This is a genomic window from Nocardia sp. NPDC006044 (assembly GCF_042871115.1).
GTDB lineage: Bacteria > Actinomycetota > Actinomycetes > Mycobacteriales > Mycobacteriaceae > Nocardia.
This window is the reverse complement of sequence record NZ_JBIAID010000001.1, coordinates 397,979-513,321: the sequence shown is the minus strand read 5'-3', so window position 1 is coordinate 513,321 and position 115,343 is coordinate 397,979. Positions and strand designations below refer to the sequence as shown.

At 62.8% G+C, this 115,343-nt stretch carries 94 protein-coding genes and 1 pseudogene (2 of these 95 running past the window's edge); 35 read left to right on the top strand and 60 right to left on the bottom strand.

Annotation, left to right across the window (positions count from 1 at the left end; all coding sequences use genetic code 11):
• The 14 genes from ACFYO1_RS02375 to ACFYO1_RS02310 form a co-directional block, all read right to left on the bottom strand.
• Window positions 1–1,402: the 5' portion of a hypothetical protein gene (locus ACFYO1_RS02375; protein WP_387226348.1), read on the bottom strand. The gene continues 749 nt to the left of window position 1, outside the view; the window shows 1,402 of its 2,151 coding nt (coding positions 1–1,402); it begins with the start codon at window positions 1,400–1,402; the stop codon falls past the left edge of the window.
• A gap of 88 nt (window positions 1,403–1,490) precedes the next feature.
• Window positions 1,491–3,383, bottom strand: a complete 1,893-nt coding sequence (locus ACFYO1_RS02370) for a type VII secretion target (RefSeq protein ID WP_387226346.1) — start codon at window positions 3,381–3,383, stop codon at window positions 1,491–1,493.
• Window positions 3,384–3,445: 62 nt separating this feature from the next.
• Window positions 3,446–5,812, bottom strand: a complete 2,367-nt coding sequence (locus ACFYO1_RS02365; RefSeq protein WP_387226344.1) for a hypothetical protein — start codon at window positions 5,810–5,812, stop codon at window positions 3,446–3,448.
• Window positions 5,813–5,817: 5 nt separating this feature from the next.
• Complete coding sequence (locus ACFYO1_RS02360) at window positions 5,818–6,126, bottom strand: hypothetical protein (protein ID WP_387226342.1); 309 nt, start codon at window positions 6,124–6,126, stop codon at window positions 5,818–5,820.
• A 29-nt stretch (window positions 6,127–6,155) separates the two neighbouring features.
• The gene (locus ACFYO1_RS02355; RefSeq protein WP_387226341.1) at window positions 6,156–6,530 is read right to left on the bottom strand and encodes a hypothetical protein; all 375 of its coding nucleotides are present in this window, start codon (window positions 6,528–6,530) and stop codon (window positions 6,156–6,158) included.
• Window positions 6,502–7,251, bottom strand: coding sequence for a hypothetical protein (locus tag ACFYO1_RS02350; protein WP_387226339.1), 750 nt, complete (start codon window positions 7,249–7,251; stop codon window positions 6,502–6,504). Before ACFYO1_RS02350 ends, ACFYO1_RS02355 begins: the two co-directional genes overlap by 29 nt.
• Window positions 7,248–7,571: a hypothetical protein gene (locus ACFYO1_RS02345; RefSeq protein ID WP_387226337.1), complete on the bottom strand. Its 324-nt coding sequence runs from the start codon at window positions 7,569–7,571 to the stop codon at window positions 7,248–7,250. The genes ACFYO1_RS02350 and ACFYO1_RS02345 overlap by 4 nt, the downstream gene beginning before the upstream one ends.
• Window positions 7,568–9,073, bottom strand: coding sequence for a PPE domain-containing protein (locus ACFYO1_RS02340; protein ID WP_387226335.1), 1,506 nt, complete (start codon window positions 9,071–9,073; stop codon window positions 7,568–7,570). The genes ACFYO1_RS02345 and ACFYO1_RS02340 overlap by 4 nt, the downstream gene beginning before the upstream one ends.
• Window positions 9,074–9,095: 22 nt before the next feature.
• Window positions 9,096–10,751 carry a hypothetical protein gene (locus tag ACFYO1_RS02335; protein WP_387226333.1) on the bottom strand — a complete coding sequence of 552 codons (1,656 nt, stop codon included), beginning with the start codon at window positions 10,749–10,751 and terminating at the stop codon, window positions 9,096–9,098.
• Window positions 10,744–11,529: a hypothetical protein gene (locus ACFYO1_RS02330; RefSeq protein ID WP_387226331.1), complete on the bottom strand. Its 786-nt coding sequence runs from the start codon at window positions 11,527–11,529 to the stop codon at window positions 10,744–10,746. The genes ACFYO1_RS02335 and ACFYO1_RS02330 overlap by 8 nt, the downstream gene beginning before the upstream one ends.
• Window positions 11,530–11,538: 9 nt before the next feature.
• A complete protein-coding gene (locus tag ACFYO1_RS02325) occupies window positions 11,539–13,671 on the bottom strand; it encodes a hypothetical protein (protein ID WP_387226329.1) in 2,133 nt (710 codons plus the stop codon).
• Window positions 13,672–13,799: 128 nt separating this feature from the next.
• Entirely contained in the window at window positions 13,800–14,153 is a 354-nt protein-coding gene (locus ACFYO1_RS02320) for a hypothetical protein (RefSeq protein WP_387226327.1), read from the bottom strand.
• Between the two features lie 240 nt (window positions 14,154–14,393).
• Window positions 14,394–15,137, bottom strand: a complete 744-nt coding sequence (locus ACFYO1_RS02315) for a hypothetical protein (RefSeq protein WP_387226325.1) — start codon at window positions 15,135–15,137, stop codon at window positions 14,394–14,396.
• A gap of 425 nt (window positions 15,138–15,562) precedes the next feature.
• A complete protein-coding gene (locus ACFYO1_RS02310; RefSeq protein WP_387226324.1) occupies window positions 15,563–17,011 on the bottom strand; it encodes a DUF4226 domain-containing protein in 1,449 nt (482 codons plus the stop codon).
• Window positions 17,012–17,098: 87 nt separating this feature from the next.
• Here ACFYO1_RS02310 and ACFYO1_RS02305 point away from each other — a divergent pair, with 87 nt between their 5' ends.
• Window positions 17,099–17,290, top strand: coding sequence for a hypothetical protein (locus ACFYO1_RS02305; protein ID WP_387226322.1), 192 nt, complete (start codon window positions 17,099–17,101; stop codon window positions 17,288–17,290).
• Between the two features lie 628 nt (window positions 17,291–17,918).
• Here the strand turns inward: ACFYO1_RS02305 and ACFYO1_RS02300 are convergent.
• The 8 genes from ACFYO1_RS02300 to ACFYO1_RS02265 all read right to left on the bottom strand — a co-directional run bounded on the left by ACFYO1_RS02300 (window position 17,919) and on the right by ACFYO1_RS02265 (window position 27,543).
• On the bottom strand, window positions 17,919–20,459 hold the full coding sequence (locus tag ACFYO1_RS02300; RefSeq protein WP_387226320.1) for a hypothetical protein: 2,541 nt from the start codon (window positions 20,457–20,459) through the stop codon (window positions 17,919–17,921).
• Window positions 20,456–22,981, bottom strand: a complete 2,526-nt coding sequence (locus ACFYO1_RS02295; RefSeq protein WP_387226318.1) for an ATP-binding protein — start codon at window positions 22,979–22,981, stop codon at window positions 20,456–20,458. The genes ACFYO1_RS02300 and ACFYO1_RS02295 overlap by 4 nt, the downstream gene beginning before the upstream one ends.
• Before the next feature lie 6 nt (window positions 22,982–22,987).
• Window positions 22,988–23,509 (bottom strand): hypothetical protein, encoded by a 522-nt coding sequence (locus ACFYO1_RS02290; protein WP_387226316.1) that lies wholly within the window; start codon window positions 23,507–23,509, stop codon window positions 22,988–22,990.
• Complete coding sequence (locus ACFYO1_RS02285) at window positions 23,506–23,766, bottom strand: hypothetical protein (protein ID WP_387226314.1); 261 nt, start codon at window positions 23,764–23,766, stop codon at window positions 23,506–23,508. Before ACFYO1_RS02285 ends, ACFYO1_RS02290 begins: the two co-directional genes overlap by 4 nt.
• 19 nt (window positions 23,767–23,785) lie before the next feature.
• On the bottom strand, window positions 23,786–24,844 hold the full coding sequence (locus ACFYO1_RS02280; protein WP_387226312.1) for a conjugal transfer protein: 1,059 nt from the start codon (window positions 24,842–24,844) through the stop codon (window positions 23,786–23,788).
• 13 nt (window positions 24,845–24,857) lie between these two features.
• On the bottom strand, window positions 24,858–25,976 hold the full coding sequence (locus tag ACFYO1_RS02275; protein WP_387226310.1) for a GAF domain-containing protein: 1,119 nt from the start codon (window positions 25,974–25,976) through the stop codon (window positions 24,858–24,860).
• Between the two features lie 186 nt (window positions 25,977–26,162).
• A complete protein-coding gene (locus ACFYO1_RS02270) occupies window positions 26,163–27,053 on the bottom strand; it encodes an ROK family protein (RefSeq protein ID WP_387226309.1) in 891 nt (296 codons plus the stop codon).
• Between the two features lie 37 nt (window positions 27,054–27,090).
• The gene (locus tag ACFYO1_RS02265) at window positions 27,091–27,543 is read right to left on the bottom strand and encodes a hypothetical protein (RefSeq protein WP_387226307.1); all 453 of its coding nucleotides are present in this window, start codon (window positions 27,541–27,543) and stop codon (window positions 27,091–27,093) included.
• A gap of 265 nt (window positions 27,544–27,808) precedes the next feature.
• Here ACFYO1_RS02265 and ACFYO1_RS02260 point away from each other — a divergent pair, with 265 nt between their 5' ends.
• A complete protein-coding gene (locus ACFYO1_RS02260) occupies window positions 27,809–28,513 on the top strand; it encodes a MerR family transcriptional regulator (RefSeq protein ID WP_387226305.1) in 705 nt (234 codons plus the stop codon).
• Window positions 28,514–28,642: 129 nt separating this feature from the next.
• A complete protein-coding gene (locus tag ACFYO1_RS02255) occupies window positions 28,643–29,812 on the top strand; it encodes an alkane 1-monooxygenase (RefSeq protein ID WP_387226302.1) in 1,170 nt (389 codons plus the stop codon).
• On the opposite strand, the gene ACFYO1_RS02250 is transcribed toward ACFYO1_RS02255, so the two are convergent.
• A complete protein-coding gene (locus ACFYO1_RS02250; protein ID WP_387226300.1) occupies window positions 29,796–30,347 on the bottom strand; it encodes a sigma factor-like helix-turn-helix DNA-binding protein in 552 nt (183 codons plus the stop codon). The genes ACFYO1_RS02255 and ACFYO1_RS02250 overlap by 17 nt on opposite strands.
• A 511-nt stretch (window positions 30,348–30,858) precedes the next feature.
• Between ACFYO1_RS02250 and ACFYO1_RS02245 the strand changes: the two genes are divergently transcribed.
• A complete protein-coding gene (locus ACFYO1_RS02245) occupies window positions 30,859–31,836 on the top strand; it encodes a hypothetical protein (RefSeq protein WP_387226297.1) in 978 nt (325 codons plus the stop codon).
• Between the two features lie 30 nt (window positions 31,837–31,866).
• On the opposite strand, the gene ACFYO1_RS02240 is transcribed toward ACFYO1_RS02245, so the two are convergent.
• Together ACFYO1_RS02240 and ACFYO1_RS02235 are read right to left on the bottom strand one after the other, a co-directional pair.
• Window positions 31,867–35,277, bottom strand: coding sequence for a hypothetical protein (locus ACFYO1_RS02240; RefSeq protein ID WP_387226295.1), 3,411 nt, complete (start codon window positions 35,275–35,277; stop codon window positions 31,867–31,869).
• Window positions 35,278–35,433: 156 nt separating this feature from the next.
• On the bottom strand, window positions 35,434–36,690 hold the full coding sequence (locus ACFYO1_RS02235; protein WP_387226293.1) for a phosphotransferase: 1,257 nt from the start codon (window positions 36,688–36,690) through the stop codon (window positions 35,434–35,436).
• Window positions 36,691–37,268: 578 nt separating this feature from the next.
• Here ACFYO1_RS02235 and ACFYO1_RS02230 point away from each other — a divergent pair.
• From ACFYO1_RS02230 to ACFYO1_RS02220, 3 genes are read left to right on the top strand one after another with little or no spacing between them, the layout of a single operon-like run.
• Window positions 37,269–38,312, top strand: coding sequence for a Rieske 2Fe-2S domain-containing protein (locus ACFYO1_RS02230; RefSeq protein ID WP_387226292.1), 1,044 nt, complete (start codon window positions 37,269–37,271; stop codon window positions 38,310–38,312).
• Window positions 38,309–39,706, top strand: a complete 1,398-nt coding sequence (locus ACFYO1_RS02225; RefSeq protein ID WP_387226291.1) for a cytochrome P450 — start codon at window positions 38,309–38,311, stop codon at window positions 39,704–39,706. The genes ACFYO1_RS02230 and ACFYO1_RS02225 overlap by 4 nt, the downstream gene beginning before the upstream one ends.
• A gap of 2 nt (window positions 39,707–39,708) precedes the next feature.
• Window positions 39,709–40,167, top strand: coding sequence for an SRPBCC family protein (locus tag ACFYO1_RS02220; RefSeq protein ID WP_387231654.1), 459 nt, complete (start codon window positions 39,709–39,711; stop codon window positions 40,165–40,167).
• Between the two features lie 12 nt (window positions 40,168–40,179).
• Here the strand turns inward: ACFYO1_RS02220 and ACFYO1_RS02215 are convergent, their stop codons facing one another.
• The gene (locus ACFYO1_RS02215; protein ID WP_387226289.1) at window positions 40,180–41,370 is read right to left on the bottom strand and encodes a cytochrome P450; all 1,191 of its coding nucleotides are present in this window, start codon (window positions 41,368–41,370) and stop codon (window positions 40,180–40,182) included.
• Between the two features lie 199 nt (window positions 41,371–41,569).
• Here ACFYO1_RS02215 and ACFYO1_RS02210 point away from each other — a divergent pair, with 199 nt between their 5' ends.
• From ACFYO1_RS02210 to ACFYO1_RS02195, 4 genes are all read left to right on the top strand, one after another.
• Window positions 41,570–44,185 (top strand): ATP-binding protein, encoded by a 2,616-nt coding sequence (locus ACFYO1_RS02210; RefSeq protein ID WP_387226288.1) that lies wholly within the window; start codon window positions 41,570–41,572, stop codon window positions 44,183–44,185.
• A 429-nt stretch (window positions 44,186–44,614) separates the two neighbouring features.
• Entirely contained in the window at window positions 44,615–45,439 is an 825-nt protein-coding gene (locus ACFYO1_RS02205; RefSeq protein ID WP_387226286.1) for a hypothetical protein, read from the top strand.
• Between the two features lie 178 nt (window positions 45,440–45,617).
• A complete protein-coding gene (locus ACFYO1_RS02200) occupies window positions 45,618–46,394 on the top strand; it encodes a hypothetical protein (protein ID WP_387226284.1) in 777 nt (258 codons plus the stop codon).
• A gap of 850 nt (window positions 46,395–47,244) precedes the next feature.
• Window positions 47,245–47,781 carry a hypothetical protein gene (locus tag ACFYO1_RS02195; protein WP_387226283.1) on the top strand — a complete coding sequence of 179 codons (537 nt, stop codon included), beginning with the start codon at window positions 47,245–47,247 and terminating at the stop codon, window positions 47,779–47,781.
• 398 nt (window positions 47,782–48,179) lie between these two features.
• On the opposite strand, the gene ACFYO1_RS02190 is transcribed toward ACFYO1_RS02195, so the two are convergent.
• The gene (locus ACFYO1_RS02190; protein ID WP_387226282.1) at window positions 48,180–48,506 is read right to left on the bottom strand and encodes a fatty acid desaturase; all 327 of its coding nucleotides are present in this window, start codon (window positions 48,504–48,506) and stop codon (window positions 48,180–48,182) included.
• Window positions 48,507–48,599: 93 nt separating this feature from the next.
• On the opposite strand from ACFYO1_RS02190, the pseudogene ACFYO1_RS02185 reads away from it, so the two are divergent.
• The 3 genes and pseudogenes from ACFYO1_RS02185 to ACFYO1_RS02175 all read left to right on the top strand — a co-directional run.
• Window positions 48,600–48,794 (top strand): annotated as a pseudogene (locus ACFYO1_RS02185) (SAM-dependent methyltransferase); the annotation flags it as partial.
• A 58-nt stretch (window positions 48,795–48,852) separates the two neighbouring features.
• Window positions 48,853–50,109: a methyltransferase gene (locus ACFYO1_RS02180; RefSeq protein ID WP_387226280.1), complete on the top strand. Its 1,257-nt coding sequence runs from the start codon at window positions 48,853–48,855 to the stop codon at window positions 50,107–50,109.
• On the top strand, window positions 50,102–50,761 hold the full coding sequence (locus ACFYO1_RS02175; protein ID WP_387226279.1) for a hypothetical protein: 660 nt from the start codon (window positions 50,102–50,104) through the stop codon (window positions 50,759–50,761). Before ACFYO1_RS02180 ends, ACFYO1_RS02175 begins: the two co-directional genes overlap by 8 nt.
• A 19-nt stretch (window positions 50,762–50,780) precedes the next feature.
• Here the strand turns inward: ACFYO1_RS02175 and ACFYO1_RS02170 are convergent, their stop codons facing one another.
• Complete coding sequence (locus ACFYO1_RS02170) at window positions 50,781–51,329, bottom strand: DUF4254 domain-containing protein (protein ID WP_387226277.1); 549 nt, start codon at window positions 51,327–51,329, stop codon at window positions 50,781–50,783.
• Between the two features lie 1,407 nt (window positions 51,330–52,736).
• Between ACFYO1_RS02170 and ACFYO1_RS02165 the strand changes: the two genes are divergently transcribed.
• Both ACFYO1_RS02165 and ACFYO1_RS02160 read left to right on the top strand, forming a co-directional pair.
• Window positions 52,737–53,372 (top strand): hypothetical protein, encoded by a 636-nt coding sequence (locus tag ACFYO1_RS02165; RefSeq protein WP_387226274.1) that lies wholly within the window; start codon window positions 52,737–52,739, stop codon window positions 53,370–53,372.
• Window positions 53,373–53,547: 175 nt separating this feature from the next.
• On the top strand, window positions 53,548–53,994 hold the full coding sequence (locus tag ACFYO1_RS02160) for a hypothetical protein (protein ID WP_387226273.1): 447 nt from the start codon (window positions 53,548–53,550) through the stop codon (window positions 53,992–53,994).
• Window positions 53,995–54,000: 6 nt separating this feature from the next.
• Here the strand turns inward: ACFYO1_RS02160 and ACFYO1_RS02155 are convergent, their stop codons facing one another.
• A complete protein-coding gene (locus ACFYO1_RS02155) occupies window positions 54,001–54,942 on the bottom strand; it encodes an EamA family transporter (RefSeq protein WP_387226271.1) in 942 nt (313 codons plus the stop codon).
• Window positions 54,935–55,762: a prephenate dehydrogenase gene (locus ACFYO1_RS02150; RefSeq protein ID WP_387231652.1), complete on the bottom strand. Its 828-nt coding sequence runs from the start codon at window positions 55,760–55,762 to the stop codon at window positions 54,935–54,937. Before ACFYO1_RS02150 ends, ACFYO1_RS02155 begins: the two co-directional genes overlap by 8 nt.
• A gap of 628 nt (window positions 55,763–56,390) precedes the next feature.
• Between ACFYO1_RS02150 and ACFYO1_RS02145 the strand changes: the two genes are divergently transcribed.
• Window positions 56,391–57,386, top strand: coding sequence for a zinc-binding alcohol dehydrogenase family protein (locus ACFYO1_RS02145; protein WP_387231650.1), 996 nt, complete (start codon window positions 56,391–56,393; stop codon window positions 57,384–57,386).
• 48 nt (window positions 57,387–57,434) lie between these two features.
• Here ACFYO1_RS02145 and ACFYO1_RS02140 read toward each other — a convergent pair whose 3' ends face one another.
• Together ACFYO1_RS02140 and idsB are read right to left on the bottom strand one after the other, a co-directional pair.
• Window positions 57,435–64,769, bottom strand: a complete 7,335-nt coding sequence (locus ACFYO1_RS02140) for a hypothetical protein (RefSeq protein WP_387231925.1) — start codon at window positions 64,767–64,769, stop codon at window positions 57,435–57,437.
• 271 nt (window positions 64,770–65,040) lie between these two features.
• Complete coding sequence (idsB, locus tag ACFYO1_RS02135) at window positions 65,041–66,072, bottom strand: geranylgeranyl diphosphate synthase IdsB (protein WP_387226269.1); 1,032 nt, start codon at window positions 66,070–66,072, stop codon at window positions 65,041–65,043.
• Window positions 66,073–66,313: 241 nt separating this feature from the next.
• Here idsB and ACFYO1_RS02130 point away from each other — a divergent pair, with 241 nt between their 5' ends.
• Window positions 66,314–66,943, top strand: a complete 630-nt coding sequence (locus ACFYO1_RS02130; protein WP_387226267.1) for a dihydrofolate reductase family protein — start codon at window positions 66,314–66,316, stop codon at window positions 66,941–66,943.
• Window positions 66,944–67,143: 200 nt separating this feature from the next.
• Here the strand turns inward: ACFYO1_RS02130 and ACFYO1_RS02125 are convergent, their stop codons facing one another.
• The 3 genes from ACFYO1_RS02125 to ACFYO1_RS02115 all read right to left on the bottom strand — a co-directional run bounded on the left by ACFYO1_RS02125 (window position 67,144) and on the right by ACFYO1_RS02115 (window position 69,840).
• Window positions 67,144–67,641: a hypothetical protein gene (locus ACFYO1_RS02125; RefSeq protein WP_387226266.1), complete on the bottom strand. Its 498-nt coding sequence runs from the start codon at window positions 67,639–67,641 to the stop codon at window positions 67,144–67,146.
• A gap of 169 nt (window positions 67,642–67,810) precedes the next feature.
• Entirely contained in the window at window positions 67,811–69,304 is a 1,494-nt protein-coding gene (locus ACFYO1_RS02120) for an MFS transporter (protein WP_387226264.1), read from the bottom strand.
• Between the two features lie 299 nt (window positions 69,305–69,603).
• Window positions 69,604–69,840 (bottom strand): hypothetical protein, encoded by a 237-nt coding sequence (locus ACFYO1_RS02115; protein ID WP_387226263.1) that lies wholly within the window; start codon window positions 69,838–69,840, stop codon window positions 69,604–69,606.
• 338 nt (window positions 69,841–70,178) lie between these two features.
• On the opposite strand from ACFYO1_RS02115, the gene ACFYO1_RS02110 reads away from it, so the two are divergent.
• Window positions 70,179–70,505, top strand: coding sequence for an Lsr2 family protein (locus tag ACFYO1_RS02110; protein WP_387226261.1), 327 nt, complete (start codon window positions 70,179–70,181; stop codon window positions 70,503–70,505).
• Between the two features lie 25 nt (window positions 70,506–70,530).
• Here the strand turns inward: ACFYO1_RS02110 and ACFYO1_RS02105 are convergent, their stop codons facing one another.
• The 5 genes from ACFYO1_RS02105 to ACFYO1_RS02085 all read right to left on the bottom strand — a co-directional run bounded on the left by ACFYO1_RS02105 (window position 70,531) and on the right by ACFYO1_RS02085 (window position 76,487).
• Window positions 70,531–72,207, bottom strand: a complete 1,677-nt coding sequence (locus tag ACFYO1_RS02105; RefSeq protein WP_387231648.1) for a discoidin domain-containing protein — start codon at window positions 72,205–72,207, stop codon at window positions 70,531–70,533.
• A gap of 224 nt (window positions 72,208–72,431) precedes the next feature.
• Window positions 72,432–73,211, bottom strand: coding sequence for a hypothetical protein (locus ACFYO1_RS02100; protein WP_387226259.1), 780 nt, complete (start codon window positions 73,209–73,211; stop codon window positions 72,432–72,434).
• Window positions 73,212–74,203: 992 nt separating this feature from the next.
• Window positions 74,204–75,088, bottom strand: a complete 885-nt coding sequence (locus tag ACFYO1_RS02095; RefSeq protein ID WP_387226257.1) for a helix-turn-helix domain-containing protein — start codon at window positions 75,086–75,088, stop codon at window positions 74,204–74,206.
• A 44-nt stretch (window positions 75,089–75,132) separates the two neighbouring features.
• Window positions 75,133–75,960 carry an SAM-dependent methyltransferase gene (locus ACFYO1_RS02090; RefSeq protein ID WP_387226256.1) on the bottom strand — a complete coding sequence of 276 codons (828 nt, stop codon included), beginning with the start codon at window positions 75,958–75,960 and terminating at the stop codon, window positions 75,133–75,135.
• A 164-nt stretch (window positions 75,961–76,124) separates the two neighbouring features.
• Window positions 76,125–76,487: a hypothetical protein gene (locus ACFYO1_RS02085; RefSeq protein WP_387226254.1), complete on the bottom strand. Its 363-nt coding sequence runs from the start codon at window positions 76,485–76,487 to the stop codon at window positions 76,125–76,127.
• Window positions 76,488–77,114: 627 nt separating this feature from the next.
• On the opposite strand from ACFYO1_RS02085, the gene ACFYO1_RS02080 reads away from it, so the two are divergent.
• Window positions 77,115–78,518, top strand: a complete 1,404-nt coding sequence (locus ACFYO1_RS02080) for an FAD-binding oxidoreductase (protein ID WP_387226252.1) — start codon at window positions 77,115–77,117, stop codon at window positions 78,516–78,518.
• A gap of 411 nt (window positions 78,519–78,929) precedes the next feature.
• Here the strand turns inward: ACFYO1_RS02080 and ACFYO1_RS02075 are convergent, their stop codons facing one another.
• The 9 genes from ACFYO1_RS02075 to ACFYO1_RS02035 all read right to left on the bottom strand — a co-directional run bounded on the left by ACFYO1_RS02075 (window position 78,930) and on the right by ACFYO1_RS02035 (window position 89,027).
• Window positions 78,930–79,352, bottom strand: a complete 423-nt coding sequence (locus tag ACFYO1_RS02075; RefSeq protein WP_387226250.1) for a hypothetical protein — start codon at window positions 79,350–79,352, stop codon at window positions 78,930–78,932.
• Window positions 79,353–79,969: 617 nt separating this feature from the next.
• A complete protein-coding gene (locus ACFYO1_RS02070) occupies window positions 79,970–80,848 on the bottom strand; it encodes a bacteriocin fulvocin C-related protein (RefSeq protein ID WP_387226248.1) in 879 nt (292 codons plus the stop codon).
• Window positions 80,849–81,214: 366 nt separating this feature from the next.
• Window positions 81,215–81,616: a hypothetical protein gene (locus tag ACFYO1_RS02065; RefSeq protein WP_387226246.1), complete on the bottom strand. Its 402-nt coding sequence runs from the start codon at window positions 81,614–81,616 to the stop codon at window positions 81,215–81,217.
• Between the two features lie 35 nt (window positions 81,617–81,651).
• On the bottom strand, window positions 81,652–82,485 hold the full coding sequence (locus tag ACFYO1_RS02060) for a hypothetical protein (protein ID WP_387226243.1): 834 nt from the start codon (window positions 82,483–82,485) through the stop codon (window positions 81,652–81,654).
• A 129-nt stretch (window positions 82,486–82,614) separates the two neighbouring features.
• Window positions 82,615–83,568: a hypothetical protein gene (locus ACFYO1_RS02055; protein ID WP_387226241.1), complete on the bottom strand. Its 954-nt coding sequence runs from the start codon at window positions 83,566–83,568 to the stop codon at window positions 82,615–82,617.
• A gap of 168 nt (window positions 83,569–83,736) precedes the next feature.
• Window positions 83,737–84,954: a cytochrome P450 gene (locus ACFYO1_RS02050; RefSeq protein WP_387231646.1), complete on the bottom strand. Its 1,218-nt coding sequence runs from the start codon at window positions 84,952–84,954 to the stop codon at window positions 83,737–83,739.
• Between the two features lie 134 nt (window positions 84,955–85,088).
• Complete coding sequence (locus tag ACFYO1_RS02045) at window positions 85,089–86,261, bottom strand: aminoglycoside phosphotransferase family protein (RefSeq protein WP_387226239.1); 1,173 nt, start codon at window positions 86,259–86,261, stop codon at window positions 85,089–85,091.
• A gap of 313 nt (window positions 86,262–86,574) precedes the next feature.
• Window positions 86,575–87,234 (bottom strand): NADPH-dependent F420 reductase, encoded by a 660-nt coding sequence (locus tag ACFYO1_RS02040; RefSeq protein WP_387226237.1) that lies wholly within the window; start codon window positions 87,232–87,234, stop codon window positions 86,575–86,577.
• Entirely contained in the window at window positions 87,231–89,027 is a 1,797-nt protein-coding gene (locus tag ACFYO1_RS02035) for an MFS transporter (protein WP_387226235.1), read from the bottom strand. The genes ACFYO1_RS02040 and ACFYO1_RS02035 overlap by 4 nt, the downstream gene beginning before the upstream one ends.
• Here ACFYO1_RS02035 and ACFYO1_RS02030 point away from each other — a divergent pair.
• The 3 genes from ACFYO1_RS02030 (at window position 89,026) to ACFYO1_RS02020 (ending at window position 91,962) form a co-directional block, all read left to right on the top strand.
• On the top strand, window positions 89,026–89,430 hold the full coding sequence (locus ACFYO1_RS02030; RefSeq protein WP_387226234.1) for a RidA family protein: 405 nt from the start codon (window positions 89,026–89,028) through the stop codon (window positions 89,428–89,430). The two genes, ACFYO1_RS02035 and ACFYO1_RS02030, sit on opposite strands and share 2 nt — an antisense overlap.
• 31 nt (window positions 89,431–89,461) lie before the next feature.
• The gene (locus ACFYO1_RS02025) at window positions 89,462–90,583 is read left to right on the top strand and encodes a terpene synthase family protein (protein ID WP_387226232.1); all 1,122 of its coding nucleotides are present in this window, start codon (window positions 89,462–89,464) and stop codon (window positions 90,581–90,583) included.
• A gap of 89 nt (window positions 90,584–90,672) precedes the next feature.
• Window positions 90,673–91,962 (top strand): diguanylate cyclase domain-containing protein, encoded by a 1,290-nt coding sequence (locus tag ACFYO1_RS02020; protein ID WP_387226231.1) that lies wholly within the window; start codon window positions 90,673–90,675, stop codon window positions 91,960–91,962.
• 10 nt (window positions 91,963–91,972) lie between these two features.
• Here the strand turns inward: ACFYO1_RS02020 and ACFYO1_RS02015 are convergent, their stop codons facing one another.
• The 3 genes from ACFYO1_RS02015 to ACFYO1_RS02005 form a co-directional block, all read right to left on the bottom strand.
• Window positions 91,973–93,766 (bottom strand): CDGSH iron-sulfur domain-containing protein, encoded by a 1,794-nt coding sequence (locus ACFYO1_RS02015; RefSeq protein WP_387226229.1) that lies wholly within the window; start codon window positions 93,764–93,766, stop codon window positions 91,973–91,975.
• A gap of 101 nt (window positions 93,767–93,867) precedes the next feature.
• Window positions 93,868–94,452 (bottom strand): cysteine hydrolase, encoded by a 585-nt coding sequence (locus tag ACFYO1_RS02010; protein ID WP_387231644.1) that lies wholly within the window; start codon window positions 94,450–94,452, stop codon window positions 93,868–93,870.
• Window positions 94,453–94,524: 72 nt separating this feature from the next.
• On the bottom strand, window positions 94,525–94,809 hold the full coding sequence (locus tag ACFYO1_RS02005) for a hypothetical protein (protein ID WP_387226227.1): 285 nt from the start codon (window positions 94,807–94,809) through the stop codon (window positions 94,525–94,527).
• A 440-nt stretch (window positions 94,810–95,249) separates the two neighbouring features.
• On the opposite strand from ACFYO1_RS02005, the gene ACFYO1_RS02000 reads away from it, so the two are divergent.
• Together ACFYO1_RS02000 and ACFYO1_RS01995 are read left to right on the top strand one after the other, a co-directional pair.
• Window positions 95,250–96,311 (top strand): patatin-like phospholipase family protein, encoded by a 1,062-nt coding sequence (locus ACFYO1_RS02000; RefSeq protein ID WP_387226225.1) that lies wholly within the window; start codon window positions 95,250–95,252, stop codon window positions 96,309–96,311.
• Window positions 96,308–97,768, top strand: coding sequence for an HAD-IB family hydrolase (locus ACFYO1_RS01995; protein ID WP_387226223.1), 1,461 nt, complete (start codon window positions 96,308–96,310; stop codon window positions 97,766–97,768). Before ACFYO1_RS02000 ends, ACFYO1_RS01995 begins: the two co-directional genes overlap by 4 nt.
• Before the next feature lie 42 nt (window positions 97,769–97,810).
• On the opposite strand, the gene ACFYO1_RS01990 is transcribed toward ACFYO1_RS01995, so the two are convergent.
• Window positions 97,811–98,557 carry a type 1 glutamine amidotransferase domain-containing protein gene (locus ACFYO1_RS01990; RefSeq protein WP_387226220.1) on the bottom strand — a complete coding sequence of 249 codons (747 nt, stop codon included), beginning with the start codon at window positions 98,555–98,557 and terminating at the stop codon, window positions 97,811–97,813.
• Window positions 98,558–98,877: 320 nt separating this feature from the next.
• Window positions 98,878–99,780, bottom strand: coding sequence for a TIGR03621 family F420-dependent LLM class oxidoreductase (locus ACFYO1_RS01985; protein ID WP_387226218.1), 903 nt, complete (start codon window positions 99,778–99,780; stop codon window positions 98,878–98,880).
• Between the two features lie 263 nt (window positions 99,781–100,043).
• On the opposite strand from ACFYO1_RS01985, the gene ACFYO1_RS01980 reads away from it, so the two are divergent.
• The gene (locus ACFYO1_RS01980) at window positions 100,044–100,841 is read left to right on the top strand and encodes an enoyl-CoA hydratase/isomerase family protein (RefSeq protein ID WP_387226216.1); all 798 of its coding nucleotides are present in this window, start codon (window positions 100,044–100,046) and stop codon (window positions 100,839–100,841) included.
• 122 nt (window positions 100,842–100,963) lie between these two features.
• Complete coding sequence (locus ACFYO1_RS01975) at window positions 100,964–102,469, top strand: FAD-dependent monooxygenase (RefSeq protein WP_387226214.1); 1,506 nt, start codon at window positions 100,964–100,966, stop codon at window positions 102,467–102,469.
• Window positions 102,470–102,488: 19 nt separating this feature from the next.
• Here the strand turns inward: ACFYO1_RS01975 and ACFYO1_RS01970 are convergent, their stop codons facing one another.
• Both ACFYO1_RS01970 and ACFYO1_RS01965 read right to left on the bottom strand, forming a co-directional pair.
• Window positions 102,489–105,071 (bottom strand): LuxR C-terminal-related transcriptional regulator, encoded by a 2,583-nt coding sequence (locus ACFYO1_RS01970; RefSeq protein WP_387226213.1) that lies wholly within the window; start codon window positions 105,069–105,071, stop codon window positions 102,489–102,491.
• A gap of 71 nt (window positions 105,072–105,142) precedes the next feature.
• Window positions 105,143–105,379, bottom strand: coding sequence for a hypothetical protein (locus ACFYO1_RS01965; RefSeq protein WP_387226211.1), 237 nt, complete (start codon window positions 105,377–105,379; stop codon window positions 105,143–105,145).
• Between the two features lie 194 nt (window positions 105,380–105,573).
• On the opposite strand from ACFYO1_RS01965, the gene ACFYO1_RS01960 reads away from it, so the two are divergent.
• Both ACFYO1_RS01960 and ACFYO1_RS01955 read left to right on the top strand, forming a co-directional pair.
• Window positions 105,574–106,083: a hypothetical protein gene (locus tag ACFYO1_RS01960; protein ID WP_387226210.1), complete on the top strand. Its 510-nt coding sequence runs from the start codon at window positions 105,574–105,576 to the stop codon at window positions 106,081–106,083.
• Window positions 106,084–106,255: 172 nt separating this feature from the next.
• The gene (locus ACFYO1_RS01955; RefSeq protein WP_387226208.1) at window positions 106,256–107,026 is read left to right on the top strand and encodes a hypothetical protein; all 771 of its coding nucleotides are present in this window, start codon (window positions 106,256–106,258) and stop codon (window positions 107,024–107,026) included.
• A gap of 176 nt (window positions 107,027–107,202) precedes the next feature.
• Here ACFYO1_RS01955 and ACFYO1_RS01950 read toward each other — a convergent pair whose 3' ends face one another.
• Complete coding sequence (locus ACFYO1_RS01950) at window positions 107,203–107,766, bottom strand: hypothetical protein (protein ID WP_387226206.1); 564 nt, start codon at window positions 107,764–107,766, stop codon at window positions 107,203–107,205.
• A gap of 964 nt (window positions 107,767–108,730) precedes the next feature.
• Between ACFYO1_RS01950 and ACFYO1_RS01945 the strand changes: the two genes are divergently transcribed.
• Together ACFYO1_RS01945 and ACFYO1_RS01940 are read left to right on the top strand one after the other, a co-directional pair.
• Window positions 108,731–110,482 carry a hypothetical protein gene (locus ACFYO1_RS01945; protein WP_387226204.1) on the top strand — a complete coding sequence of 584 codons (1,752 nt, stop codon included), beginning with the start codon at window positions 108,731–108,733 and terminating at the stop codon, window positions 110,480–110,482.
• 680 nt (window positions 110,483–111,162) lie between these two features.
• Window positions 111,163–111,645, top strand: coding sequence for a helix-turn-helix domain-containing protein (locus ACFYO1_RS01940; RefSeq protein WP_387226203.1), 483 nt, complete (start codon window positions 111,163–111,165; stop codon window positions 111,643–111,645).
• 24 nt (window positions 111,646–111,669) lie between these two features.
• On the opposite strand, the gene ACFYO1_RS01935 is transcribed toward ACFYO1_RS01940, so the two are convergent.
• Genes ACFYO1_RS01935 through ACFYO1_RS01925 form a run of 3 tightly spaced genes read right to left on the bottom strand, consistent with a single transcriptional unit; the run spans window position 111,670 to window position 112,556 of the window.
• Window positions 111,670–112,017, bottom strand: coding sequence for a rhodanese-like domain-containing protein (locus ACFYO1_RS01935; protein WP_387226201.1), 348 nt, complete (start codon window positions 112,015–112,017; stop codon window positions 111,670–111,672).
• A 42-nt stretch (window positions 112,018–112,059) separates the two neighbouring features.
• Window positions 112,060–112,362 carry a cysteine dioxygenase gene (locus tag ACFYO1_RS01930; RefSeq protein ID WP_387226199.1) on the bottom strand — a complete coding sequence of 101 codons (303 nt, stop codon included), beginning with the start codon at window positions 112,360–112,362 and terminating at the stop codon, window positions 112,060–112,062.
• Between the two features lie 2 nt (window positions 112,363–112,364).
• On the bottom strand, window positions 112,365–112,556 hold the full coding sequence (locus ACFYO1_RS01925) for a hypothetical protein (protein ID WP_387226197.1): 192 nt from the start codon (window positions 112,554–112,556) through the stop codon (window positions 112,365–112,367).
• Window positions 112,557–112,883: 327 nt separating this feature from the next.
• Between ACFYO1_RS01925 and ACFYO1_RS01920 the strand changes: the two genes are divergently transcribed.
• The 4 genes in view from ACFYO1_RS01920 to hcaB are tightly spaced (each overlapping or abutting the next) and all read left to right on the top strand, a layout consistent with a single transcriptional unit that may run on beyond the window.
• Window positions 112,884–114,251: an aromatic ring-hydroxylating dioxygenase subunit alpha gene (locus ACFYO1_RS01920; protein ID WP_387226196.1), complete on the top strand. Its 1,368-nt coding sequence runs from the start codon at window positions 112,884–112,886 to the stop codon at window positions 114,249–114,251.
• The gene (locus tag ACFYO1_RS01915; RefSeq protein ID WP_387226194.1) at window positions 114,238–114,843 is read left to right on the top strand and encodes a 3-phenylpropionate/cinnamic acid dioxygenase subunit beta; all 606 of its coding nucleotides are present in this window, start codon (window positions 114,238–114,240) and stop codon (window positions 114,841–114,843) included. The genes ACFYO1_RS01920 and ACFYO1_RS01915 overlap by 14 nt, the downstream gene beginning before the upstream one ends.
• Window positions 114,840–115,142 carry a hypothetical protein gene (locus ACFYO1_RS01910; protein ID WP_387226192.1) on the top strand — a complete coding sequence of 101 codons (303 nt, stop codon included), beginning with the start codon at window positions 114,840–114,842 and terminating at the stop codon, window positions 115,140–115,142. Before ACFYO1_RS01915 ends, ACFYO1_RS01910 begins: the two co-directional genes overlap by 4 nt.
• Window positions 115,139–115,343: the beginning of a 3-(cis-5,6-dihydroxycyclohexa-1,3-dien-1-yl)propanoate dehydrogenase gene (gene hcaB / locus ACFYO1_RS01905; RefSeq protein ID WP_387226190.1), read on the top strand. The gene runs 599 nt beyond the window's last position; 205 of the gene's 804 nt are visible here — the first part of the coding sequence; it begins with the start codon at window positions 115,139–115,141; its stop codon lies off the right edge, out of view. Before ACFYO1_RS01910 ends, hcaB begins: the two co-directional genes overlap by 4 nt.

Genomic DNA, 115,343 nt, shown 5'->3' with positions numbered 1-115,343 from the left:
CCTGGGGTATGCTGGCGTTCCCGGGAATCGATCCATTAGGCAATCCGCCGTTTTGGAGCTTGTCGATCACCGATCGAATTTTCGATGCCGGATCCGGGGCGGTGACCGTCGACTTGTCGACATCCGACTCCGCGTCGTCCGGGTCACCTTTGTTACCGAGTACATCGTCGACGAGCTGACGATGGTCCGGGTCCGGGATGATCGCATCGTTCGGATTTCCCGGCGCCGGTCCTGGCCCGGGCCCCGGCGCCGGTCCTGGCCCGGGCCCCGGCGCTGGTCCCGGGCCGGGACCCGGGCCAGGACCCGGACCGGCTGGGCCTGGACGAGGCTTTTCTTTCTCTACATGTGCGCCCAGCTTTGCCATCTTGTCCGCGACCGACTGCACCTTGTCCTGCACCTTGTACACAGTGTCCGCGATGGCCTGGACAAGTTTGTCCTCGACCGGTTTGGAAATCTTGTTCGCAGGCTTCGTCGCGTCAGCGGGCAGAGCGTTCACGTTGATCGCCGCCCCTTGCAGCTGCCCCTTCAGGTCGCCGACGAAGTTACCGACGGCGGTCAGTCCATCGGTAATCGTTTTCGGAACTTCTTTGGCGTCTTTCTCGACACTCTTGTTCTTGGACAGGAGATCACTGGCGACCTGCTTTATATCCGCGAGATGCAACGTATACTTATCGGTCATCAGCGAATGATTCGTGGCATCGACGATCCCCGCCTTCTCCAGCACCTTGGAGTCTTCCGGATGCTCGTCCGCGTGCCCTTCGTGCAACGCGGCAACCAGCTCGTTGATGCGCAACTCGCCGACTGTGATGACAAATCGCAGCATTTCCGATGCGCCATACGGATAGAACAATGGGAATCGAAAACTACTAGCTTTGGGTTCGAATAATGCCGAGACAGCTCTGTCGTCGGTCATAACCGCAATTGTGCCGTCGTCGAGCAGGCCGACGGAATTGTTTTCGGCCACGGATTTCACCGTGCGCACGATCGAATCGAGGAAGCCGACCTTCGGCTGTTCGCCGCCGAACGGTTTACCTTCGCTATCGGTAAAATCACTGATCTTGTTGCGGTTGCCATCGGCAAGATAGAGCCGGCCGTCAGGTGCGGCCCGGACGGCAATTTGGCTCAGGTTGGTGCCCGGCGGCAATTTTGACGTCCACTGCTGCACGACGCCCCGGTCCGCATTGTTCAATACCAGCGTACCGTCCGGCTGCAGCGCCAAGGTATTGCCGCCCTTGGTGAGTGGCGCCCCAGGAATCAAACGTTCATTTTGCCCCAGGGTCGACCGATTGACGGCCCCACCCAGAATCGCCGGTCCTGGCTTTGGACTCGGCGGAGCGGGCAACAGTTCCGGCGGAATCCACGGAGTAAACGGGCCGATGTAGGGAATCTTCGGTGCTGTCATGAGTGCGCGACCCCACGCCTTGTCGTCGCGATTCCAGGTCTAGCCGTCGTCGCCTGTGACATCGTAATCCTCGCTTTCACAACGCTGTTCATGAGTCGACCGACATGCCGGGCGGTGGCGCCGACGAAGGCGCGCTGATCGCCCCTGGCTGCGGCGCTGCAAGCGCGCCGGGTGCGGAGACCGGGGTGTCCTCGTCCGTTCGGTCCGCCTCGGTAACCGAGACCGTCTGCGGAACCGAGACGGCGACCGGAACCGCCACGAACTGCGGATGTCCGACGATCTGTTCGTACGCATAAACGGCGTCGCGCAACGTCTGCCGTGTCGTCTCGCCGGCAAGCAGCAGCACCAGTTCATTGCATCGACGCTCGAACACCAAAGCGCGCAGTGCCGACCCCTCGTCGGCAATACGCAGTTCGCCGAGGCCGATCTGCCCCGCGTCGATGCGCTGCGAAAGCATCGACGCGACGAGGAGCCCGTCGCTGTCGCGCAACTCTTCCCACCACTGCTCAGGCACTGGCTGACCTGCCTGGGCCATCGCCAGAATACGATCCCGCAACCGCCGTGACTCCGCCCCCGGCACCGGACTCGAACCCGTTCGCGCGAGCCTTGCGTGCACGTCGAGGGCCAACTCGACGCACGCGCCGCGAATCGCCGAATCCGCCGTCTCCGCAACGTGATCCAACATGTCCGCCGAACCGATCAGGCCGAGCCGGTCGGTGGTGTCGTCCGTGGCGTTGCGCAGATCGACATCGAGTGACGGTCCGACCATGTCGGCCATGGCTGCCTCGCCGAATCGAGTACGCAACCCGGCGCCGATCGGTCCCGAGGAAGCCAGGGCGGACAGTCGCGCATTGGCCTTCGGCCCCCAGACCAAGCCGAATTCGGCGAGCACCCGGGCTGGGTCGGACACGCCTTCCCAGCGGGCGGCATCGTCCTCGCCGAGCAGCTCGTCCCACAGCCATGGCGTCGACACCATCCGCGGCAAGAACAGCCCGGCCGGGAGCCAGCCGCGGCCTTCGTTCGACGTGATGAAGACGGCCGCACCGCCGGGTCCACGCAGAACGGCGACCGCCCATGCCATGCCGAACGGCGAGTCGACCGCGGCGAGCACGCCACCCAGTAGCGTTCGAGCGACGATGAGGTCGTCGTTCACCTCGTCGCCGATGGCATGGGCCGACTCGGCCTGCTTGTCCTTGGCGGCGGCCACCGCGGCCGCGAACGGCGTCGGAACCGGCAGCGGCGGCGGCACCGGATCGACAGTCGTCGAACCAGCCTGTCCACCGGTGTCCGGACCACCGGTGATCGGCTGACCGATCGGAGCAACGGGCGCGACCGATCCTGGCGGCAGCACGCCGCTCACCGGCGGCGCGGCGTGATCTTCGGTGGGTACGGCACCATGCGTAGCGACGACCCCATCCGCGTCCTCCGTGCGAGCCGGTGGACCGGCCACGGTGTCGTCGGCTCCGGCGGGTGGGTGGCCGCCGTCCGTCGCGGCGGACGGCACGCCGTTGGGGAGCAGCGGAGCAGCGATGCCGTTTCCTTGGTCGTGTCCATTGAGTGGGGACTGATGGTCGGCGGGACCAACGGGTATCGAGTCAGGTTTCGGCGCGCCGGCGCCTCCGAGAAGGTGATGTAAGGGATTGTTCACCGGATCGCGATGGTCGCCGAGCGCTCCGCCCCCGGCCCGAATATACGAACCACTCTCGTCATCGGCTGTTTCAAGGGCGTGAGCGGACTCACGCAGCGCCTTCGCGGTCCCGTCGTGGTCGGCGGCCAACTTGTCGCCCGCCAACTTACGAGCATCGTAATAACGGTTCAGCGCGTCGAATACCGGCTGTGCGATCGGCCCGTAGGTGTCCAGAAAGCTGTCGAGCCAGGCCTGGGGCCGCTCTGCCCATTTCCGGGTATCGTCTGCGACCTGCTCGTGCTGGATGGCCAGCTGACGAAGCACCGCAGGGTCGATATTCATGCTTTCCGGCATGATCCATCAAATCCTTTCCACCACCGATAGGACCATTGTCGAGCATTCCCATCCATGGGGGTTCAGTAATCGGGTGCGACTGTGACCTGCGGCTGGCTCGTAACGGTCAACACCTCCGACTGAGCGAAAAATGGATGTCCGGCAATGTGCGCGTGGGCATATACGGCATCGCGTAGACATTGCCGGGTGGGGTCCTCCGCGAGCAGCAATACCAATTCATTGCATCTGCGCTGAAAAGTCAGATCACGCAATACCGAAAATTCCGATGAGGCCCGATGAGACCACTCGGCTCGCAATTCTCCGAGAGCCGACCGCGACACGTCCGATCGGTGCAGCGTCTGCGATGCCGCCAGGAGATCATCGATGTCTCTGAGTTCGTCCCAAAGGCTCGCCCCCACAAGGCCGCGACGTGTCGCGGCCAGAATCTGTTGCCGCGCGTCTGCCACACCGAGTTCTCGAAAAGGACCCGGCCCGGCCTCGGCGACCCTGCGGTGTGCGTCCCAAGCCAGGTCCGCGCACCGTCCGCCGATGGCTTCGGCGGGCACCGAGGCGACGTAGTCGGTTGCTTGCTGTGAGGCGATGAGTCCGAACCGGTCGATCAATTCTGGTTGCGGCGTGCTCAGGTCAAGTTCGGCGGATGCGGCTACCTCGCACGCCAGCGATACGCCACCCAACTGTCCGCGCAGCTTGCGATCGATCGGCAGCGACGAGGCCAAGGCCGACATCCGCGCACCCCGATCATGACCGAATACCGTCGCGAATTCGGCGAGTACGCGTGCTGGATCGGCGATTCCCTCCCATTCGGCCTCCGCAAGCGCCCAGTGCCATGGTGTCGACACCGCGCGCGGCAACAAGAGTCCCGCCGGGATCCAGCCTCTGCCCTCGGTAGAGGCCAGAAAAACGCTGGCGTGGTCGTCCTGTCGCAGCACCGCGACTGCCCACTGCAACCCGGCTACCGATGAGCCTGCCACCTCAAGGACGCCGGCCAGCAATGTCCGTGCCAGTATCAAGTCTGCGTCGACACGGTCGCCCACCAGGTGAGCTGGCGCCGCCGCGGTCACCATCGCTGCTTCGACCGCGCCGCGGACGAGTTCGCGGCTGTCCGGCGCGGCCGCGCCGTCGCCTTGCCGTGGAACGCGGTGCGGCGATTGCGGTTTGAGGTGGGCAGCCGAGGCATCCGACGAGTGGGTGGCCGGCCCGGCCGGCGCACGTGACGATTCCGGTGCCCGCGATTCGGTCAGCGACGCGGGTGAGCCGAAAGGGCCTGCCGCCGAACCGGCCGATGGCGACCTGGCAACGAATGGGGTGACAGCGGCCGAGGCCATACCCCCGGCCAGCGGTAGCAGACCGGGGACGATCAGTGGCTTCGGTTCGGCGGCCGCCGCGTCCGACGGCGCCTGGCCCATGCCGATGCCGGGTCTCGAGCCGGAGCCTGGTGCCGTCAGCACGTCGTGAACGGGCGAGGCATCCGGCGGTTCGTCCGCCGTATCGGACTTCGCGCCCACCGATTCGACCTCGTTCTCGCCGGAAGTCGTTGCAGGCGAGTGCGTTCGCGACGCAGCCCGGCCGCCGTCCACCGTTGCCTGGCCCGGGGTCGCATCAGCTACTTCGGCCGGCTCGGAACGTGATTCAGCAGGCGGGTCCGCCACGCCGCTCGCCGGCGGGTGTGTTGTGACGACTCCCGGCAACGGCGTAACAGCTCCCGACGCTGTGGAAAGCGCCGATTCTCGCACTGGCACAGTGCCATCGGGGCCACCGGTCAAAGGCGATCCGGAGCCTGCCATGGTCTCACGCGACCTGGACTCGTCCGACCTGTCCGCCGCGGAAGCGCGCCGATGCTGATCGCGCGGCGGAGCGGTCTCGCCGTCCCAGCCACGCGTTGTCCAAGGGCTCGGTTGCGCCAACAGGGCTGCGATTCGTTCGAGCCCAGGCAAATTCGCTGGATTGATCACGCTCGCGGAGTTGCGCATCACGTCTGCGATCTCCTGACGAGCGGCTTCGACGAGTTGCACGACCCGCTCCTGCGACTCCAGGCCGCTTTCGCTACCACCAGATTCGTCGATCAGGTCATTCTCCGCCGCGATATCCTTCGTGGTCCGGTCGACGATATCCAGGATTTGGTTGCGCGTCCGGTCGACGAGCACCGCGAAGTCACCGAAGGTGTCGGCCGCGGCAACCAGTGCGTCGGCGAACGCGCGTTGCGTGTGTTGCTGCGAACGCATGTCATCCTTGATCGGCTGCAGGCCAGCACCGAACCGGACCCGGTCATCGAACGCGTTGCGCGCCTGTTCGATTCGCTCCAGGCCCAGAGCAACAGCGTTGTCGCGTGCTACCCGCTCCATCGCTCGCCAGTACGCAGGCGACATAGTGGGCCAGTTCGCACCGACGATCATGTCCCAGTAGGGACCGTCGGGCTCTGGTTCCCACACGATGATCAGCCTGTCCCGGCTCGAGGTAGCTCGGCGGCACCGCGCGCGTCCGCCGCCTCGACCGTGTTCACAACATGCGCTGCGTGTTGATACAACGACTCGGCCCGACGATCACTGTCCGCAACCGCCTTGCCGAACGTAGCCCTGATCCAGTCCGTCCTCGCCGTCAGCGCACGGTCCAGCGCTGAGGCGGCACCGCGATCGGTCACGAAACTGTCGACCGCACGAGACACCGTGCCGTTGACGGCGTCGACGGCACGTGTGAACCGACCTGCCGCGGCGATCACCTCGGACGCTTCGTCCATATCGAGCATGTCGGATCCTGTCTGCCGAGTCGTCCTGGTCAGGCCGTGCTCGCGCCGAATTCGGCTTCCTCCGCTGCCCGGTAACCGGCCTCCGTGGGCAGGTCGAACGCGTCTACCGTGTAGGAGCGGGTGCCGTTGTACTCCATCTCGGCGCGCAAGCCGACCCTGGACTTCATATGCGCGAGCCGGGCGAGCCGTAGCAACTGATCGGCCAGCCAGATATCGCCGTTGTCGCACGCCTCGTCGGTGAGGTGCATCCCGATCACCTCACCGTCCCGGTTGCAGGCGACACCCGCAGTGCGGTCGGCGTTGAAGACCTCGTAGATCCGGCTGCCCCAATCGGGTTCTGCCGCAGCGGCGACCAGTTCCTCGAATTCGATATCGTCAGGATCGGTGGGGTACGTATCTGTCATCGGTCTCCTCCTCGGGCTGTCGGTCGAGTGTCGGATCGGCATTCGGTACGGGCTCTGGCGCCTCGTCCGCCGACTCCAGCTGCGCCACAAGGGATTTCCAGGCGGCGTCACCGACGGTCAGGACTTGGCGCAGGTTCCAGAAGCGAGCGCCGAGGTACAGCTCCCCGGTGCCGTCCTGGTCGACCTCCAGATGGTCCGGTCCGTCGGTCGGAGGGTTGAGACTTATCGTCGTGTTCGGCGGTCGTTTGTCGTCGACATTGACGAGCTCGGTCGCCACTCCCGGCATGAAGCTTTGCCGAATTCTGCGGCTACCCGCGACCGAAAGGCTCGCACAATTGGTGGTCAGCGAGATCTCGGAATTGAGCAGCAATTGCAACACCCAAGCGCGCGCGACGATGTCCGGCCGGTCCGCGTTCACCGCGATCGCACGGATTTCACCGAGATCCACCACCAGCACGGCCTCGGTGATTGTCACACCGATTACCACCAATCGCTTCGGTGAACCGATGGGATAGGGCAGGTCATCGGCCGCGAGGGTCATCACATCCGTCCCCGTGCTCGCGGTTGCTGGATGCGCGTTGACCGCACCGTTCGCAACGTCGATGGTGTACGCCGCGAACGGCTGCGGGGCCCGGCCGGCGACGGCGGCCAATCTGGCCAGGCCCTCATCGTGCAGCCAGCGCACCGTGTCGGCGACGGTAACCCCGCCCTGCTCCGTCATTGCGGTTCCACGAAGTCGGCCGGATCCGGCACGGTGTCCATGACCACCCGGTACTGCCGTGCCGCATCGGCGGTGCTTTCCTTGATCGCGGCCATGATTTCGGTGACGAGTTCCTGGCTAGTGAACCGATTCGTCGTGCCCGGCGCCAGATACAGCCCGGTCAGCCGTCCCATGGCGTCGACCTCCGGGATGATCGCGCCGCTCGGTGACGGCCTGCGCGCGCGAATATTGTCGATGTTCTCGCGTAATTCGGCGATCCGATGACGTAGATCGCGTGCGGCGTCGAGGGCCGCTTGCACGTCGGGATGGATGCTGCTCATGCGCTACCTCCGGATTGGGATGGAGCCTGTGCGGGGTTCGGGGTTGCGGGCGTGACCGTCGGCGCGATCGACGGCCGCTCCCCGATCACCTGCTCGGTGTGCGGAGTGTCGTCGACATACATCAGCCGATCGGGATGCCAGGCCACGACGCGGTTACGATCGCCCGTGCCACCTGCACCGCCCATCCCTGGAGCCATCGGCATGTACGGCATCATCGGCTGACCCGAGCGTTGAGCGGCCGCCTGCGCCGATGCCGTCGACAACGGCTCGATCACCGAAGCACGTTGGGCGAATGAAGAATTCGCGGTCGCGGGTGTTCCTGTCACCGGAGTGACCGATGGCATCGGGGCGACGTTGAACGTGCTCGGAGCGGCGGTCGACGAAGCGACATCCGGGATACCCGCGCTGACGTCCGACGGGGCGCTGATATCGCTGACGGATGGTGCTCCGGAATCCGCGTAGTCGGCGTAGTCCGGCAAACCGTCGTAGGAGTCATAGCCGGTCTCGGTCGGATCGTTTGCGGCATTGAGGGATTGGCTCAGCGGCGCGGCCGAGGCCAGCGTGCTCATCAGCACGGGGAGCAACGAGGACAGCATGCTCATGTCGGGGCTGCCGCCGCCGGTGCCGCCGGCCGCGGCGGCCGTTGCGCCCATGGCCGAATTGCTTGTGACCGGCGCGTTCGCGCCGACCGCTGTGGAATACCCGGTGATGGCGTCGGACGAACGGGCGTTCTGTTCCTGGAATTCGGCGAGTGCCTTCTGGGTACGCACCTCGTTCTTGGATCGCATCGCGGCCACGAGTTCCTTGCGCGTGGCAATGATCTCCTCCGGCGTCGGATGCTTGGCCTTCGCTGTATCGAAGGCCGAGCGGTAGTGGTCGACACCGTCGGCGAGCTCGTCGAATCCACCGGCGAGCCGGCTCAGCCAATTACGCTGCCGATCAAGGGATTCCGCCGCCGCCGTGCCGACCGGCGTCCAGTTGTGCAGAGTCTTCCCCGCGCCGTCGAGTTCGCCCGTCGTGTCCATCCGGAGGCCGCGGCCGAAGTGACGGAGTGCGTCGGCGAAGCGACCGGCAGGCCCCGTCCCGGGTCCAGCACGCAATTGCCGCGCGAAGGTCAGCGAGTCGACGGCTTCCGCAGAGCCCGACGGCCCGGCCGGTGGCTCCCGCGGGGTGAATTGCAGTACTCCCCCGACCGGATTGGTGACCGGGTCACCGCCGGCGCGACCGATCGAGCGAGCGTTCTCGTCGTCGGTCGTGGCGTAGTCCACCGCGGAACCGCCGACGTGGTGCGCGATGCTGTGCACCTCGCCGAGCGAGCCGAGCACGCCGTTGATCAGGGCAGCTGTTCGAGTGTTCAGATGGGGGACATAGTGCACGGAAATGGGATCAGCACCCGCCGGGGTCACCCATCCTTTCGGTATCGCCGTTCCGGTCTCGCGCACGTGCGACGCCAGCCTCGACGCGACCGCGACCAGCTCCCCGGGATCGACATTCAGTGCCATCACAACCTCCATAAACGCCCGATCACGCCGACGTCACGGCCGGCATACTCGTGGACGGATCCCCGGCCTGCGGCGCGGCAACAGCCGGCTCACCGGATCCGGTGAGTTCGATGCCGGGTGGGTGCGCGAAGCCGAGGAAGTCGCCGAATTCACTGCTGTTGCTTGATGTCTCCGTCGACGGCGACGGCTTGCCCTCGCCGGATGTCGCTGCTGCTGGCGATTGCGCATCGTTGCCGGCCAGCAGGTCTGCGAGCGACTGCTTCTTGCCTTTCACGATGACCTCGAGCGTGCCGCCTTGATCGGGACCGAACACGACCAGCAGTGCCGTATTGCGGTCCCAGATCGCGACATCGCCGGTCATCAACTGGTTGGGATCGACACGGTCACCGATCTGCTTGTTGTCAGACCATTTCGCCTTCGTCGACTTGTAGGCATCCTGTGCGTCGGTCGCGCCATGGTTGGCGAACGCCGCGTCCAGGGCTTGCGCGACCGCTGCCGATACTCGTTGAGAACGAGTTTCCGGCGGTGGGTAGGTGTACAGCACGCTGCCATCCGCGGCCGGGATCCGGGCTGGGGCCGGGGTTCCCGACTGCGATGACGACACGTTCGCCGCCGTACCGGCTTGTTGAGCGGGTGAAGCGGAAGTGCCGTTGGTCGTAACGGGTGTGCCGTTGTTCGTCCATGGCGTCGACGGAGACTGGCGGGTGGCCTGCGGCTGCGCCGGAGCCGGCGGTCGTTGCGCCGGTGGCTGATCGATCGGTGGACGCCGATCCATCGGGTTGTCGCCGTTGAGCCTGCGCATCATGTCTTGTTGGGCAAGCTGATTCATCAACGAGTTCGGGTCCATGCCCGCGCCGAACGGCGATGAGGACGGCATCATCGGGGCGGACACCGGAGGGTTCGTCCCCTGTCTGGTGATTTGGTCGATGGCTCGTTGCAGATCCGAATCGAGGTTGTTCGGCGGCTCAACGCCGGTCGGCTTATCGAGCCCGTTCGGGTTGCCTGCCAGCTTGTTCAGGTCATCGGCAGGAGGGTTCTGCGGTTTGTACAGATTCGGATCGAGCGGGTTCGGGTTCGGCTGGTTGGGATTCGGCAGGTTGGGATTCGGATTCGGGTTCGGCAGATTCGGATTCGGCTGCTGTTTGAGGGCCGCCTCGAGCGCCGCCAGACGCTTCTCGGTGCCATCGACTCCGTCGGTGCCCTTATCGAAGTTGTCCTGAATTTTCGTGGTCGCCTGCGCAATCAGATCGAGGAATACACTATCGAGTGTTTCGCCCCCCGCCGGGTCTACCATGATTCCGGACACGACCTGGTTGATCGCCTTGATGAGTTTGCCGATATCGTCCTGTCCGTTCTTCTTGATCTCAGTCAGATCGGAAATAGCCGAGACCATGTCGGTTTGCAGTTTGTTGAAACGGTCGGATGCGGTGCCGATGCGGGCGACTGCGTCCTGATAGGCGGTGATAGCAGCGGATTGCTGCGCACCCTCTAGCCGCATAGGGCGTACCGCCGGGACGTCCATATGAGGCACGTCCTCTGGCTTCTTCATGTAGCCGTAGGATTTATAGACGGCGACCATCCAACTGGCCAGCGAATCAGTAGCGCCAGAATACCAATTCTTGAGCTTGGGGCTCAGCTTGACCGGCTGGGCCAGAAAGCCGTCCGTCGAACTAGCCATTGTGCCCCACAAATGGCGCGGTGCCGAAAAGATCCCCGGCGGCGGCGGCCCCTGCCCACTCCAGATCGGGCGGCACAACCACCGCGCCAGGGACACCTCCGGCGGGGATGCCAGGGCCGGGGCCCGAAGGTTTGGCGGGATCTGAATCTGGTTCCGAGGCCTCGACCGCTGCTACCGACCCCAATGCCCTAGTCAGCCTCATACCGATACCATTGTTGGGGAAAGCTGTTTGTGCACCCTTCAGAGCGTCAAGGCCTTTTGGAACTTTTTTGGCAGCGTCATCGACTGCAGCCTGGCTATCTTTGACGGCTTTTTCGGCGGTCTTCTTCTGCGTTTCGGCGTCGGTCAGCTTCTTCTGCGCTTTGGCTCGCTTAGCGACATCCGCCGGATCTACTTTATTAAGATTTTCGGTAGCTTGTGCCACTTTATCCGTCGCTGTCGATAGATCATCTTTGGCGGTAGCCAGTGTGGCGGTGTTCGTTTTCAATTTGTCGAGGAAAGGCTCAGCTTTGCTGATGTACTTCTTCGCGATATTGGATGAAGCGCCTTTTCCGATGAGCTGGGCAACACCTGTACCGGCGCCCCCACCCACGGCGCCGGAGACGGCAGCGGTACCGAGATGCTCGAGATCGCTATGTCCGTCAACAAGTTCATTGAGAGCGCCACCGACGGCACCGCTGCCTGCCCCGACAAGGAGCTGTTTTACCACTCCTGCTTTCTTACCGATAAGCATCGTGGCAGCGAGGTTTACAGCGGCCCCCATAACATTGTCAGACACGTGATCTCCTTATGCCGAAACCGGGATGGACTCTGGCGTGATCGAGACAGCACTCGATGCGCCCTGGCCGGGCATCGGAATCTCGATACCTCGTGGATGGGAAAAGCCGTCGAAGACGCTAGAACCTAGTTGCTTCCCGATCGTTTCGTCGTCGAATGGCCGCAGCGTGCCGTCGATGATCACCTCGGCGGAGGTACCCGCGTCACCACGGAAGACAGCCATCAACGCCAGGTGCCGGACGCCGGTCTCGTCGACCCATACCGCCACGTCACCGGTATTCAGCTGGTTCGGGTCCACGCGTTCGCCGATCTCATCGCCAGCGGGTAGCGGGAGTGATGTCATGGCATAGGCCGCACGCGCGTCGGTCCCCGCCGTATTGCTGAATGCAGCACTGAGGGCCTGCCGGACAACCACCGAAACAATCTGGAGGCGGCCATCCGGGAACATGTATGGCACGCCCTTTTCGTCGGTATCCCGCGCATGGATCGAAGCGCTAACTGGACTCCCGGTAGATTTCCCGGCCTTGTCGAGTGCCGCCGACTGTTGTGTCGTCGAGGGTGGCGCAGTCGTGCCAGACGGGGGTTGCGCTGCGCCGTCTCGGATCTGGCCGGTCGATACTCGCCGATCGGCAGTGCGCGCATGATCGGACACCGCGGGTTTTCGCGTGCCGGAATCAGCCCTCGCCGCGGGCTGCCGCAGCTGCATGGGCAGCCCGTAGTCGCCGAACCCGACCGGCACTGCGGACCCGGTCGGCAGTGCCGATGGCGTGCTCGGCGGCGTTGCCGGGTTCGCAGCTGACATGACCGACGGAGAAGGCGTGGACACAACTGGCGGAAGGACAGACGTAGATGCCGGGTCAGCACCGATCACTGCCTGCTCATTGCCGGCGTGCGAACCGACATCCTCCCATTCCCAAGGCTTGGGCAAGGGTATGGAATCGGCCGCGAGGTTTACGGCCGTGTCACGGGGTGCGTTGGGATCCCCCGACGCCAGGACCGCAGGCGGCGGTTGCTTCGGGTCTCGCTGTGGATCTTGCTTCGGATCCTCGCCGAGCGATGGCCCGGGATTCTCGTTGGACGAGGGCTTCTGCTCGTCGACCGCGGCAGCGTATTCCTCTGCTTTGTCGGCCAGGCTCTGCATGATCTTCGAAGAGGCTATTGTCACCGAGGCGATGAGAGTCATTGCCAGGATATCCTCGCTCAACGCGCCATCGCTGTCGGTGGGTATGGCATCGGGAGTCCACTCCTTTGCCTCTATATATTGCCCGATCTTGCCCATATCGGCAGGATTTGTCTTGGCCCATTCGGCGAGTCGATTGATCAGGTCGCCGATCTGCTTTCGCCCGTCTTTCGAGAGATCCGCCGCCCTTTCGATAACGGTCGCCACCGCACCGTCAGCGTCACAAATTTTCTGGTAAACGTCTTCCAATGAAGCGATCAGTTGCGAATAATTGGCAATTTGCGCCAGCTCAGCGCCCTTGATCGCCGGAATCGCCCACAGATTCTCGGGCCGGTCCGGTTTCGGACCCGACCCGAGGCATGCCCAGTTCCCCATCAGCAATTGGTACACCGGCGGGTCGTAATGTGCTTGCGCATTACGCGAAAACTGCACTCCATCCGGCATATGGTTAGGATCCGGCATATATACCAGCGGCATGTCCGGTGGAGCAGTTTTCGGTGAGATGGGAATCGTCGGAATCTCCGGATACCCGGCTATCTGATGAAAGAAGTCTTCGATCATGCCGGGCGCGTCGATGGCCCGCTTCGGCCCGAACCCCGCGCTGATCATCCCACCGAGACTGTGCTCCATCGGCTCCTGAGCACCTCGCCACGCATTAGGCAGCGCGCCGCGGACACCGTTGTTGAACAAACCGCGAGCCCCGCCTGTCGCGCTCGCCTTTGTGAGCCCGATGCCCCCTTTGAACGCTGTCTTGAAACCCAGTCCGCCCACCCCGCCACCGATCAAACCGCCCGCGGCCCCTAGCCCGACCCCTTCCACCACCGCACCGAAGTCCCAGTCGTGCTCGATGCCGTTGATCACGCCGCCAACCACTCCACCGAGGAGCGCGGCGCCCACCGGCCCACCGACCGCGAATCCGATCGCGCCCGCGGCAAAACCGATGATGTCGCCGAACAGACTCATAGCGGTTGCCTATTCGGTTCCACGACAACAGCCATTCGGACATTCCTTTCCCGTCCGAATAATTGTCGATGATTCCCACCGATGGGAACCGTGCGCGGTACATACACGTACGCGCGGTCGATCGGAGCCTACGAGATTCGCTCCCAGATCGCGCGCTTCAGGACATAGTGTCTGCCCAACCCGTGCAGAACAGCACCCTCATCGGTCCGGAGATCGGCGTCGCAGCCCTCCTCGACCAACGTTCCAGTGACTTCAAACGCAGCATACTGGTCGATCTCGTCCCATTCCGAAAGGCCCTCGATATACACATGCGAATCCACACCGCATCGGAGAATCGCGCCACCGGCAGTGTTCTCGGCGATCCCGAACAGAGTTGCGAGTTTGTTGACGTAGTCGTCGAGGTCCATCATGAAATCATATCCGGTACAGAGATTGATGTTGCCGATAACATCGGTATCGTGCCCCCTGATAGGTTTCGTCAAGTAGCATCCTTGACGAAAACGATACAAATAACCGAGCTGTCGAAACCTGAAGAGCTGGCGAAGAATTTTTCTTGAGTGCTCTGAAACACTTTCATCGGATCGGCCGGAGGCGGACCGTCTCCGATGAATACCCTACTGTCGGAATGATTAGCATGCCACCAATTGCCAGTCCCCTCCTCGTACAGACCATAGTCAAAGTTCACATAACCTGGCTTTCCTTCGAAATGATCTCCGGCATATCTACCTGACCAGTACGGGGAACCGGCTTGAATCTATTCGGATTTGGCAAATCAGTGGCCCTGGATTCGAATCCGCCACGCTTCCATATGAGATCCCCCTCCCGTCACGCACCAGTTCCTGCCCTGACCAGAAGTGCTTCGAATACCTTATGAGCTTCCACTCCGATGGATCGGAAGACGGCAAATAATGATCAACACCCCGCAACTGCGCCAAGTCGGGATCTGCTTTTACCAGTCGCATGAAGTCCTTGACATCGGCGGGCCCGGCAGCCAAGATATCACGAAACTTCTCGACGTATATCGAAGTCCTCTCGAAAGTGAGCGTATCGCCCGAGATCCTGGCAGCAACGCGCCCGGCCTGCAGCTCCTTGATATCCCCCTCGGCAAGGTCTACCCATACTTTTCCGGCCTGCACTCGCGCGTTATCCAAGTTAGCCATCGCGTACCTCAGGTAATCAACCGCGCCCCTTCGCTTTCCATCGCGGCCCACTGTCGTCCAATTTACCCCTTCCTTCTTAATCACGTCCTCCACCTGGCTGATCTCCCCTCGCCACCACATCGCTTCTTTGTTGACGATCTCGCCCGGAGCCAGCAATTTCTCTACGTTTTGGAGCTCCACATGCGCGGCCGGGTCGGCAAAAGCCAAGTTCATCGGCGGCACCGCGCCGACTTTCAGCTGGCCGATGCGCACCTTGGTGATACCGATACAGCCTTGACTCAGCACTCTACGTTCCTCGAGCGTCATCCGCCGACCATACTTACGCTCCCACATCGTGATGTAGTCGTCGACCACATAGCGTCGCTGCACCTCCGGAGGGCCAAAAGGATCGATACCATCGCGACTGCTGAGAGGATCTGTCGCTACGCGAACAGACCCGTGCGGCTGGTGCCCGTCTCTGTTCTCCCGAGACGCCTCCGGATTTCGCTATCCGCCCCATCGAGGCGACGAACTGCTTGCAGGTCGTCGACTAAACCGCTCCATCTGAAATGCAGTTCCCCCACAGCACGCCGATTCAGCGTTCCAGCAGATCGTCCCGCATCTTCCGAAGCAACTCGCCCGACAATCCCGTCATTACCCACGGCTTCGGTCGGACAGTGCGTCAGACGTGGCCGCGGACCGACCGATACCAAGACCACGGCTGGGGTTAGGACGACCTACCAGCGGCGAATCTACGACCATCGGGTGGCCTGGTAACCACGGGGTAGAGGGATTACGTGCACTCTGCCGCCGGGCTGGGGCGCCTCGACACATCGGCCGTTTCCGATATACATGACGACGTGTGTGGGGCTTCCGCCATTGAACTGCGCGTCCGGGAAGATGAGATCGCCCGGGCGGATATCCGCGGGCTGCACCTTGGGTAGTTGCCGGTATTGCTCGCGTGCCGTGCGCGGGATCTTTCCGCCCGCCGCTGATGCCGAGTACTGCATGAGACCGGAACAGTCGAAGCTGTTCGGGCCCTCGGCTCCCCAGACGTACGGATCGCCGACCTGAGCGAGCGCCACGGAAACCGCCTTCTGCGCTGCGGTCGTCGCGGTCCTCGAACTGCCCGGTGCGACCTTTCCGTTGATGTTGTAGAGATACTGGGCGGTGAGCCGGTTGATGGCGTTGGCAGTATCGGTGGCGGTGTCATGGGTGCCTGTGACGATGGTGTGGGCTTTTTGCAGGGCGGCGGCGAGTATTTGGTGGACTTTTTGCTGTCCCGCTTGGGTAAACGCCTGTGGCCCCAAGGCGGCGAGCGCGGTGTCGACCTCACGAAGAAGCGAGGTGACCGCGTTGTTGTCGACCTTGCTGGTGCCGGCCAAGCCGGTGATGTAGGTGGCGAGTTCGTTGTCGAGGTTAACGAAGGCGGTCGCGGCGTTGTGCTGGAAGCGTTGGCGGGCTTTGACCGCGCTGCTGGTAGAGCCCTTGCCGCTGGTTTTGATGCCCAACTCGCGGCGAAGCGCTTTTACTTCGGGGTCATCGCTGGGACTGTCGCCATAGGCGGCCTCGAGTTGCTTCAGGACCGCTATCGCTTGTTGCGCCTCGGGCGTCAGCCCGCCGGCGGTGTTACCGGAATTGCCACCGTTCGCCGGTGCCGAGGCAGAGTTCCCGCCGCCGCCCGCAAGGCCCGCGATCGCCGAGGCGATCATCGGCAGGGCACTCAGCGCCATCGCTCCTGCGGTGAGCGCGACGGGAGCGAACCGTGCGATGGTGTCCGGGTCCAATTCCGGCAGACCGCCCGCATCCGGCGGCGGTTGCGGGGCAGAGTCCGGCTCGGCCGGCGCCTCCGTTGGTGGCGCCGACTCTCCTTGTTCTTGGGGCGTGGGCTGGTCCGGCGCTGGTGAGGTGTAGGTCGGCACGTAGGCGTCGGTTGACGGTGGCGCACCAGGCGAACGGTCGCGTGCGGTCGATGGTGCCGCTTGCGCAGTACCGGAAGACGGTGTTTCCGAACCGTTCCCGCTGCTGGCCGGAGCGGGTGGACCGGTAAGGGCGGGCGTACTGTCGGCACGTGGACGCTGCTGCTCCGACTTATCCGACCACGGTGTGGCGGACCGCGAAGCAGCGTCGGTATCAGCATCATTGGCCGCGCCGTCGGCTTCGGCATCGACTTCGCCCGGTGACACCTGCGCGTTCGTCATGGCCCACCGCCTAACACTCGCTTCACGCGAACGTCACCGGTTGTCGGCAGCGGTGCCTCGGCGAACTGCCGGGTTCCCGGATTTCCCGTGACCACTGTGTTCGTGGAGACGGCAACGCCGACCCTGGTCGGCGCGAAGGTCCGAGTATCCCAATCCCAGAAGACCAGATCGCCCGGCGACACCGCGGCGGGATCGACCCGCACGCCACACGCGGCCTGCCCCGAGAGTCTTTCCGGCAGCAGGACCACAACCGGTTCCGCAGCGGGATCGGCGGGCTGACCACACCACCGTGGCGCGTCACCGGATCGAGTCTGGAGATCAGCCGATGGGCCGATGTGATCGCAGCGACCCGTCAGTGCCGCAGCGGATGCTGCGTAAACGACGAATCGCGTCATTGCTTCCGGACTGGTCACGCCCACGCCGTTGTCCGGAGCAGCGGTTCCGGGAGCTGCGGTAGCTGGGTTCGCCTGCGCCAATGCGAGTTCCCGCGCACAGTCGACAGCCACACCCCGGTTGGCAGTCTGCCGGGGTGGGCCCTGCAGCGGAGCAATCCACATCGCTGAGATGCATGCTCGGTACCACGGGGGAATCTCCGTGTCGTCGGCCGCAGCTGCCAGCGATGCGTACGGATTCGCGGTGGACAACGGCACTGAGCTGCCCGCACTGTCGGTCGTCGGCACTCGGCTCGTGGTAGTGCTCGAACCCACGGTCGCCGAGATGTTCGGATCCTGTCCGACCGCTGCATCACATTGGTCGTGAAAGATTTTCGCGCCGGAGCTGTTCGGCGGAATGAGCGCGACGATCAGCGCGAGTGGGCTCCCTCCGCAGCAAACGAAGATCATTATTACGATGATCGGCCATGCTCTGACCCGCTTCTTCGAGGAGGTGCGACCGATAGGCGGAATCATCAGTTACGCCCCGGTCTCAAATAGTCGTCGACGTCTTCCATTGCCGCGCCCCATCTGGCACGCGGTATATTGCGCGGATCGGGGGGTGTGACGGTGTTCATCGATGTCGTCGGGATGTCGTGCAACCAATGACTTGTGTTGGTAGCTGCGGCGATTCGAGCCCTGGCCTCACGCATCAGTAGCGCATTACGCGGATCGTCTACGGCAGCATTGACAGCCTTCATAACATTGCCGGATTCCTCGTTGGATATCCACTTCATCATCCGCGAAGCCCCGATTTTATCGATACCGGCCAACTCCGCCCTGAGGCGTTTGCCGCGCGCCTTGTCGATATCGGGATGATCCTTGACGAGAGCATTAAGGCTTTTTCCATCTGCGATACCTTGGACCACTCTGATGATGTGTTTGGAGTAATAGTCATCATCTTGAGCGAGATATTTCTGGACAAAATCCCGCTCCCTAGGCGCAAGGCGAACGTTGCTACTACCGTTAGCCCGCTGATACATGAACGCAGCACGCTGCAAGGACGCATAATCGGCAGCAACCTCGATCGCCGTCCCGCCTCTTTCTCCGCGCGCGAGACTGCTTGCCGAGGTATGCGCACGATTCATCGCGGAGACCACGTGAGCTATGTGTCGATATGCCCCGGGATTGGTGTCAGCGTTGCCGTCGATAATCCCCCAAGAGCGATCCAAATGAAACATGGCCCTATCGTTCGTCATACCGGCGCCGCGCAGCGCACCCCATGCCGCATCTGGGGGTATGCGGGCATCATCCAATCCGAGCAGAGCGGCCGCGATTCCCTGAAAAGTGTCTAGCCCGCCGTAACTTTCGGCGGCATGCCTAGCCGAACGCGCGAATAGTTCACGATCCGAGACCGACTGTGTCCACCAACCATTCGGACCGGCCAGCCCCGGTATAGCCTGGGCGGACCACCATCCCGTGTTCGCGGCCCGTTCCAACCGCGCAAACGGACGAAACGGCGTCCGCATTCCCACGGCGAGCTCGGTCAACGGCGAATTGGCCAGCACACTGAACGCAGCGAGGCGCGAAACCAGCCCACTGCCCGACGAAGCTGGAAGCGAATTCGCAAGGCCTATAACACCCATCCCCCCACCGCCCCCGGAAGCACCTGCTGCGGCAAAAACGCCCCCCGCTTGAATCGACTGCCCGATCCGCTCGGCGATCGCCAGGGTAGTTTTGGTCATGCGGCTGTTCATCCGCTTCAATTGCACAACACCGACACACAGAACTATCACGCCGATTATGAATACTTCGATGACATTGCCACCGGCCTGTCCGAGCATGCGACCCAGGAATAGGGTGTATGCGGCAAGCAGCACCACATTCGCACACAACCGAACCCCAGCCACCCCGGTGTCTACCAGCCTACGCACCATTGAGGTCTGTGTGACCCCGTAGATGAATCCGCCGAACGGAATATCCCAAAAAAGGAAGACGGTACCATTATAGATAACATCTGCCGACGCCCACATTATTCGGAACGAGAACACGGTCGCGAAGTAGATCACCACGATGCCGACGATCAACAACAGTAACCCTGCCCCCAATTGACCAACAGATGGCCGGTCGGTGGCGGCCCCGGCTGCCGGGAAACAACTCTTCAACCCGTTCCGTACAGCTTCCTCGTCACTGGCATTCATCCCGGCGGTCCACACGGCCTTGCACGCAGGCCGGTCATCAATGACATAACCGAAATTCCATACCTGTAATGGATGGCGCGCGAAGTTGTCCGCCAATTGCGTCTGCAAGGAAGCTGTCAAGGTTCTGGGCTTCGGGTGGTTGTCTCCCAACAGTCCGGCCGCGACGGAGACCCCGACGTCACGCCCCTGCGCCAGGACACCCTCCGACGAGAGCACCTCGGACATCGGATGTGCCAGCAGTATCGGACCGAGAGTCGAAACGACGATCATCATCACCACCTGAGCTGCGGCCTTGGCCACCAGGCCGCGGGTGATGAACCAGCCGACGAAGACGGCGCCTATGGCAACACCCGCCCCAACCATCGCAGGTAACGGCACCTGGTGCGTCAAGCTGTCGACGACGCCGGTCACAATGGTCCCGAACCTGTCCATCCACGCCAGGCTGAGGGTGGCGCCCATCAACCAGATGGCAGTTGTGACGATGACCAACCATCCGGCCAGTTCGAGATCTATCACCAATGACATCGCCAAATTGCCTGGATTGAGCAGGCCACCGAGCGGTCCGCGATCGGTGACGAACATGTAGCTCGACAACGGCACGCCCGAAGAGTCCGTGACGCCCATCCAGCTCAATCCGCTGTTCACCATGCCGGTCGATCCGGCACCTGACCCGCTGGCCGGCACCGCGGTAGCTACTGCACCCACCACACCTGGAAAGACGAACAAGACGAACAAGACGGCCAACACCCAGGCCAGACGATGGCGTCGCCGGGACTCCGCGATCCACGCTCGGCACCGGCGTCTCACGGTGCTCGGCCGCCATCGATCCGGATCCCACATCAGCGCCGCGACCATCAGGCGGTCGAGGGTGGTCACGGCACTACCTCACGCTGACGAGCCTCGACCCGGCTACCGTTGCCTGCCGTCGGTGTGCTGGTGATCGCTGCGGCGCGATCGGCCCGTGCCGGGCCGAACACTTTGCCGCGACCGATCCTGCTCAACGCGTCACGCATGAACATCTCTCCGCGGCGCTCGTCGGGTACCTGCCGGCCGGGACCGCTCGGCGGGGAAGTCTCCTCCCGCAGTACCTGGAGCAGAAAGGGCGACTCGTCCAAATCCACCCCCAGCCATTCGAGGCTGTTACGGGCAAGCGTTTCGTCACGTTGACGGAAGACGAACCGGTTGGGGATCAGATTGTGCGCCGCCCCTTGGAAATCCGTGCCCGGATCGTGTGAGGCCAGCCCGATCGCCGCCAAATGCTTACGGCCATCGCGACTGAAGTCCGAGATGACGGTCGCACCGACCTGGGTCTGGGTGAAGTGATGTGCCTCGTCGCCGACCAGCAACCCGAATCTGCCGTTGTCGGACAGGAACGCTTCCCTGGCGGCAACGCCGACCAGCTCGTAGAGCGCCGTGCCGAGCCGCTTGGTCAGCGGCAACCGGTTGTACAGGTGCGGGGTGGTCAATTCCTCCGCTGTCGGCAGCGCCAGTTTGTGCGTCCGGACGACCGTGGCGGGGGCATCGAGTCGCAGCGGCGGCAGCTTGGCGTCGAATAGGACGGGCACCCGATCGACGACCGTGCCGAGCCGGGCCGCAAGGTCCGCGTATTCGTCGCCGTCGCCGGCCCTGTCGCGCAGACCCCGTACCACATTGATGAAGTCGATCAGGCTCCGAATGCGGTGTTCTGTAATACCTTTCGGCGTCAACAAGTTGCTGGCCGCAGCGCCGGCACCCGAGGTAGGCGACAGATCGAGCAGCGGCAGAATCGAGTCGAGTGTTCGCTCACCGGCGATCCGCGGTTCGAAAAGCCGAAGCGGGTCGAGTGACACCGTGGGATCCGCGAGATCGATGACGACGGCATCGTCGATGGATGCGGCGAAGTGTTCCCACTCCCCCACCTGACTGCGATCGATGGCCAGGAACTGACCACCCATATCGTGCACGAGCACCGCCATCAGCTTCAGGAAGAAGGACTTCCCGGATCCGAGTTCGCCGGTTACGGCGAACGAGGCCGAAAGATCGTGTAGCGCAGCCTCCATGATGCCGAAATGGATCGGTTCGAAATGACCGGACAGCAGGTTCACCCCGATCACCGGGCCGCTGTCGTCGCCGATCTGACTGGTCGTGAACGGCACGAACCCCGCCCACATGTCGGACGGCACGATGTGTGCGAAGTCATCGAACGCACGGCGAGCGGGGCTTCCGGGGACGAGCATCGACCACAGGTCGACCTGCGCGCCGACCGGAGCGGTCAGCTCGATCTGGAATCGCTTGTACCTGCGCTTGAGTGCATTGACCGCGTCCAAGGTGGTGTCCCTGGAAGGTCCACCGACCGCGATGACGGTGGTGAAGGAGACCTCGGATTCGCCGCCGTTGACCTCGAAATGATTGTTGTACTCACCCAGCATCTGTGCCTTCGACATCAACGTGTTCTGCGCGAACGACACCTCCTGGTCACGCTGATCCATCTGCTCGCCGAGCCGGCGCAAGTTCTGTTCGTTGTTTTTCAGCACCGCATCCGCGGGTTTGGTCGATACCCGGATGCCCCAGTCGACCGTGACATCGCCGACCCCCTCCAGCACACTGAGGAACTCGCTACTTCCGGGAAAAGCCATGCCCGCGTAGGGAAACGAGTGCGGCGTGAGCATTGCCTGGTACGAAGGCATGTACGCGTAGTCCGGCTGCACGATCTTTACCACCGGTACGAAGGACGGCCGGATGCGCCGAGCGTTGTCGGCCTGAGCACCCTCGTCCAACGCAGCCGAGCGAAAGACCGCCGACGTCGCGTCATCGAGCGTGCCGACCCTGGTCGGCGCTGTCGGGTCACCCGCCGCGCCACGGGACAGATAGTGCTCCCACAGCCACTGGAACATCGCCGCCGGCACCGGAACCGGGTCGAAATCACCGCCGATGCGCGACAGGATCTCGTTCGCCTTGTCCAGGTACCCAGCCTGATCGGCACGCGAAAGCGCGGTGGCGTCGAGCGTTGTCGTGCTGCCGCGCCACATTCTCGATATTGCCGAGATGCCAGAGTTCGCCGCCCCCACCGGGATCGACAGTAGAAAGATGCGAGTCTGCGGCACGATCGCGCAGACCCTTTCGTAAGAGGCGACAACCTCGTCGGCGTAATCCTCGCACTCGTCGAGATCTACGCCCTCCACCATCTTGGTCAGCACGTCGAGCGTGTTGAGCCGGGCTTGGATGCCGAGCAGCAGCGAGCCGCTCGGCAGGTTGTTGATGAGCGAGTGATGAGCGAGCCGCACGTCGAACTTGTCGCCGGCTTTGCGCAAGCCGTATCCGAGCGGGTTGACGAAGTACGTAGCGGTGACCAGACCCGCATGCGTGAATTGCAGATTCCCGCGGATCGCGGCGGTTGGCTGGAGATCCCGTCCGAACACCGGCGATCACCGTCCTGCGACTGCGACGCCGGGCACACTGCCGTTCATCCGTGCGGTGAGATTTTCGCCGCTGCCGAGCAGCGATCGAATGGTCGCCGATTCCTCGATCGGCGCGTGTCCAACCTCGAAAGGTGACTCCGGCAAGATCAACGCGATCGTCTCCTCGATGAACAAGGTCTGGCGCGCGGATTCGGCGTCGATCGGCACACCCGAGGCCGAGACCGGTTTGCGAACAAGGACTACCCGCGCGATCCACAGCGCGCGGGAGACCATCCGTACCCCCGTGTAGGGCACAAGTCCCAGCGCGAGGACGGTCAGGCCCGTCACGATGAGCCCGGACACAAACGTGATCGCGGGATTGATCGGTATGGTCATCGCAGCGATCGAGGTGGCGGCCAGCAGCAGTCCGAAGGCGCCGACCTGTGGCAAGGTGTACGGACCGAAGGGTAGTTTTTGACCGTTCTGTGCTTTGCCGATCATCGTGGGGACACGTTTGATCGGCGTGAACACCTTGATCACCATTGTCATCGATACCCACCGATGGGGTAGTCGGGGACGAAAGTACTGACGTCATATCGTGCGTAATTAATCAGCGACGGCAGAATCCACAGTACGACGCCTGCGAGAATTGCCGAAGCGGCCACCGTAATAATTCTGGCAGCGGACAGTTTCGACTTCGCCGCCTCCGCGATCAGCACATAGGTCGAGACGAGCCCGACGATAACCAGTCCGCCGGTCCTCGCGAAACCCGCGAGTACGATCAAGAAGTTGAGCAAATAAGTCATGGGGACCACCCCTCTCGTTTCATTTCTGCGTTGCCGGCGGAATCTGTGCCGTGGTAGTCGGCGCTGCCGTCGCGGAAGTCGACGCACTCGTGTGCGAGTCCTGCTTGCCGACTTCGGCAAGCGGGTTCGACAAAGCAGGTACCGCATCCATCGACCGCACCTGCCATTGCCCGGCGGTGCGCACCATCGTCAGCGGATAGGCGAGCGCGGGCACCGCACCGCTTTCACCCTTGGGCGTGATCGTGGCGAGCACACGTGCGGACGAGCTCTTGGCGCCGCAGTCGGCGGCATCGGCCATGACCGAAACCGAGTCCACTCCGGTGAACGGCGACGGCTGCAGGGCCGTGATGCCGGACTCGGGCGCCACGTATCTGGCAACGTCGCCGGAGCCCGTCAGCAGCGCGCCCAGAAATCCCGAAGCCACCTGGGCAAGTGGGCTATCCGAGCCACACGGGGTCGAGTACGCCGAACGCAGATCGACGCCTCGTCTGGGCGCTTCGACCAGGGCGGGCAATGACAGCGCCCGTAACCGTCCCCCGGCGACCGATACGGCGACACGATAAAAATTGCGCTGGTCGGCACCCGCGGTGCCGGACCTGCCGGCGCGCACGGAGACCGTCACCGACCAGACTTCCGCAGCTGGGCTCGACACCCCGCGGGAAACGTATACGACCATCGGATCGGACACCTGCCTGGCCACCCCCGCCCCGCTCGGTTGTACCGCCGCGGCACCGCTCACATAATCGTCCAACCGATCCTGTTGTCCGGCACCACCACTCACATAGCTAACGACGAACTGTTCCGCGAAGGAACCGGCCAATTGGGCGTGCCCGAAAGTCCGCGCGATCGGATCGTCCGACGGTGGCGGCGGATCCGCCGAGAAGAAACCGGCAATCGCATTCATGCCCCCGAGCACCGCGAGCACGGCAAGCACCGCGATCACGATGTTGTCGCGGCGCCGTCGTGCGGCCATCCGGCGAAGCAATGCTTCGCTCGAATCGTCGCGATCGCCGGTGATTACCTTCACTCTCGAAATGGTAGAGTTCGGGCAAATTTCGAGTTCTTCAGCCGTTCCCACATATGGGGAGGCTTCAGCCAGTCGGGCTACGTTTCAGTCGCCCAGCGCGATGATGATGTAGCTGATCGTCATAACCGATCGGCGAATGTCGCCGACCCGACTCGGCCGGATATCGTAGAGGTTCGTACGGCGTGACCCCATTCGTGATGTGAACCGTTTGCGCGAGTGCGAGTTCGGTGGTCGCGTATCCCGGATAGGGGTAGACGAGCAGCGATGTCGGCAGGTACCTACCGGAATAGTCGAGGGTCCGTATCGTGACACCCTCCATGTCGCCGGACCGAAGCCGCCCGCCCAACTCTCTCAGCCGGTCGCGGTCGTCCGGATAGAAGACATCCACCGGCTCGAACAGATAGTCCCATCGGATCCATGGCGCGGGGTCGGTAAGCCAATGCGAGATACTGACTCGCTCCAAATGAACTACCGCGAGATGAATGCCCGCTCGGCGGTGTGCCTCCCGCAGACCGGTCCGTTCGAGAGTCGGCCACTCCGACGGGGTCTCGTCCGAGGTGATGTCCTCGATCAGCAGCCAGGCGCCCTTGGTGCGGAGGTCGTCGCGGGCCCGAATCGTGATTCGCCACCGACCGGGACGGCCGGACGTCGGGATGATCGTCACCGGGAATTGCAACTTGTCCCCCGGCTTGGGGTCGTACAGCAGATCGAGCACCTCGACGTGCCGGTCGAAGGCGGACATGCGGTGAAAGAGCTCGGCGATCGATGTTCTCGGCACGTACTCCTCCACCGACAGGCCAGGAAGCGATGTGATGCCACTCGGCTGCTGAATCGTCTGCGTGCCGAGATCCCATATCGCACCCACCGCCGGACGCAATGGCGGCACCTGTTCGGCCTCGGTACCGAACCACAGCCGGACCGCGTGCACGTCACCCGCCGGCCCGAGAACGGGCCGGATCAGCAGCCGATGTGGGCCGGAAGCGGTAGGAACGGTGAGGTCGGCTTCGCGCGCTTGTTCGCGCGAAAGGGCGATGGCCTCGATGATCCGCAGAGTGGACAGACCATCGTAGAGGGCGGGCGTCTTGGTGAGCAACCGCTGAAGGGTCCGGTGCAGGCCGACGAAGTCGCGTGGCTCGTCACCCACCGAGGCTATCGACATAGCGTCGGGAGTCAATGTCTCCACAGTTACCCACGGAGTCACAGCGTCATGCCTCGCACTAGCACCGTCCCTCTCACACCGTTGAACACAATTTAATGTACCGCTGAATTGTGGCTCGATCAATATGTGCGCACGGTTACAAGAATTTGAGGCATACGAGGGCCGAACAGCTGGGGCCGTTGACCGTCGCCGGCAAGCCGCTGGCTAAGGTCAGCGCTGCGAGGACATCGCGAGCAACCCCGCGCCCGCCAGCGCACCGAGGTCACCCAATGTCGATGGCACTACTCGCAATCCAGGAAGATAGCTGACCTGGGCATACGTGGCGGCTTCGGCGCCGAGTGGCTCCCACAGCGCCGGGCCGGCCTCAGCCATCACACCACCGAGGACAGCAAGGTCGATGTCGAGCAAGGCAGCCGCCGACGCTATCGCCCGCCCCAGCGCTGTACCCGCGCGCCCGACAGCCGCGACGGCCATCGGGTCGCCGGCTTGCGCCGATGCCACCAGTTCGAGCACCGACGCACCCGCCCAGCCGAGGTTGCGGGCCCAGTGCATCGCCGATTCGCCGCCCGCGACCGCGTCGAGGCAGCCGCGGCTACCGCACCCGCACGGATCATCGAAGCCGGGAACGGGCAAGTGGCCGATGTTTCCCGCGTTGCCCGTTCGCCCGACAACCGCGAAACCGCCGACGGTGATACCACCGCAGATGCGGTTCGAGACGCCTATCGACAGCGAATCCATGACACCGACGGCCGCGCCGATATTCCGTTCGGCCAGGGCCAGGCACACACCGTCCACCGCGAGGTGAACGGTCGCAGCGGGGAACAGACCCTGAACGGCTTCGACTATGCCGAAACCCGTTTGCCACTCGGCGACTTCGGGCGGCGCGACCACTCCGGCGGCCATGTCGACCGGCCAGGCGCAGGCAATACCGACACTTTCGACCTCGCCGCCCTCGGCGGTCTCCTCCAGCAACTTGCGACATTTTGCCCAAGCCGCTTCGATCGGTATCGAACTCGTACGCACATCGTCGGCGTCGACGTCAGCGGCAACTCGCGCGGCCGCGAACCTGGTGGGGGCGATCTCCAACGCCAGCACGGTCATGAGTCACACCGCGGATTTCGCGCCACCGGCGTCGTCATCAGAGCCCACCTGTTCCGGTCGGCTCCAGCGGGCGACCGAGAATGATATGCCGCCGTGGCGCCACCGGCACCGGCCCGTTCCTGACCGGCCGTGGGCCGTTACGGATGATGCGCAGTGGCCGAGTCCGATCGACGGGCGTGGGGCGGTATCGGTCGAGGTCATCGACCACGCGACCGGAGTTGTCGTACCCGACCCCCGCCCAGATCATGCCCCGCGGCGCATCACCACGCTCGATGAGCGACTGCGCGAATTCCCGGCAGCGTGCGATCAATGGACAGCCCTGACAGACCTCGACTGCCAGCTTCCAGCGGTCGGGTGCGCCGACATCGAGATCCCAATCGTCCGGCATGCCTGCGCACGCGGGTCGTGGGGCGGCTTTGGCGGGAAAAGCAGGACTGGCTGCCGACGAGGGCATGCCTTCAGCCAACGGATGGATATAGGTAGAGCTCATGGCCGTCTCCGAGGATGCCGAGGGCGCGTCAGCGTCGTGCGCGCCCATTGGTTCGGGAGGTCATCAGGGCTGCTCAACAGTCCCCGGAAGGCCCGGCGATGAAGGCCGGTACAGGAACGGTAGTCCACTTCCAGCTACTCGGCAAGCATCCGTGCCACCAAATGATGGCTCATTAACGGAGATGTGACGACCTTGTGACCTAATCAGCGGCTCATTTAGTGGTGACTCATTCCCTTGCGGCACGTTTTGTGGTTTGCTTACTACCATGGCCGCAGACGTGGAGTACACCATCGACGAACTCGCGCGCGCCGCCGACACCACCGTCCGCAGCGTGCGCGTCTACCACGAGCGTGGCCTCCTGCCCTCACCCGAGGTTCGCGGGCGGGTCGGCTACTACGGTTCCGGACATCTGAACCGCCTGGAAACCATCAGTAGACTGCTCAGCCGCGGCATGAAGCTGAACGGGATCAAAGAGCTGCTCCAGGCATGGGATCGGGGCGACGGGCTCGGCGACGTCCTCGGCGTCACCGACCAGGCTGCCGCGCGGCCACTCGATTTCCCAGACGAGAACGCGATTCCAGAGCTTCCCGACTACGCGCGCCGTGCGCTGGCAGCCAATACCGACCCGCGGGACGCGTACCGGATGACCAACCCCCGCTGCTCTGATCTGGCGACCCGCCTTGTCGATTCCGGACTCCCACCCGATACCACCTTCCAACTGGTGGAGCGGCTCAGATTCGACTGTGACCGAATTGCGGAGCGCTGCGCCGATGAACTGTTCGACCGACTGGTCGGGCAAGCCGCCGACGGGGCCGACCACACCGGACAGAACCGAGCCAGCGTCGAGGTCGACCTGGCGGTCGCACGCTTGATCGTCACTCGTGCGGCTTCCGAGTTGCTCGACCAAGCCTTCGGCAGGCACGCAGAACGCTACACCGCGCCGGTCGAGCAGCTCACCTCACCGAGGTAGCGCCTCGGGCCTGTTCCCATTGCCGGGAATGAGATCCGCTCGACGAATTGGCGCGCCGGTAGCCTCCGAGGCTCCGTCGAATCAGCTTGTCGTAAGTCAAGCGTTCTCTGACAAGGACTGCAGAACCAGGTGATATACGTAGCTGAAGTCCTGCACGCGCTGAGCAGGAAACCCCGGCGCATCGACCCTAAAAGACATTTGTGGGTCCTCAGTTTGGTTGCGCCGTCGTGCGCGTTGCTGCCGTCACAACTGGTGCTGCGAACCGGCGCCCCGGTGTTCTGGTGGATCGGGCCGATCATTGTCCTGATCGTCGTCCCGGTCTTGGACTGGATAGTGGGCGAAGACGGCAGCAACCTACGCGACGAAGACTACGAGTTGCTGGCCAACGACAGGTACTACCGTTGGTGCACTTTCCTTTTCTTGCCGGTACAGCTCATCGGACTGGTGATCGCCACCTATATGTGGGCCGGCAATGAGCTGAGTACGATCGATAAGTTCGGCCTCGCAGCAACTTTGGGTTTCGTCAGCGGTATCGGCATCAATGCCGCCCATGAACTGGGGCACCGAGTCGAGCGCTTGGAACGTTTGCTGGCAAAGATCGCGCTGGCACAATCCGGGTATGGGCATTTTTACGTCGAACACAACCGAGGACATCATGTGCGGGTCGCCACGCCCGCAGATCCGGCGAGCGCCAGGATGGGCGAATCCCTGTGGGAGTTCTTGCCACGCACCATATTCGGCGGCTTCCGTTCAGCGATCGCGCTGGAAGGCGAGCGACTTGCACGCAAGCACCGCGGCTGGTGGAGCATACATAATCAGATCCTACAAGCCTGGTCGATGACCATCGTCTTGTTCGCCACGCTACTCACCGTCTTCGGTTGGCATGCGTTGCCCTGGCTGTTGCTGCAGGCCGCGATAGGGATCGGTCTACTGGAGACGGTGAACTACATCGAGCACTACGGACTGCTAAGGGCGCGCCGGCCCGATGGCCGATACGCGCGGTGCTCACCGCGCGACAGTTGGAACAGCGACCGACTGGTGACCAACATATTCCTGTTCCACTTGCAGAGACACAGCGACCATCACGCCAACCCCGGACGCCGATACCAGACTCTGCGGAGTTCGGCGCAGGCACCGCAACTGCCCGCAGGCTACGTCACCATGATTATCTTCGCGGCTATCCCACCAGTGTGGCGTCTGATCATGGACCACCGGGTTCTGAACCACTACAACGAAGACCTGGCCCTCGCTAACGTCAAGCCACGCAAGCGATCTCCGGCGCTCACTTGCCGGTCATGAACCCGCCAGTGAAACAGACAGGGGTCATGATGTGACCGCCGTCGATCTCGTCGGGAACGATTCCGCGGCGTTCGGCGACGACACCACGCATGAACGCTGCGGGTAGGAACCGGTCGTGCCGGCAGAGCAGGAACGTCGTCGGTGTCGAGGGCCGACCTCCGACCGACCGGCGAAGGAAAATGGCAACGGCGGCATGGACCGGCGCGCGTCGTCGCACAACAGCTCTGCGATTGCCACGATGTCGGTCCGCTCGTGGGCGGCCATGAAACGCCGCAGCAGCTCTCGCTCGCGGTCGGCAAGAGGGCGTGGCCGTGGCCTGCACGGCGCGGCGATGCGGCAGGTGCTCTCGCAGCCCCGGGCGGGCCCGCTGCAATGCGCTTTTCACCGCGGCCACGCTCATCTCCAGTAGCGCAGCGGTTTCGGCCGCCGACCAGCCGAGCATGTCCCGCAACAGCAGCACCGCCCGCTGGCGAGGCGGTAGATGCTGGATGGCGACCACGAACGCCAACTCGATGGTCTCCCTGGCGATGACCACGCCTCCAGCTCCGCCTCCCGTGCGGCCACTGGCTCCAGCGACCGGTCCGGGTATGGCTGGAGCCCCGGCACCTGCACCGGTCGACCTGCCTGCCCCGGAGTTGGATGCCGTGGATGCCTGCACAGCGGCGAATACCTCGCTATCCATCCTCATCCCAGTCCGTCCAACGCCAGTTCTGACCACCAGCACGAAGCCTGCCACCACCGAGCGCTCTTTTCGTGGCTCTGATTTTCCTGCACCCCGTTCGGTCCTGGGATTTCGGCCGGTTTCCACGGCCAATTCGCTTCCTACAGCACCCGCGGCAGCTTCGGCCTACCTCGCGATGCGTCCAAATCGGGGAACTGGCGAGTGGGCGTATGGATATCATAGGATTGAGGCAGTGGCAAGACAGGTCAGGTCAGGCCCTTCGAGTGACCAGTATTCTTTCCCAGACAATCGAGTACGCAAATATGAAATTACTCAAAAATCCCACATTTGTCAGTCTCCCGAGCCGAGGGCAGCGAGGGTGAAGATGAGCAACGGGGTCGTCGATGTCTTTTGCAGAATCACCAGAGATATCGCAGCGTCCCTGAATTCTGCGGGCGTGCAAGTCGGCAGACGCTGCACAGGTATCAGCGACGGGGCCACAGCCAGCGCGATGCTCAGCCTGGCGCGGGATCTACACCTATCGGAGGACCTTCGCCACTTTCTCAATAACGCCCATATCGACGTCAAGCTATACAATAGCCACAATGCGCACCATTATTCCCATCCACTGAGCGCAGCAGAACAGCATATGCGATCACGTAAACTAGAAGCCGCCATAGCCGGGCGGACAGACATCTTCGAAGAACGTGGCAAGGCCCGCAATTCGGTTCACCGACTGCGGTCCGACGACGGCAACTTTAATATCTACAAACCGATATCCGGCGAGCGCCCCCCCGACTGGTGGCCAATGGGCGCAGGCAAACTAGCGATACGAGAAGTAGCGGCATTTCGCGTCGATGAGTTGTACGGATTCGGTCGAGTGCCACCCACAGCGATGACCGACGGTCCACTCGGTCCTGGATCCGTCCAGCAGTGGGTACCTTCGCGACCTTACCGGCGCGGCGATCTACTGCCAGCGCTCGAGCGCCAGCAGTTGGCGGTCCTTGATTACATCATCGGCAATGGTGACCGCAATTGGCGCAACTGGCGTATCGATATCAAAGGTTCTGCAGTCGCCATCGACCACGGCGTGTCTTTGTTGGACGGAAGCAGACATTACCGCTTTGCGGGCGGTGAAATTAGATATTTGCGAATGAGATCACCATTCGTAGCCGGGTACCTACACAAACCACTCCACGCCGACATTCTGACCCCGGTGAATTCTGATCATGTTTTCATAGCTCTCCACGATCTTAATTTAAACGAACGCAGTATCGACGGGGCCGTAGCGCGACACGAAGAGATCCAGAGAAGAGGAAGTATCACCGGGGAAGCATGGCCCGGCCCGATAGTGGAAAAGTAAGTGCAATGCCTGATACATATCTTTAGAAATTCAATGCGTGACGCCCGACCCGCGGAGCACAGTGACGCCGTTCCATGTGACACCAGACATGAGACGTTCACCGAGAGTAGGTGCACGGCCGCGCCCATCCTGGTCGAACACAGCAAGGTCAGCCAGCTCGCGTGGCGTTGGAAAGCTCTCGATCGGTCCGTCAAACCGGTCGATATTTTCGTTGAGTAATTGTTGCTCCGCAAGCGTGAGGTCTAGGGCAATGAACCGCGCACGAGAGCGAACACTTTCGATAGATTCGTTCAACCGCCCAGGGTCTGCACTCCATTTCGCCCCAGAACGCGCGACAGCACTCCCATAACCCGTTGTAGTGCAATTCTCGATCCGATCGACGCCATTTAGGCGATAGAATTCGAACAATGAAGTCTGTACAACCTCATACAGTGCATCGCCGGGAGCATCTTCACTGATATACGAAGTGTCATCGACAAATATGTTTCCCTGAGCGTCGAACTTTATACTGTGCTCCAGGTGGCCTAAATCCTTATGGGTTGGACCATAGATGTCACCCCATAGAAGAATTTCTTTGATCTTGACCGCAAAACCGCTCGGCAGTGCGGCTTCCTCGTCGAACTTCATCTCCCAGGTCGCTGCATATCGGGGATTGAGATCAAATCCAATCCCGTTCGCGCGGCCTCCCTTCGGTAACATTTCCGCCAGCTCGGAATCATACGGATCGTCGGTACTGAGCAGCCTCCTCAGAATGGAATCTTCGTTCGACTCGCCGATGTCATCGGGAGCGCTCATATCGAACCGCCGAGGCGAGGAATCGCTGTCCGATTGCTGCTGCGTCGTAAATTTGCCCGCCGAGTTCGACGCCACATCGTCGCGCACCACATCGCCGCCATCATGACTGATCACAAGCCAATCACTTTTTTCGAAGAGCAGCTTGCCGAGGTCGTGCCCGTTGCTCCGCAGGCCTCGCAGATAAGCAGGCGAGGGATGTTCAGATATCGGGCCATAGAACAAAGCGAGAGCATCGAGCACAACCCGCCGTTCGGTGCGTCCCAGATCATTCAATATCTCGGCAGCGGCGTGGTGCAGCCGGTCGACCGCAACTTCGTATACGTGGATTGGATCACGTTGCCAACGAATATCAGGCCGCGTAAGCAGCTCCGTGTATCCGCCGCTCAATTCGAGCACGGCCCGATCGACACGGAAACCCGGGATCGCGACGTTATCAGCCCGGGGAGCGTAATAGTCGTTGATCCACGTTTTCACGAACGATTGGTAAACTTCAGAAACCATATCGGGACTATCATCGCCAGTCAGGTTTATTTTGGCGCTGATTCTTCCTTTGCCGTCGAACTCGATCCTTATATTAGGCTTGCAACGCAAACCCCCCGCCGACCCTGCCAAACTTCCTTTGATTTCTATACCGGAGATACGCCCGTTCTGTAAAATTCCGTTGGGATCGGGTTTCGTGATGTATCGCGCGTCGGTCAAGCTGAACGCGACTGAACCGTACCGTCCCGTCATTCCGCCAAGTTCGCGACCAAGCCGCTCGTTTTCAGGTAAAGGAACGGACAAGAGCTCGGGCAACGGCGTTAGCGTGCGCAGGTCGGGGGCAGACGCGTTCGGGTCGTAGGGACGCTGTTCGACGGCCGCCCCGGCGGCGCCAGTATCTGTCGACGCCCCTCCCCCTGGCTTGAGGTCGTCGACGCCAGGTATCAAGTCGCGCGTATCGACCACCGCATCAATCGGACTCCGCGAACGCTGAAATCGAGGCTCCAAAGGCACTTCTGTATTCGAAGGTGGAGACGACGGCTCGAGATGAACTGGCGCATACTTGACCAGAGTCAACGATCTCATTTTGCTCAGCAAGTGCTCCCCTAGGCGACGGTCGTCGCCCTTCAGTGTGGCGATGTCTGCCGGCGATGGACCGACAAGTGGTTGTTGATATCTAGCCGGCTCGAACTCCGCCAACTTGGCCCTCAACAACTCCCGGTCGCTGGAAGTCAACTGCGGAGCGAGCTGGTCAAACGCCCAGACGAACTGTTGGCCGGTCAAGATCGCTTCCCAGTCATGACCGGACCACACATATCGCTTCCGGGAAAAGTCCAGCGCTCCGCCGGGCCAGGCAGTGACCTGAAGTCGATACGCTCCTGCCGTGAATGCATAATGTTCCAGCGCAGCGATGTACGGCTCTTCGAATCGCCTTCCGCGCGCCGTGTCAGTCAATTTCTGCGAATCATAGAAAGCGATGATTCGCCCCTCGCGGTCGTGCTGGAATGACTGGCTGATCTCACCTAGTTGCGCCCCGTGCCGATCGATGACATCGGCATCGAAATAGATATCCTTCCGGTAGAGGTCCATACCGGTGTGCTCATCGACAATCTGTGTCTGACGCCAGGTGGCCTTTCTGATCATGATCCGACAATCACCGAATCGCAGTAGCTCGAGGCCGGACAGATGCATCCGAAGCGCACTGTCTGTCGACGGACTGGTCACCATAAGCTCGTGCAACGGTCGCAGGACAGACAACATACTCCGAGAATCGTATCCGGGTGTATCGGCATGGTCCGCCGTGTGCGTGCCTGCCATACCCAGTGCGAATGAGCTGAGCGCGCCCGCCCAAGTCAATTCGAAGCTACCGGTGATGGGCATGGCTGCCGCCGCACCGGCGAGCAATCCGCCCAACCCGCCGGCTGCGCCCGTCAGTGCCCGCTGGAACGGAATCCCCGACCTGCTCGATAGTGCGACACCGATCAACTGGCCGAATGTCATGCCGCCGAGGACAGATCCACCAGCCTGCGCCGCGGCGAGCGCGATAGATGTGCCGTCAAGGCGATCACGGTCTCCTGCCACGATCTGAACACCTTGGATGCTCGCGTCCAAAGCCGCTTGAAATCCAGCGAAACCGGCTGTCGCGGTCACAGTCAGCACCCCCACGCGCAATGCGCCGGCGGCGGCGGAATTCTGGGCGAGCCTACTGACCAGACCTTCGAGCATCAGAAAGAACTTCTGGCGCGCTTTGGCGATCAGCGGTATCCCCCAGGCGACGAAGCCGCTTGGAGCGAGTAGTTGCAACTGATAGACCGTCATAAGCGCGGAGACGACCATCTCCCACCGAGTCTTGTCGATGTCGGCGGCGGCCTGCCGCAGTCGCTCGCCCTGGGCACGGCAGAATTCACCGTGTGCGTCGAGCTCATCGCAGTATTCCGTTGCGGTGCCGACGATTCCGCTGCTCGTGCTCCCGCTGATCGCACCCAGTGCTTCGACGCCTACCGACCTGACAACCCCGGCGAGACCCGTCAGTTCTGCAGCCGTCTGATGCCAAGCATCTGCCATTCGGTACATCGCGTCGGTGTCCGTCTCCGCTGGAAAGCGTCCACCGAAGAGCGCCTCCTGCAATGGCGCGGGTACGCCCGCCAGAGCCTCCCACACGGTCATGGCGTTACCCCGCGGGGCCGAGCAGAGCTGAACCCGCCGCTGCGGCACTCCCGCCACCGTCGCCCGACTCTCATGAATCGAAGGTTAGGGCTTCCCCATGATTGAGAAATGCCGCCGGCCGGCGCAAGTCCGACGCATCGACGAGACCGGTTCAATTCAGTGCTGACCGAGTACGGCCTCGTTGATCGCTGCCAACTCCGCCAGCCAAGCCTGCTGCCCTCGCTCGATGGATCCGAACAAATTGACCGCTCGTTCGACCTTCTGCAGGCACACCTCGGCATTGAATTTTTCCGGCTCGTCATCGAATCTGTGCGGCTCGGTATGATGCTCGACCCATTCCGCCTGACCATTCACCCAGCGACCGAATATTGTGGGCTCCGTCGGGAGGCGCGTTCCGCTTGCTTCGACATACCCTTTGATACCCGCCAGCAAGAGGTCCGGATCCACGAAGTTCTGTTCGGTGGTAGTGGATGACCCAACCGCGCTTATGAGTTCGTAGACGGCGTTGACATTGTCAGGCCGATCCCAATCGTAGACCGCGATCGAGCCATCCGCGCATTCCATCATGTTCCACGGGCCCAGATCACCATGGCTGAACAATGCCGCGCCCGGCGGTATTGGCTGGTATGTCAGTCGGTGGACCCTCGACAGCAGAGCCGACTCGGAACGTATGCGCGCAGCCGCCTCGGGAGCACGGGGATGGATGCGATCGGCGAGCTCATGCCATCGCGCTTCGGTGAACGGCAGCTTGTTCGGCATCACCTCGCCTGCGGGTGCCATGCGATGGATACCAGCGACCACGCGCCCGACTATTTCGGATCGCTCTGTGGTGCGGGGAAGCTGCTCTAGCCTTCTACCGTCCAACCACTCGTGTACACGGAAATATCTGCCGTCGATCTGTTTCAGGCACTCGGACTCCCCGGGCAGGGGCACGGGCGTCGGCACTCGCCAAAGCTGCGACGGACCACGGTCGGCAATAGGCTTTTCCAACAATCGGAACCCGCTCCGCAGCCGCGGTACGGGAGGGATGGTGTCGGTCGGGCTCGGTATGAAGTGTTTGACGATGAAGCTATTGCGATCGGTATCCATCCGCCAGGCCTCGTTCGCATGACTGCCCGAGACTCGCTCAGGGCGCTTCAAGAGCGTTCCGAGCCGGAACTCTTGGCAAATCCGTTCTGTGAGAACAGGATCCATCGACCCAGGACGCTCGCGCTCGGACACCTCGAACCGAGCGCCGCCAGCACGAAGACCATGACCGACCTCGAGGTCGGTTGCGGGCTCCGATTGGGCAACGTCCTTCAAAGTCCCACTGGTGGAACGAACTTCATCGCCAACCGCACGGGCCGCTCGTTCCGCCTTACGCACCCTCGGCGCCACAAGCTTGCGGAAAAGTCCTGCGATCTTGCCGATCATCGAACGGCCGCTGACGTACACGACGCCCCGGAGACCCACATGGGCGTCGCGGGAACAGGACCGCTATTCAATAGCCCGACCGCAGGTCAGCGGCGCGAACACGAATAGAACCGGGACAGTGGATTACACCCCCGAAAGGCTGCGAAGCTGCCCTACGTACTGATTGAACAACGCCAGACCGATACTGAGCAGCTGTCCGAGATCACCGATGATCATTGTTTCTTCCTTCCTCATGCACAGTTAGACCGTCACACGCGGACAAGTAACAACTGCGCCAGAGAACGAACCTAACAAGATCAATGGCCCCCCGCGCGGAAGCTATTCCCATGATTGGCAAGGGCTGGATACCAGCCTTACAGGCACCGACTCACCGCAGTCATGGAAGATTCCGAGCGGCTATGCACGGTGATATCCGTACGACTGGCACCGGGCATCAGGTGGCCCTCGTATATCGACTACCTATTTCCATTGCCGATTGAGCAACCGCTGCCCGTCCAGTAGCTTTCATCGCGTCATAGCAGGTAGCCGAGAAAGAACTGGCGAAGCTCGATGGGTTCGATGAGATTGGGTAGACGCCGATGACAATCGATGAAGCGGTTCCGCGGTCGAGGCTTGGACAGGCCTCACCGATCTCGCCACTTACGGCAAGGGCTTTGGCCGATGCACCGCCACCTTATCCATACGGCTGGTTCGCGGTCGCTTTTTCCTACGAGCTCAGTGCGGGCGGACTGTTGACCCGACAGTTCATGGGTCGCCAGATCGTTATCTTCCGTACCGCATCGGGCACACTCCGTGCGACCGAGGCCTACTGCCCCCACATGGGCGCGCATTTCGGACACGGCGGCACCGTGGCAGGTGAGGAGTTGCGCTGCCCGTTCCACGGATTCCGTTTCTCGGTCGATGGCCGGTGCACCCATTCGCCCTATGGACCGCCCCCGCCCGCGGCTCGCCTGGGCATGCTCGAGTTACGCGAGGTGTGCGGGGTGGTGCTGGTATGGCACGGGCCGCCTGGACAGGATCCGTGGGAGGTCGAGCCGCCGTCGACCGCGCCCGGCTGGCGCACCATGCGCACGAAAAGGCTTCGCTTCCACAGCCATCCGCAGGAGGTGACGGAGAACAGTGTGGACTTCGGTCACTTCGGCGTATTGCATGGATTCACCGACTCGCGTGTCGTAGAACCGCTGCTCGTGGACGGGCCGCGTCTGCGCACCCGCTACTCCTTCACCCGGCCCGTCCCGATGACCGGCGGTATCGCCACCGAAATCTATATCCGAGTCGACGGATTGGGCTTTTCGCTGGTCGAGTTGGAGGTCGCCGCGGGCTGGGCCATACGCCAACTCGTGCTCACCACGCCGATCGGCGAACGTGAGGTCGACGTCTATGTAGGCACGCAACTGCGTTCTCGTGGCCGTGGCCGCCTCGGCCGTTCGGCCTGGGCACTGCCGGAGGCACTGATCGAGCGGCTCGTGCTCCGCACCGTCGTCGGCGAACTGCGCCGTGACCAGGTGATCTGGGATCACAAGAAGTACCTCGACCGTCCCGCGCTCGCCGCGGGCGACGGCCCGATCGCTCAATACCGCGCCTGGGCGCGACAGTTCTATCCCGAAGGAGTCGAACAATGATCGCGCTCAAACAGTGGGGAATCGCTGCTGCCGCAGCGGGCGCGTTCGCACTCGAATGGTGGTTCCGCCGTCCAGTTCGCACACCGGATGGCACTACCGCCGCGCCGTTGGCGAGAGCCGGCGCGGACAGCATTCCGGTCATCGGTGTGCTGAGCCGGTTGAAGTCGGTGATCACCGATCCCGTCGGCCTGGTGGTGCGCAACCGCGCGCGCTACGGCGATGTCTTCACGCTGCGAGTGCCGAGCATCTACGATTTCACCTTCCTGTTGAGCGGCGAACACTATCAACGGGTACTCAGCCTGCCGACCGATCACGCGGGCATCGGAGAAGTACTGCACCGGGTGCCGACCGTCGGCTATTGGTTCCCACGCGAGCGGACAGGCCCAGAAACCTTGCAGGAACTCATTCTGCTCGGCCGCAGGTTGATGGCCGAGATGCTGCCGGGCACCGCAGTGAGTCACCTTCCGGACACCGTGCCGGGGATCGTCGAACGGCACACCACGCGGTGGTTGCGAACCGTCGACCTGTCCGCGGCCGTACACCCGATCGTGTACGAAGTCACCTGCCGCTACTTCCTCGGCGATGAACTGTGGGACAGACTCGGCGATCGCCTCACCACCTACTACCGACACATCGGTGACGGCATCGATATTCCGCGCACCACCTTGTCCATCACGCCATTTCACTACCTGATGCCCGAGTTCCACGCGACCCGCAAGCTCTACCGAATGATCCGCGACGAGCTGCCCGCATTCGACGATGCGCAAGCTCCGCTCATGCGGGCCATCGACACGGCGCGACTACACGACGCACCGCTGTCCCAGGCGGACCGTCTCTGGATGTTCATGTACGTGCTGTGGAACGCCACCACCTACCCCGGCACCTACACCTACTGGACGCTGATCGACGTTCTCCAACGGCCACGACTACAGGAGGGGCTGCTCACCCTGGACAGTCGCCCGGCGCGGCAGGAACTGCTGAGCAGGTGTCTCATGGAAACCGTACGGATGCATCCCGTCTCATCGCTGATCCGCTATCTCGACAAACCATACGAATTCGTGCACGACGGCAAGACCTTTCACATACCGGCCGGCCAGGCCGTAGGCGTCTTCCCCGGCACCCTCAATCGAGAGGCCCACCGCGTCCCGGACCAGCCCGACACCTACGACCCGGACCGTTACCTTCGCGATCCCGCGCCGAAGGTCGCCACATTCGGCCGTGGCCCGTTCGGCTGTGTCGCTCAACGCTTCAGCGAGACCGTGACGGCCTCCGTAGTGGACGAGTTGCTCCAACGGCATCGATTGCACTTGCTCGCAGAACTGCCTGTCCGGCGCGAGCGGGTACACCAGACCTATCCCGGCAGCCCGACGCCGGCACGACTCGTCAGTCGGTGACAATGCGCATCGTTCCGGTCCGGCACATAGACACCCGAATCGACGTGGCCGTTCCGCCGGACCGAGTGTGGGCGGTGCTGACCGACTTCGCGGCCTACCCCGAATGGAATCCGTTCTTCGTCGCGGTGGACGGTGTCGCCGAACCCGGCGCCGAACTGTCGCTGCACACGAAGTTCTCCGCGCGCCATGCCCCCCGGATCTTCTCGGTGACTGTGTACGTCGTGGAGGCGCCGCGAACGTTGTTGTGGGGTGGTGGTTTTGCCATCCCCCGTTTGGCGGACGGGCGGCACGGGTTCGACTTGTCGCCCGCCGGTGACGGCACCCACGTGCGCCACCACGAACGACTGTCCGGCCTGATCATCCCCTTTGCCGGCAAACAACTCACGGATTTGGAGCATCGCTACCGCGAGCTCAACCAAGCGCTGAAGGAGCGCGCCGAAAGCATCACCCCGTCAGGGTGACACCCTTCGATGTCACACCGGACCACCGCGGAGGGCCACGGTGAGCCCACGAAGCATATAGCTTCCCAGCACGTCGTCGAACGAGACGTGTGGTGGTGAAACCATGTGCACGCCATCCAGTTCGAACAATTTACTCAGGAATACATCCGTCTCCAGCACGGCGATGTGTGCGCCTGGACATCGATGTGGGCCAGTACCGAATGACAGGCCCGCATCGACCGATGGTCGATGCGGCCATACCGTCAGCGGCTGCGGACCTACTGCCTTCTTGTCGATATTGGCGACATCGAGAGCGATGTCGATCAGGTTTCCGGCCGGTATGGTGACCGCTCCCTCACCATCCGGCACCTCGACGGCCGCGGTCGTGCGTCTCCGCAGATTTCCCACTACCGGCTCGAGGCGCAGGATCTCGCGCAAGGTGGCGAGCCGGTCGTCTCGAGGCGCGGCCCGATACTGTCCGAGCATGCCAGCGTCGGTGAACAGATGCCACGCGGCGACATTCACGAATTCACGGGTGGTGATCATCCCAGCCGCCGCGAAGGTCAGGCATTCGCCGACGATCTCGCTGTCGGTCCACCCTTGCTCGAGCAGATGCGAAATCAGATCATCTCGAGGCTCCCGGCGACGTGCCCGGGTCGCCGGACGCACATCCCCGAAATAGACCCGCAGCCAGCTGGAGCCCTGCCGGATCGTCGACCGTATCCCCCGCACACTGGACAGGCCCGGCTCAGCCCGCTGTTCTTCGGGAAAGAACCGATCCAATCTGCGTTGCAGACCGCTGCGACTCTCCGTCAGCCCGACAACCGTCGCCACCACTTCGATCGTGAACGGGAAGACCAAGTCGGACAACTCGATTCGTCCGGCGGCTCGGAACCGATCGATCTGCTTCACGGCGGCCCGATTCATCACGCCGCGATAATGCTCATCCACCCAGCGCGGCGTGAAGTACCGAGCGGTCTGCCGCCGATGTTCTCTATGATCGGCGCCATCCTGATACAGCACCGGCCGGCGAATGCGCTTCGGCAACATCGCGATCGTCTCGACACCGAGCCCGGCCTGCACCGTGTCGGCGCTGCGCAGCAAGATCGTCGCCGCATCGTAGCCACGAATCAACCAAGTGCCGTCGGGGAGCTGTTCGACCGGACACCCGCTGCGTTCGGCGCCACGGTCGACCTTGCGCGCCGGCGTCTGCTCATCGACCATCGGCCACCTCCACGCTCGAGTACACACTCGAACAATCGTTACCCGTGGCATGGGTACGCATCAGGTAATCCTCCGAGAAATCGGCGCAAACCCTCTTAAGGGGCCGGAAGCCGCAAAACCGCTGGCCAGAACTGTTCTCTGTGCTGGTGACCATCATGCTGTTCACACGCGGCACCCTTATGGGGTGGAGGTGTAGAACATGGCAATCGGTACTGACTCGCGAAATTGGGGCATCGGCCGCGTAGGGATTCCCCCGATGGCGACGCACGCCTTTGTCGGTCGTGACCAGGAGCTCGACGAGCTCTGCAGTTTGCTGCTCGGACAGCCACGATTGGTAACCCTGGTCGGGCCGGGCGGGATAGGCAAAACGCGTCTCGCCGCCGAGGCCGTGCAACGTATCCAGAAGGCTCGGCGCACACCGGTGGTTTGGGTGCGATTGGCGAGGTTGGGTACGGACGCACCGGCGACCGCGGTAGCCCAGGAGATCACCCGCGCAGTGCTCGATCAAGATTCCGCCGACAGCTCTGAATGGCTGAGTCTGGTCGACACATTCACCCGGATCGACGCGGTGGGACGCCCCCTGCCGAGCATGCTCGTGCTCGACAACTGTGAACATGTGCTGCTCGGCGCGGGCGTGGTGACAGCGCATCTGTTGGAGGCGATACCCGGCCTCACGATCCTGGCGACGAGTCGTGAACCGATCGGCTGGACCGACGAGCGCATCGTGACCGTCCCGCCGTTGTCGCACGCTCAGGCGGTCGAGCTGTTCCGCAAGCGCGCCGAGCTGACCGGCCATCCGGTCGAGGAAGGGCAACTCCTACAGGCCCGCCAAATATGCGACCACATGCACCGCAACCCGCTTTACGTCCAACTCGCCGCCGGCCGACTGATTCGGCAACCGCTGTCGGTGCTGCTGCACGATCTCACCGGTGGCGTCGACGACCGGCGGACTCGCTGGTCACAGGGCACCCGCATCGGCGTCGACGCGCGCCACCGGAGCATTGCCGACGCCATTGCCTGGTCCTACGACCTATGTCAGGAAAAAGAGCGGCTGCTGCTCGAACGGATGTCGATCTTCGCGGCGGGATGCGACTCGAATCCCGCGGATATCACCGCGTCTCGGCGCCATGAAGGTGGTGTCGATCTTGCCGCGATCAGGTCGGTCTGCGGCGATGACGATACCGCCCCGGCAGCTGCGCTGGCCACCGACGAGATCGAGGACTTGCTGTACCGTCTGGTCGATCAGTCCCTGGTCGCCGTGCAGCGGACACCGCACGCGGTTCGCTACTTCCTGCTGGAGACGATCCGCGTCTTCGCCAGGCAACGCCTGGAACAACGGTCCGCGACCGAACCGCAGCGATTGGCCGCACGACACCGCAAATATTTTCGCGACAAAGTGGTCGCCGCCGCCGAGCACTGGGTGGGCCCGGCTGAACAGGAGTTGCTCGATTGGTCCCGCGCGGAATGGGACAACATTCTGACTGCCATCGAGGGCAGCCTCATCGATCCGGAGGCCGCCGCGCTCGGATTAGAGATCTCCGCCGGCCTGATCGCATTGCGCGGGCCGTTCTTTCGCGGATCGCTACTGGAGACGCGCCGCTGGACCGAACGCACCCTCGCGGTTGCGCGAGGGAGCATTCCGAAACAAAGCGACCTGTATATCAATGCCGCAGCTCTGATCTGCTGGCTCTGCCTGTGCCAGGGCGATCACGAAGCCGCGGCGCGGTTACTGGACGAGTGCGTCGCCGCGTGCACCGGCAGCGCCGACGATGGCTGGCGCAACAAGCCGCACACCGATCCGAACTTGCCGGCCGCAGTCGATTTCGCCTGGGGCGCGGAGCTTTTCATGGCGGCCGGCGATCCGCGGGCAATTCCTGTACTGGCTCGCGCCAGGGAGAAATTTCATCGGCTCCGCGATCGCGGCGGCGAGGTCAGGGCGGAATTGGTCGAGGCCTTGGCCGCGGGCTTGCTCGGGCCCGCTGAACAGGCACTGCACACGACCCGACGGCATCTCGATACCGTCTGCACCGCAGGCGCAGCCTGGGCCCGAGCCAGTGCGGAGACCGCCGCAGCGATCGCGCTCGCCAAACACGGAAACCCCAATGACGCACTGGCATTCACGCGTTCGGCCCTCGAATACCAGATGCATCATGCCGACCGGTGGGGAGCATGGTGGTCCGTGCATGTTCGCACGTGGTGCCTGGCGCGCATCCTGACCGATCTCACCTCATCCGGAAGCGCTGGCCGGGAACGGCTTCGAGCATTGGCCACCGAAATCGCGCGCCTCGTCGGCGGAGCGGCGACACTGCGTGCCGATCTCGGCGGCGATCTGACCACGATCGCGACCTACACAGCCGAGACCGAACGGGCGATCGGTATCGCGCGCGGCGTGCTCGGCGCCGAAAAGTATGCCGCGGCAGCAGCCGACGGCGCCGCGTTGCGACCGGAATTCGCCGAGGTTCAGCGCCTGGCCCTCGGTACGTTGACGCCGGGAACCGCCGCGACACAACCGCTACGCAGAAGCAGCCCGACGCACTGGGCCGACCTCTCCGCGGCCGAACAGCAGGTCGCGATTCTGGCCGCCGCAGGATGGACCAACACCGCGATCGCGGCCCGCCGCGGCAGCGCGGCGAAAACCGTCGATACCCAAATGACATCCATCTTCCGCAAACTGACGATCGCATCGCGCGAGGACATCGTCCGGTTCGTCCCCGAGCACGAAATCCACCATGTCCGCACCGAATCCGCGCGCAAGCCCGAACGTTTCGGCACGCATCGCGTCCCAGCGATCGGGGCCGCACGAGGCGAGTCCTAGTCCTCGGCCGACCCATCCCGTGTTAGGTCTCACAGACCACTTCGCGCCGGCGCCTACCTAGGTAGCCGTGGTTGCAATCCTATGCAGCCACCGATGCGCCGATGTCCGGTGAGGAGCACGCTTGTCGCCGTCTGCATACATGATCAACTCGGCGTAGAAGGCGACGGTGTGGGCCCGATGAGTCAGCTCTTGCAGGTAGTCGGTGCGCTGTTGTTGCTCTGCGGGTTCGTCGCGGCGCAACGCGGAGTCATCACCGATGCCTCCAAGCTGTATCTGACAGTCAACGCGGCAGGCGGCGCGCTTCTCGCTGTGCTCGCGTTTCTCCAACAGGACTGGGGCTTTCTGCTACTCGAGGGCACGTGGGCACTTGTCTCCGCGATTTCGCTCATCGAAGCGTCCAGGTCGGTACCCGCGGGCCCCACACCGACGTTGCCGGCCGCGCGCGCACCACGCTTGCGCGGTACTGAATTGGCCGACCCCCAACAATTGATCAGGCTGTTCCGCGCGACCTACGGCGCGGCGCAGGGTCGGCAGTGGCTGCAAGCGCACATCTTCTGGTGGTCCCTGACCTTCCTGCGTGACAACGGCATTTCTCTCGATCTCGAAACCCTCAGTGATCCGGTACTGGGCCAGAAAGTCGTCGCGATGGCTCTGCCACGCGGCCACGCCGGCGTGGAACCGAAGGGTCAGGCCGAGATGAACTTCGGGCTGTGGTGGGCCATTTTCATCGACGTGGCGCAGACCGTGTTCCGGCAGCGCCGCCGTATGCTGCCCGATCCCGGCCCGGCTCTTCCCGATGCGACATCATTGCGGCTGCGCGCGACGAACCTCGGTCTCCACCAATGGATGTCGAGTGCCACCTTCGAGGAGCTCGCGGGAATCACTGCCGCACTGGAGATGATCGGAGACCGCGAACGCCGAGGCCGCCCAACCGCCGACGAAATCATGACCGAAGTACTGCTACCCGAGCTGTTGCTCACCGAAATGCACTGGCTGCACGCACCGAACGGCCGTACGAACTCACCGGGCAACCCGCGGGCCGACATCGTGTTCCTGCGGCGCTACGCCCGAGCCCGAGCCCGGTGGGCTGACGAACGGCAACTGAACCCGGTCGACCAGATGTATCTACGCGCAGGCGACATACTCGACCACTTCGACCAACTGGACCAAAACGAGCGTCGAGCCTTGAACCTCGATTCCATGCTGAGCATGTACGACGATATTCGCCACGCCGACCTGGCCGTCCCGCGTTGACCAGCAGCACAACAAGTTGCTCGTTCCGAAGACTCGTGTAGTCGCTACTTCCCGGCAGCGGAGATGCAGCACGATGTAGCTATCCGTCCGGGCATCGCTGGTGGCTGCGGGCACCCGCGGCGAGTGACTGGAACCAGCTGGCGGAACACGTGATCTGACCCGCGGGATGGGAGGGGCTTTGCGCACTTTCCATGAGTGGGTTTTGTCAGCCCAGTGGCTGAACCTGCGGCGTGCCGTTGCACAACGACTACATGATCTCAGCCTCGGGTTGGGCGAGTCGATCTATCAGCGAACAGGTCAGCAGCTGCGTGAGGTCTACGCCGAATACGACACCGCAGATCGTATCGGTGGGCAAGCGCTCAAGGCCCGCCGGAGTTTTTTGCCGTCTCCAGCGCCCGATCTCGGGTTGCCGCCGGATCCTCGTCGGATGCATACACTATGGTCCGGTTTGTCGTTGAGAGAAAAGGACCTGCTACACCGCGCCGACCCATTTATCGGAAATCGCAATGGAATCCAGCAGGTCGATCGTGATCATTACAATCGGCAGACCCTGGAGATGCTGCAGGACTGGGCCGACGCGAACGTAGATATCGAGGCCATGGGGCACTATGCGGAAATTGAGAGATTACTACTTGCGCCGAGTGGATCGGGGCGCAGATATCTCTCGTTTGTCGACGACCGATTCCGGGCGGCCATCGCTGTAGGTAATCCAGATACCGCCAGGCATGTTGTGACTTTACCGACGGTCGCCGGACGGAACGCTGACGGGGCATCGGACCTTGTCGAATACGGCGATAATCTGCGAGCCGCAGCCCACGCAATCACCCCAGAAGGCGAAACGTCGACGATCGCGTTGGGGCTGCAAGAACAACAGCTTCCAATCTCGTGTCGATCTGTACGCTGCGCTCGACATCGCCGGGCCGTCGAGAAGCGCCAGAGGGGATCGCCGAAATGATCCTTCCCGTGCCGGTGCTGTGTGCATCCACTGATCCCGAGGGCAGCGTTCGGTCGGCGCGTACTGGGCGAACATGAGGTCGATGATGTGGTCGCCGGAGGTGAGTCGGTCGACGATGGCGGCGCAGAGGCGTGGTTTGCGCAGGTTTAGTACCTTCCCTGGTCGAAAACCATAGAGTTGAATTTCGGCAGCAGCCCGATCTCACGCCAATCCGATTGCGCCTGCCCCCCAGTACCGTCGATGTAGTCGAATCGAAAGATCGAGTGAAAGTGTCCAATAAGCTGGCCAAAATATTTGCGGCAATCACCGATGAGCTTCGTTATGGTCCCCACGGCACTGTTGCTGCCGCAGTCAACGACGCCTCAAATCTTCGACTACTGATAGCGGAGGTCCGTAAAATGACCGACGATGTACCGAATTCTGAGCGAGATATATCGACTCGCCTTGAAAAGTTGCTAACAGCAGTGGAACCCGGTCCGGGAAACGTTCAAGAGACCGACTTCCACTACCGAGTCGTATCCTACGTCTTGCGGTTCCGTTTACTCGGCAGTCTGCCGAGAGAGTGGAGGAGCTACGAAATTTCGCAAGCTGGCAGGCGGAGGCCGCGAACGCTGTCGTTCGCCGCCTACGACGGCTGAACAGTGCACCGACCTCGAAGGACTGGGAGCGAGAATATCGACGCATTGCACAGGATCGATCCAAAAAGACTGCCTTATATCCGAACTCCCAATTGGACACACCGGTTACCGATAGTGACCCAATTACCGATTGGTTTGGACCCCATACTCGCCGTGAGCGCAGCGTCTGGGACTCCGAGACTCGATCATGGACAGGTGGGCAATGGACCCCTTTGAACCAAACCTACGCGGATGTGGCTGAGCGGGCCCTCGCGCGATTTCGCAAGGAAGGAATCACAGGCGACGTGCTTCAAAATACGGTCCAACTCTCGAGCGGCGAGACCGTCAATGGAAACTGGATGGCATGCGGAATGGCACACGAGAGGGCTGCCCGTGAACAAATCGAGCGCAATGTCGCGCGCGGCCTTGATGTCAGCAAATGGTCACCGACTACACACCAACGGGTCGTGACGATCACTGCCACCGAAGCCGATCGGCGCCTGATATTGCAGGACGCTTTTCGGCAACTCGCCGATCCTAAGCCGTTTACTATCCGTACGTGGGCGAATGTCTCCTACGAGCTATTCCAGTCTCCGCAGACTAAGAACGGGTCCGATGCCGTGATCAGAACATTTTTGGCCGCCGCTGGCGAATATCGCATGAGCCGGGTACCGAAATTTCCACACGATATCGATCTGCGTGCAATGACTATGAATCAAAGAGACTTCATAGACTTCATCACTGATTTCGATGATACGTACTCGATTTAGCTAGAACACGTCCATAAATTTGTCAACCCAGGTGTGGCAATCGCCGAAGTTGATCGTGATCATGCCCTAGATCTATGCGACGTGCCGGAGGTATCGGTGGAAGTGCTCGCCGTATTGCGCCTCGGTGACTGCGGCCATCGGCTTTAGGGCCAGGATGGTCGCTTGCTATATGGCACGGTAAAGACTCGCTCCGCTTTGTCCTATAGCTCACCGCGGTTCAGCACTTCGCGCGCTGATGTCAAGAGTTCGTTGCCGATTAGGACATATGCCGCTCGTCAGGACATGGACATGCTCGCCACATTCAGACTGCACGGCACCATCGGTCCGATCCACTGCGATACCACACTCACCGACAAATAGCCCACGGTATACGCGCCCAACAATGTCGCCTCCAATGCCTACTGCGTAGTAGCCCACCGCGCCACCGCCCAGATACTGGCGAAATGCAGGCCGCCAGCTTTGAGCAATACCATCGGGAAAAACAACCAGGTTTGGCGGCGGAAAATCAGCCGCCGGATGCCTCGGTCGGCCCGCGCCCGATTACCAGAGTGAGCCAGCACACCCATCACTTCAGGGTCCGCGCCCTCTGTGTTGGGGTGGGCGTGGTGTCGATTGTGATTGCCGGTCCACCATCCGACGCTCACCCCGATACCGAGATCCCCACAGATCAGGCCGAACAGGTAGTTGATGTGTCTGGGCCGGAAGATCTGCTGATGGCCCGGCATCGTGGCCAAGGAAGGTGAGCTGGGCGAAGACCGCCGCTACGCGGCGCCCAGCTGCCACCATGAGTCGCCGATGAGGGCGAACGCTGTCCACCCAGCCGCCTTGTCGCGAACTGGGACGACTGCATCGCCGAGGTAGGCGAGGCCATCGCGAAGGTCCTGGACATGTACATGGCCGGATTCCGCCTCGGTTTCGAACGCAATGTCGTCCAAGTACACCAAGTGCTCGCGGTAAAGCTTGGCAAGCGTGGGAACGCCTTGGTGCCACTGCACCCGTGGTGGGAGCCATGACGGTTCGGGTCGCTGGCCAGCAGTGACTTCCCAACCGCGAGAAGGAGACTCGTCTGCGGTGAGAATCGCGTCACACGGTAGCCGAACACCTGCCAGTCGGAGGAGCAGCGTAATGCCACACTTGGATGGTTCAACCGCGAACCAGACGACCTCTTCGATGGGCGACGGTGGCGAACCAACCGACACTCCGGTCGCCCACCAGCGGCGCGAGCTCCTCCTGATGCGAGTCTTCCAGAGCCAAATAATGGGCCCCGTGCTGCGGAAGTTCGCCAACCCACTGAATGTTCTGCAGGCGGGGATGACATTCTGGTCTTCGCGCGTGGTCCTGCTTGCGGTCGAGGACGGGCTGTTCACCGAACTGGCGGCGGGCCCGCTCGCGAAGAACGACCTGATCGCGAAGCTCGGCTGGCATCAGCGCGCGGCCGGGCCCGTCCTCGACGCCTTGACCGAGATCGGGCTGCTGCGCCGCCGGCGGGACGGGCGCTACGCGAATTCCCGGCAGGCGGCGCTGTTCCTGGACCGAGGCAAACCGAGCTATGTCGGCGGACTGCTGGAACTCTCGAGCAAGCGGCTGTACGAACTATGGTCCGGGCTAGATCATCTGCTCCGGACCGGCGGCCCGGAGGCCGAGGAGGAACGCGGCGACAACGAGTTCTTCACGACTCTCTACCGCGATCCAGTGGCACTGGAGAACTTTCTGTCCGGCATGACCGGGATCTCCACGGGCGAGGCGATGCTGATCGCGGCTCGTTTCCCGTGGAAACACTTTCGTACATTCGTGGACATCGGCAGTGCGCAAGGAGCGCTACCGGTCCGGGTGGCACTCACCCATCCGCACCTCAGCGGTGCCAGCCTCGATCTAGCCGCTGTGGGACCTGTTTTCGAGGCCTATATCGCCTCCTTCGGACTCAGCAGCCGAATCCGGTTCATCTCAGGCAATATGCACGTCGGCCCCTTGCCGACTGCGGATGTCATCTGCTTCGGGCATCTGCTGCACGGCTACAGCGAAGCCACGCGATGCGAGTTGATCAGCAAGGCTTACGCCGCACTGCCGGCCGGCGGAGCGCTGCTGGTCTACGACGCCATGGTCCGCCCGGGCCGACGAGACAATCTCACCAGCTATCTGTCGAGCGTGAACATCATGTTGGAGACACGGGAAGGCTTCGAAGCCACCACGACGCAATGCATCGGATGGCTTCGAGATGCCGGCTTCGTCGATATCGAGCAGCGCCATCTGATCGGGCCGACATCAATGGTGTACGGCCGCAAGCCCGGGCATCTGGCCACGAACTCGACAGGAGAACGCCGTGCCTGATACCGAAGCCGCCGTGCAGCAGTCCGCGTCCCCGGATTGGGTCGAATGGTCGGTCGAATTGCTTCGACGCCTTGCCGGACGGCTCAACGACGCGACTCTGGCGGCGACGCGCTTCCTGCTCAGCGCGAGGGAACGTGCGGCCCTGGTCGACGTCCTGATGGAGCAGCTCGCGCGGGACGGCGTCGGACTCGATGACCACGAGGGCCGATTGCTCGACCGAATGATGTTCCAGCCCAATGGGTTGCGCGAGCAGATACCGAAAGTCGCCGCCACCGACACCCCGTGGTATCGCTTCGTTCCGGATCTCGGGCCACAGACCGACCCGTATAACGTCGACCACGTCCTGCGGTGGGCCGCATGCGATCCGGAACATCGGGCACGCACTCTGTACCAAGCGCGACGGATACCGACAGGTTCCGGGTCCCCGTTGCCACAGGGCCGAATATATGTCTTGGAAGTTGTGGAAGGCGCTGACGTCAGTACCATTCAATCGTCGGTGCAATACACCCCGGGTGCGGTAAGCGTCGAAGTGGTCGCCGAGGGCGAGCGACTACCGCCATATCAAGCCGCGGCCCGATCCGCCGGCGTCGCGATTTGGACCGGCAAAGCCCGGGAAACCTCATCCGCGCGGGACGGTTCGGACGACCGATGAACGTGCCGTCTTGCCCGGTCTACTCCTTGTCGCCACTAGTCGACGTTGCGCTGCAGGGCGCGGGCAACCGGCGCGCTCCGGTGACAACTGCCGCCGCGAGATCGTTATACCCGTCGACCAATTCCGCGAGGTGATACCACGCGGCGTGCACCGAAGGTTCTGCCATGCCCGCCGAACGATCCAGCACGGCATCCGCGCGCACCTGCGCCGCAGCGATCCGGTCGATCACCGATCCCAGTGTTTCGGTATGCACCGTTGCGCCGCGGCGGTGTTGCGGCACAAGGCGTTCGATCCACAAGTCGATCGAGTGGACGAGACCATCGCGTGCACGGTTGAACGCGGGCTTCGACGTCAGGTTGTCGGGATCAGCCGCCCGATGCAAGTCGGCGAGTTCACTCGCCCACCGAGCCAACGGGTGCCTGTCGGCACGGTTACCCCGGATCGAACTCAGCAGTTCCGCGGCGGTCAACAGAGGATCGATGCGATGCGCCGATGTGCCCTCCACCATGAGGCGGCGCCGAAGTGGAAAGTCTGTATATGCATTGTTCATGACGACACCACCATTCACAGCGCCGTAATCGGCGCCCTGATTCTGCTACCGGCCCAGCCGACCTACTCGCGAATCAGAGGTGCACTGAGTCCAACCGGTGGAACAACAAAATCCAGGCTACGAGCCATGATGCGGCCGATTGTTCCCACTGCCGGGAAATACACCGTCGATGCGGCAAAATCTGTTGTCGTTTCAGGTTATTAATGGAACCGAGGTCGAAATGACACCCGGGCACGGTTAAGTACCGACTCGATATACCGAGCATTTCCCAGCGCCGAGAAACGCATCGGCTGTTCGCGTGCGAGAATGCCCCATAGATGGCTTTCGGAGCGCGGTGCGCGACCAGGGGTGAGTATGCTGTGGATCGATCCGGATGGGCTGCGGGCCAACGGAGCCAGGTTCCAGGACCTCGGCCGGCAAGCCCGGCGAACGTTCGAGCAGCTGCGGTCCGCCCTCGCCCAGGAAGGGCGATGCTGGGGCGACGACGAAACAGGCAAGGCATTCGAGCAGACCTATAAGCCGGACGCCGACCGCGGGCTCGCGGCCTTGCACCAGCTGGCAGAGGCGCTGCACGACTTCGGATACCACATCACGACCGCCGCCGCGGATTACGAACACCAGGACCTGGCAAACGCGACTCGGTTACAGAATCCGGAAGAGTCGGGCCGCGGGCAGTCGTCACCCGAATTCCAGGGGCGATCACCAGCAGACCCTGCCATGCCGATCAGCCGAAATGCCCTCGCGCCAAACCTTTTCGCAAGACGACCGGCCGAATCGGCCAATGCCGCGCAGCCAGAACCCTTTCGGCCGCAGGCAATTTCGAGTACCGCCAGCGAAAACCCTGGCTTCGACCATGGCCCCGCCTCACCGACCGCGGTCCGTCCTGACGAGAGCGGCGCCGCCACCGACGCCGGACCGATCGCGAATCCATCTCAGCCGGACGAACACCCGCTGATCGCCGAATCGACCAGTTCTGTTCCGATGTCGGCAGTGGCACCGGCCGCGACCGCGACACCGCCTGCCGACCCCGTTTCGTTCAGTAGCCGACCGAGATCAGCCAACCCAGCAGCGGCTCGAGACACCATCGAGTCGAACCGACAGCCCGCGGCAACCCCATGGGATTCGCGTGCCCGGCCCACGATCAGTGCGGCGGCGGACCGTAGACCACCCCAGAGTCCGTGGACGTCGACTGGCGAGTCCCCGTGGCAGTCTGCCCGGCCATTGGCTCAGACCCGACGGAACCATGGCGATCAACCCGAACGGCACGGCAGCCGAAGGAGCAATCGGCTAGCGGTAACGGCGCCACCCGGCACGCGTTGGCCGGGGCATTCGGTCGACAAATTGGCAGTCGCCGCCAACGCTTTTGCCGCCGAGCACGATCTAGCCGTAGCAGGGTTCGACACCGCGGAACTCGACGAATCCATCGTGCTGGAATTCCTGGCCGCAATCGAGACCGTGCTGCGGACATGTCCGCTGGTCCACCTTCGCCGGGTCGCGATCGATACGCTCACCGACGGCGCGGTGGTCCGCGCACGGCCGACGCGAGACAGCCCCGGTGCCGCGCATTCGCCGCAATGGTCGATCGTCCTCAATCGTGCGATCGCAGTGCACCCGAAGCTGCTTGTAGAGAAGATCAGTCAGGAAAAGAGTTCCGGATCGATGATCGCGGGGTCAATCGAACGTCCGGTATATGCGAGAACTGTGTGCGAACTCGGCGCCGTACTCGACGTATCTGGAGGCATGCTTGCGCGCAAGGCCGCGCAACGTCGCCTGATCGCCGAGTACCTTCGTGGACGCACCGGCTACCGGCACACCAGTTTGAGCCGTGTCGTCGGCGGCTACAAACAGTGGCGCGATCAGCTGTGCGGCCATAGCTTCGAACACGGCCGCTTCGCCTCGGCCAAGGCGGTCAGCTGGGCCTTCGCCGACGTCGTCCTCAATGACGCCCGTGCGACGGAACCCGCGAAGGTGCTGCACGGATTTCTCATCGATGCCGCGATCCACGTCATCGCTCAAAGCCGGAAAGCTAGTAACTCCACGTGCTCGCCACTACCTACGTAACTTCGGATCGATGGAATGGTCCCGTGCGGATATCTGACAGAACCGCTGGTGAGGCGACCGATCGCGGCGGCGGGCGGAGCACGAGGATCTACCGATGTCCGGCGGCTACCTAGCGGAGAACCCTTGATGAGGTAAGTCGAAACTGCCGAGCAGGCCGGATTCTTGCGAGGAAATCATGTCCGCACCCGCCATCCAGACCGTGCACGAGGTGTGCGCGCGGTATCACGCCGAGAACGGGTTCGACACCGCGGTCGACGAGCACGATCACATTCTGCTGCGCACCGGTGCTACCGATGGCATCCTCATGCCCGCCGCACTGGCGGAGCGGGTCGAGGTCGAACTGATCCGGCGGGACATGGCCGCACCCATCATCGTCAACACGAGAACCGACCTGTGGATGCTGCTTACCCAAGGCGCCAGCCACGCTGACCGCTCGGTAGCCAAGTTCGGTGCGCTGTATCGCTATCGCGCGATGATGACAACCATCGGTGCGTTGATCACCTTGCCGGGCCCCGGCGACGAGGTTCGGCACTGGCACGCGAAACCCGTCGGGCGCCGCAGGCCTTCGTTCAATGCCTTGGCGGACATCACTTTGCGAGTGGCGCACGTGCTTGCCGCCTGACCCGGATCAGGTTCCCGCGTGCCGGAGCTGCCGCATCCGGCTCGCGAGTGGTGCGAACGTCGCCTGCAGCGGTCGGGTGGTTCCGCTGGTTTCCACACCGCCGAACTGTGCGGCCAGCACCAGCAAGATCCCGGCGACCTGCAGCATCGTCAGTGTTTCGTGAGCGAACAGCCAGCCGAGTGCGACCGCGACGACCGGACCGAGCAGCATCAGGCGCGACGCCGTTGTCGCCTCCACGCCGCGGTACAGACCACCGAAGAACAGGGCGAACGCCAACGCGGTAGCCGCGATCGCCAACCAGGCTGTCGCACCGAACTGGCTGACCGACAGGCTCGGCGGCGCCCCCTCGAAAGCGCTTGCCAGCGGCACCAGGATCAGCCCACCCGCCAACATCTGCCAGGCGACCGCGCTCAGCGGATGCACGGCCGGCGGCACACCCCAGCGACGGGTCAGCACCATTCCGGTGGCGGAGAGCAGCGCCAGCGCTGCCGCCGCCGCTACTCCAGCGGTATCCAACTGGGTATGTCCACGCAGGACGAGCAGCGCGACACCGAACAAGCCGAGCATGGGTGCGGTGAACTGGCGGACGCCGACACGCTGTCCAAGGGTCAAGACAACCAACGGCACGACAACGCATTGCGCCGCGGAGATCGTCGATACCACCGCGCCGGGTAAGCGATGAGCGGCAATGGCTTGGCAGCCGAAGAACCCACTGAAATTCAGGACGCCGAGCACAATCATGCGAGCACACCAGACACCCTGCGGGCGAGCCGGACGCAACGCGATCAACGCCAGCCCGGCCGGCAGTACCCGAAACACCGCGTTCCACAGCGGCATGGCAGGCAGATGTTCTATTGCCAGAAACGCGGTGCCGAAGAGAAACGGTCCCGCGGCACAGGACAATAGGGTGCTTACGTCGCCACGCGGAAGCAGCCGGTGATCAACCATTTCCAACTCCTGCAGGTTCCCCGATGAGTAATGCACGACCGGAATTTCCTCGGCGCAGCAGGCCGGCCACTTCCCCGGGATCTGATTGCAAGGAATGCGCGACCGATGCCAGATCGGTAGCTATTTCAGAAAGTATTTTGGACACCTCGGTCGCATTCGCTCGTAAAATATCCGTCCACAGCGCGACGTCTCCCGCGGCGATGCGAGTGGCATCCTTGACCCCGGCGCCGCAGAGCCGCAGCACGGATGCGTCCGCCCCGGCGAGACTGGCGGCCAGCGCGGACGCGACCAGGTGCGGAACATGTGACGTGCGGGCGACGATGCGATCGTGGTCGACGTGGGTCATCAGCAACGGACGTGCCCCGGTCATGCCGACGAAATCCATCACGGAACGCAGTGCGTCGGCCCGGGTGCACGTCAGTGGCGTGAGTGCCCAAGTCCGGTCGCGAAACAGATCCGCGGTTGCCGCAACAGGTCCCGAGCGCTCGCCGCCTGCCATCGGATGTCCGCCCACGTAGCTCGTCAGATCGCAACCGGTGGCCTCGGCTTCGGCCAGCGGCTCGGTTTTGGCACTGCCCACGTCGGTGTAGCAGCGTGCGAGCCCGTTGGCCTGGCATTCTGCGAGTACCGCCGCGATGCTGCTCGGCGGCACCGCGATCACCGCGAGATCGACCATGGACGACGGCAGTCCGAGTACGCCGGCGCCCCTTGCGGCGGCGGTCGCCGCCGCGGCGGGATCACGATCGTGCAAGTAGGTGCGGACACCGTTCTCGCGCAATGCGAGGGCTACGGACGTGCCGATCAATCCGGTACCGATCACCGCGACCGTCCGCGCCGGCTCCCGTAATAAGCCATTCACGACCGTCTACCGTCCGCGCGGAGACGGCGAGGCACCGCATTGTCGGTGGCGCTGGTTTTCATTCCCGACCTCATCCATTCGCCCTTGCACTGTAAAAACGGCACGGGATGCGTTCCAGATTCGATTGGGCAAAGGTACTCGGCGACGCGCTGATCACTCAATAGGTAGCGGCCAATAGGTAGCTCCATAAGAGGACACACCTAAACGAAGACAGTATCTACCGACGCACAATCTTTCTTTGCTGCCTCGCGGCTCGCACACATGCGCGTTCTCCCCCTGCATATCGGTTACCCGATGGATTCGGTTAACACGACCGCGGAACGACGACCAGCAGTGACGTGGCGAAACCAGATGGTGCCCCTCTGATAACGCATCACGAGATTGCCGACGCACTCGGCGTACCGCGGTATCCACACCGATCTTCCGTACGGGCAATTTCTCGGCACACCTGATTTCTCTGCGCTACCTATCCCATTACCGTTACCGAGGCGAATCATCAAGCCGACAGACAAGGCTCCTCATGACCGACCGCCGCACCTCGAACCTGCAAACCCTCCGGCGCTTGCACGACTCGGACCGCCGCCGGACGATGGGGGCATGGCGAGTGACCACCCCGGGCCCGCTCGAGTCCGGTCCGTTGGCCTGGCAGCGCGCCCGGATCCCCGAACCAGCTGACGACGAGCTACTGGTGCGCGTCCTGGCGTGTGCTGTGTGCCGAACCGATCTGCACATCACCATGGGCGATCTGGCGGCGCACCGCGAGCATGTGGTGCCTGGCCACGAGGTCGTCGGTGAAGTCGTCGCCGCCGGGTCGACCGCGCGTGCGCCGATCGGCCGCCGCATCGGGATCTCCTGGCTTCGCCGCACCTGCGGCAGCTGCCGCTTCTGTGCCACCGGCGCGGAGAATCTCTGTGCGTACTCGGAATACACTGGATGGGACGCCGACGGCGGATACGCCGAATACGCCACCGTTCCCGCTGATTTCGCCCTCCAGCTTCCTCAGCAATACACCGACCTCGAGCTCGCCCCCATGCTGTGCGCAGGCGTCAACGCCTACCGGTCGCTGAACCTCGCGGAGCTGCCCGCCGGCGGCGTCCTCGGCATCTACGGTTTCGGCGGAAGTGCCCACTTCATGGCGCAATTGGCGATCGCCAGGGGCCTCGAGGTGCATGTGATGACCCGCCGCGCGGACGCGAAGGCGCTCGCCCTCGAACTGGGAGCGAGCAGCGTGCAGGACGTTGCCGCCCAGCCACCCGAACCGCTCGACGCCGCGGTGCTCTACCCTCCGGCGGGGGAATTGGTCCTGCCTGCCCTTGAGGCGCTTGTTCCCGGCGGCGTCCTTGTCTTGCCGAGCATCCACCTTCCCGATATCGCTCAGCTGGATTACCAGCGTCACCTGTTCTGGGAGAAGCAGATTCGTAACGTCACCGCGAATACCCTCGCCGACGCGCGCGCGTTCTTGGACTTCGCCTCCGCCTACCCGTTGCGGGTGACGGCGAACAGGTACGCTCTCGAAGAGGCGGATCGTGCGCTGCGCGACCTCGATGCCGGCCGATTCACCGGCGCGGCCGTCCTCGTTCCCTGACGCTCGACGAGGCGGATTTCGCCGAAATATGTTGCCGGTGAGACGGTCTCAGCTCAGCCGGCGCGAAATGTCGAGGTCTGACGGCAGACCTGCGTCCGGGTCGTCCGAGTCCGGCATGAACGGATCCTCGGGCTGCCCGTCGGGTTTGAAGACCATTCCAAAGAATTTTTTGGGACCGTCGGCCTGTACCGAGCGGTTTGCGATCCACTCATCGACCTGGGCGTCGCCTGTCATCGCCCGCCTCCCGGTCCTCAGCCTCGCGCTGCCTGTGCGGTCGGGCGGCTCAACCGAGTCTTCGCCGTCGATCTCGTCTCCTTTCGCGACGCGATCGACGACCTGCAACTCGCCATTACTCGCAACCTTTATCGTCGCGACATATGTGCCCCAACCGGAGTACGCCGAAGAGTAATCCATCGCCAGAATTACTGTTCCTCGGGTAGCCCGGACGTAGTCACACGCTTCCAGGGCATCGGCGAACACTCGCCACTTCGCTCCGGCCAACCGGGCGGCCTCTCTCGCATCTATTCCTGATTGTCTCACCTCGGTCCGAACTTCTTCCGAGATGGGCTCGAAGCGGGGGCGTGCGCCAGATCCCCTCGCCGCTACCTCGAGCGCGAACAGGAATCCGTCTCGCTGGGCTCCTGGAATCATGTGCCAGAAATATTCCGCGTCCTTCGGGTGCACGGCGACCTGATTCTCGATCGGGGTATCGAGCTGTTGCCGCACGTTGGCAAGCCCGCTGTCGAGTGCGTTGTCCAACTCATCGATCAGCGGGCCGGACGCAAGACGCTCGAATGTGCCCCGGCGTTCCCCGGCGAGTTCGTCAAGTGATCGAGTCAACTCTGTGAGCTCAAACAGTCGTGCCCGCCAACGACCACGCTCGATACCGCCGGCGAGGCGGCCGTACCACAATCGCGCGTCCGCCAGCGCGTTGTCCAATGCGTCGATCGTCGAAGCCCAGGATTGAGCCCGGTCCATTGGGATCCCGTGCAACTCGGCATCGGCAAGCTCGGCGCGCAGTTCGAACAGGTTCGATCCCACTCTCGCCGCGCGTTCGTCCTGACTCGCATCGTCGCGCCATGGGTGGCGACCTTCCACGACCCACACAAGATCCGCCAGCTCGCGATCCACCTCGACATCGAGTCTCTCGTACTCGACCGAACGCCGATAGTTGGCCGCTCCGCGATCGGCCAAGGTTCGGAGGTCTCGATATTCCTGCACCGAGGGATCCACGCGCTCGCGCGCTGCCGATGCCATCTCCACGTACCGCTGGATGTGCGAGTCGAGCTGTCGTTCCGACCAGCTCAACAGCATCGGTGTCTCCACGCCGAGCGTCCGTGCCAGTTTGTCGCGCGCCGCGTCCAGCAGCCGATCCAGCTCTTTCTGGGCCCCTCGCCCCGGACGCAGGTTCTTGATCTGCACCCCGTAGCGTTCAGCGATTTCGGACACTTCACGGTTCGCGGCGTCATCCACCTGTAGGTGTTCGATCAGGCCGGTGACCATTTCGTCGAGGCGACGTGCGCGGGCCAAGAGATAGAGCAGGTGGTCGCCGAGTTCGCCGGCCGGACTCGAATCGCCCCGATTCGCCACTCTAAATTGATGAGATGCCTCTTCGATCGCCGCCGCGACGGTGTCGATACCATGCACTCGGAAGCCGACCTGATCGTACAATTCGATCGTTTGTCGGACACGGTTCGCGACCGCGAATCTAGTCATCGAATAACCCGGCTCCGTTTCTCGATCGATGTCACCGAACTTCTCGAAGATCTCGACGGACCGGTCATGATCCTGCAACTCGTCTGGGAAGATTTTTATCAGGCGTGCCGCATCGAGCTGTTCGGACAGCCGGAGGCGCGCTTCGTCCAGCGCGATTGCCCAGACGTCTCGCGCGGACGAACCCTTTGTCTCGAGTTCCGACAGCTCGTAGCCGAAATTAGCACCGATCTCCGCCAACTTGTCGCGCCATTGCGAATGTAATGCCGCTGATTCAGCACGTAACGCTACCGTTGGCAGGCCGATACCCTCCCGAATCCTTGTTACCAACGAACGCAGGGCCACGCTAAGCTGCCTCCACGCATTTTCCAATGAAACATACACTCGGGCCCAGTTGTCGGCTTCCCGAGCCAGCCGTGCCAGATCTGCTTGCTGTTGCGGAGGCCTCGCACCGAGTTCTTCCTTCAACCGCCGGAGCGCTTCCGTGCCGGCCCGCACATCACCGAGCTGATATTTCTCCGACAGCCGCTTGATCGTTTTTGTGGTGAACTCGATATATTCCGCGGTATCGCGGATTTCCCGCGCCAGGCGGTCGACCCGCCCCGGAATGGATCGTAAAACTCTCACGCGGTCATCGCACCGCCGGAATGCCGCCTGGTCGATCCATACCTTCTCGATCTCCGAAATTTGACGTGCAAGGTGCACGACATCGACGGTGTAGCGCTCCGGGTTGTTTCGTACGTCTTCGACTTGCGCAAAGAGGTTGCCGTGGGGGAGCATCTCGACCAGGCGTGCCCGATACACATCACGCACACGAAGCAGTTCGGATAAATTCGCATTGCCGTGGCGCATTTCAGGTCGGTATGCCGCGATATTGTGCTCGGCCCGGGTCATCAACGACATCGCGTCGTGTCTGGCAGCGGGCAGTTCAGCCAGCGTGGAAATATCCTCGATAATCGTACGCAGCACTCCTGCACGATAAATGTTGGCGAGCGCGACGCCCGTCTCCACGAACTCTCGAACCAGCCCTACCAGCTCGACATCGCCAGCCGCCTTGGCATGGTCGAGCTTTTCCACGGTAAGAAGCGGATTGCTGACATCTTCTTCCGTGAATCCAGGAACTTTATAGAGATCAACTGCCAGGGCTTGATAGCGAGCGGCCATCGACAACTCATCATCGCCGAGCGCAGTGATTACCTGCTCACTTTGTGCCAGCTCTCGCATGGCCCGCTCGCGCAATTCCACCAATGCGGGGCTCAATGGCACAGCATCATCCCCCGAGCTCGGCAGATTTCCTAGTTTCTGCGTCGGTTCGCCTCTGACACCTTCGCGTTCCTGGTCATCGAGTGGCGCCAATGATCTCATCGGCAACTCGGGTCCACTACGTCCGATGAGGAAGGCTTTCCAGCTCTCGACCTCCCTGGGTACCTCCATCGGGAAGCTCATGACCTGTAGATAGTCGATCACCAGGACACTTCCCTGGTCCTTGGGCACCTGCGGTTCACGCCAGTTGATCGCCAGGTAGACATGCCCGCCGAAGCCTCCACTATCCGCTATCCGCCAGGTCGAGCACAGCAGCGCGACCTCCGCCGGATCCGCGGGGTCGAGCAGTCGCTGCTCGAGCTGACTCAGTTCGGTGCCTTCGAACTCTTCGTAGTGGCCCCCCACAGCCCATATGCCGTCCCCGAGAGTGGCTCCGTCCGGTCCGGTCAGTCTGTCGAGCAGTCGAAAGTCACTGTCCGGGAACAGATCATGCAAAACCATGAGCTGCAGCGCAAGACAGTCCCGAGCGTCGCCGGCCGTGCCGTACCCGGGAGGATCCGGGTCCACCAGTTCGACCAGGTCTCGATCGATGAGTTCGAGCTCTCTCGTCCATTTCTCGTACGCCTCGCTGCCGGGCTGCGCCGCGGCGCGATGCAGTGCCGCGCTGAGCCGACGCGCGGCAAGGTCCGCGACATCCTTCTGAATGTTCTCGATGAACAGATACGCATCCGCCATTTCCGCCCACGACTCGACCACGACGCGGTCCGATTCCGATATGTCGGCCGCCAACCGCTCCTGCAGCCGCTGGATCAGTTCATCGGCGCCCAGCGACCCCGGCTCGACACCGACTACACCCGAAATCTCCGTGAGCATCTGCTGAGCGGTATAGGCATCGACCAGGCGTTTTCGCGCTACATCGACCGGTTGCGGAGTGCCACCGAAGGCGGGTGCCACACTCGCGCTGGCCGTTGGCGCCACCCGTGCAGCCCATTTCTGGTCACCCGCCTCGGCCGACCTGCCCCGCTCGACGATCGACGGGTACGAAGCAATTGGACCGAACGGCTTGCTGTACTTCGAGGCGACCCTCGTACCCAATCGACTCGCGGCCAGTTCGACTATGTCGCTGCCAATGCCTTGACCGACTAGATGGATTTTCGGGCCGAACGGTAGCGCGGGTCGCGCCAGTTTTTGCGCCCATTTCACGAGGCGAGAGGCCATGTCGTCGGCTGCCAGCGTCCAGCGTTCCGTTTCCGTCTCGGAGAATGACGGATCGTACCGGACGAACATCACCACCGCGACGTCGTCGCGGTCGGCCGCAGCGGCGGCGAACAGTTCGGCTGCCGCCGAAGGTATCGCGCCCGGCAGCACCGTCATCTCGGCCACCGTACCTACCTCGGAGATGACCCAGAGCTCGGTGGCGTTGTCCAGGTCGCCGTACGCCAGCATCGCCGCCCCAGGGAATACCACGGAACCCCGGTTGGTCCTCGACAATTCGTCGTCGAGTAGCAACACCGGCGGTGGGGGTTCTAGAACTGTCGCCTGTTGTTCGGCGGCATCGAGAACGCGCCGCGTTATCCCATTGCCCGACTCCCTGGGCGATGCGGCAGCCAGGCGCTCACGATGTCGTGCATTTATCTGCTCGGCGGACGATCCGAGCCAGAGACATTCTTCGGCGAGAGACGCGAGTCGGGAAACCCGGCCGTACTCCACCGCTGCTTCGAGCAACGCGCGGGTCTCGGGCGCCATGTCGGCACCGTCGACCATTCGAAGAAGCTTGTCGAGTTGAGCCATCCGGTCCGGTCCATCACGCGAGGTTTCTACCGACTCGAGCTCCGCGACGGGCTTATGCAGCAGGGCAGCCGACTTTGCATGCTGAATCGCTCGCCCAGCGGCAGCAGAATTCCTCGGCGTCGAGTCACCGCCACTAGACCTTTGCGCCGCAACCTGCAGACGGTCCTCCAGACGCATCGCGTCGGCGAACCATGATCCCAAATCGGCGAACGCATTTCCCGAGCGAACCATGCGTGCCAACTCATCCCAACCCTCGTCGTCGAGCGCGCGCAGATACGACTGCAGCCGCTCGGCTGCTTCGGCGAAGTGTCTTTCGATCAATTCCTCCGCCACCTGCACCTCAGCCGCCAAAATCGCCCCCGACAAGTTCGACCACAGCCGCAATTGCGCGACCGAATCGCTGTCCAGCCCATCGGGATCGACGTCGAGCACCTGCGCCGCCGCGTCTCTGCTCGCGATCGCCGCCGCCAACGTCGAGTGTCGTTGATCGGCCGGTACTTCGGCAGGGGCGGCCGCATCCTGCGTCGGCGGCAAATCGTGGTCGGTCTCCGCATCCGCAGGCCCGTCATTGCCGCGGAAATCTCCCGGTGACGGATCGGGAGGGTTGGCCCCTTCGTCACCGGACGAGGCCGAAAACTGTTGGGATCCATCGCCGCTCACCGACATCGGCAGGGCCGGAGGCGGTACCGACGCGGGCACCTCGGGTACAGGGTCCGCGATACGCGGCTCCTCGATCTCGGCGGGATTCGGTATACGACCGGGTGGACTGATCTCACCGGGCTTGCCTCTGGGATCGAACTCCGGCTTCCCGGGAGCCCCCGGCTGGTCCGGGTCCGGCGTCACGGGAATGAACGGCTGTGGTGGCGCCTGCCAATTGGGCTTAGCTGCAAGGGCATCCAGCCTACCGTCGAGAACCTCGGAATCGGTGGCCTCAGTGATCGGCTCGGTCACCCGTGCCGCATCTCGGCTCGGCTCTTCCGTCGTCGGGATGGACTGCGGGCCAGGCGAATGCTCCTGATCCGATCGCGGCTGCGGGTTCTCCTCGACCTTCGGAAGTCCCTCTTCGGTCGAAGGCGCGGGGATTTCGGTTGCTGCCGACCTGGTCGCCGCTCCGGTAACGCCCGCACTCTGTTCTCGCTGCGCGGGATCGCCGAGCAATTCGGCCAGTTGGGCGTCCGCGTCGGCTCGCGCAAGTTTTTCCAGCTGGTCCAACACATTTGTTTCGGGTTCGACCGCTCCGCTCATCGGATCCCGCAGCGTCACAGCATTTTTCACTTGAGAGTCGGTAGCTGGAACAGCGCTGTCCGGCGCCATCTCCTCGCCGTACGTCATGCGCTCTGGCGTAAGCAGACCTACGGTGCCTGCCGAGGATTTGGCGATCGAGCCGTCACCTGCGCCCGGCTCATCGAAAGATCGCCACAACGACATCAGATTCGGCATGCTCGACATCTGGGCTCCGGCGGATTTGGACTCGCCCGCTGGTTGCAGCGATCTGGGATCGATCTCGACCGGGACATCCCCACCAGGGCCAGGTCGCATTCCGCCGCCGGATCGCACGCCTGACACTCCACCCGGCGACCACGGCTGCGACAGACGTGCCGCCCCGCCACCGGTGGGCGGCCGCACCGGTGACGGCCGATCCCGGGTGCCACCGGTACCCCAGTCGTTCGAACCCCTGGTATCGACAATCCGTGGGCCGTCGTCACCACGCGGCCTGGCAGGCGGCCAACCATATGCGCCGCCGAGATCAGCGCCGTCACCCCCGCGTATGCCCGAAAGCTCGCCGGGACCAACGAATTCCATCACGCCTCGGAGCTGACGCAAACGAGCCGCCGACGAGGAAACGGCCGACTGGCCGAGCTCGGACAAGAGCTCACCAGAGGCAGGTTTCGGCGGCGCGGCAACTGACTGAATCTTCGGGCTCTCCGATGACGTCGTCGGCGCCGCTGAGATATCCACCGGACCAACCACACGCCCCACCCGGGCATGCCGTGTCGCCACCACATGGCCCGCCAAACCCAGCACCATTCCGTTAACCACCTGCGGTACCGATAAATCCACGCGCCCGGTCACCACGCTGGCACCCAGTACTCCACCCACCACCCCCGAAACGCCGGCCAGCCCACCCGCGATCCATCGACCGACACCACGCGCCGACAACATCCGCTGCGCGACTCCACCCCCCAGTCCGCCCCCCACGCCTGACCCGATACCAGCGGCCCCCTGCGCACTTACCGAAGTCCAATCGACCCTACTCCGATGCGGCTGCAGCAGCTGCGCCCCCAGATCCACACCGCCCTGCACCACGCCGAAACTCAACACCCGCAACAACAGTCGCGACCGAGCAGCCAACCGCGCGACCCCGCCGGCCTCGACAGCCGCACGCAAACCCCGAGACGCTGCCACCACCTCCCCTCGCGCCCGCTCCACCATCCCGACTCCCGAAACCCCACCCAGCATCGCCCACATCGCCATCGATACGGCCGCCAGCATCAAGACCTGCGCCTTCTCCACCTCGTCCGCGCCACACTCCAATTCCTCGGCCAACTCCCCGAAAAACCGTGCGGCCTCATCGAGCGACGTCCACAAGGCACGCGCCGACCGCAGTGCCTCCATCCCCGCCGCCGACCCACCGACCGCGACCCCCAACCCCGGTGCCGCGGAGCCCACCCCGTCGCGCAACGCCACGCACTGCTCCTTCGCCTCCCGCCACCCCGCGGCGGTACATCGCATGCTGTGCGGTACACCTGACGGAAACTCCCCCGCCAACACCACGTCCTGTACCCACACAGGCAAGCTCGACACGAACTCGAAGGGACCGCTCATCGCTGAGTCCACGCCGACCTGACGTGACGAGCGCAGCGACAACGCTGGTGGCGCATTGCGGTTACCACTCGCGGTCAGCCGCGAACAGGGCGAGTGCCCGCAGGCCGTCGGCTTCGGCTCGATCCGGCAGTGCCCGTACTGCGGCGGATACGCGCAGGCGCGCCTGCCGCATGGCCTCGCGCTTGCCGCCCGCCGCTTCGAGAAGCGCACTGGCGCGGGCGATATCCTCGGGGCTCATCGGTTCGGTCGAGCGGTATAGCTTCATCAGGTCGGCCGCCGCATCGGTATTCGATGCCAAGGCCGTGACAACCGGCAGGGTGTGCTTGCGGCGCGTGAGATCGCTCCCGGCCGGCTTGCCGGTCACCTCCGGGTCACCCCAGATGCCGATCACATCGTCCACGAATTGGAACGCGAGCCCGAGCTCACGGCCGAAGCCGTCCATCGCCGAAACGGTGACCCCGTCGCCCCCCGCGCTCAACGCTCCCAGCGCGCATGCGCAACCCAATAGAGCGCCCGTTTTGCCTGTCGCCATGCGCACGTACTCGGCTTCGCTTATGTCCGAACGCGTTTCGAAGGCGGTGTCCTCGTATTGACCGATACATACCTCGACGGCAGTTGAACCGAGCCGGGCGACCGCGTCCGCCGCGACCGCGCTCGGAAACCCGGCCGCCAGCTTCCAGCCCGCCAGTGCGTGCAACGCGTCGCCGAGCAGCATCGCGTTATCGACTCCCCACACGCGCCACACGGTCGCCCGCCCCCGCCGAATGTGGTCGTGATCCATGACGTCGTCATGGATCACAGTGAAGTTATGAAACAATTCTACCGCTGCGGCGGCATGTACCGTGCCGTGCTGCGCACCACCGCAAGCCGCCGCTGCAGCGAACACCAATGCCGGCCTCAACCATTTTCCGGATCTTGCCGAGGATACGGCGCCGTCGCGTTCCCACCAGCCGAAGTGATAGCCCGCCATATGCCGCAACGGACCCGGCAGGTTGTCGACCACGTCCCGCAACACCGGCTCGCACTCGTCCCTGGCACGAATCATCAACTCGCGCACAGGATACTCAGGGACGGTCCCGAGCTTAACCTTCATCGAACACCTCAGCCGAGAGATATCCCCACGAACTGTAGATTGCTCCACATCCCCATGCGCTACGCAGTGTCTCCATGACTGGGAATCTCCGGCGAGACAATCTCTCAGCACATCAACACCCGTTGATCTCGTCAGTACTTGGCGGTACACTAACTGCCGCACACTAATTTGTTGACGCAACATCTAGTGTCGCGCCGATTAGGGCATCATGGCCTGGTTGATAGCCCGGTTAGGAGATGCCATGCGCCTTGTCGCGACCACATTCGTCATGCGAAGCGACCCTGCGGCTCGAAGTCTTGGGTGCGCCGAGGCGGATCGGCCATTCGACCACGCATTCCAGCTAATTCCTTACGGTGACGACGACATCGGGAAGATCATCACGCAGAACCTGATGCGTGCCGGAGCATTCCTGCTGGGCTGGCGGACATTCGATGCAGTGTCCAAAAACTGGCAACAGATCGTCCAGCACAATCCGGTAGCCGCCGCCTACTCCCAGCTGCCCAAATACATCGTGTCCACAAGACCGCGGGACTGTGCGGGAGCCACCAACATCAACGGCGATATCACCGACGCCGTGGCTGAATTGAAGGAGCGGCCCGGCCTCGAATTGCAGGTCTACGGCAGCACGCGACTGAGCAGGGCACTCATGGACCTCGGGCTGGTCGATGAGTACCGACTGCTGATCTACCCGCTCTCGCTGTGCGGCGCACAGCCTTCATCGGATCTGATGATGTCGCCGGCCGGCCTTCCACTTTCGACCGTCACGACGACCAGCGGGGGGATCGTCTCCCTGACGTACTGCGAACCGAGGAAGACTTCCGGCTACAGCATGGCCGCATTACGTCACCCCAACCTCGCGGTCGTGGGGTAACCACGATCATTGACCAGATACCGCTCGCAGCTGCCCCTCATGATCAGACCGTCGAGCGCGATCGGCCGCAGCGAAACTTTCGAGCATGGCGTTCACGCCGTCGAACCCGAGGGCAGCCGCGACTATCCGCAAGTCGTGCCACGTCAGCTGGTGATCGCGGGTAGCCCGAAACTGTGCTGGGCTCGGTGCCGGCTGGGACGTCACGATGCCACCAGCGGCTGCGAGATCAATGTGGTCACCACAACATCCAGTAGCTCCGCCACCACATGGGACAACCGCGGCAGCTCACGGCCTCGCTCAGGCCACCAGTGCCATCGCAACCCGTTGCTTGCCGACCGGTTCACCGACGACGGCAGTATCAGCACAGATCGCTTCCGGCACAACGAAATCCCCAATCGTTCGAGCCGCCCCAGTTCCGCGTGGTCAACACGTTTGTCGATCTGTACGAAGAACAACCAGGATGACTCACGTCGATGCCCGGCCGCACACACCAATGTAGGACCGCCCAAACCAACCAGACGTGACGCCGTGAACAGCCCGTTCGCCAATGGCGCCCGCAACGCGAGCGCGGCCACATGTTCGTCGCATCTCAGTTCCACCGACCGCGAGTCGCCGCGTGGATTCGCGGGCAGACCACATTCCCGATAGAATTTGCACCAATCGCCGACCGATGCCAAACGATCCCATTCTGCGTTCATATTCTGCTCCGCCCTTTCCAGCTGGACGGTTCGATCTCCGGCACCGCCGCCGACCCAAGGCCCTTATCTCCCCACCGAATTCCAGTTCGTCACCGAGTGTTCGCTGGATAACATAGCCGGAGAGAGCGGTATGCCGAGCTCATCGACTTCTCACCCATGGCAAGCCCGGTCACTGCGGCTGTTGCCCCTGCCCGGGGGCGGCCTCCGACAACGGCGCGGCGATGTCCTCGAGCGATTTCCCCTCCGCATCGACGCCGAAAATAACAGCGATGACGCCGCCGAGCACCATGGCGATGGCACCGAGCACGTAACCGAGGGTGAGCGGATTCCGGTCTGGGTTCGGGTTGTCCGCACCGCCGATGAGATGCCCGAAGAGGTATGGAGCGACGACGCCGCCAGCTCCCTGGGAGATGGCGAAGAAGAAGGCGATCGCTTGCCCACGCAGTTCGACCGGAAAGATCTCGCTGACGGTCAGATAGGCGGAAGACGCACCCGCCGAGGCGAAGAAGAAAATGACACACCACAGCAGGGTTTGCGTGCTCGCATTCAAGATCTGGGCGTGAAAAGCCCACGCGGACAAAAGCAGCAGGACACCCGACAGGATATAGGTAGAGCCGATCATGACACGTCGACCGACTGTGTCGAAGAGCGGTCCGAGTACAAGTGGTCCGAGCAGGTTTCCCATCGCGAAGGGGAAGAAGTAGTAGCCGGTATGGTCGGTTGGCACGTGATAGAAGTGGATCAGCACCAAGGTCTCGGTGAAGAAGATCGCGTTGTACAGGAATGCCTGGGTCGCCATCATGCTGAACCCGAGAAATGAACGCCGCGGATACTTCTCGAAGAATACGTAGGCCAGTTCCCACAGTGTGAGGCGTGGATGCTCGACGATCTCTATGACCTCGTCGGGACGAGTCGGCTGCAGCTCGACGCCTTCGGCGGCAACTCGCTGTTCGATCTGGTCGAGCGTGCGCTCGGCGTCGTCCGCGTGCCCGTGGGTGAGCAACCACCGCGGGCTCTCCGGGATGGTCCGGCGCACGAAAATGATGACGAACCCCAACAGGGGTCCGATGAAAAACCCCAGCCGCCAACCCCATTCGATCGGCACGATGCTCTCGTTGAACAGGACGAGGGTAGCTGCCGCACCGAGAGCCGCACCGCCCCAGTATGTTCCGTTCACCGCGATGTCGACGCGTCCGCGATAGCGCGCCGGGATGATCTCGTCGATAGCGGAATTGATCGCCGTGTACTCGCCGCCGATGCCCATACCTGCGATGAACCGGCAGACGAGCAGCGCAGACCAACCCCAGGACAACCCGGCGAGTCCGCTGCCGAACAAGTAGATGAGCAGGGTCAGTATGAACAAACGCTTGCGACCGAGCTTGTCGGTGAGCCTGCCGAAGATCAGGGCACCGAACACTTGCCCGGCCAGATACACCGAGGCCGTCGCCCCGACCTGGCTGCTCGACAAGTGCAACGTGTGCGGGCTCTGTAGCGGACCGCCCATGCTGGACACGATCTGGATCTCGAGGCCGTCGAGGATCCACGAAACCCCGAGACCGACAACGATCAGCCAATGAAATCGCGTCCACGGCAATCGGTCCATCCTGGCCGGGATCGCGCTCCGCACGACCGCTGCGGGACCCATCGCCTGCTGATTCACCACGCCACCTCCACATCGAGAGCCTTCGATCCGAAGCCAGGGGCGTGCGATTCACATCCGCCAGCATCAGCCGCTGTTTAACGTACCGCTGATTAGTGGCTCACTCAATGGGTTACAAATGGTTGATGGGTCATGAAGATCGGTCATAGATTGCCCACGAATTGCCGACGCGGGGCTGCAGACCAGCGCGTGGGTAGCTGCACGAGGTCGTCAGCGGCAACGCAGCCGGCGGCCGCAGCTGGCCGATCGAACCGGACGGGCGGGCGGGCGGGCGAATGAGGCGAGCGGGACGTGCCTCACGATCAATCGGCGAGCCCCCGCTCATTCGCAGACGCACAGCCCCGAGCCACCGCCGCGGAACCGTCGAGCAGACCAAGGGTCGCCATCTCTTGCTCGATCGCGTTGGCGGCGAAATCCAACCCTGTCGCACGCAATTCCCTAATTCGCCTGCCCACTCGCTCAAAGCCCTGCGCTTCAGCGACGATGGGCCGCAAACTGATTCGATGTTCAATTGAAGTCTTGACGAATTCCACGGTCATTATCACTTGCCCTCCTGACCCTACCGGAGCGATGCGGGGCCCATGACCACGCACCGCCGTACTGGCAGTCACCAGCGTGGCCAGGTAGGTAGTGGAATTGCATCGGTACTACGGAACGATGGCCGCCACAACTCGCCCGAACATACCTATTCGGAGAGGCGGAGCACCGGCCGAGTACTACAATTCTGTAACTTCGCCACACATCAATCTCGGCGAGCATGCCTTAACCATAAGAATCCAGACGTCTCCCGCATAGTCGGTCGCGTAGATTAGGCCCGAACGCAAAACTGGACTAACCTCGACAACAGACCATCATCGGAGTACAAAGGACGGAACATATGGCAAAGCAGGTCACCGTGACGCTGATCGACGACTTCGACGGCCGGTCGAAAGCGAACGAGACAGTTCATTTCGCTATCGATGGCGTCACCTACGAGATAGACCTGTCAACGACCAATGCAGGCAAACTTCGTAAGTCGCTCGAGCCATGGACCGCGAGCGCCCGCAAGGCGGGTCGTCTCAAGAAGGCCGGCGGACGGCGCGGCTCGATGGACCGTGAGCAATCCGCCGCCGTCAGAAAATGGGCGCGCAAGCACGGCCATACGGTTTCCGAGCGTGGCCGAATCTCCGCAGAAGTGCTCGAGGCATACAACAACGCGAATTGAGAACATCCGTCCAGCCCGCCGGGCATCACCGCACCGGCCCGACTACCTCCAGTTCGCTGATGCCCGGATGAGAATTCGCTTCGGTCGCAACAATCACGAGCCGCACAAAGCGCGCGACGACAGCACTCGGCAATGCGCCGGTCGCCGGGTCTACAGAGACGGTCGTCCACGTGCGATTATCGGCAGATGTTTTGATTGCCCACTCCGTTGGAAGCGCCCCTGACCAGGATGGGTGGATCCGAGCAACCTCCGTCGGCCCGCCGAGGTCGACGGTGAGGCTGCCCTCGTTGTTCGTCGGCGTCCATGCGGTGGCTCCGCTGCCGTCGACAGCCGCGGCGGCATACCGGCCCGACTCGTCTGAACTGGACGTCACCAGTTTGCAACGAGCAAGATTGTCCGTCGAAGACCGATCTGGACGACGCGTCTGCACGATCAGCGGGTGATCGCGGCTTACCATCTGCGCGCCATTCGCGGTCTGCACACGCATAGGCGCACCGGACTTCAAAACAATCGTGGTTTCTTCGGGGCCGAGTTCGGCGTTGAAGACACGGCCCTGCCAATGCACGCCACGAATATCGACCCCGCTGGCGAGGTCGGGCGGCAAGATCGGATCGACAGCGACGGAGTCGCCGCGCAATCGCAGTCCGAGCAACCCGTTTGTGAAGGTCTGTAGGAAGCCACCTGCGGCAGTCACGAAAGTGAACGCGGGTGCGCCCGCCAGCGCGTCTCCGGCACCCGCCTTACTCCCACGTGCCTCGGCGAACTGGCCGAATGGCGCCCGTTCGAACGGACGGGCCGCACGCTCGAAGTAGGTACCGACCGCGCACCCCGGCGCACCGATCGCCGCGGCGTCGATGGCGTGCGCCGAATCCGTCATGGCCGGCCCGTCGGGGTCGGTTCGTTCGGCGTAGTACTCCAGTACGCGACTCGAAACATTCTGTGCCATCGGCCATTCCAGCGGATAGATCAGCAGTGTCGTATCGGCCTGCTTGATCGAGGTGCCGGGGTAGCCGTCGTACTGGAGGAAAATCTCGCGTACGGGATCGAACGGCATCCGTAGATGATCGGCGATCATCGTCCATTCTGCCGGTCGCTGCTCGCCGAGGATATCCGCCGCGGCCGCCGCGTTGCGCAAGGCAAGTGCCGCAACGGCATTGGTGTAAACGGCGTCGTTCACACCGTTGCTGTATTCGTCGGGTCCTGCGACATTGTCGATGGAGAAGCTGCCGTCGGCGTTCGCCGTCACTCGTGCGGCCCAGAATTCCGCGAGCTGCTTCATGATCGGCCAACCTCGGGTGCCCAGGTAATCCTTGTCGCCGGTTGCGAGGTAGAACTGCCAGGCCGAGAGCGAGATGTCACCCTGCAGATGGATCTGAGTCAGGCAGTGTGGCGGATCCCAGCTGTGGCACTCCTCGAGGTCGCCATGACTCGCACTGGTCCATGGATAGAAGGCACCGGGGTAGCCGAGCCGCTGCGCGTTGGCGTGCGCCGCGGGCAAGGTTCGGTACCGGTACTGCACAACGGAACTCGCGAGTTCCGGCGCGAACTGCAGCAACCCGGGGAACATCCAGATATCCGCGTCCCAGAAGACCGCACCGCCGTAGTTGTCACTGCCGAGTCCGACCGGTGAGATGCTGTTGCTCTGTTGCGCATTCGTACTCGAGTACAGCGAATACAGTGCGCCGCGAGCCCAGGTCTGCACCTCCGAGTTGCCGGGGATCTCGATGTCGCCGTGCCACAGACGCCGCCAGGCAGAGGCGGTTCCGGCCAGCAGGTTGTGCCAACCCTTGAATGCTGCGCGGTGCGCGGAGTCAGATGCGGACTTGGACGGATTCGGTGCACTCAGCGCCGTATCGACGCCGACGAACTTTGTTACCTCATAGGACTTTCCGGTCTGCACCGAAAGTCGCGCGCCCTGGCCGACGGTCAGATCACGAACCGGCGCAGTGTGCTGAGTCGCCGCCACGCCTGCCCGCAGTACAGAGACAATCTCGCCTGCGACTCCGGTCCCTCGGTGCGGAACCCGAGCCGCATGTCGTCGTTGGCAACCTCGCTATCGGTCCCGGAAACGCGTCGGGCTCCGCTGCCGTCGAGCAGATCGATCACCGTGATATCGCCGGACCAGCGCGGGACCAGCGTCAGATGCACCGCGCCAACGTGCTGGTCCGAACGATCGGTGACCACCTCATAGGTCAGATCTGCCGCTTTCCCAGTCGGGGTGGTCCAGGTGAAGGTCGTACGGACTAGACCACAGCGCAAATACAACGTCTGCTTGAAGTTGCTGATCTGGGTGGAAGGTGTTCCCGAGGTGAATGTTTCGCCGTCGACGTCCAGGTCGAGGGTCGACCAAACCGGAAGGGCTGCCGCCACCTCACGACCATCCGCGACGCCGGCCTTCTTCCCGTAGAGACCGGCCACGAAGGCACCGTCGTAGCGCGGAGTATAGAGCGGCCACCCGCTCAGCTCATCGGCCGAGAAGTAGCCCATCCCGCGTGGCGGCACCCGAAGTCCGAGATAGCCGTTCCCGACCATCGGATGCCGATCGTAGGTAGCGTTCGCGTCCGTGCTCGACGGAGTCCATTCGGGCGCCGACGACACCTCGTCACCAGGACACACAGACATCGCCACCGGCGCGGTCCGATAGCCGAAGAACAGCGCGGCCGCGACCACCAGTGCGACCGCCAGGGCGACCGCGAGACCGACCATTGCCGGCATCCGATAGCGCAGCCAGACCGATGGTGTTCCTCGTGATAACAATCCAGCTACCTCCGTGTGCTGTCGTCGCCATTCACCAGATCGAAACAGAACGCAGACGATCCTTGGCTCGGCGACGCTTCTTACTGATGGGAAGAATCTCCGCCCGATATTCCCGCGACGGGGAAGGCATTAGTGTCGCTGTCGTGCGCATACGGAAGCGAACGAGTCCAGTGGCGCCGAGAGCGGTTGCCGCACTTGGAATTGCGCCTCGCCGGATCGATAGCACTATGCGCTCACAATTCGGTACCGGCGATCCGTGCCGACCCCCAATCGTCACGATGCGACGCGTCTGTTTCCCGACGTCTCAGGGCTCCCCTCTCTGTCTACCCTGAGGCGCCGTACGCGTGCCGGCACACGCGCCGAAACAGATTCCGCCGCTTCGTGACAACCGCCCCTGGGTTCGAGATTTCGGGCCCAGGGGCGGTTTTGTGTAGGTAGCGCCGGCCCGAAGTCATAGGCACGGGATATGTCCGAAGCACGCTCATCTGCGGATGTGCGGCACCTACCTATAAGACAAGCATCAACGGCAGTTGAGCACGGCCATGTGGCTACGCCCAACGCCTGATACGCCATCGAAACAGGTGTGTCAGCCACCGTAGGGTAAGGATGCAAATGCACACCGAATTGGTGCCGATGCAGGAGAAATGTCGATGTGAGCCGCAAGAATCCGGGTCCGGTGTCGACGGGCAATCCCCGCCACACACTGAGATGTGCCGCATCCGGATCCGTTTCAGTGCACCACCACTCGAATTGAGCTACCGAGACGAACGGGCAGTCGCAGAAAGATTTGCCAGCTCGGCCCGGCGCAACGGCGCGATCGTGGAGATAGATCGCACCGACTGCCCCGGGTTGAACCCACTCCCGTGTCGTGTGCTGTGGACCGGGGACGCGTGAGGACCGACGCGACGGTTCGGCCGCAGACCGAAGCGACCCGCAGGTACTTAAGTACCGCCGGCAGCGAGTAGCTCGTCGAGTATCCGCTCCGTATCGTCCAGCGGGGCGGCCCGCACCGACAACCGCGCCGCCACAGCGAGATAGATATCGGTATCCGATCGTTTCTCGAGCAACGAGGCATAGGTGAGCTGCGGTGCGAACACCACATCGGCCACTTCGGGTTCCGCGAACCGCAGGAGGGTGAAGGGGCCGTCGGCGATAGCGGGCCCTCCGACATGATCGGGCAGGACCTGCAGCGCGGTCTTCATCGCGCCCGCGGCGCGGATCAGATATTCGAGTTGCGCACGCCACACGGCAGCGCCGCCGAACGGGCACCGCAACGCCGCCTGCTCGACAACGAACCACACCGCGGGCGGGTCGCGTCGGCTGAGGATCTCTCGGCGACGCAGTTGCAAAGCGACCCTGCGTTCGATCAGCGAATCCGGCTCCTCCGGATGCACATGCTTCAACACCGCGTACGCGTAGTCGGGCGTCTGCAACAGCTCTGGTACGAAACGCGGCTCGTAGCTGCGTATCAGCTGAGCAGCCTGCTCCAGGCCGATGAAGGTGCCGAACCAGCGTGGCAGCCAGTCGTTGTCCCGCTGCCACCAGCCGGCCGCATTGGCCTGACGTGCCAAGGTCAAGAAAGCGTCGCGCGCTTCGGGATCGGTGAAGCCGTACAAGGTGAGCAGGTCGTTCAGATCGCGCTCCCGGAACGGCACCCTGCCCAACTCGAGTCGGCTGATCTTCGAATCGGAGGCGCGTATCGCCATTCCGGCGTCCTCGCGACTGACCCCGCACGCCTCCCGCAAACGACGCAGCCGCGCCCCGACCATCATCCGCAGCACCGTAGGCGCTCCCTCGACCGCCGTGATCACGGGGACGTCGGTCATTGCTCACCCCTTTTCCGCGCGCCCGCTCCCGATGACAGCCGACTTCAGGGCTGCTTCACCCCGACTCCCCCGAACAGCGAGCAGGTCGCCGGTGCGTCGGTGCCGTCGGGTCGCCATTGCCACGGGCGTACCAAACCGGGCTCGACCAGGTGATAGCCGTCGAACAGATCTCGGATCTCCGGCTCGCTACGCAATACCAACGGCACTGTGGCCCCCGCGAATCCGGCGTGCCAACCATTCTGTTCGCCGGCCGACATGCCATCGGTGGTCAGGTGCGAGATGGCGACATACGACCCAGACGCCTGGCGTTCGCGGAATGCCGAAACGATCCTCGCCGGATTCTCCTCGGCGGTCACGAAGTGAAAGACGGCGATGAACAGCACGGCGACTGGCTCGTCGAAATCGATCATCTCGGTGACCGTCGGATGCCGCAGGATCGACTCGGGTTCCCGCATGTCCGCGGTGATCACCCGGGTTGTGCCCGCGCGGAGCAGCGCCTTGCCGTGTACAGCAACGATCGGGTCGATGTCGACATAGACAACGCGTGCGTCCGGGTTTGCCTCGACGGCGATCTGATGTGTATTTCGGACCGTCGGCAGGCCAGACCCCACGTCCAAAAACTGACGAATGCCACAGGTTTTCGCCAGATGCTCGACAACTCGACCGAGGAACCGCCGGTTCTCCGTCGCGGTCGACCGCACCCGGTGCTCACCGATCAGGTCATAGAGCCGCGCGTTGGCGGCCCGATCGACATCGTAATGGTCCTTTCCGCCGAGTGCCTCGTCGTACATGCGCGCGGCGGTCGGCACTCCGAGCGGGATCCGCACCTCGGGCTTGGCGTCCACTCTGCTGGGCGGGGCTTCTTTCGACATCGTCTCAGCCTCTCGATAGGCACAGATTTAATGTCGTCCCGAACACTACGGACGGCCTGACAATCCTATTCGCCTGGATATCGACCACATGTTCCCATCACGGGGGACTGCTTACTTTCGTGCTCGATCTGTTCACCAGGCAACGATTCCGTAGCCGCGTGCGTTCATCTATCGGCAAGGACGACCACGAAGATAAGTCCGACCAGCGACAGAGCGGTCAGTACACCGAAGACGATCGACCAGTGCAGCCGATGGTGCACAACATCCACTTGGATGTCGGCGTCATCGGACGACGCGAAAACCCCGATGGCCGCCCCCGCCAAAGTCGCGGCCAAGAATCCCGAGCCCATCGCCACGATGATGTCGACTCGCACAACGAGTTTAGTCATTCCGGTAAGGCCGTCGAGTGTGATGAAACCAGGAAGCAACGCAAGGATGGCGAACGCGCCGAAGACGATGGTGACCAACGCGGCCCAGTTCGCCGCGAATCGATATGCCGAGTAAAGAGCATCGCCATTGTCCTGCACGCAATCTCCGATCCACTGCGAACCAAGCCCCACCTCCGGGCACCGAGCGGGACCTGACGCCCGGAGGCGAGATATCACGAACGCGCCGACCCACACTGCCACGTTTGCCCTCCGCGCTCCGTGACGGTCGCTGGCTCCCGGCCACTGTCGGCGTTCGTGACGATTGGGGTGGAACTTCGTCGACGAACGGTACTCGAGTGCGGATGGCCTACCTTCCCTCCATTGAGAACATCCACGCCTTGTCCCGTTGCCGGCTCCAGCTGACCGAGTGATGCAAGACAGACCGGGAAAGTCCTTCATTCGTACCTATCGGTATCGAAATGGCCGCCACGGACGTCGCCCGGCTCGGAATGGTTTGGCGCCATATTAATCCAGCGGAAGCATATACATATCTACGGAAATGCCAGGTCTCGAAGCTCACCACTTCCGTTCTCGCCCGCCTTTCTCGCCACTCCCAAAGATGCAGCAGGACAACGCTTTTCACTCCATAGCGATACACTTTGCGGTGCACCTCTTTTACGCAAACAAGGTTCTTTCGTCCCCAAGTTTGGGAAGCGGTCGATTGTCGGAACACCCTAGGCTCGAAGTAGTACGACATAGGTAGGTAATTCGACAGGAAGGCCGGCCGTGAGTACCCGGATTTTGCGATTGCGCAGTGAGCAGCGGCCTGGCCCCTTCCTCGATACCCTTCGCGACATTGTCGGCTCCGCACATGTTCTGACCGATCTCACCGCCATGCGCGCCTACACCACGGATTGGACCGGACGATGGGAAGGGTCCGCACTCGCTGTTGTCCGGCCGAACAGCACCGCGCAGGTCTCGGCTGTCGTCTCCGCGTGCTTCCGTTCGCTCATTCCCCTCACACCACAGGGCGGCAACACCGGCCTGGTCGGTGGTGGCATACCGACGGCGGGATCGATCCTGCTCAGTACCCAGCGTCTCGATTACATCGAATCGCTCGATCCCATCGATCGCACGATCGCGGCCGGGGCGGGAGCTACCGTTGCCCAGGCTGATCGAGCCGCAGCGGCACACGGTCTGCGGTTCGGCATCGACCTGGCCTCGAAGGAGTCGGCGACGCTCGGCGGGATCGTCGCAACCAATGCCGGCGGCGCACGGATGATCCGTTATGGAAACACCCGGTCTCAACTGCTGGGTATCGAAGCGGTGATGGCTGACGGTTCGGTCCTTGCTCGATGGGCGCCACTTACCAAGGACAATATCGGCTATGACCTGCCTGGCCTGCTCGCAGGCAGTGAGGGAACACTGGCCGTCATCACCAAGGTCCTGATGAAACTGAGCACGCCACCTGTGGATACGCAGGTGCTACTCGCGGGCATCTCCACGGTCGATGACGCACTGCGTCTTTACGACCGAATCCAGCGGTGCGGGTTGAGCGTCGAAGCAGCCGAGTTGATGACCGAGGAAGGTATCGATGTGGTCTGCACGCACACCGACGTCAAGCGACCGTTCGATGACGGTTCCGCCTTCTACGCGCTTTTCGAGGTGTCCGCACACCGTGCCACCGAAGCGGCGCTACTCGAAATGCTCTCCGCGTGTGAGGATCTGGTAGAGAACGCCACCTTCGAGCAGCAACCCGCACGCAAGCTGTGGCGGCTGCGCCACAGCCACACCGAGAGCATCGGCCGCGAATCCAGCACTCCTGTCGTCAAATTGGACATCGCGGTTCCACTCGCCTCGATGAGCACGTTTGTCGCACAGCTCGAATCTATCCTGACAGAACATTTCCCAGCGACCCGGCCGATCCTGTTCGGACACTTCGTCGACGGCAACATCCACGTCAACCTTCTCGACGTCGAACCATCCGCCGCGGATGGCGTTACCGACTCGGTCTTCAATCTGGTCACCGAGCACAACGGCAGCATCAGCGCCGAGCACGGGATCGGCCGGGCCAAAACCCAGTGGGTCGAGCTCGGCCGCAGTCCCGTCGACGTGCACATGATGAACCGCATCAAATTCGCCCTCGACCCGCGTTGCATTCTCAACCCTGGCGTACTTCTACCGAGATGAAAAGTATTACGGTACGGGCCTTTTCATAGTCGGCGCAGCGGTCGAACATGCAGGATTCGGCCTCGTCACGAACCGCGGTACTGTTTATGCTTCCGGCCGAGTCCGACCAGCATTGAGGCGGTTACCGACTTCCTGGTACGAGTTCCGATCAGCCGCTGCCCATCGTGGCGATACCGATTGATCGAGGCAACTTCCAGCCCGACATTGCGTTCTATCTGGCCGGGACCGAGGACTCCCGCACGAGCCATGGTCGATCACGGTGCTGTCTTTGCGAGAAGGTCGCATCGCCGAAATCATCTCGTTCATTGATCCTCCCGCATTCTCCCGCTTCGGGCTGCCGGCCCACATAGCGGGTTAGGGCCTCCACGGGCCATTGTCGAGGCGCTTTTGGCACGCACGGGTGCGCTGCTGTCAGTCATCGACCGCCAAGGACAAGTGGGCAGCGTAAGACTGCGAAACGAGCAGATAATCGGCCCACAGGTTCGGGCATCCCGGTTCTTTTCGGTCGGTTGCTGTCTGGACCTGCGCCGCGATGCGAATTGTTCCGAGCAGGGCTTCGATTGTATTCACGAGCGCCGGGATCTCGAGTTCCGGAGCCGTCTCGCCACCTGATCGGCCCGATGGCGGTTTCATACGCAGAACGTCGTCGCGCAGGAGCTGCGACCAACGAGATGGTGGCTTGACCACCCGAAGGGTGGCGACTGGAACCGAGACGACGCGGCCAGCGAGCATCCCAAGTGGTTCGCGCAACGGGAATCGGTCGGCCAATGGTATCGGCGTGCTGAGACCGATGGTGAACGAGTGATCGACATCCGACATCGCGCGTTCGATCACAGAGCAGGAATGAACCACTGCGGCCCGCAACGACTCCGCGCCTGAGTCGCCGTCCGTATCGGCGGCACGAGAATTCTTCGACCTAGACAAAGGCTATCCCCAAGAAGAACTGGCCTTGACCCCGCACGCCCCTGGCGAACCCGCCCAAGCCGGACTGCCTAAACGACCATCGGGTCCTGTCGACGTATCTCAATGACGTGCTTGTCGTCGTTATGGTTAGCGTGTAGCACCTCGCCAAGCTGCTCATGCGGATGAGGCTCGGCACGGATGTACGTCCAATGGTCACCAGGCTTTTGATACCACCCGCACTTGATTGGACAATCACCGCTTACCTCGCGACGCGCCGCTTTCACACCGATTACTGGCACGAAAGACAGAACGGGTGCCTATGCGTGCGGCTCATCCCACCAGCAGCGGGGACCTTGACGCGGCTCGGCGATGCATCGGTATTCCACGACCTCGAAGTTTTCACGACCTCAAGCTCGATGGCGGCCGGGGCTGTCCGATCGCACGCACCGTGAACAATTTGATGGGCGTCGCGGTGCCAACGATTCGCTGCCTCGACGGTGCGGGCTTCTACGACGTCACGCCTGCTCTGTGACCTCAGACTCGAACGCCTACCGGCACATACCCTTGCATGGGTACCGCCAAAAAGTTCCACAGCCGGAACTCGCGTAATTGCAGTCGTCGATACCGGGCGCGTTGTGACATGTCCGTCTGGAACCACACCAAGGCGACTCGAATGCGCATTCACAATCCGGCCGCCATGCCAGCAGATCGACATCATCCTCGGCGGGGCCGAGCACACCCAATGCTCGATAGGCCTCGTGCTCACCGAGCTCTGCGACGGCGGCCCGGTGGATCTCATCAACATGCCGAAGGTCGGCGGCGCCTGGCTCGGCAAAGGTGGATTCCACGCCGGCGAGTTCGGCGGCGCGGTCGAGAATGTCTTGCTGCCCAGGTGTAAGATCTGTTCGTTCGCTGCGATATTGCCGCAGATGGTCAACCCACAGTCGGCTGCGCGCCGCGGGCTCGACGGCTTGGAAGATCGCCCTGCGATACGACACCGGGTAGGCGGCGATGGCCGCATAGGTTTGCGGCAACCGTGCACGATTCACGTGTACCCAGGCGTGCGCGGACCGCTGCTCCTTGGTCGCGAACGCGGGCGCGTTCCCCGCGAACACGACACCGGCGGCGACACCCGCACCGGCCACGAGTCTCAAGAACTGTGCTCGGTTCACGCCGTGCGGCACCGATGAATCACCGGGCAGCTCACTTGTCTTCCCCGACGCGCGCCGGTGCAGTCGGCCCACCGCGGTCAGAACCCGGAGGGTCGCAACGGGACCGAGCCAAGCGGCGAGCCTGAATCCCATCCTCGGGCCGTGCCAGGCACGCACCTGGTCCCCCCGGACCTGCAGTAGCGTCGGCACCCATTCCGTATCCGGACCGAGCGCCTGTTCGCGCCAACGCCGCACATCGGCATCGGCCAGCGGCAAGACTATGAGCCTGTCATTACTCGCCCGCGCAACGGAATTCGATATCTCGCGGCAGGTACCGCAAGAAGAGTCGAATGCCAGCACCCACCGTTCGCATGTTCCATCCATAACGATTCTCCAGTTGTCCTCGGCTCGACCGGCCCATCGAGTGCCGGGGCTTCCGTCGGCGGGCTACCACGCCGCTGCGGAGGCGGCCGGAATCCGCCAGTCCTCTTCGGACTTTCTAAGCTCGTCCGGCGTAGCCCGTACCGTAAGCGATGGTATTGACTTCCCAGCCCTGAGAAGGCTTTGCTACGCCGTTGCGGGGGCGGCCGCTCTATCCCTTGATCGCTGACACGTACACGCAGATCGGCGACGATCGACGCATCAGTCAGGCCGCCAAATCGTTTCCGCGGCAGCGAGGTCCGCCAAGTCCAGCACCGCAAGACTGGAGGGCGTGCCGTCGACGCCTAGCATGACCGGCGCCGGGCAATGCCCCAATTGTGGTGTACTTGCCAGTTCCAGCGCCCGTACCGGCTCACCTGGACGAAGGCCCAGTGCCTTGCGTGCTGCGGATTCGAGAATGGCAGGTTCTGCGTTGTATTCGAGCGCTGTACCGAACATACCGATGATCCCTTGCAGGCGAGCTTTAGGCAGCCTTGCCATTTCGGCTAATGCCGGTGTCGACGCACGGAACAGTTTATGCTTCTCCAGCGGCGATAACGCGGGATCCGCGAAATGAAACATGCCCAGATCTGTAGCTGTAAGTTCAGCTTGGCTGAAAAGCATTTCCCGTACGCGGTTCTTACTGGTGCCAGTAATCGCTACGCAGAACTGTTCTTTGCTGAGATATTGCCCGGGTCGACGGCCTCCGTTTTCCATGGCTCGCGCAAAATCGCCGTACCATCTAGTCTTCGTATGTTCGTCGAATACAGAGGATCGACGTAACTCGGCGTAACTGCCCGATGTCGACCACCGGGTCCGTACTGGTCCCAGAACTCATCGACCGGCTCGTGCAGCATCTTGGTGAGAACTTGACGGAAGCGAGTGACCTTTTCACTGGAGTTTGCGGTCGAGCCTTTCCAACCGTCGCTGTAGCGGAGCAGGCCAGTAACTGGTTCACCGCGCGCGTTGCGGGCGCGCGCCAACTCAAGCGCGCGCCGCGAAGGAACGTCCTGATAAAATCCGGCTGTCACCGCCTTCCACGCCCTCGCGACCTCGTAGTCAGCTTTCCGTTCCATCGTCTCGATGTCAGCCACCGATCTTTCCCGGCTTGAGCTGCGGGTCTGAAAATACGCGCGACGTAGATCTGCCCGGAAGCTGTTGCCGATCTCCGCGGCCGCCTCGGGATCGGACAACAGCAGGCGATAGGCGCGTTGGGTGTAGTGGGCGCGGGCTCGCGCGAATTCGCGGTTGCCTTTCCCCAGGCTCGGGGGGTGTGCGAGGCTCTCCGCCACAGGCGGCGAGGAACCTACACGGTCCACTGTGATCCTGGTACCGCCCACCCTATCGACCCCGACGCTAATGCGGTCCGCATCCCGCAATAGATACGCATAACGGCGATGCTCGATGTGAATGACCCGACATACTCCCGTCGCCTTTTCGACGACTCTACTCGCCGCGAGCATCGCCGCGTGGCTGACCGGGAACTCAAACAACGAGCACTCCAATACTCCTCACGAATACGATTCGCCGCACGTCACACGCAGACGCGCACCCCGCTCCCGCACATCCGACCAGTCAGGTGTCGAACTTGAATCCGAGTAACTGGACGCCGACGCCGAATTTTACTTTGGCGCCGACGGTGAACGGTTGGGACGGATTCTCGCCGCCGGCCTCACGTCAGGTTGCACAATGTAGCGACGCATGGCGCGAATGTATCTAACGAACGCCAGGGCTGATACACCTGGTAGTACCGCTACGCCGAGAACGTAAGGCCAGGGTCCCCTTGTCGCGACGAACCCCACGTCTATCGCCGCCATGGCCGCCGTAGCCAACGCCACCAGCAGCGTTCGGCAGCCTCCGGCCGCGAGCGCAGTGGCCTCGAACCACCGGTCATAGACACTTACCGGTTCTCGCGCACGCCCGGCTCGTACGCGCGCGTCGACAATAGATCGCGCCGCCTCCGCATCAACGACGGGCACCAGCCAGTCGTTTCCGTGGCCGGCGACGCGAATCGCCGGACCACTGGCGAGGTCGAAGAATCCACGCGTCGTCACAGCTGGCGAATTCAGCGCGTGGATCTCGTCGGCGGCGACCGACTCGCAGTCTCGGTAGGCGAACGACCATGTTCCGTCCGGGTCGCTCAATTCCAACCGGTCGTGCAATAGACGTAAACGACGAGGTCCCCGCGTACGCACATGCACTGTCTGCCGACTGCCTAGGACGTCGGAAGCGAGCGGATAGGTCAGAATCCGAGCGGCCAGAGCAACGAGCGCCATGGCGACGGCGAGGATACCGAGCGCCGCGACAGTCGTGGCTACGTGAATCAGGGATATAAGCACCACCGGCCCACACGCGATCAGGACGAGCCGCCACCAGACTCCCGGTCGGTAGCGATACACCAACACCGCAAGCACACCGATCGCGGAAGGTACGGCACACGCACCCAGTAGCGCTGGCGTCCACAGGATTCGGAATCCACCGTGATATGACGGCGGTGCAATCAGTAAATGCCGCGACCATACCCAGCGCACTGCCTGCGCGGTCGCCAGCGGCGCGACCACGAAGCCGAGCACCACCGGTGGCACCGCTATGGACCATCGTATGGCCATTCCCGGACCGGGTCGTGTCATGTCAACAGCTTCAACCGTCCCCAACGTTGGGAATGAGCGCGCGGTTGGCGACACACAGATCCGACCTCCCCCCGCTCGAGGAAGGGGGCATTCGCCCGCGAAACTGCCGACCGTTCATGCCAGGATGCTCCCGCCGATAACGAGCGGCTCCGTTGGCGGAAATGTCACCGGCAATGCCGTCAACGCGCGATGGAACGGGCCGGGTCGCCAGGACGGCCCACCCTTCCGTGTGTCGAGCCGGATGTCCGGCAACGCGTCGAGCAGTTGATCGATCGCATCTTGGGCAATCAAGTAGGCCAGCGATTGCGCAGGACACGCATGCTGCCCGGCGCCCCACGCCAGGTGGGAGCGATTCCCCGCAAGATCGTCGGTACGCACTGTCGGATCGGTGTTGCAAGCGGCCATGCTGATGACAACCGGCTGATGGGCCGGCAGCCAGACATCGTCGATGAGGATCGGATGACGTGGAAAGGTGATCATGAGGTTTGCCAACGGCGGGTCGTTGAACAACAGTTCGTCAAGTGCGTCGCGAGCACTCAGCGAACCCCCGACCACGCTGCCTCCGAAGCGCTCGTCTGTCAGGATCAACAGCAGTGTATTGACGATCAGGTTCAGGAGGAATTCGATTCCGGTACCGAAGATTTGAGCAACGTGCTGAGCCGCCTCTTCCGCGGTCAGCTCGGCCGGATGTTGCAGCAGCAAGGAAGTGATGTCTGCTTGTGGTTCGACCTGTTTGAGCGCAACCAACTGTGCAAGCACCTCGCTCAGCATCCTATTGCCGCCTTCGGCATCGGCACCGACGCCCTCTACGATCGCGGCGACTGCGGCGGCCAGCTTCTGTCCGATCTCCGGTGGGCAGCCGAGCAGAATGTTGACGACCTGGAATACCAACGGAAACCCGTACTGGCTCAGCAGATCTGCCGAACCATTCCGAGAGAAGCTGTTGATGAGCGGAATGGCGATTGATTCGACCGTGTCGTGCAGCGCGTACAGGTCGACGGCCCTGATGGTGTCGGTCGTGGCGGGCCGGTAGCGCAAGAAGTCCATTCCTGAGCTCCTGCTCGCGACGGGTCGCCACTCAAGCATCGGCCGGATCGGACAGCTCTGCGGGATATCTCGCTGCCATGTGCGCGGGTCCGCTGGAAAGTGCTCGGGATCGTTGAGTATCCGCAAGGCAGTGCGATAGCCGATCACCAACGTGGCGGGCACGTCCGGCGCGAGCTCGACCGGAGCCATCGAGCCGTACTGGGCACGCAACCGTCGATAGATCCGATGCGGATCAGCGGCGAAATCCGGCGTGTACATGCGAACCCGGGGTTCTTCGAAATCCATCGGCGAACCGTGGATGATCTGATCGGCGGGCGACAACGGTGTGTTCAACAGGGGCTCCAGATTGTTTCGTGCGGCGGGGCATCGAAGATGCCCCGCCCACGAGTTGGTTCTCGGAATAGAGGTTGCGAGGAGTGTCAGACGCCGAGTGCGTCCAGCGAATCGAGGTCGTCCAGCGCCGTGGTGATCCGTCGCATCAACGTCAAACATGTCTCTACCGACTGCATTTCGGGTTGGTACACGGCCCTGCCGATGGTGAAAGCCCAAGCGGCGTAGGCGAACATCGACTGCTGCCGGTAAGCCAGCCACGCCTCGTCGAAGGACGGCACAATTCCCCCGGCATGTCCCAGTTCGTCCAGGTAGAGCGCCAATAGCTCGCGGTCCCAAGCCCGCCGGTCATCGGGCTCACAACCCGAGTTCACCGAGTAGGCGAAATCGTGCGCCCAGCCACCTCGCATGATCACCTGCCAGTCCGCGAGACCCATTCGTCCGTCTCTTGTCACATAGGTCTGCCCGATATGCGGATCACCGTGCAGCAGTGTGGGAGGCAGGTCGTTGGTCGCGATATCGAGTGCGCGCTCGACGCCACGCCACAGTCGCTCGTCCGCGCCGTGCAACGCAGCGGGAACAACAGCCTCGGCTCGCTTCAGACCAACGGCGCTCCGGGTCTTCATATCGATGGCGGAACGGACGGCCACCAACATGTCGGTCGGCGTATGCAGGACCGAGAGCGACGGATGCACCCAGAAGGTGCCGTGTAGCCGAGCAAGATTTCGGACCAGATCCTCGGCCTGATCGCGCGTGATGGGTGCGTTCGGTTCAACAAACTCGGCGCCCCTGGTCACCGCGATGTTCTCCATCAGCGCCACGGATCGCCAGGACGCCGGATCGGCCGCGCCCCAATACCCGCGGGGTGCTTCCATTTCGACCATCGGGCGAAATGTCTTGAAGAAGTGGGTCTCGCCATCGATCACCCGCGCTCCGCCGAGCAGCATACGCTGGCGCAAGGACGTGCTCGTCTTGGCGAAGAGCTCGGTGGGCAGGCCGGCCGCCGTGCCGATGTCGTTGTACCGCACATGAATCGCGACGCGGGTCGAGGTACCTCTACTGCCATCGGAGATCTCGAACGAGTGCACCTCCGCGCCGGGGATGTCGCGACACAGCACGGCCGTCAACCATTGCTCGGTGATGGTCTCGCCCGAGACGGGAACATCGTCGACCGTTCTCGCCTTCGGTCGAAAAACTTTCTCCCACAGCACATGCCCGCCGACTACAACGAACCTTCCGAGCAACCACAGCTTCGAGTTCATGTCAACGTGCCTCGATTCCCGTATCGAGCCGCGGTCGAGCACCATGTCGTGGTCCATCCACTCCGGACCGGTCAGGGCGACAACAGCTTCGGATTGGTCGCGGGTCCGCCGAACGCGACCGCGGGGCGGTACAGCGGCCAGGGAACCACCCTGAGATCATCGGGTATACCGAGCAGGTTTCTCAGCCGCGGGAACTCGTGCGGCGCGCACGGAACCCCGTGCGGCTCAGCGAAACTGACTTCATCTCCAGCGGTGCACGTCCAAGAATCCGCGACTCCCGAGCGATCGGACGGGTCCGATCGCCCGGGGTCATTCAGCTGTGCAGCGGAGCGGGTGGGATTTCTCGCCCGGCGCGTACCGCGGCGACTACTACCTCGGCGTCGGCCCTGTGGTATTCCTCGCCATACACCGCACCGGCTCGACGTGGCGATTCCATGACCGCGCATTCCTTGATTCCCCCCAGATCCACGGGCAGGTAGCCGAGACTGTCGATGAACGCGGACACCACGTCCTTCGCACCACGATCATCACCGCAAAGCCACTGCACGACACGGTCATCGCCGACACGGCCGGCCACCTGTGCCTGGAACGCGGCAGTGAGCGTGTTGAAAGATTTGGTGTAACGAGCGCCGGGCATGCGCTCCGCGTTGAAGGCGGCCGCAGTCTGGCCGGTGACCGGCCCGACGCCGCCGTAGTGATTGGTTGTGTCCACGATTATCGCGTCATGCAGCGTCCCCGCCTGCCCCAGTGCCACGTCGATGGCCGGCCACGGCACCGCGAGGACGGTCAGGTCCGCGTCGATCACCGCGTCCCGCGCAGCGCCCGCCGTCGCCCCATCCCCCAGCTCGACAGCGAAGTCGATCAGCGACTGCGGATTTCTCGTGAAGCTGACAATTACCTCATGGCCGGTGCGTACCGCCTGCCGGGCAATGTTGCCGCCGATGCGGCCGGTCCCGATTACGCCGACGATCATGATGTGCCTTTCCGGGATGCGTCATTGCTGACGGGAATACTGTTATGGGTAACGTTTGCCAGGCCACGATCGCTCACCATTGCCTGTAGCGGCGGGTGGTCCGGCCCATCGTGCAACGCTCTTACCGTGTCGATGGCAATTGCGTCCGACGTGGTGACGCGCTGACTCTGCCGTTTGTGTTCCTCCCACGACGGGGCGACGAATGTTTCCAGGTGGCGCGCGGGATCAGCGGGGTCCGCGTAGATTTCCCAGCGCATCGCGCCGTTGCGGCGCCGCGCTCGCCCCAAATCGGTTAACGCAGAACGAAATTCGGTCAGTCGATCCGCCGGGATCCGGTACTCGACCATGAGCAGCACCGGTCCGTCATCCGGTGCGAGCGACGTGGGTGTGTACGGCTCCGAACTATGCGCTTGCTGGACATCGAGCACCTCGGACCCGTTGAGCCCGAACCAGATACTCAGCACCGTCTGCCCCGCCATTGCGACGCCGGCGATGGTCAACGTCAGAGGAATACTCGTAATGGTCGCCACCGAGCCCCAGACTGCCGCGCTGATCGCGAACGCCACCTGGAAGATCAGTTGGAAAATCGCGAGACCGCGCCCTCGAATCCACCCTGGCAGCACAGACTGAGCCGCGATGTTGAGAGTGGACAGCACACTCATCCCCGCCACTCCGGTGAATGCCAGGACGACCAATGCCATGGGAAATAACCCAGTCTGCGCTAGCACGATGAAGCACACCGCATACCCGGCGCTACCCGCGAGCGCGATACTGTCGGGGCCGAAGCGCGAGCGCAGGCGGGGCAGAACCAGCGCCCCGCACACTCCGCCGACCCCGAGCGCGCCGAGCAGCAACCCGTACGCGGAAGCCGAGCCGTGCAGTCGCACGCGCGTGAACACCGCGAGCAACGCTGGCATGGCGCCGAAGCACAGGACGAAAGCCGCGGCACGGATGAGCACGGCGCGGAATTCGGGAGCATTCGCTACGTAGCGCACTCCGCTGCGCATAGCGGAAGTCATGTGCTCCGGCGGCAAACTGGTTGCTAGTGCGGGTCGGTGCCAGACGTAGACCACCGCGATCACTCCGAGAAACGAACCCGCGTTGAGCAGGAATACCCCGCCCGACCCGACCACGGCGACCAGCACACCGCCGAGCGCGGGGCCGACGGCCTGCGATGCGGTCACGGCGGCCGAGTTGAGACTGATCGCAGCGGGCAGCTCAGCCCGGGGCACGAGATCAGGAGTTATCGCGGCGAAGGCCGGCGCCCCGAGCGTCGTACCGACACCGAGCAACGCCGTTGCGCCTAGCAGTGAGACGGGGTTCACCGTACCCGACAGCGTCATCCAACCGAGAAGTATCGCGACAACCAGTTGCCAGGCCTGGGTCACCAGCACGAGCCGTCGCCGATCGAGGATGTCCGCCATCGCCCCGGCGGGAAGGGCAAATACGAACATCGGCAATGAACTCGCCGTCGAGAGCAGCGCGACCAAGGCCGCAGAAGTGGTCAACGAGGTCATCAGCCAGGACGCGCCGACAAGGTGCATCCACGAGCCCATATTGGACACTACCGAGGCGAGCCATATCGCCCTGAACGCACCGACACGTAGTGGACTCCACGGCGATGCATCGGCCTGAGTTGCTTTCACCCGCGGAGAGTACTGCGGCGAATCGGTATCCCCAATTTTGGGAATACCGATTCGAAAGTCCGTCCCGTCGCACCCGTTGAGCCTTACCGGCGATGGGAACTGGTCGCTTGGCACGTTGTGGGCTCCGATCGAATAGAGTTCGGCCATGACCATTGCGACCTATATCAATCCGCCAGACCTGATGAGCAATCCGGCCTTCACGCAGGCGATTCGGGTACCGGCAGGCGCGGACATTCTCTATATCGGCGGCCAGAACGGCCTCGATAGCTCCCGCGAACTCGTCGGCACAGACCTGAAAAGCCAGACGCGGCAAGCTCTCGCCAACGTGGAAAGCTGCTTGCGCGCGGTAGGAGCAAATATCGAGAACGTGGTGAAATGGACCATACTCATCAAGGCGGGTGAACCGCTGCAGGACGGTTTCGCGGCCTTCCAGGAGGTCTGGGGCACACGGCCGAATCCGCCCGCCATCACTGCCGCCTTCGTCGCGGGCCTGGGGGTTCCCGGCGCGGTCGTCGAAATCGAGGCCGTGGCAGCCATCCCAGCGGCGTAGTCGACAACGGTGCACCAAGAGGAGGTCATCCATGGTGCGCGCCTACGACATCGGCGTCGAGCGGGCCCTCGAGTCGATGCATCGGCAATATCGAAAACTGTTACGTAACGACACCTCCTTCTCACTGCGCGAGCTGTTCAGTTCACCGGCGTCCGACATCGCCGAAATGAGTGCGGCCTTTCGACCCAACCAATTCGGGCCAGAAGCATGCCGGGCAACAGAGCAATTCTGCCGCACGCATCGAATATGGCTCGAAGGTGGCGACGACTACAACAGCATGACCCCATATCTGCATCCCGGCGCGATCGATGCAGAACGCATGACGATCATCGGCATCTTCAATGCGATCTTGTTCTGGCTGAACGACACCATAGGACGCGAGAAATTCGGTCATCTCAGTCCATCGGAACAGAACCGCGCACACGTCGCCGTTGCTCGGCTATCACAATTGTTCGGCGAACACCGCCCGCCCGCCGATCCGACCGATCTGGAATCGGCGGTGATTCGATTCCTCGAAATGCTGACCCGGTCGGCGAACCCGGCGTGGGTCGAGCGGTTTCTTCGCTTGACCGAGGAACACCTCCGACCCGCGCTCCGGGATCAGAACGCCCGGACCCGCGGATCGGTGCTCACGGTGGCGGATTACATCGACCTTCGTAACCAGATCTCGGGCATGTACCTCGCCGTCGCCCTCTGCGAGTTCGGCCGCGACAGCTATCTGCCGTGGGGCCGCATCACGTCGAGCGGGCTCGGCGGTGCATTGCGTCGGCTGCGGCTGCTCACCGTCGAGATCGGGGGGCTGATGAACGACGTGTTCTCCTTCGAGAAGGAATGCATCGCCGATCGTGCCGATTTCAACTTGATTCCGATTGTGCTGCTGAACGGTACGGACAATGACCTCACCGATGCCATCTTCGGAGCCTGCGAAATCGTACGCACCCGGGTTATCGCATTCAGTCACACGAAAGCGCGGCTGATCGATGCCGCGGATGCGACACCGGATCGGGACCTCGGCGCGCTTATCGCGGCACATATCGCAGACCTTACGGGCTGCGTGCAAGCCACCTGGGTATGGCAAAACGCGACACCGAGATACAAAGGCAAGTCGATCTTCGCGGAGAATCAAACCCTCACCACCAGCGGGAATACCTAAGCATAATTACGCCCCGCGCGCTGATCTACGGTGGATGCTTCCAAGCCGCCGATGGCGAGCGAATCGGGCACGATGATCGAGAGGTCGCGGTGGACGAGATCGAAGGAGCGGCACTGGCACGGGTGTGGTTGAGCGCCTTGACCGAACACCCGGACAGCGGCCGAACGCCGAACGAAGAACACCTGCTGCCCACTTTGACCGCAGTGGTGCGCTCATTGAGCGTCGCGCTCACCGCCGATCCGTTCAACACCACCGCAGGACTACAGTCAGGAACGGCTCTAGCCGCCGCAGGCCTCACTCAACCGGCGGTGCCGAGCATCTCCGCACAAGTGCTCCAACACCTGGCGCACATCCAAGATGATCGCGCTGTCGACCAGCGGCTCGCTGCGCTGCTCGCAGCTCTCGGTCAAGGTCATCAGGCACACCTCGACCTTTCTTCTCACGATTCGCCGACCTCGTCCGCTCCACCCGAAGACGCGCGGTTCCGGATTGTTTTCGACAACGCGGCGGTCGCGATAGCGATCGGCGATACCGACGGTGTGCTGCTCGACGCCAATCAGGGATTGGCCGACATGATCGGCGTCCCGGTGCATGCGCTCCGCGGAATCTCGGTGTACGACTTCGCTCACCCTGACGACCGAGCCGATATTCGTAAGCTGGTCTACCAGGAGTTAGTACCGGCAGGCACGGGCACGGTAAAGCTCGAGCGACGCCTCGCAAGGGCGGACGGCACCATCGGTTGGGCTGCTTTCGCCATCACATTCGTCAAAGGCGCCGACGGGCAAGCCGACTACCTGCTCGCGATCGGCGAGGACGTCACCGAACAGCACCGACTGCGGGACGAGTTGCGCCGGCAGGCGCGGCACGACCCGCTCACCGGCCTGCCCAATCGCCGTCACCTGCTCGAACAGATCGAGGCAACGCTCGAAGCCGCCGGCAGCACCGACCGGGTCGGACTATGCTTCGCCGACCTCGATCGCTTCAAGTCCATCAACGATCGTTACGGCCACAGCACCGGCGACAAGATGTTGAGTGCGGTCGCGGCTCGCCTCCGCGCGGCAGTCGAGCATCACCACTGTGTTCTCGGGCGGATCGGCGGTGACGAATTCGTCGCTTTGATACCGCCGCCGGTCGACGAACGCCGGATCGCCGCGATATCACGCAGCCTGGTGTCCGCTCTGGCCGCACCGATTTCCGTCGGCCCGCATCAACTGCAGGTATCGGCCAGTATCGGCGCGGTGCTCTCCCCGGTAGCCGGGCTCCGGGCGGAATCGCTGCTCGATGCGGCCGATACCAGCCTCTACCTCGCCAAGACCAACGGTCGCGATCAGTGGGTCCTGCACGTCGAAAAACCCGTCGAAGAACCCTCGACTCGATAGCGGTCAGTACCTATTCCGCGGTCCCTGTTTCGATCCAGCGCTCGAACAGTGCGACCCACGGTGCGGGCCACGGACCGTCGCACGGCATAGCCCCCCGCCGGACCTGATCCAATATCGCCTCGGCGTGGCTGCGCACATCATCGATCGACCAGAGATCGAATGCGAACACCATCGAGTTCCGGTCACGCGGCCGGAAGAGCGGCTTGATGTGCGTGTCGAAGCGCACCGTCTCTTCCGGGCCCGGCAGCTCGACCTCTGGTGCCGGCTCCTCCTCTGTTGCCAACGCAGAGATCCTGATGCCGGGCGGACCCGCAGCGGTATTCCAATCCCAATGCGGCATAGGCATGTTCGCCGGAGGTCGCGACTCCGATTGCGAATTCTCCACCGCAAGCCGCGATCCCCACTCGATGTACGACTGAAATGCCGACCGGAACTCCGGATCGTTGGGTAGCCCGGCATCCCGCGCGGCCCGCAGCAGAAGTTCCACCCACCGTGCACGCATCTCTTCCGAGAGCCGTTTGCCCTTGTGCTCGGAGAGCATCCGCTGGTACCCGCCGTACCCCGAGCTGTACCGTTCGGGACCGCCGAAGACCTCGCCGAGCCACGCGGCGACCCGCTCGGGATGATCAGGGGACATGTTCGAAAACACCCGAGAAAGCAGCGGATCCTCAGGCACGTACTTCTCGTAGAAGAGCCTGGTCATCCGCGTGAGTGCGGGAAAACCGCCGGCCCAGTGGAACATGCTCGGGGTTTCCCCATCAGGCAGCACCGGATCGGTGAACTGTACGTAGTAGTGCATGCCACTGCAAAATGGCTTGTTCTGCGATCGACCACATCGGCACAGCGCGTAGTGCTCGCGCGAGGCGCCCTGAGCGCGCGTCAGATCGCTGCCGGTCGGATCCTGCAACGGAATTCCGCCGGTCACCCGGTACGGACCGTCGGCGGTGACCGTGATGGTTTGCGGCCGGCAGTCGTGATGATCAACGGTCTCCCGGGCCTCGACCCCGTCCATCGAGAAACTCAGCGCGCCGGACGGACAATCGCGGACCGCGCGCACGATTTCGTCCATCCGCCCGCCGCTCGGCGCGACGAACGGCTCGGTACCCGCCCGAAACACCGACCCCAGCCGATCGGTACAAAACCCCGAATGCTGACAGATTCCGCGGTTGTCGTGAATCGTCACCTGTTGACCGACGTATGAGTCACGTCGATCCGGCACCCGATCCGGACTGACTTCGTCGGTGAATCCGCTGTCGAGATGACTACCGTCGCAATACGGTTTGCGCTGCGAGGCCCCGCAGCGACACAGCGTAAGCAGCGGGCGCACCGCGAGTCGGCAGCCCAATCCGTCCGACAGTTCCGTCGGGTTCAGCACCACATATGGTCCGTTTTTCGCGGTCCGGATGAAACCCGCTCGGTCGCCGGTCAAGGCCGCCAGCGCCGCGAGGTTCTCTTCGATCGCGGCCGCGTCCGGCGGCTCTTCCCAGCGGCAAGCCAGATCCTGCAGCGCCGCCGCGGCCTCCGCCAGATCGGTCGCACCGTCCTCGACGAACAATCGAGTCGCGGTCTCGGCCAGCGCCCATACCGCGGCGGCAGCTACCGGCGTGGGAATCGAATCGACCCGCGCATCAGTCGCAGCGTCACCGAGCAATCGGTTGAGTGGCGCGAGAACCGAATTCGCCACGCCATGGGCAAACGATGCTCTCCTCGCGTCGGTGGCGGTCGTGCACTCCGCGTACAACTGAGCCGCCCGGGCATGCAGTGTCGCAACACCCGCTCGAACATCTGTTTCGTGAGTCGTCATCAGCGTCACCCATCACGTCCGAGTCAGAATCAATTTCCTGGCACGAGATATGTTGAAATTTCCTAGTCAACAGCACGACCGCCGTCCCGAGCGGCTGGTTGTCACGGTCGATGGCGCCGTAACAACTTCGTCAGCGTCGCAACGTCCGTAGTCAGCGATCCGCCGGCGAACTCGAGCGCGGCCAGCGAACGTTCGGCCGCGGCCGGATGTCCGGCACCACAGGCGTCCGCGACCACGATCGGCAGATAGCCGAGGTCGGTACCGTGCCGTACCGTCGGCTCGATTCCCACCTCCATCGCGATACCGGCCACCGCGAAGCCTTGAATTCCGATATCGCGCAGAGCGATATCAAGCGGTGTACCCGCGAAGGCCGACATCGTGATCTTGTCGAATACCGCCTCTTCATCGTTCGGCGTCAGTTCGGGCACCAACTGGTGTTGCGGCGAGCCGGGCGGAAACGCCGGGTGGATATCGGCGATGTCGTCTACGTGCTGCCAGGCGAGCGCGGTCCGCAACTGTGTCACTCCCGCCATAGCGAACGGTAGCGACATATGCCGGGTATAGACCACCCGGAAGCCACCTTCACGCGCAGCGTCTCGCAATTGAACACACGCTCGAACATAGTCGTCACCGTTCGGTAGCTGACGCACGATGCCGACCTGCATGTCATAGATGAGCAACGCCATCCGCGTCGGATCGCATATCTCGTCGACAGTTTCCGGTATCGACAAGCCGTAGCCGTATCGCACGCACGCCGCCTAGGTTGTCCGGTCATAGGGCTCGTTGACGTCCACCGAGGCGTCCATCAACTGTTCCAATGGCAGCGGCGCGGTCACCGGTATATACGTCCACTCGAGCAAACCCTGCTTCGACAAGGGGAAGTCGTCGACATATCGCTTGGCCTCCTCCACGCTGTCGACCTCGAAGACGATAACCACCCCCGGCTCATCGGCCCGTGCGTAGTTTTCCCGGACGATGCCCGCTTTCCACAGCCGCCATACGTTGGCGACCTCTTCGCTCAGATACGGCTGGATCGTCTCCATGGTGACCCCTGGCTTGAAACAATCGTAGGTTATGACCTTCATCGAACTGCGACTCCATCTCCGGTGAGGAACGGGATCTCACCCAACGTGAAAGTCTGCCCGCCCGCCACACCGCCCGCCGGACGCCAGTTCCCAATCATGGGAAGTGCGACGCTCGCGAAATTCTCGACACAACTCGACTCGGACGAGAATGAGAGCGCGTCGACATCAAAGCATAGTGCCTATCTAATAGTAACGAGTCGACGATTCAGGTGACGACCTAATCGTGTTGGCGGAGAGAACAAACCGCACCCGACGTCCGGACCGAGAGCCGACCGCCGGATAGCCCGCTTCCCATCGACGGGAAGCTGACGCGGGCCTGGCCAGGATACCGTCGACCTGCTCATTGTTCCATCCCAGTGAGCACCATGGTTTTCGGTTCATATTCTTGGAGACAACGGATGATCGAGCCCAGCCGACCGGTCGAGCAGTACTGGAACACCGAGCATCCGGTACTGGAAATACTTCGGCACAGGCGAGCTACGGGCAGCAAGCCGGGCCAGCGATCCGACTTCGCCAAGGTAGGCCTGGCGATCGGCGGCGGAGGAATGCGCGGGGCAATTTCCGCAGCTATGTGCACACAGCTCGATGATGCGAACTTCAAGGACGCATTCGATGTCGTATACGGCACGTCTTCCGGTGCGATAAACGCTGCGTTCTTCGCATCGCAGCCAGCCCGCACCTGCTGGATTCCGCTGTCGATCTATTACGACGACTTCGTCATGAAAAGATTCATCGGGTACGCCCGCGCCCTACGGGGGAAACCCATTGTCGACCTCGACTTCATATTCGATGATGTGCTGAAATCCAGGATTCCACTCGATTACGAGGCCGCGGCACACGCCGCCCAGCCGGTGATACTCGCGGTCACCGACGCCGAGGCGAACCGAGCAATCGTCGTTCGCGATCACCACACGGGTCATCATCTGGAAACGTATCTTCGCAGCGGCGCCCGCTTGCCGCTCGCCACCAATAACCCGTCAGTCGGCGACAATCAACTGATCGACGGAGCGCTGTTGATGCCGTTGCCGTTCCGCATGGCGGTCGACGACGGCTGTACCCACATCCTGTCGCTCAGCACGCACCGAATGCGGGCACCCAGCCGGCGGGTGGCAGTGACACACCGTGCGTACTCGGCTTACCTCGACCGGATCAGCCGCGGCCTTGGCACGGCGTACTTGAACGCTCTACAGCAGCGCCAGACCGACCGCGAATGGCTCTCGACCCGCCGATTCGACTCTGCGCCAGGCGAACCGCACGTCCTCGATCTCGCGCCGTTACCGTGGATGAGCGAGATCCGGTTCACCGACACCGATCCGAGGACCGTGCTCGACGGCATCCGAGCCGCATACGCCGTATCCTCCTGGGCTACCGAAGGTATCGATCGCGATCACTCACAGGACAGTCTCGGCGACGCTATTCCTCGGATGGCGATGGCCGTTGTGCCGGAGTCTGCCGCGTGAGCGAACCGGACGAACTCGATACGGTGATTCGCGCCATCCGCAACGGCCCGCGCGGACCGGAGATCGGTGCGTTCTTCGATTTCGACGGCACGCTGTTCCGGGGGTTCCGCCGAGCACGAACCTCGGCGATTCGGCGACGCCCAACACCGAACGATTTGATGAACTCGCTGCTCTCCGGGTTATCGGGCCGCAAAACCAGTGCGCGCTCACGTAGCACCGAGCGTCTGATATCGGCCACCTGGCGTGGCCGGGCGGCGGCGGATTTCGAGCAAATAGAAGACCGACTGTTCACGCGCCACATCGCCGGCCACCTCTTTCCCGAAGCCTGGCACCTGATCCGGGCACACCGGTCCGCCGGGCATACCGTGGTCATCGCAACGGCGGCCACGCGGTTCCAGGTCAGCGGTTTCGCCACCGCGCTGGGCATCGAACACCGTGTGTGCACCGAACCGGAGATCCAGAACGGGAGGCTGACCGGCGAGGTGCACGGTCTCGTCGTATCAGGTTCGCACAAAGCCGATCTCGTCGTCGAATTCGCCACAGACAATGGAATCCGGCTCGACAAGAGTCACGCCTACTCCAACGGTGCCGCCGATATCCCGCTGCTTCGCCTGGTCAGCCATCCGATCGCGATCAATCCGGATCACGCTCTGCGATCGACGGCGCAGCGAAACAGCTGGCGAGTACTCCGGTTTCGTGACCGTTGCCCGCTGCCCCTACGGGCTGCCCGCACCACTCTCGGATTGATCGGCGTTGCCGGCGCGGGCGTTGCCGCAATGCTGTTCTCGCTCAAGCAGAGTCGACGATCCGGCATAGACCGCATGTACAACTGGGTGTCCACGAGTGGTCTCCGCGGCGCGGGCATGCGCGTACGGATCGCCGGTGCCGAGCACGCTCTCTCGCCGCGGCCCGCGGTCTTCGTCTTCAACCATCAGAGCCAGCTCGACGTGCTGATAGTGCCCTATGTTCTTCGTGGCGGAATCACCGGTGTCGTCACCGAAAAGGTAAGGCGCTACCCGATTCTCGGCCCACTGCTGCGATACGTCGGCGCGGTTTTCGTTGATACCAATTCCCCTGCGCAGGCTCGACGGTCGATCGAACCACTTGTGGACGCCTTGACGTCGGGAACCTCGGTCGCGATCGCACCCGAAGGCCAGGTATCGCCGACACCGGAGCTGCTTCCGTTCAAGAAGGGCGCGTTCCATCTGGCCGTGCAGGCGGGCGTGCCGATCATCCCGCTCGTTATTCATAACTCCGGACGCGCTCTCTGGCGCAGCGCGGTCACTGTGCGGCCGGGGAGAATCGACGTCACCGTGTTGCCCCCGATCGACATCGGTACCTGGAACCCGGGCGAGCTCGAGGCGAACATTACTGCCCTCCGCGACCTGTACGTGGAAACGATGACCGACCCCGACCGGTCCATCGGCGACGCAACCGAAACATCGGCGATGAAATAGCGTCGCGGCGGCCGAGGCGAGGGCCCGCCCGGACCGTCGGCGTCAGATACCGAGGGCTTCGATCACCAATCGAGCCGCGGCAGCACCGGAATACTGTTGCTGACCGGTGATGAGGTTGCCATCACGAACGGCGTGCGGCTTGAACCGGCCCTGCACAATGAAGTTGGTGTGCCGAAGCTTCTGTGCCTCGTCTTCGATACGGAACGGCTGAATGGTTTGGCCGACGTATTCGTCGGCATAGTCCTCCTCGGAGTTGGCGAACCCGGTCCAGCTACGCCCATCGACGACCAGCCGACCGCCTGGCAGTGTGGCTCTGAGCAGAATGCAGGTCGCATGACAGACCACCGCGACGACCTTGTTCGCGGCCACCCGCGATGCCACGAGTTCATGGATGGTCTCGTTCTCGATGAAGGTGTACATCGGGGCCTGGCCGCCGACGAGGAAGACGGCGTCGTAACTCGCAGTGTCGACGTCTGCCAGCACCAGTGAATTCTCGACAAGGGCAGCGTGTTTGGCGGACGAGATGAATCCGAGGCTGAGCAGATCGTCACTGCTGTAGCCGGACTCGTCCCGCGGATCGCTCCATGCGTCGGCCACCAGTGCCCCACCGTCGGGACTCGCGATGTCGACCGCGTAGCCATGCTCGACGAATTCCCAATAAGGGTGGGTGAGCTCCGCCCACCAGAATCCGATCGGCCAGCCGGTCTGGCGGGAAACCGCAGGGTTCGACGCCACAATGAGAACCCGCTTGGGGTGCTCCGGGGTCAACACATCAATACGCGCACTCATCACTACCTCCGGTAAACTTGCAATCCAGTCGATGCCCTACGACCACATGAAATCGGGTCCAGGTCGGAAGAACGTCGGCATTCGCCGCTGCCCATATATCCACTTTGTCATCGGCCACCGCTCCGTAGGTATACCTGGTGACCTACACGAGGCAGCGTAAGCGCGATCCGGGGACTTCCCATGAATGGGAAGTATTGACGAAAGAACATCGCACCATGAGGATGTCTGATCCGGTCGCTCGAAGAGCCTCTCGCCGGAAGCCCGGAGCAGCAACAAGGATGGCGTCGTCAGTGACTATTGTCGGCAATGCGCATCGACTGTCAGCGCAGTAACTCAATGACGGGGGCGAACTTCCACATATCCGCCTCGTACACGGTGATGTAATTGATGCCGAAGCGTTCGCGCCGCTCACGCACCGCGTCAGCCATCTCGTCCGGTGTACCGATCAACAGCTCCGGAACGTCTTCCAGCCGCTCGGTACCGTCGACCGCCAATCGCCCATTCAGGTCACGCAGCTCCGCATCCAGTGCGGTACGCGCGCTCGGCTCGGCTACCCGATGAACCAGCATGTTCACCTCGGCGGGTTTCGAACGCCCGGCGAGGAGCTGACGGAGCTGGTCTGCCTTCGTCGCGGTCTCGGTGGAATTGGCCAAAAACATTCTGGGAATCCCGTTCTCGCCGCTATCGCTCAAGCTGTGAATTCCGGTCAACGAAACGATATCTGCATGTGCGGCGGCGATACCGAGGCCACGTGGCCCCCAGCCCGGAATCATCAGCGGCGGTCCTCCCGGCTGCGCCACACGCGGGCGATATCCGCGCTCACCGAACAGTCTTTTGAGCGTCGCTACGGTATCGACAAGATGGTTCATGCGCTCACCCACAGGGGCAAACGGTATACCGGCTTCGTCGAATTCCGATCGCACGTAACCGGCCCCGAGGCCGAGCTCTACACGCCCTCCGGACAGCTGGTCGAGAAAAGCAACGTCGCGTGCCAGCAAAACGGGGTTATAGAAGGAGGTATTCAATACGAATGTGCCGAGTCGAACCCGCGCGGTCACGGCTGCGGCCATCATCAGACCCGGAATAGGCGCAGCCACGCCCAGGTGATCCGGAACCGCGATCACATCGAACCCGAGCGCTTCCGCGGTGCGGCACTTTTCTGTCCACTCCGCGCCGGACTTCGAAAGGAACAGCACAACCCCGAACCGGAATGGAAGATTCACCGTACGACGCCTTTCGCGGATTTAACCTGACAGTCGCCGCGTGCTACAACAGCTGACACTGAACGGCTCCCTGCAAAGCAGGGACTGCGGAGCCTACCCTACTGCTACCGCCCAGACAGTCCGGAAATATCCATCACCTACCACCCTTCTTGTGCGTGCGGTAAGCCGAATGCTGTATCACCGCCGAGCCGGAACCGGCCCGAATACAGTGACCACAACCGGCTGCCGAAGCTCAGCCGGATACTCCCAAGGAGGCTCCCCTGATGGGTGCGATTGGCAAGCAGACGGTGACGGTCCATCCACAGCCCGGCGGCTGGACCACCGTTCGACTGGACAACCCACCGATCAACCTACTGGACAATCACGTCTATCGTGAACTGGCGGACAAGCTCGAGCGGCTCTCGGCCGACTCCGAAACCAAAGTGGTAGTACTGGAATCGGCCGATCCCGACTTCTTCTCGGCGCACTTCGACGGTGACCTCGGGCCGACGGCCATGGCCGAAGTAGCCGCCGCGTACCCGCGCATGATGGCGGCGCTGCAATCGCCCCGCCTGGTCAGTATCGCCAAGATTCGTGGCCGCGCCCGCGGCGGCGGACTCGAGCTGGCGCTCCTGTGCGACATGCGTTTCGCCGCACTCGACGGGACATTCCTCGCGCAGCCGGAGGTCACGGTCGGCCTGATACCGGGCGGCGGCGCGCTCCAGTTGCTACCCACGTTGATCGGCAGAGCCCGTGCGCTCGAGCTTATCCTGAGCGGTCGAAATGTCGACGGCGCTACGGCCGAACGCTATGGCATTGTCAACTGTGCCGTGCCCAACGACGAACTCGATATGTACGTTGCCGACCTCGCCGCGCGTATCGCGGGCCATCCCATCTCGGGGCTCGCGGAGGCCAAACGGGCGATCAACCGCAGGTACCTCCCCGACCCCGCCGACCTCGCCACGGACACCGCGGCCTTCCGCCAGTTGTTCGATTCGCCCGAGGTGCGCGCGGCGATCACGGCAGGGATCGAGGCCGGACTCCAGAGCCGCGGCCCATTGGAATACAGCTTCGGCGACTGAGTCCTGGAACAGGACCGAGCCGGCCCTTCAGAATTACCTAGGTAATAAGTGAACTGCGCATTTTTCACCAGTGGTAATCGACTTGGTGGCACCCATACAGCAGATCAGGCACAGTGGACGGTGTGCCTGACATCGATGCTGATGTGCTGGTCGTTGGTGGTGGGCCCTCCGGACTGCTGCTCGCGACCGAACTGAGCCTTGCCGGAATCCGGACCGTCGTGATCGAGCGAGACCGGGATCGAAGCAGGCAGACGAAGGCGCTCAATCTGCAACCACGAGCCGCTGAAATCCTGGAATGGCGCGGCTGGCTGTCGCCGATGAGCGAGTACATCTACGGGACTCTCCCGACCGGCCACTTCGCGGGCATCCCGCTGGACTACAGTGCGCTGGACAGCAGGTTTCCCTACCAAATCGGCATCATGCAAGGTGATGTCGAACGTGTATTGGAAAGCATCCTGGCCGATTTCGGCGACCCGCTACGGCGGGGCCACGAATTGGTACATATCGATCAAGGCCTTGGCACTGACGACCAAGAGGTCGTCGCCCGGGTGATGATCGGCAATGTTGAAAAACGGATCACCGCGCGCTACTTGGTCGGCGCGGACGGCGGACACAGCACCACGCGCAGGTTGGCAGGTTTCGAATTTCCCGGCCGTGATGGCACTGTCCCCGGCGTCGTCTGCGACATCACGCTCCGCCGAAAGCCGCCCGACCTCGCCGACGGCTGGTCACTGCCGGCGTTCGACCCCGAGCGGAGCGACTTCGCCTACTTGCTGCCACTCCGAAACGGCTTGTACCGGCTGGCCTTTCATGGCCCCCAGCAGGTGGGGATCGCACCCGACACCCCGGTGGGCGTTGACGAGGTGCGTGACGCGCTGATCCGCGGCTTCGGGCCGGATATCGAGATTGATGAACTTCGCTCCGGCTCTCGCTACACCAACGCCTCGAGACAGGTGAGCGCGTACCGGATGGGACGGGTATTCCTGGTCGGAGACGCCGCGCACATCCATGCCCCGCTTGGCGGCCAAGGCATGGGGCTCGGCCTCCAGGACGCATTCAACCTCGGCTGGAAGCTCGCTGCCGACATCAACGGATGGGCGTCACCACATCTGCTCGACACTTACCACTCCGAGCGGCATCCGGCCGGAGCCGCCGTGCTCGCCAATGTTCGCGCACAAGCGATGTTGACCGCTCATCATCCCGACACCCCGGCTCTGCGTACCCTCTTCACTGAGATCTTGCGGGTACCGGCAGCGAATCTCAAAGTGGCGGAGGATATTTCGGGGCTTTCGGGACGCTACGATCTGGGTCCCGGACTGGGCCACCGCATGCCCGACTTGGCGCTCGGAAATGGCATCATGCTGTCTTCGCACGCCAATGATGGTCTCGCGCTGTTGCTCGACGCCACCGCGGACCACCGGCTCGTTTCGGTCGCGTCCGGATGGAAGCGCCGAATACGTTATCTCACAGTCGATCCCGGTTTGCTTCAAGGATCCGCGGTCCTTGTACGCCCCGACGGCTATGTCTGCGGATCCGGCGATGATCCGCAGGCGATGGCTTCGACGATGGCCACCTGGTTCGGCAGAGGCACGAATGATGATGTCGTGCCCCGCGACAGGCGACATTGAGGCCGAACAATTATCTCCCTCATCGCTTCGGGCGCCTGCGCGATCCAGCCCGAATCCGTTCGAGATGATCGGGGGGGACAAATCGGATGATCGCTCGGCGCGAGGGGATCATCAACTTCTGAAGCACCGTCGACATCTGGGCGTTCACCGTCTTCAATGACGTGCCGCGATACGCGGCGATCTCGGAGTCGGTGCAGCCGGCCGCGGCCAGTGCCGCGACTTCTTGCTCCGCTTTGGTCATGTTGTTCCACAGCGGAGAGACGCCGGTCGTTTCGTCCTTCGACGGGGTATCGGTCGACAACGTACCCAGCACGAACCGTTCCAATTCACTCGACTCCGGGCGCAGCTGGGCGCCCCAGTTCTCCGCGGCCGCATACGCGTCGACACCGAGCACTCGACGGGCCACCTCGGCAGCCTGGGCGGTCGCGGTGGCCAGCGGACCGAGGGCACCGAAACCACCCCCGAGCGCCTTGTGCGAGGTGCGCAGGCCGCCAACCACGCGCGCGGTCTCGGTCGCCAATGTCTGGACTCGCGCACCGTCGGACTGACTGCCGGCGAGGAGCTGGGTGATGACTTTCGCCAGCGACCAGGTTCGAACATGCAATATCCACAGCGCGCCCCACTGATCGTGAAAAGCCACCTGACGGGCCAGCGCCCGGCTACCGACGGTCAAGGCCTCCACCGCGTCCCCGTTTCGACTCAATGCCATCGCCCAAGTCAGTTCTGCCCAGGCCATTGCCCATTCGGCGCCTGCCGCGCGGACTCGATCGGAATGAATTCGCGCCCGTTCCATCGCCTCCTGTGGGGACCCGAGCAGGCCCGCAGCCAGCGCACTGAACATCTCGACGTGCACCGCACTACCGACGTCCCCACTCGCGCGGAACTTCGCGCTCGCGCGATCCAAGACATTGATGGCGTTGACATCGCCGTCGACCAGCATCAGCACCTGACCGTGCAAGAAATCTACCGATGCGGGACGATTCAGATCAGCCTCGCAATCCGCTCGCCAATCCGGCTTCGCAGCGGGGACGCGCCGTGAATCCGCGCAGCATTCAGCAAGGATCTGCTCAGTGTCTTCGCGCTGCCCCTGACACAGCATGAATCGAGCCAATGTCGCGGTTGCTCTTATCCGCTGCTGCTCGTCGACCGCGTCGACGCCGCATGCGGCCTCCAGCATCAGCTGGATCCATCGGCGCATCTCACGAACAGAGCCCATGTAGAACGGCGCGCGCAGATCGGTCAGCGCGATCAGGATCTCCAGCCCCAATGCGGCATCGTCCGGCCTGGCGATGCACCCCTCGATCGCGACCCGCAGGTTGTCCCAGGCCGCGCGCACCCACTCCAACAGGTCTTTCTCCGCCGGGCTGAACCAACTGCCCTTCGCCTCGACGACTTTGTCCCGGTAGTAGCGAGCATGCCTGTGTGCGAGCTGAGTCCATGCGTCCGTAGAACGCTGATTCAACCGCTCGCGTGCGAACACCCGAATGCTCTCCAGCAGCGAATATCGCACCGTCGTCGTAGTGAAATGCACGGTGACGAGCGACTGATCCACGAGGCGCTCGACAAGCGCCTCGATCTCTGTCCCGGTCAGTACCGCCTCTTCCGGGTTCAGTTCGGCAGAGACACGGTCCGCGGGACTGCAATCAGCGCCGATCCGCGCGATCGCCTCTAGTTCGGCGCCGATGGCGACATCAATGGAGTTCGGGTCGTCGGCTGTGTTCGCGTCGAAGCCCGGCGCGAACACCGACATGCGCTCGAGCAATAGTTGTTCTTTCGCGCTGCACAAGTCATACGACCAAGCGATGACGTCGGCGACTCGCATATGGCGTGCATCGACCCCGACCCGCGGCCCGTGCAACCACTGCGTGCGTCGATCGTCGTCCGAGCCGGTCAGCTGCCTGAGAATGTTCGCAAGCGGTTGATACCGCAGCTTCGCCGCGGCCAACTGGATGAACAGCGGATTGTTGTGCACGTGCCGGCAGATCGCGGCCGCTGCCTGCACTTCGTCCGGATCGCTGATCGCCTTGCCTGCCAGGCCTGCTCGGTGTTGAAACAGCGTCAGAGCCTCCGGCCTCGTCAAAGACGGAACCGCGACCAGTTGCTCATCGACCCACCCCAACGCTTCACGACTCGTCGCCACAACCGTCAACGCGGGTACGGCCTCCAGGAGTGCCGAGACAACCCGGCCGGCGCCATCGAGGATATGCTCGCAATTGTCCATCACAAGTACGGACTTCAGCCGCCCGCCGGTCTTGTCGGTGCGGGCGAGAGTGTCGACGACCGCCGTCCATGCGGACCTGTTGGAGAAATCGGCACCAACCACCGAACGCGCAACCTCGGCTTCGATCATGTCGAGATCGGCCTTCGCGTCCAGTTGCGCAAGCCTTACCCAGTACGTCGGAATACCGGAAGCCTTGTGAAACCTGCGTAACCCCTCGCCTGCCAGCCGAGTCTTCCCGATACCGCCCGAGCCGATCAACGTGACCAATCGAGCGGTACCGAGGAGGAGGCTGATGATTCGATCCAGTTCACGCTCGCGTCCGACGAAAAGCCCCGTCGCAGCAAGAAAACCGCCAGCGTTTTCATCCCGCCTGACCGCCATTTGACCGAGCCTAGCAATCAAACTGCGCGGTTCCCAAAGCTGACAATGTCCGTTCTATATGAGCGGCGCGGCTAGCACACGGCGCGGCCGGAGATCGGGCGGAACCAGCACTCCGGCGGTCCGGTGAACTTGAACGATCCGAACGACGCGTCGATGTCGTCAACCGGCCGCTGGTCGTATTCGGTCGGTGACAGGGGTTCCAGCGGTAGGCCGGCGGGAGCCGTGGCCGACGCCGCGGCGGTACCGAAAAGCATGATCGCCGCCGACGCCATAATGGTGCAGAACAGTTTTCCAGACGAAGACTTCAACGCAGACCTTCCCTCTTTTACGGGATCGCGCCGACAACAGGCGCAGTGCCACAACCAAAGCCCCAAGATACCGCCAGTGCCGGGGGGCGGCACGACCGCAGAAATGGGTGCATCCGCTCTCGCGGGGTGCCTTCCGCCGCTTCCTCTGAGGTGCATCCGGATCAGAAGCTCTCAGTTCTGGCATGCTCGCGGACATGGATGGCCTGATCACCTTCGAACGGGAGCGGATTGTTCACCTGGACGCCGGCACGTATCACTGGGTGAGTTCGAAATACTTCCGGATCGGCACAGACCGACCCGACGATGATTTGCTGACCGCTCTCGTCCACCATCCGCAATACCGCGACCACTACGCGGGCGGCAGCCCTGACCAGCAGGGAGCGCACAACCTGCACGGCCCCTACCAACTCCATCGCATCTCGGCGGAGAGTTTCCACCGAATCAGCGCAGACACCGCGCAGACACAGCTGCACCAATGGGCAGACCAGGCAAGCGGAACCATCTCGGCGGCCGTCCAAGACAGTCTCGACCGATGGGTGTACCCGATGCTGGCCACCGACGACGTCTTCGAGCTCCGCGACCCAGGTCCGGATGCCGTGCACGACTGGGGCTGGGTCGTCGGCGCTGCCAATGGATTTCACGAGTTCATCGCCATCGATCGAACCGACCGTCTCATGACCCTCATAGTCGCCGCCGACGATTGACAACCGAACGCGCTGGGAGCGACGGTACCCGCGACATCCCCGTGCGATCATCAACCGCACTTGCCACTCTCGAGAACCCCGATCCAGGTCTTTACGCTGCTGTCGCGCACGAAACTGAGATGGCGGTGGTCATGGAATGCTCGGTTGTCACTCGTTCCCGGCACGGTGTCGAGTGAGCGGATGGCTTCGCAGAATGCTCGGCCTGAGATCAATCGAAGCGGTCGACAACGTGACCCGTGCTGTGGAGCGGCTGCCAAGGGAGACCGGCGATATGCTGAAGCAAGTCGCACATCAGACGCCGGCATCCGATCTCGAGACCGCAGGACCTCTTCGGGAGGCCGTCGACGTAGATGGGATGCCGCATCCAGCCAGAATCGACAGTTCTGCACCCGCCCGAGCCGAACATTTCCTAGTGACACTCACTCGCGACGATAGATCAGCTTTTGCGTCCCTCACCGACGAGTTCTCCCTGCAGAACCTGATCGGCAACCTCAGGACCATGGTGGCGTTGCGCGAATCCGCAGGAAAGCAATTTTCTGCGGCGGAGAATAAAATTATCGCCCAGCTGGGCAAGATGGAGGCCGAGCACGGCGGCCGACTGAGCAAATCGAACCTACAGTTCCGATGGGTCTCGGCAACCGAGGATCGCGGCGTTCCGCAACTCGTGGAGGACGCACACGTACACGGAGGAGCAGAGCCCGATGACCCCTGGACGTACATAGGGGACAACGTCGTTGAAGATTTCATGGCGCAGCACCGAGGCGCGGGCGTTCTATTCGTCTATGACGGCGGGAAGCTGATATCGCCGAGTAAAAAAAGAAATGGATGCCGACTGGGCAGACCCTCGCGGCAAACATACCTATATGTACGCCAGGAAGCCTGCGCCGGGGCTGGAATTCAGCGACGCACTCATCGGGATGATCCGCTTCGACACCCCTGCTGACTGAGCGCGACACCTCGGCATCCCAACGATAGGTAGAGCCCTTTGAGGCAGACCGGCAGTGCGCTCCGGCGTGGCAGCGCCACCTGCGGCGGGCTGCCGCGATAGGTCAAGTGCAGCGCGAGGCGAATCGACCGGATCGGCGCTCTGTCCCGAGCCCAGCACTACGGGCGATGATCTCAGACTGTGACGCCCCTCGACCAGATCTGCGTACCGGTAGCCAACGCCGCCGCCTGATAGGGCGGTAGCCATTCACCTTCGAGCATGGCTTCGACGAGTGCAGAGCCAGAATTGCGCTGCAATTGCGCTTGATGCCGGGCTACATCCGCCCCCTTGGCCAGAACGGCCACGTACACGGTTGCGCTCGGACAGCTCGAGAACGCGGAGGCCCGATTGCGCTGGGTCTTGAGCACGCGCAACAGGCTCGGAGCAGCGACCGCGGCGGTCAGCAGTTCGTCGTCCTCAGGACACCATTCCGCCATCGCCCTGAAGCCGTACTCGGGCAAAAAGCCCGTGTCGAGCAGGTCGCCGACGGCCCAGATGCTCTGGACGAACCCGATCTTGACGAGCAATTCGAACTCCGCTTTGGTGAGGCCGACGTGAAGGTCCATCAACCGACTCGGCAAAAGTCGCAGTAAAGTGTCGATCTCGCGAAAACCCAGCAAGTGCCGCATCTTCCGGAGGTCTTCGTCGGGCATACGACCCGCGAGCCGACGGAGAAGTTCGATGAGATCTTCGATCACAAGGGGTGACTGTATTTCCCGGCCGTCTGTTTCCCACCGCTGGGACGCTCGTCCGGTCGACGACGAAGCAGTTGCACTGACGACATCCACGGAAGCACAGCGCCTTTCCCAATTTTGGTAAGCCACAGCGTGTCTATCGTGCGACTACCCTGGTTCTTCGGCCACATGGATAGAAGGGGTGGTCGCATGGCTGTAGAAATGTTGGTCGCTGTCGCAGGCGGTGCCGTCATCGTCGCGGTAGTCGCGGTTATGGTCATCCGGCGCCAACGTCTGCGTCGCCGACCTGTCAGTTCGGATCCGTTGACCCGTGCGCGACAGGCAGGCGCCGACTTGAGCGCGGACTACATGCGGCAGCGAGAGCGGCGCCGCAAAAAGGGCCCGAACCTCACAATGGGCGACAGCGGCCTCAGTGACACCAGCGTCGCCGGGTACGACGGCTACTAGCATCGGCGGACCGACGCAGTGTACACGAGGTAAGCCTCGATGATGCCGCGAATTCGGTCGCACACCCACCGAACTCCCGAGGTGCCCTGTCGAGCAGGGGTGGTCTTCGTGCGCGAGGCGACGGGCGCCAACGCCTATCACAACCGACGGCGCCACGACCGACAAACCAGCGGCAGCTAGTCGTCTGGAGAACATTTCTGTGCGTCAAGCCCGTGACTTTCGCAGGTAAGACGGGCGAAGTCGGCCAGGACTGACGCTCAACACCGGAATGCGCGCCGGCTTCCGCCGCTGAACAGGGCAGCGGAGACCCGATCGCGACAGTTGGAAACTGCCGCTGACGGCGGCCCTGTCACTAGCACCTCCCGGCAACCAAAACTCTGCCTTGCCACGCTTCCGCAAGGGGCGTCCGCCCCCGACGCTATTCCCAGGCTGTGGCATGCGGTAACGGTGTCAGTTGTATACGTTGTGCGCTGGTGCGATACCGGCCGGCGTCAGGCGAGTGATTTCCGAGGATGAGTCCATGGCGCGAATGAAGTTGGTCCAAGTAGCTACTCGGCTGGCGACCAAGCTCTTCGGCGGAGCGGATGCTGTTGCGGGGAGAACGAGCGAAATAGCGTCTACGCTGGAAAGTACCGCGAAGACACACATCGGCTCCGACGCCGAAGGCGGGCAGGAAGTTGCGAAAGCACGCGCACGCGTCCACGATGTGCCCGCTCGGACGTCCGAGCCCAGTTCCACGCACCGAGCCGCCGTCATGCGACCACACCCATCACTGGATGCGGAGTTGAGAAAACATCTGGGCGAGCCGATTGCAAAACAGTCGATCGTCACCGGTCCGCGCGCCCTCGAGGAAACATTCGGTCCCGGCTTCGAGCATTCTCCCGAGCTCGAGGTTTCGGTGCCCGACACAGCAGCGCTAGACCACCTTGTGCGGCAACCCGGATGGACGCGAATGAAATCGCGAGATGGACGCGACCTGGTCACGGATGGTCGTATCCGAGTCAGCGTCGGCGCGAATGGAGTTTCCCATGAGGATCTTGTGTCGCGCGGCTGGCGTGCCGGCGACGGACCTCTTATTGCCAGCGTCCCGGATACATGCAGTCTGATGCAGCGTAAGGGGTCGGTAGAGGATCTGAAAAACATTGATGAAGTCCGCCGACGGCTGCACAATCCCGAGAACGGGCCACTACCTGAACACGTCACCCATCGTGAACATCAGGACATCAGGACGCGTCTTCCGAGAGAGGCGCTCGACCATCCCTACGCACATAGCATGATCAAAATCGCGAGTCATCATGTGTACGCCGTGCGTAGCCTCATGGGGCATCCCGATATCCTCGCGCATGACGGTCTACCGCTTCTTCGACACTATTGGGGACCTACTGAAGCGATGGAGAACGGACTGCGAGCAACATATCATAATGGCCACGGCCTCATAAACGATCTCGAGCGCGGGCGACATAATCTGGACGCGTTGAGAGCGCAGGGGCTGGAAGTTCGAGCGCAAGACTACCTTTCTGTCGCAACGTCTGGATGCGCTGCGGATGGACGGTACGGCGGCAATCGCGCCGGGCACAGCGTCACCGCGGCCGACTATGACGAGCGGCGCTCAGGGGAGCTGGTTCGAGCGCATGCGATCCAGGAAGGTCTCCCCAGAGATGTGGCCGATGGGATGCGCAAGCAGGTGCTGGGCACCAAGTTTACCGAATCTACCGCTACTCGGCCCGGGATGCAGGCGGGACGGTTCGATCCCGATTGGCGTGTGCAAACTCTCGCCGGCGAGGACCTTGATGGACTGGGGCGCGGTCACGGCCCACTGGACGGGACCCGCCTGTTCTTGGAGGACAGCAATTCTACCCGAGTGGTATATAAGGATACCAACTTCCCGAATGGCGTAGTTCGCCCTGGCAGAGTCCTTATCGAACATGGCGTGGCGTGCGATTCGGTTGCAGATATGTGGCGAGGATTGGACGAGTTGGGTCACATTAAACCGGTGATCGACGGTGTACGCTGCGCCAAGTCGTTGCGCGAATTCGGCGGGGATCATTTCAGCCGAAATGCGGGGTTCACGCATCCAAACGGATATCAGGCACCTCCCCTTTACTTGGCCGCCCATACCGAGTTGGCTGTCCAAGTACGCACAGAGAATGCGGCGATCCTCAGAAAGTGGGCAGGAGAGGTATACCGAGGAAAGAGCTTCTTGGAAAACGATGCCGAAGCCCTCTCTTATGCTCAACAGGTAGGCGAGAAATATGGTCCTGACATGCTCTGACGCCTGTTCGCGCCCAAGTGGGATCGCTTGAATTAGGTCTTTACATACTACAAACCCCCGTGGCACCAAAACCGAGCGAGGGAACCGACCGATCCCCATCACCGTTGCAAAACAACCGGACGGGCTCAACGGCTGGCGATGCGACGATACGTTTCGCATGTCGGTCGTCGCAGGTGAGGTGCCCATCGGCGGTTCGCGCCGCCGGTGTCGCAGGGCCACCGACGAAGACGATGGGCGTTCCCGGCAACCGCGAGCGGATCGACAATGAGACGGAAGCGCTTCACCGAAGCACAGAGCAGGAACGTCGGCATCGGAGGCCCGCACGACGCGAACATGTAGCGTGCAGCACACTCGTTTGGACACAAGGGAGTGGCTGTCCCAGTTCAGAGAACTCGGTCCGGGCGCCGCACCGAGGGGCCTCGATGTCGTGATCAAGGTAACCGCCGAGGCATCAGCCGAGAGACAAGCACTGAACGAGCCAGCCGACCGGCACCCGCAGATCGAGGTGCGATCACGCACAACAGAGGCCCCTTCCTTCGAGAGGATCGGTCCAGGTTGCGCTTCTGCGGCAACCACATCCCCAACCTTGGGGACAGCCTCGATACGCCAGCCGCGCACCATATCAGGACACCGGTGGTGACGGTGGCCAACGAACCGGTCGGCATACTGGAGACGCACATATGAGCAGCGGCACGCGAGATTACATGATCACGGTGGCGCCGCACGCCGAAAATCAGAAGCCCAACCACCGGATCAGCGCGATCATCAGGCAGAACGAAGAGTTCGAGCCACGCATTATCGAACTCGCCATTTGCGGCCGAGATCCGAAAGATGATGTTGCCGACACCCTACGTTCGATCGACATCGAACAGCTCCAAGAGGCCTTGCTGAGCACAGTTGCCGCATTCGAGCTCATCGCCGGAGCGCCCGATTCGCTGTCGGATAAACAAAACCCACGCAGGCCTACTGGCAGCAACTCCGAGAAAAGCCCGTATCGCAAGATGCCGGACGCCGGCAAAGTCAAGTCGGAATTCCTCAAGACCGGCAGCGTCGGTCAACTGGCAAAACATTTCGGCGTCCCGCGGTACACAGCGCAAGCGTGGGTCGGACGACTACGACGTGCAGGTGTCCTGGCACCAGTTTCCCGTAAACCGCGTACCTGACAGCGGCTCACAGACCCGAGACGGCTATGGCACCGCAGGGGATCCACCTCGAACGACGGGAAGCCCGGCCGCTTTCCATGCCCGGAATCCCCCGACCATGTCGGTGGCATTGCGCAGGCCCAGCTCGTGCGCATCGCGGGCCGCCAGGCTGGAGGCATACCCTTCGTTGCACAGGATCACCACAGTGGTGTCCTCGGTGAGTCCGGCGAGCCGGAATTCGTTGTGCGGGTCGAGGCGCCATTCCAGCACGATCCGCTCAACGATCACCGCGCCGGGGATCTCCCCCTCGGCAAGACGATTCGCGTACGGCCGGATATCCACCAGCAGCGCCCCGATCCGCCAGTAGCCGCTCGGCTTGTTCCGGCTCGGCACGCACCAGGTTTGCCCGCGCCCGCGCGAGCATCGCCGCGGCGTTCATACGCCTGCGAAATCCGTCAGTGTCCGATATTCGCGCATCGGCCGCAACAGTGGTGAGTAGGCGTGTACGGAGGCTGCCGACCGGCCGCTTCCGTTGCGCAAGCGGTGAGCACGGTCCGGCCCGAAAGCGACCGCGGAACCAGCTGTCCCGACGGCACTGCGGATTCGGCTGTTCGGATAGATATAGTCCTCGTCCAGTGCCCCGAGCAGGACCGTGAACGAGCCGCGGGCGCCGCCATGATCGTGCGGCTCGGTCCCCTGGCCAGGAGCCCAGGACAACAACCACAGCTCGACGCCCATGGTCAGCGTGAGCCTTGTCCACCAACATTGCCGAGGATCGAACCGCAGGACCCGAGTAACGATTCGGTGAGGTCACGCGCGACCGCGCTGGTCAATCCGTGCAGTTCGTCCGGCGTCCACAGCGCACCTTCGGCGTCGACGAGAGGATGAATGTCTATGGCGTGCTTCAGATTCACCGGCAGAGGTGTGGTCACAAGGCGCTCCGGGCATGGCGATGTCGTGAAAGGTCGGGCAGGTCACCGACAACACGCACAAGCCGCGACACGAACCAGGTTGACAACCCGATCGCTCGTCATAAGCAGTCTTGGCACGAGCAGCAGATTACACCGAGCGCACGATCGCGCCGAGTTTCTCACCGCCGGGAAACATCGCGACGGACGCCGACGTCGCGATCCCCACTCTGGCTTCGCCACGCACAAGCACCATGTTCCCAGCGGTGGCAAGTGGGGGCCGGCTCGGTTCGATCAGGCTAGTGACATCCGGCAGAACAGGCATCGTCGGCGCAACGGTAGGGAGACGACGTGAGCGATTCGTCCGCCGTAGTGCCGGACGTCGGCGGCGGGATGATCCCAGCCCACATCTACAACGATCGCGGTCTCTTCGATCGGGAGAAGACCCATGTTTTCGGCCGTGCCTGGATCTTCGTCGCACACGAGTCGGAAATACCGCGGCGTGGCGACTACGTCGTCCGCCGAATAATCGATGATTCCTTCATCATCACCAGAGACGAGAACAACGAAATCCGTGCCCATTTCAACATGTGCCGCCATCGCGGTATGCAGATATGCCGCGCCGAAATCGGCAACGCGTCGCATTTCCGATGCCCCTACCATGGTTGGTCGTACCGCAACGACGGTCGCCTGGTCGGCGTCCCCTTCCACGAGGCCGCCTACGGCGGCGAACGCGGTCTCCGCCGCGGAGAATACCGTCTACTACCCGCTCCGGGCCTCGACACTTACAACGGGCTGATCTTCGTCACGATGGCTCCGGACAACGTCCCCCTGTCCGAATATCTCGGCGACTTCAAGTTTTACCTCGACTACTACACGAAGCAAAGTCCCAGTGGTATCGAGATACGCGGGCCGCAGCGGTGGCGCATCAACGCGAACTGGAAGATCGGGGCCGAGAATTTCGCCGGCGACATGTACCACACTCCACACACCCACTCATCGGTGGTCGAGATAGGGCTGTTCCGTGATGCCAAGGGCGCGAAGCGAAAAGACGGCGCCACCTACTGGGCGGGAAACGGCGGTGGTACCACCTACAAGCTCCCGCCGGGCGACTTCGACAAGCGCGCACGCTACGTCGGTTACCCCCAAGAAATGGTCGAACGTATGAAGAAATCTTTCTCCGAGGATCAAATCAACGTCATCGGAACGGACGGCTTCATGATATCGGCCGCAACCTTGTTCCCCAACTTGTCCTTTGTGCACAATTGGCCGCGCATAGCGGACTCCGAGGACGTACTGCCCTTCATCTCACTGCGGCAATGGCAGCCCGTCAGCGAACACGAGACCGAGGTTCTCTCCTGGTTCGTGGTCGATCGCGAGGCACCGGAATCCTTCAAAGCACTGTCCTACAAGGCTTATCTCATGTGCTTCGGGTCGACCGGCATGTTCGAGCAGGACGACGTGGAGAATTGGGTGTCACTGACCGATACGGCGGCCGGATCGATGGCGCGCCGGCTATCGCTCAACAGCCGGATGGGAATGCTCGAGGACGGCACCGATCTCGTCCGGCCGTTGACCAGAGACCAGTTCCACGGACCCGGCAGCGCACGTATCGGCTACAGCGAGCACAACCAGCGCGAGTTACTTGCTCGATGGGCCCACCATCTCGAACAGCGACTGGCTCCCTCCGTCCAGGAGGATGTCGATGCTTCCAGATGAACATGTCGCACCCGTCATCGACACCTGCTCCGGTCGATCGGTACTCGGCGCTCACGCCTCCCCGATTCAACGGATCGGCGCCGCATTGCCTTTCGATCACCCGCGGCATCTGCAGGCACACCACTGGCTGGTGCAGGAGGCCTGGCTCCTGGACGCCCAGGACTACACTGCATGGCTCGAGCTTCTCACCGACGACATCCACTATCTGATGCCGTCCCGGGTGACGACCGCATCCGGCGCCGGCTTCGACACCACCCCGGGCATGGCACATTTCGACGAGGACAAGTACTCCCTCGAGCGTCGGGTCGCACGCTTCCGCACCGAGCACGCATGGACCGAAGATCCACCATCACGGCTCCGGCATCACCTGTCCAACGTGCGTACGTTCGCCACCGCGGACGCACAGCACGTAGTCGTAGAGTCCGCCACTCTGCTGTTCCGGAACAGAGGCGACGTGCACGCGGGAGCATTGATCTCGGCCGGCCGCGAGGATCTGTTGCGACACACGGAAACTGGGTGGCAACTCGCACGGCGCACCATCATGGTCGACGACGCAGTGATCCGCATGCAGAATCTGGCGATATTCCTATGAGGCCGAACGAAGGCGATGATCGCACCGCGACGGACGCGCGACTTGCCGATCTGGTCGAGCACACCGTTGGTGAATCGTTTCGAGTAGCCAACGAATTCGCTGAGGTCAACGTACGCCAGGTACAGACCCGCACTGGTGCCCGGCTGTTGATCGAATCGCCGAAGTCGGGTCAGTGGGTATGCCTGTGCCCGCTCGAGCTGGAAGCACTGACCTGGCAGAACACGGCGACGTTCTCGGCCATGATCGGCAGCCCATTCCAGCCGCTCGCGGCCGACGAGCCCGAACGCCGATCCGAATGAACGGCTGGCTGGCCGGCCGCCGAGCGCTCGTGATCGGCGCGGGCTCAGGAATCGGCCGGGCCGTAGTCGCCGCCTATAGGGCCGAGGGGGCTCAGGTCGCTGTACTCGAGCGCGACTCCGCCAAGGCGGCCGCCCTGTGTCGCGAATTCGCGGACGTGCCGGTCACAGTCGGCGATGCTCGGACCAGGGTCGATAACGAGG

Excerpts from the sequence above, each read along its gene's own strand:
- ACFYO1_RS02100 (WP_387226259.1), bottom strand. The coding sequence starts at position 73,211 with ATGGTCGGTCTCGCGGTCGCCCTGGCGGTCGCACTGGTGGTCGCGGCC.
- ACFYO1_RS02325 (WP_387226329.1), bottom strand. The coding sequence starts at position 13,671 with ATGAGTCTGTTCGGCGACATCATCGGTTTTGCCGCGGGCGCGATCGGA.
- ACFYO1_RS02265 (WP_387226307.1), bottom strand. The coding sequence starts at position 27,543 with ATGAGCTCTACCTATATCCATCCGTTGGCTGAAGGCATGCCCTCGTCG.
- ACFYO1_RS02035 (WP_387226235.1), bottom strand. The coding sequence starts at position 89,027 with ATGGCCGAACTCTATTCGATCGGAGCCCACAACGTGCCAAGCGACCAG.
- ACFYO1_RS02040 (WP_387226237.1), bottom strand. The coding sequence starts at position 87,234 with ATGATCGTCGGCGTAATCGGGACCGGCCGCATCGGCGGCAACATTGCC.
- ACFYO1_RS02360 (WP_387226342.1), bottom strand. The coding sequence starts at position 6,126 with ATGCTCGATATGGACGAAGCGTCCGAGGTGATCGCCGCGGCAGGTCGG.
- ACFYO1_RS02155 (WP_387226271.1), bottom strand. The coding sequence starts at position 54,942 with ATGGTTGATCACCGGCTGCTTCCGCGTGGCGACGTAAGCACCCTATTG.
- ACFYO1_RS02225 (WP_387226291.1), top strand. The coding sequence starts at position 38,309 with ATGATCGCGCTCAAACAGTGGGGAATCGCTGCTGCCGCAGCGGGCGCG.
- ACFYO1_RS02145 (WP_387231650.1), top strand. The coding sequence starts at position 56,391 with ATGGGGGCATGGCGAGTGACCACCCCGGGCCCGCTCGAGTCCGGTCCG.
- ACFYO1_RS01910 (WP_387226192.1), top strand. The coding sequence starts at position 114,840 with ATGAGGCCGAACGAAGGCGATGATCGCACCGCGACGGACGCGCGACTT.
- ACFYO1_RS02335 (WP_387226333.1), bottom strand. The coding sequence starts at position 10,751 with ATGGCTAGTTCGACGGACGGCTTTCTGGCCCAGCCGGTCAAGCTGAGC.
- ACFYO1_RS02065 (WP_387226246.1), bottom strand. The coding sequence starts at position 81,616 with ATGCTTTTCAGCCAAGCTGAACTTACAGCTACAGATCTGGGCATGTTT.
- ACFYO1_RS01930 (WP_387226199.1), bottom strand. The coding sequence starts at position 112,362 with ATGGGCGTCGAGCTGTGGTTGTTGTCCTGGGCTCCTGGCCAGGGGACC.
- ACFYO1_RS02190 (WP_387226282.1), bottom strand. The coding sequence starts at position 48,506 with ATGCCGGGCCATCAGCAGATCTTCCGGCCCAGACACATCAACTACCTG.
- ACFYO1_RS02240 (WP_387226295.1), bottom strand. The coding sequence starts at position 35,277 with ATGACCGTGTGGGAGGCTCTGGCGGGCGTACCCGCGCCATTGCAGGAG.
- ACFYO1_RS02315 (WP_387226325.1), bottom strand. The coding sequence starts at position 15,137 with ATGACGCTCGAGGAACGTAGAGTGCTGAGTCAAGGCTGTATCGGTATC.
- ACFYO1_RS02050 (WP_387231646.1), bottom strand. The coding sequence starts at position 84,954 with ATGGATTTCGAAGAACCCCGGGTTCGCATGTACACGCCGGATTTCGCC.
- ACFYO1_RS02010 (WP_387231644.1), bottom strand. The coding sequence starts at position 94,452 with ATGGCGTTGCTCATCTATGACATGCAGGTCGGCATCGTGCGTCAGCTA.
- ACFYO1_RS02355 (WP_387226341.1), bottom strand. The coding sequence starts at position 6,530 with ATGACAGATACGTACCCCACCGATCCTGACGATATCGAATTCGAGGAA.
- ACFYO1_RS02090 (WP_387226256.1), bottom strand. The coding sequence starts at position 75,960 with ATGTCGAAAGAAGCCCCGCCCAGCAGAGTGGACGCCAAGCCCGAGGTG.
- ACFYO1_RS01980 (WP_387226216.1), top strand. The coding sequence starts at position 100,044 with ATGGGTGCGATTGGCAAGCAGACGGTGACGGTCCATCCACAGCCCGGC.
- ACFYO1_RS01990 (WP_387226220.1), bottom strand. The coding sequence starts at position 98,557 with ATGAGTGCGCGTATTGATGTGTTGACCCCGGAGCACCCCAAGCGGGTT.
- ACFYO1_RS02140 (WP_387231925.1), bottom strand. The coding sequence starts at position 64,769 with ATGGAGGCACTGCGGTCGGCGCGTGCCTTGTGGACGTCGCTCGATGAG.
- ACFYO1_RS02160 (WP_387226273.1), top strand. The coding sequence starts at position 53,548 with ATGTCCGCACCCGCCATCCAGACCGTGCACGAGGTGTGCGCGCGGTAT.
- ACFYO1_RS01970 (WP_387226213.1), bottom strand. The coding sequence starts at position 105,071 with ATGGCGGTCAGGCGGGATGAAAACGCTGGCGGTTTTCTTGCTGCGACG.
- ACFYO1_RS01945 (WP_387226204.1), top strand. The coding sequence starts at position 108,731 with ATGGCGCGAATGAAGTTGGTCCAAGTAGCTACTCGGCTGGCGACCAAG.
- ACFYO1_RS02290 (WP_387226316.1), bottom strand. The coding sequence starts at position 23,509 with ATGACAATGGTGATCAAGGTGTTCACGCCGATCAAACGTGTCCCCACG.
- ACFYO1_RS02345 (WP_387226337.1), bottom strand. The coding sequence starts at position 7,571 with ATGAGCAGCATCCATCCCGACGTGCAAGCGGCCCTCGACGCCGCACGC.
- ACFYO1_RS02125 (WP_387226266.1), bottom strand. The coding sequence starts at position 67,641 with ATGAACGCAGAATGGGATCGTTTGGCATCGGTCGGCGATTGGTGCAAA.
- ACFYO1_RS02285 (WP_387226314.1), bottom strand. The coding sequence starts at position 23,766 with ATGACTTATTTGCTCAACTTCTTGATCGTACTCGCGGGTTTCGCGAGG.
- ACFYO1_RS02000 (WP_387226225.1), top strand. The coding sequence starts at position 95,250 with ATGATCGAGCCCAGCCGACCGGTCGAGCAGTACTGGAACACCGAGCAT.
- ACFYO1_RS02350 (WP_387226339.1), bottom strand. The coding sequence starts at position 7,251 with ATGACGGAGCAGGGCGGGGTTACCGTCGCCGACACGGTGCGCTGGCTG.
- ACFYO1_RS02340 (WP_387226335.1), bottom strand. The coding sequence starts at position 9,073 with ATGGCACTGAATGTCGATCCCGGGGAGCTGGTCGCGGTCGCGTCGAGG.
- ACFYO1_RS02015 (WP_387226229.1), bottom strand. The coding sequence starts at position 93,766 with ATGACGACTCACGAAACAGATGTTCGAGCGGGTGTTGCGACACTGCAT.
- ACFYO1_RS02215 (WP_387226289.1), bottom strand. The coding sequence starts at position 41,370 with ATGGTCGATGAGCAGACGCCGGCGCGCAAGGTCGACCGTGGCGCCGAA.
- ACFYO1_RS02245 (WP_387226297.1), top strand. The coding sequence starts at position 30,859 with ATGAGCAACGGGGTCGTCGATGTCTTTTGCAGAATCACCAGAGATATC.
- ACFYO1_RS02045 (WP_387226239.1), bottom strand. The coding sequence starts at position 86,261 with ATGAACTCGAAGCTGTGGTTGCTCGGAAGGTTCGTTGTAGTCGGCGGG.
- ACFYO1_RS01960 (WP_387226210.1), top strand. The coding sequence starts at position 105,574 with ATGGATGGCCTGATCACCTTCGAACGGGAGCGGATTGTTCACCTGGAC.
- ACFYO1_RS02270 (WP_387226309.1), bottom strand. The coding sequence starts at position 27,053 with ATGACCGTGCTGGCGTTGGAGATCGCCCCCACCAGGTTCGCGGCCGCG.
- ACFYO1_RS02130 (WP_387226267.1), top strand. The coding sequence starts at position 66,314 with ATGCGCCTTGTCGCGACCACATTCGTCATGCGAAGCGACCCTGCGGCT.
- ACFYO1_RS02110 (WP_387226261.1), top strand. The coding sequence starts at position 70,179 with ATGGCAAAGCAGGTCACCGTGACGCTGATCGACGACTTCGACGGCCGG.
- ACFYO1_RS02030 (WP_387226234.1), top strand. The coding sequence starts at position 89,026 with ATGACCATTGCGACCTATATCAATCCGCCAGACCTGATGAGCAATCCG.
- ACFYO1_RS02370 (WP_387226346.1), bottom strand. The coding sequence starts at position 3,383 with ATGCCGGAAAGCATGAATATCGACCCTGCGGTGCTTCGTCAGCTGGCC.
- ACFYO1_RS02310 (WP_387226324.1), bottom strand. The coding sequence starts at position 17,011 with ATGACGAACGCGCAGGTGTCACCGGGCGAAGTCGATGCCGAAGCCGAC.
- ACFYO1_RS01915 (WP_387226194.1), top strand. The coding sequence starts at position 114,238 with ATGCTTCCAGATGAACATGTCGCACCCGTCATCGACACCTGCTCCGGT.
- ACFYO1_RS02005 (WP_387226227.1), bottom strand. The coding sequence starts at position 94,809 with ATGGAGACGATCCAGCCGTATCTGAGCGAAGAGGTCGCCAACGTATGG.
- ACFYO1_RS02260 (WP_387226305.1), top strand. The coding sequence starts at position 27,809 with ATGGCCGCAGACGTGGAGTACACCATCGACGAACTCGCGCGCGCCGCC.
- ACFYO1_RS02115 (WP_387226263.1), bottom strand. The coding sequence starts at position 69,840 with ATGACCGTGGAATTCGTCAAGACTTCAATTGAACATCGAATCAGTTTG.
- ACFYO1_RS02025 (WP_387226232.1), top strand. The coding sequence starts at position 89,462 with ATGGTGCGCGCCTACGACATCGGCGTCGAGCGGGCCCTCGAGTCGATG.
- ACFYO1_RS02230 (WP_387226292.1), top strand. The coding sequence starts at position 37,269 with ATGACAATCGATGAAGCGGTTCCGCGGTCGAGGCTTGGACAGGCCTCA.
- ACFYO1_RS02235 (WP_387226293.1), bottom strand. The coding sequence starts at position 36,690 with ATGATCGGCAAGATCGCAGGACTTTTCCGCAAGCTTGTGGCGCCGAGG.
- ACFYO1_RS01940 (WP_387226203.1), top strand. The coding sequence starts at position 111,163 with ATGAGCAGCGGCACGCGAGATTACATGATCACGGTGGCGCCGCACGCC.
- ACFYO1_RS02220 (WP_387231654.1), top strand. The coding sequence starts at position 39,709 with ATGCGCATCGTTCCGGTCCGGCACATAGACACCCGAATCGACGTGGCC.
- idsB (WP_387226269.1), bottom strand. The coding sequence starts at position 66,072 with ATGAAGGTTAAGCTCGGGACCGTCCCTGAGTATCCTGTGCGCGAGTTG.
- ACFYO1_RS02095 (WP_387226257.1), bottom strand. The coding sequence starts at position 75,088 with ATGACCGACGTCCCCGTGATCACGGCGGTCGAGGGAGCGCCTACGGTG.
- ACFYO1_RS02210 (WP_387226288.1), top strand. The coding sequence starts at position 41,570 with ATGGCAATCGGTACTGACTCGCGAAATTGGGGCATCGGCCGCGTAGGG.